At 69.9% G+C, this 115,047-nt stretch carries 99 protein-coding genes and 3 pseudogenes (2 of these 102 only partly in view); 57 read left to right on the plus strand and 45 right to left on the minus strand.

Annotated features, from left to right (window positions below; genetic code table 11):
• Both paaK and OG219_RS44670 read left to right on the plus strand, forming a co-directional pair.
• Positions 1-623, plus strand: partial view of a phenylacetate--CoA ligase PaaK gene (gene paaK / locus OG219_RS44665; protein WP_266836949.1) — the 3' end only. The gene continues 742 nt to the left of window position 1, outside the view; 623 of the gene's 1,365 nt are visible here — the last part of the coding sequence; the start codon falls outside the window, past its left edge; the stop codon is at positions 621-623.
• A gap of 67 nt (positions 624-690) precedes the next feature.
• Positions 691-1,311, plus strand: coding sequence for a TetR/AcrR family transcriptional regulator (locus tag OG219_RS44670; protein WP_266836951.1), 621 nt, complete (start codon positions 691-693; stop codon positions 1,309-1,311).
• A 26-nt stretch (positions 1,312-1,337) separates the two neighbouring features.
• Here the strand turns inward: OG219_RS44670 and pgm are convergent, their stop codons facing one another.
• The 4 genes from pgm to OG219_RS44690 form a co-directional block, all read right to left on the minus strand.
• A complete protein-coding gene (pgm, locus tag OG219_RS44675; RefSeq protein ID WP_266836953.1) occupies positions 1,338-2,978 on the minus strand; it encodes a phosphoglucomutase (alpha-D-glucose-1,6-bisphosphate-dependent) in 1,641 nt (546 codons plus the stop codon).
• Positions 2,979-3,071: 93 nt separating this feature from the next.
• Positions 3,072-4,085, minus strand: a complete 1,014-nt coding sequence (locus OG219_RS44680) for an MASE1 domain-containing protein (RefSeq protein WP_266837948.1) — start codon at positions 4,083-4,085, stop codon at positions 3,072-3,074.
• 58 nt (positions 4,086-4,143) lie between these two features.
• Complete coding sequence (locus OG219_RS44685) at positions 4,144-4,971, minus strand: PP2C family protein-serine/threonine phosphatase (protein WP_266836955.1); 828 nt, start codon at positions 4,969-4,971, stop codon at positions 4,144-4,146.
• Between the two features lie 282 nt (positions 4,972-5,253).
• Positions 5,254-7,272, minus strand: coding sequence for a DUF1996 domain-containing protein (locus tag OG219_RS44690; RefSeq protein ID WP_266836957.1), 2,019 nt, complete (start codon positions 7,270-7,272; stop codon positions 5,254-5,256).
• A 304-nt stretch (positions 7,273-7,576) separates the two neighbouring features.
• Between OG219_RS44690 and OG219_RS44695 the strand changes: the two genes are divergently transcribed.
• Entirely contained in the window at positions 7,577-7,876 is a 300-nt protein-coding gene (locus OG219_RS44695; protein ID WP_266836959.1) for a hypothetical protein, read from the plus strand.
• Between the two features lie 106 nt (positions 7,877-7,982).
• Here the strand turns inward: OG219_RS44695 and OG219_RS44700 are convergent, their stop codons facing one another.
• Complete coding sequence (locus tag OG219_RS44700; protein WP_266837950.1) at positions 7,983-8,786, minus strand: nucleotidyltransferase domain-containing protein; 804 nt, start codon at positions 8,784-8,786, stop codon at positions 7,983-7,985.
• Positions 8,787-9,121: 335 nt separating this feature from the next.
• Positions 9,122-10,138: an aldo/keto reductase gene (locus OG219_RS44705; RefSeq protein WP_266836961.1), complete on the minus strand. Its 1,017-nt coding sequence runs from the start codon at positions 10,136-10,138 to the stop codon at positions 9,122-9,124.
• A gap of 141 nt (positions 10,139-10,279) precedes the next feature.
• Between OG219_RS44705 and OG219_RS44710 the strand changes: the two genes are divergently transcribed.
• Positions 10,280-11,152 carry a helix-turn-helix transcriptional regulator gene (locus tag OG219_RS44710; RefSeq protein ID WP_266836963.1) on the plus strand — a complete coding sequence of 291 codons (873 nt, stop codon included), beginning with the start codon at positions 10,280-10,282 and terminating at the stop codon, positions 11,150-11,152.
• 275 nt (positions 11,153-11,427) lie between these two features.
• On the opposite strand, the gene OG219_RS44715 is transcribed toward OG219_RS44710, so the two are convergent.
• The 5 genes from OG219_RS44715 to OG219_RS44735 all read right to left on the minus strand — a co-directional run bounded on the left by OG219_RS44715 (position 11,428) and on the right by OG219_RS44735 (position 18,917).
• The gene (locus OG219_RS44715) at positions 11,428-12,873 is read right to left on the minus strand and encodes a glyceraldehyde-3-phosphate dehydrogenase (RefSeq protein WP_266836965.1); all 1,446 of its coding nucleotides are present in this window, start codon (positions 12,871-12,873) and stop codon (positions 11,428-11,430) included.
• Positions 12,874-12,981: 108 nt separating this feature from the next.
• Positions 12,982-15,162, minus strand: coding sequence for a bifunctional serine/threonine-protein kinase/ABC transporter substrate-binding protein (locus OG219_RS44720; RefSeq protein WP_266836967.1), 2,181 nt, complete (start codon positions 15,160-15,162; stop codon positions 12,982-12,984).
• Positions 15,163-15,164: 2 nt separating this feature from the next.
• Positions 15,165-17,336, minus strand: coding sequence for a bifunctional serine/threonine-protein kinase/ABC transporter substrate-binding protein (locus OG219_RS44725; RefSeq protein WP_266836969.1), 2,172 nt, complete (start codon positions 17,334-17,336; stop codon positions 15,165-15,167).
• Positions 17,333-18,112: a hypothetical protein gene (locus OG219_RS44730; protein WP_266836971.1), complete on the minus strand. Its 780-nt coding sequence runs from the start codon at positions 18,110-18,112 to the stop codon at positions 17,333-17,335. The genes OG219_RS44725 and OG219_RS44730 overlap by 4 nt, the downstream gene beginning before the upstream one ends.
• A gap of 214 nt (positions 18,113-18,326) precedes the next feature.
• Complete coding sequence (locus OG219_RS44735) at positions 18,327-18,917, minus strand: TetR/AcrR family transcriptional regulator (protein WP_266836973.1); 591 nt, start codon at positions 18,915-18,917, stop codon at positions 18,327-18,329.
• Positions 18,918-19,063: 146 nt separating this feature from the next.
• Here OG219_RS44735 and OG219_RS44740 point away from each other — a divergent pair, with 146 nt between their 5' ends.
• Together OG219_RS44740 and OG219_RS44745 are read left to right on the plus strand one after the other, a co-directional pair.
• Positions 19,064-19,816: an SDR family NAD(P)-dependent oxidoreductase gene (locus tag OG219_RS44740; protein WP_266836975.1), complete on the plus strand. Its 753-nt coding sequence runs from the start codon at positions 19,064-19,066 to the stop codon at positions 19,814-19,816.
• A gap of 85 nt (positions 19,817-19,901) precedes the next feature.
• Positions 19,902-20,291 carry a VOC family protein gene (locus OG219_RS44745; RefSeq protein WP_266836977.1) on the plus strand — a complete coding sequence of 130 codons (390 nt, stop codon included), beginning with the start codon at positions 19,902-19,904 and terminating at the stop codon, positions 20,289-20,291.
• 281 nt (positions 20,292-20,572) lie between these two features.
• Here the strand turns inward: OG219_RS44745 and OG219_RS44750 are convergent.
• The 4 genes and pseudogenes from OG219_RS44750 to OG219_RS44765 all read right to left on the minus strand — a co-directional run.
• Positions 20,573-22,054 (minus strand): annotated as a pseudogene (locus OG219_RS44750) (glycoside hydrolase family 30 beta sandwich domain-containing protein); the annotation flags it as partial.
• A gap of 139 nt (positions 22,055-22,193) precedes the next feature.
• Positions 22,194-23,297, minus strand: coding sequence for a HAMP domain-containing sensor histidine kinase (locus tag OG219_RS44755; RefSeq protein ID WP_266836979.1), 1,104 nt, complete (start codon positions 23,295-23,297; stop codon positions 22,194-22,196).
• The gene (locus tag OG219_RS44760; RefSeq protein ID WP_266836980.1) at positions 23,290-24,009 is read right to left on the minus strand and encodes a response regulator transcription factor; all 720 of its coding nucleotides are present in this window, start codon (positions 24,007-24,009) and stop codon (positions 23,290-23,292) included. The genes OG219_RS44755 and OG219_RS44760 overlap by 8 nt, the downstream gene beginning before the upstream one ends.
• A gap of 68 nt (positions 24,010-24,077) precedes the next feature.
• A complete protein-coding gene (locus tag OG219_RS44765; RefSeq protein WP_266836981.1) occupies positions 24,078-24,782 on the minus strand; it encodes a VanZ family protein in 705 nt (234 codons plus the stop codon).
• A gap of 315 nt (positions 24,783-25,097) precedes the next feature.
• Between OG219_RS44765 and OG219_RS44770 the strand changes: the two genes are divergently transcribed.
• From OG219_RS44770 to fahA, 11 genes are all read left to right on the plus strand, one after another.
• Complete coding sequence (locus tag OG219_RS44770; protein WP_266836982.1) at positions 25,098-25,736, plus strand: GntR family transcriptional regulator; 639 nt, start codon at positions 25,098-25,100, stop codon at positions 25,734-25,736.
• 600 nt (positions 25,737-26,336) lie between these two features.
• Positions 26,337-27,566 (plus strand): amino acid ABC transporter substrate-binding protein, encoded by a 1,230-nt coding sequence (locus tag OG219_RS44775; RefSeq protein WP_266836984.1) that lies wholly within the window; start codon positions 26,337-26,339, stop codon positions 27,564-27,566.
• Positions 27,563-28,447 (plus strand): branched-chain amino acid ABC transporter permease, encoded by an 885-nt coding sequence (locus OG219_RS44780; protein ID WP_266836986.1) that lies wholly within the window; start codon positions 27,563-27,565, stop codon positions 28,445-28,447. Before OG219_RS44775 ends, OG219_RS44780 begins: the two co-directional genes overlap by 4 nt.
• Positions 28,444-30,282, plus strand: coding sequence for an ATP-binding cassette domain-containing protein (locus tag OG219_RS44785; RefSeq protein ID WP_266836988.1), 1,839 nt, complete (start codon positions 28,444-28,446; stop codon positions 30,280-30,282). Before OG219_RS44780 ends, OG219_RS44785 begins: the two co-directional genes overlap by 4 nt.
• Positions 30,279-31,010, plus strand: coding sequence for an ABC transporter ATP-binding protein (locus OG219_RS44790; protein ID WP_266836990.1), 732 nt, complete (start codon positions 30,279-30,281; stop codon positions 31,008-31,010). Before OG219_RS44785 ends, OG219_RS44790 begins: the two co-directional genes overlap by 4 nt.
• Positions 31,007-32,107, plus strand: coding sequence for a hypothetical protein (locus OG219_RS44795; RefSeq protein ID WP_266836992.1), 1,101 nt, complete (start codon positions 31,007-31,009; stop codon positions 32,105-32,107). The genes OG219_RS44790 and OG219_RS44795 overlap by 4 nt, the downstream gene beginning before the upstream one ends.
• A 67-nt stretch (positions 32,108-32,174) precedes the next feature.
• Positions 32,175-33,377, plus strand: a complete 1,203-nt coding sequence (locus OG219_RS44800) for a DUF5624 domain-containing protein (RefSeq protein ID WP_266836994.1) — start codon at positions 32,175-32,177, stop codon at positions 33,375-33,377.
• A gap of 18 nt (positions 33,378-33,395) precedes the next feature.
• Complete coding sequence (locus tag OG219_RS44805) at positions 33,396-34,193, plus strand: HpcH/HpaI aldolase/citrate lyase family protein (RefSeq protein ID WP_266836996.1); 798 nt, start codon at positions 33,396-33,398, stop codon at positions 34,191-34,193.
• Between the two features lie 40 nt (positions 34,194-34,233).
• On the plus strand, positions 34,234-35,109 hold the full coding sequence (locus OG219_RS44810) for an amidohydrolase family protein (protein WP_266836998.1): 876 nt from the start codon (positions 34,234-34,236) through the stop codon (positions 35,107-35,109).
• A gap of 233 nt (positions 35,110-35,342) precedes the next feature.
• Entirely contained in the window at positions 35,343-36,548 is a 1,206-nt protein-coding gene (hppD, locus tag OG219_RS44815; protein WP_266837000.1) for a 4-hydroxyphenylpyruvate dioxygenase, read from the plus strand.
• Between the two features lie 85 nt (positions 36,549-36,633).
• Positions 36,634-37,863 (plus strand): fumarylacetoacetase, encoded by a 1,230-nt coding sequence (gene fahA / locus OG219_RS44820; RefSeq protein ID WP_266837002.1) that lies wholly within the window; start codon positions 36,634-36,636, stop codon positions 37,861-37,863.
• 290 nt (positions 37,864-38,153) lie between these two features.
• Here the strand turns inward: fahA and OG219_RS44825 are convergent, their stop codons facing one another.
• Complete coding sequence (locus tag OG219_RS44825; RefSeq protein WP_266837004.1) at positions 38,154-39,269, minus strand: WD40 repeat domain-containing protein; 1,116 nt, start codon at positions 39,267-39,269, stop codon at positions 38,154-38,156.
• Between the two features lie 295 nt (positions 39,270-39,564).
• On the opposite strand from OG219_RS44825, the gene OG219_RS44830 reads away from it, so the two are divergent.
• The 4 genes from OG219_RS44830 (at position 39,565) to OG219_RS44845 (ending at position 45,261) form a co-directional block, all read left to right on the plus strand.
• The gene (locus OG219_RS44830) at positions 39,565-40,899 is read left to right on the plus strand and encodes a glycoside hydrolase family 18 protein (RefSeq protein ID WP_266837006.1); all 1,335 of its coding nucleotides are present in this window, start codon (positions 39,565-39,567) and stop codon (positions 40,897-40,899) included.
• Between the two features lie 249 nt (positions 40,900-41,148).
• Entirely contained in the window at positions 41,149-43,122 is a 1,974-nt protein-coding gene (locus tag OG219_RS44835; RefSeq protein ID WP_266837952.1) for a glycosyl hydrolase family 28-related protein, read from the plus strand.
• 623 nt (positions 43,123-43,745) lie between these two features.
• Positions 43,746-44,567, plus strand: a complete 822-nt coding sequence (locus tag OG219_RS44840) for a DUF1996 domain-containing protein (protein WP_266837954.1) — start codon at positions 43,746-43,748, stop codon at positions 44,565-44,567.
• 70 nt (positions 44,568-44,637) lie between these two features.
• Positions 44,638-45,261: a DUF305 domain-containing protein gene (locus OG219_RS44845; protein ID WP_266837008.1), complete on the plus strand. Its 624-nt coding sequence runs from the start codon at positions 44,638-44,640 to the stop codon at positions 45,259-45,261.
• Between the two features lie 16 nt (positions 45,262-45,277).
• Here the strand turns inward: OG219_RS44845 and OG219_RS44850 are convergent, their stop codons facing one another.
• Both OG219_RS44850 and OG219_RS44855 read right to left on the minus strand, forming a co-directional pair.
• On the minus strand, positions 45,278-45,817 hold the full coding sequence (locus OG219_RS44850; protein WP_266837010.1) for a DUF2269 domain-containing protein: 540 nt from the start codon (positions 45,815-45,817) through the stop codon (positions 45,278-45,280).
• A 127-nt stretch (positions 45,818-45,944) separates the two neighbouring features.
• Positions 45,945-46,331 carry a hypothetical protein gene (locus OG219_RS44855; protein WP_266837012.1) on the minus strand — a complete coding sequence of 129 codons (387 nt, stop codon included), beginning with the start codon at positions 46,329-46,331 and terminating at the stop codon, positions 45,945-45,947.
• A gap of 256 nt (positions 46,332-46,587) precedes the next feature.
• Between OG219_RS44855 and OG219_RS44860 the strand changes: the two genes are divergently transcribed.
• The gene (locus OG219_RS44860; protein ID WP_266837014.1) at positions 46,588-46,890 is read left to right on the plus strand and encodes a helix-turn-helix transcriptional regulator; all 303 of its coding nucleotides are present in this window, start codon (positions 46,588-46,590) and stop codon (positions 46,888-46,890) included.
• The gene (locus OG219_RS44865; RefSeq protein WP_266837016.1) at positions 46,887-47,279 is read left to right on the plus strand and encodes a VOC family protein; all 393 of its coding nucleotides are present in this window, start codon (positions 46,887-46,889) and stop codon (positions 47,277-47,279) included. Before OG219_RS44860 ends, OG219_RS44865 begins: the two co-directional genes overlap by 4 nt.
• Positions 47,280-47,375: 96 nt before the next feature.
• On the opposite strand, the gene OG219_RS44870 is transcribed toward OG219_RS44865, so the two are convergent.
• On the minus strand, positions 47,376-48,557 hold the full coding sequence (locus OG219_RS44870) for a M20 family metallopeptidase (protein WP_266837018.1): 1,182 nt from the start codon (positions 48,555-48,557) through the stop codon (positions 47,376-47,378).
• Positions 48,558-48,610: 53 nt separating this feature from the next.
• A complete protein-coding gene (locus OG219_RS44875; protein ID WP_266837020.1) occupies positions 48,611-50,194 on the minus strand; it encodes an AbgT family transporter in 1,584 nt (527 codons plus the stop codon).
• Positions 50,195-50,309: 115 nt separating this feature from the next.
• Between OG219_RS44875 and OG219_RS44880 the strand changes: the two genes are divergently transcribed.
• Positions 50,310-51,335, plus strand: coding sequence for an Lrp/AsnC family transcriptional regulator (locus OG219_RS44880; protein WP_266837022.1), 1,026 nt, complete (start codon positions 50,310-50,312; stop codon positions 51,333-51,335).
• Positions 51,336-51,373: 38 nt separating this feature from the next.
• On the opposite strand, the gene OG219_RS44885 is transcribed toward OG219_RS44880, so the two are convergent.
• Entirely contained in the window at positions 51,374-52,300 is a 927-nt protein-coding gene (locus tag OG219_RS44885; RefSeq protein ID WP_266837956.1) for a DUF5829 family protein, read from the minus strand.
• A gap of 194 nt (positions 52,301-52,494) precedes the next feature.
• Between OG219_RS44885 and OG219_RS44890 the strand changes: the two genes are divergently transcribed.
• Complete coding sequence (locus OG219_RS44890) at positions 52,495-52,671, plus strand: hypothetical protein (RefSeq protein WP_266837024.1); 177 nt, start codon at positions 52,495-52,497, stop codon at positions 52,669-52,671.
• Positions 52,672-53,088: 417 nt separating this feature from the next.
• Here the strand turns inward: OG219_RS44890 and OG219_RS44895 are convergent, their stop codons facing one another.
• Entirely contained in the window at positions 53,089-53,838 is a 750-nt protein-coding gene (locus OG219_RS44895; RefSeq protein ID WP_266837026.1) for a class E sortase, read from the minus strand.
• Positions 53,839-54,240: 402 nt separating this feature from the next.
• Between OG219_RS44895 and OG219_RS44900 the strand changes: the two genes are divergently transcribed.
• Complete coding sequence (locus OG219_RS44900; RefSeq protein WP_266837028.1) at positions 54,241-55,974, plus strand: GAF domain-containing protein; 1,734 nt, start codon at positions 54,241-54,243, stop codon at positions 55,972-55,974.
• Between the two features lie 54 nt (positions 55,975-56,028).
• Here the strand turns inward: OG219_RS44900 and OG219_RS44905 are convergent, their stop codons facing one another.
• Both OG219_RS44905 and OG219_RS44910 read right to left on the minus strand, forming a co-directional pair.
• On the minus strand, positions 56,029-56,730 hold the full coding sequence (locus tag OG219_RS44905) for a response regulator transcription factor (RefSeq protein ID WP_266837030.1): 702 nt from the start codon (positions 56,728-56,730) through the stop codon (positions 56,029-56,031).
• A 222-nt stretch (positions 56,731-56,952) separates the two neighbouring features.
• Complete coding sequence (locus tag OG219_RS44910) at positions 56,953-57,417, minus strand: Crp/Fnr family transcriptional regulator (protein ID WP_266837032.1); 465 nt, start codon at positions 57,415-57,417, stop codon at positions 56,953-56,955.
• Positions 57,418-57,708: 291 nt separating this feature from the next.
• On the opposite strand from OG219_RS44910, the gene OG219_RS44915 reads away from it, so the two are divergent.
• The 4 genes from OG219_RS44915 to pflA all read left to right on the plus strand — a co-directional run bounded on the left by OG219_RS44915 (position 57,709) and on the right by pflA (position 60,656).
• On the plus strand, positions 57,709-58,617 hold the full coding sequence (locus tag OG219_RS44915; protein WP_266837034.1) for a universal stress protein: 909 nt from the start codon (positions 57,709-57,711) through the stop codon (positions 58,615-58,617).
• 53 nt (positions 58,618-58,670) lie between these two features.
• Positions 58,671-59,498: a universal stress protein gene (locus OG219_RS44920; RefSeq protein ID WP_266837036.1), complete on the plus strand. Its 828-nt coding sequence runs from the start codon at positions 58,671-58,673 to the stop codon at positions 59,496-59,498.
• 172 nt (positions 59,499-59,670) lie between these two features.
• Complete coding sequence (locus tag OG219_RS44925; RefSeq protein ID WP_266838004.1) at positions 59,671-59,913, plus strand: hypothetical protein; 243 nt, start codon at positions 59,671-59,673, stop codon at positions 59,911-59,913.
• 14 nt (positions 59,914-59,927) lie between these two features.
• On the plus strand, positions 59,928-60,656 hold the full coding sequence (gene pflA, locus OG219_RS44930) for a pyruvate formate-lyase-activating protein (RefSeq protein WP_266837038.1): 729 nt from the start codon (positions 59,928-59,930) through the stop codon (positions 60,654-60,656).
• Here the strand turns inward: pflA and OG219_RS44935 are convergent.
• Positions 60,650-62,362, minus strand: a complete 1,713-nt coding sequence (locus OG219_RS44935; RefSeq protein ID WP_266837040.1) for a SulP family inorganic anion transporter — start codon at positions 62,360-62,362, stop codon at positions 60,650-60,652. The genes pflA and OG219_RS44935 overlap by 7 nt on opposite strands.
• A gap of 275 nt (positions 62,363-62,637) precedes the next feature.
• On the opposite strand from OG219_RS44935, the gene OG219_RS44940 reads away from it, so the two are divergent.
• The 4 genes from OG219_RS44940 (at position 62,638) to OG219_RS44955 (ending at position 66,254) form a co-directional block, all read left to right on the plus strand.
• On the plus strand, positions 62,638-63,267 hold the full coding sequence (locus OG219_RS44940; protein WP_266837042.1) for a DoxX family protein: 630 nt from the start codon (positions 62,638-62,640) through the stop codon (positions 63,265-63,267).
• A gap of 152 nt (positions 63,268-63,419) precedes the next feature.
• On the plus strand, positions 63,420-64,325 hold the full coding sequence (locus tag OG219_RS44945) for a universal stress protein (protein ID WP_266837045.1): 906 nt from the start codon (positions 63,420-63,422) through the stop codon (positions 64,323-64,325).
• Positions 64,326-64,347: 22 nt separating this feature from the next.
• On the plus strand, positions 64,348-65,370 hold the full coding sequence (locus OG219_RS44950; RefSeq protein ID WP_266837049.1) for a zinc-dependent alcohol dehydrogenase: 1,023 nt from the start codon (positions 64,348-64,350) through the stop codon (positions 65,368-65,370).
• Positions 65,371-65,375: 5 nt separating this feature from the next.
• Positions 65,376-66,254 (plus strand): universal stress protein, encoded by an 879-nt coding sequence (locus OG219_RS44955; RefSeq protein WP_266837053.1) that lies wholly within the window; start codon positions 65,376-65,378, stop codon positions 66,252-66,254.
• A 14-nt stretch (positions 66,255-66,268) separates the two neighbouring features.
• Here OG219_RS44955 and ppk2 read toward each other — a convergent pair whose 3' ends face one another.
• Entirely contained in the window at positions 66,269-67,072 is an 804-nt protein-coding gene (gene ppk2 / locus OG219_RS44960) for a polyphosphate kinase 2 (RefSeq protein ID WP_266837055.1), read from the minus strand.
• 58 nt (positions 67,073-67,130) lie between these two features.
• Here ppk2 and OG219_RS44965 point away from each other — a divergent pair, with 58 nt between their 5' ends.
• Positions 67,131-69,512: a phosphoketolase gene (locus OG219_RS44965; RefSeq protein WP_266837058.1), complete on the plus strand. Its 2,382-nt coding sequence runs from the start codon at positions 67,131-67,133 to the stop codon at positions 69,510-69,512.
• Between the two features lie 101 nt (positions 69,513-69,613).
• Positions 69,614-69,793, plus strand: a pseudogene (locus tag OG219_RS44970) (putative PEP-binding protein); the annotation flags it as partial.
• Positions 69,794-69,822: 29 nt separating this feature from the next.
• Here OG219_RS44970 and OG219_RS44975 read toward each other — a convergent pair.
• The 3 genes and pseudogenes from OG219_RS44975 to OG219_RS44985 all read right to left on the minus strand — a co-directional run bounded on the left by OG219_RS44975 (position 69,823) and on the right by OG219_RS44985 (position 72,141).
• Positions 69,823-70,263, minus strand: coding sequence for an OsmC family protein (locus OG219_RS44975; protein WP_266837958.1), 441 nt, complete (start codon positions 70,261-70,263; stop codon positions 69,823-69,825).
• Positions 70,264-70,335: 72 nt separating this feature from the next.
• Positions 70,336-71,502 (minus strand): annotated as a pseudogene (locus OG219_RS44980) (acyltransferase family protein); the annotation flags it as partial.
• A gap of 147 nt (positions 71,503-71,649) precedes the next feature.
• Positions 71,650-72,141 carry a hypothetical protein gene (locus OG219_RS44985; RefSeq protein WP_266837062.1) on the minus strand — a complete coding sequence of 164 codons (492 nt, stop codon included), beginning with the start codon at positions 72,139-72,141 and terminating at the stop codon, positions 71,650-71,652.
• Between the two features lie 296 nt (positions 72,142-72,437).
• Here OG219_RS44985 and OG219_RS44990 point away from each other — a divergent pair, with 296 nt between their 5' ends.
• The 5 genes from OG219_RS44990 to ligA all read left to right on the plus strand — a co-directional run bounded on the left by OG219_RS44990 (position 72,438) and on the right by ligA (position 79,686).
• Entirely contained in the window at positions 72,438-74,087 is a 1,650-nt protein-coding gene (locus tag OG219_RS44990) for an alkaline phosphatase (protein WP_266837065.1), read from the plus strand.
• 281 nt (positions 74,088-74,368) lie between these two features.
• The gene (locus OG219_RS44995) at positions 74,369-75,508 is read left to right on the plus strand and encodes an ABC transporter substrate-binding protein (RefSeq protein WP_266837960.1); all 1,140 of its coding nucleotides are present in this window, start codon (positions 74,369-74,371) and stop codon (positions 75,506-75,508) included.
• Between the two features lie 201 nt (positions 75,509-75,709).
• Positions 75,710-76,903: a sensor histidine kinase gene (locus tag OG219_RS45000; RefSeq protein ID WP_266837067.1), complete on the plus strand. Its 1,194-nt coding sequence runs from the start codon at positions 75,710-75,712 to the stop codon at positions 76,901-76,903.
• Positions 76,900-77,547 carry a response regulator transcription factor gene (locus OG219_RS45005; RefSeq protein WP_266837070.1) on the plus strand — a complete coding sequence of 216 codons (648 nt, stop codon included), beginning with the start codon at positions 76,900-76,902 and terminating at the stop codon, positions 77,545-77,547. The genes OG219_RS45000 and OG219_RS45005 overlap by 4 nt, the downstream gene beginning before the upstream one ends.
• Before the next feature lie 57 nt (positions 77,548-77,604).
• Positions 77,605-79,686, plus strand: coding sequence for an NAD-dependent DNA ligase LigA (gene ligA, locus OG219_RS45010; RefSeq protein WP_266837072.1), 2,082 nt, complete (start codon positions 77,605-77,607; stop codon positions 79,684-79,686).
• 56 nt (positions 79,687-79,742) lie between these two features.
• On the opposite strand, the gene OG219_RS45015 is transcribed toward ligA, so the two are convergent.
• Positions 79,743-81,332 carry a hypothetical protein gene (locus OG219_RS45015; RefSeq protein ID WP_266837074.1) on the minus strand — a complete coding sequence of 530 codons (1,590 nt, stop codon included), beginning with the start codon at positions 81,330-81,332 and terminating at the stop codon, positions 79,743-79,745.
• Between the two features lie 124 nt (positions 81,333-81,456).
• Between OG219_RS45015 and OG219_RS45020 the strand changes: the two genes are divergently transcribed.
• Together OG219_RS45020 and OG219_RS45025 are read left to right on the plus strand one after the other, a co-directional pair.
• A complete protein-coding gene (locus OG219_RS45020) occupies positions 81,457-82,476 on the plus strand; it encodes an LLM class flavin-dependent oxidoreductase (protein WP_266837076.1) in 1,020 nt (339 codons plus the stop codon).
• A 152-nt stretch (positions 82,477-82,628) separates the two neighbouring features.
• Positions 82,629-83,648: an endonuclease/exonuclease/phosphatase family protein gene (locus OG219_RS45025; RefSeq protein ID WP_266837078.1), complete on the plus strand. Its 1,020-nt coding sequence runs from the start codon at positions 82,629-82,631 to the stop codon at positions 83,646-83,648.
• Between the two features lie 16 nt (positions 83,649-83,664).
• On the opposite strand, the gene OG219_RS45030 is transcribed toward OG219_RS45025, so the two are convergent.
• Positions 83,665-84,678 (minus strand): aldo/keto reductase, encoded by a 1,014-nt coding sequence (locus tag OG219_RS45030; protein WP_266837080.1) that lies wholly within the window; start codon positions 84,676-84,678, stop codon positions 83,665-83,667.
• 88 nt (positions 84,679-84,766) lie between these two features.
• On the opposite strand from OG219_RS45030, the gene OG219_RS45035 reads away from it, so the two are divergent.
• Together OG219_RS45035 and OG219_RS45040 are read left to right on the plus strand one after the other, a co-directional pair.
• Entirely contained in the window at positions 84,767-85,642 is an 876-nt protein-coding gene (locus OG219_RS45035) for an AraC family transcriptional regulator (RefSeq protein WP_266837082.1), read from the plus strand.
• 106 nt (positions 85,643-85,748) lie between these two features.
• A complete protein-coding gene (locus tag OG219_RS45040) occupies positions 85,749-86,375 on the plus strand; it encodes a GntR family transcriptional regulator (protein WP_266837962.1) in 627 nt (208 codons plus the stop codon).
• Between the two features lie 15 nt (positions 86,376-86,390).
• Here the strand turns inward: OG219_RS45040 and OG219_RS45045 are convergent, their stop codons facing one another.
• Genes OG219_RS45045 through OG219_RS45055 form a run of 3 tightly spaced genes read right to left on the minus strand, consistent with a single transcriptional unit; the run spans position 86,391 to position 88,940 of the window.
• On the minus strand, positions 86,391-86,735 hold the full coding sequence (locus tag OG219_RS45045; protein WP_266837084.1) for a cupin domain-containing protein: 345 nt from the start codon (positions 86,733-86,735) through the stop codon (positions 86,391-86,393).
• A complete protein-coding gene (locus tag OG219_RS45050) occupies positions 86,732-87,535 on the minus strand; it encodes a nitrilase-related carbon-nitrogen hydrolase (RefSeq protein WP_266837086.1) in 804 nt (267 codons plus the stop codon). The genes OG219_RS45045 and OG219_RS45050 overlap by 4 nt, the downstream gene beginning before the upstream one ends.
• Before the next feature lie 49 nt (positions 87,536-87,584).
• Positions 87,585-88,940, minus strand: coding sequence for an MFS transporter (locus OG219_RS45055; RefSeq protein ID WP_266837088.1), 1,356 nt, complete (start codon positions 88,938-88,940; stop codon positions 87,585-87,587).
• Positions 88,941-89,061: 121 nt separating this feature from the next.
• Between OG219_RS45055 and OG219_RS45060 the strand changes: the two genes are divergently transcribed.
• Positions 89,062-89,748, plus strand: a complete 687-nt coding sequence (locus tag OG219_RS45060) for a DUF2848 domain-containing protein (protein WP_266837090.1) — start codon at positions 89,062-89,064, stop codon at positions 89,746-89,748.
• A gap of 35 nt (positions 89,749-89,783) precedes the next feature.
• Here OG219_RS45060 and OG219_RS45065 read toward each other — a convergent pair whose 3' ends face one another.
• Positions 89,784-90,239 (minus strand): RpiB/LacA/LacB family sugar-phosphate isomerase, encoded by a 456-nt coding sequence (locus OG219_RS45065; RefSeq protein ID WP_266837092.1) that lies wholly within the window; start codon positions 90,237-90,239, stop codon positions 89,784-89,786.
• Positions 90,240-90,404: 165 nt separating this feature from the next.
• On the opposite strand from OG219_RS45065, the gene OG219_RS45070 reads away from it, so the two are divergent.
• Entirely contained in the window at positions 90,405-91,217 is an 813-nt protein-coding gene (locus OG219_RS45070; protein ID WP_266837094.1) for an SAM-dependent methyltransferase, read from the plus strand.
• Between the two features lie 35 nt (positions 91,218-91,252).
• Here the strand turns inward: OG219_RS45070 and OG219_RS45075 are convergent, their stop codons facing one another.
• Together OG219_RS45075 and OG219_RS45080 are read right to left on the minus strand one after the other, a co-directional pair.
• The gene (locus tag OG219_RS45075; RefSeq protein ID WP_266837096.1) at positions 91,253-91,849 is read right to left on the minus strand and encodes a ferredoxin; all 597 of its coding nucleotides are present in this window, start codon (positions 91,847-91,849) and stop codon (positions 91,253-91,255) included.
• Between the two features lie 79 nt (positions 91,850-91,928).
• Entirely contained in the window at positions 91,929-96,278 is a 4,350-nt protein-coding gene (locus OG219_RS45080; protein ID WP_266837098.1) for a CHAT domain-containing protein, read from the minus strand.
• A gap of 67 nt (positions 96,279-96,345) precedes the next feature.
• On the opposite strand from OG219_RS45080, the gene OG219_RS45085 reads away from it, so the two are divergent.
• From OG219_RS45085 to OG219_RS45105, 5 genes are all read left to right on the plus strand, one after another.
• Complete coding sequence (locus OG219_RS45085) at positions 96,346-96,735, plus strand: hypothetical protein (protein ID WP_266837100.1); 390 nt, start codon at positions 96,346-96,348, stop codon at positions 96,733-96,735.
• Positions 96,736-96,740: 5 nt separating this feature from the next.
• Entirely contained in the window at positions 96,741-97,553 is an 813-nt protein-coding gene (locus tag OG219_RS45090) for a hypothetical protein (protein WP_266837102.1), read from the plus strand.
• A gap of 68 nt (positions 97,554-97,621) precedes the next feature.
• Positions 97,622-99,148 carry a hypothetical protein gene (locus OG219_RS45095; RefSeq protein ID WP_266837104.1) on the plus strand — a complete coding sequence of 509 codons (1,527 nt, stop codon included), beginning with the start codon at positions 97,622-97,624 and terminating at the stop codon, positions 99,146-99,148.
• A 55-nt stretch (positions 99,149-99,203) separates the two neighbouring features.
• A complete protein-coding gene (locus OG219_RS45100) occupies positions 99,204-99,533 on the plus strand; it encodes a deoxyxylulose-5-phosphate synthase (RefSeq protein ID WP_266837106.1) in 330 nt (109 codons plus the stop codon).
• Entirely contained in the window at positions 99,533-100,354 is an 822-nt protein-coding gene (locus tag OG219_RS45105; protein WP_266837108.1) for an SMI1/KNR4 family protein, read from the plus strand. The genes OG219_RS45100 and OG219_RS45105 overlap by 1 nt, the downstream gene beginning before the upstream one ends.
• Positions 100,355-100,433: 79 nt before the next feature.
• On the opposite strand, the gene OG219_RS45110 is transcribed toward OG219_RS45105, so the two are convergent.
• Complete coding sequence (locus OG219_RS45110) at positions 100,434-103,751, minus strand: S8 family peptidase (RefSeq protein WP_266837110.1); 3,318 nt, start codon at positions 103,749-103,751, stop codon at positions 100,434-100,436.
• A 330-nt stretch (positions 103,752-104,081) separates the two neighbouring features.
• Here OG219_RS45110 and OG219_RS45115 point away from each other — a divergent pair, with 330 nt between their 5' ends.
• Positions 104,082-104,555, plus strand: a complete 474-nt coding sequence (locus OG219_RS45115; RefSeq protein WP_266837112.1) for a DUF5990 family protein — start codon at positions 104,082-104,084, stop codon at positions 104,553-104,555.
• On the opposite strand, the gene OG219_RS45120 is transcribed toward OG219_RS45115, so the two are convergent.
• Complete coding sequence (locus OG219_RS45120; RefSeq protein ID WP_266837114.1) at positions 104,552-105,310, minus strand: SDR family oxidoreductase; 759 nt, start codon at positions 105,308-105,310, stop codon at positions 104,552-104,554. The two genes, OG219_RS45115 and OG219_RS45120, sit on opposite strands and share 4 nt — an antisense overlap.
• 72 nt (positions 105,311-105,382) lie before the next feature.
• A complete protein-coding gene (gene sthA, locus OG219_RS45125) occupies positions 105,383-106,786 on the minus strand; it encodes a Si-specific NAD(P)(+) transhydrogenase (protein ID WP_266837116.1) in 1,404 nt (467 codons plus the stop codon).
• 145 nt (positions 106,787-106,931) lie between these two features.
• Here sthA and OG219_RS45130 point away from each other — a divergent pair, with 145 nt between their 5' ends.
• Together OG219_RS45130 and OG219_RS45135 are read left to right on the plus strand one after the other, a co-directional pair.
• A complete protein-coding gene (locus OG219_RS45130; RefSeq protein ID WP_266837118.1) occupies positions 106,932-107,633 on the plus strand; it encodes an alpha/beta fold hydrolase in 702 nt (233 codons plus the stop codon).
• A gap of 245 nt (positions 107,634-107,878) precedes the next feature.
• Positions 107,879-109,780 carry a long-chain fatty acid--CoA ligase gene (locus tag OG219_RS45135; RefSeq protein ID WP_266837120.1) on the plus strand — a complete coding sequence of 634 codons (1,902 nt, stop codon included), beginning with the start codon at positions 107,879-107,881 and terminating at the stop codon, positions 109,778-109,780.
• A gap of 223 nt (positions 109,781-110,003) precedes the next feature.
• On the opposite strand, the gene OG219_RS45140 is transcribed toward OG219_RS45135, so the two are convergent.
• The 3 genes from OG219_RS45140 to OG219_RS45150 all read right to left on the minus strand — a co-directional run bounded on the left by OG219_RS45140 (position 110,004) and on the right by OG219_RS45150 (position 112,664).
• On the minus strand, positions 110,004-111,368 hold the full coding sequence (locus tag OG219_RS45140) for a carotenoid oxygenase family protein (protein WP_266837122.1): 1,365 nt from the start codon (positions 111,366-111,368) through the stop codon (positions 110,004-110,006).
• On the minus strand, positions 111,355-111,972 hold the full coding sequence (locus tag OG219_RS45145; RefSeq protein ID WP_266837124.1) for a hypothetical protein: 618 nt from the start codon (positions 111,970-111,972) through the stop codon (positions 111,355-111,357). Before OG219_RS45145 ends, OG219_RS45140 begins: the two co-directional genes overlap by 14 nt.
• A gap of 161 nt (positions 111,973-112,133) precedes the next feature.
• Complete coding sequence (locus tag OG219_RS45150; RefSeq protein ID WP_266837126.1) at positions 112,134-112,664, minus strand: helix-turn-helix transcriptional regulator; 531 nt, start codon at positions 112,662-112,664, stop codon at positions 112,134-112,136.
• Between the two features lie 193 nt (positions 112,665-112,857).
• On the opposite strand from OG219_RS45150, the gene OG219_RS45155 reads away from it, so the two are divergent.
• The gene (locus OG219_RS45155) at positions 112,858-113,358 is read left to right on the plus strand and encodes a DUF6174 domain-containing protein (RefSeq protein WP_266837128.1); all 501 of its coding nucleotides are present in this window, start codon (positions 112,858-112,860) and stop codon (positions 113,356-113,358) included.
• Between the two features lie 36 nt (positions 113,359-113,394).
• Here OG219_RS45155 and OG219_RS45160 read toward each other — a convergent pair whose 3' ends face one another.
• A complete protein-coding gene (locus OG219_RS45160; protein WP_266837130.1) occupies positions 113,395-114,333 on the minus strand; it encodes an NADP-dependent oxidoreductase in 939 nt (312 codons plus the stop codon).
• A 93-nt stretch (positions 114,334-114,426) separates the two neighbouring features.
• On the opposite strand from OG219_RS45160, the gene OG219_RS45165 reads away from it, so the two are divergent.
• Positions 114,427-114,846, plus strand: a complete 420-nt coding sequence (locus OG219_RS45165; protein WP_266837132.1) for a helix-turn-helix domain-containing protein — start codon at positions 114,427-114,429, stop codon at positions 114,844-114,846.
• A gap of 40 nt (positions 114,847-114,886) precedes the next feature.
• On the opposite strand, the gene OG219_RS45170 is transcribed toward OG219_RS45165, so the two are convergent.
• On the minus strand, positions 114,887-115,047 hold the end of the coding sequence (locus tag OG219_RS45170; protein ID WP_266837134.1) for a DUF6629 family protein. It continues 454 nt past the right edge of the window; 161 of the gene's 615 nt are visible here — the last part of the coding sequence; its start codon lies off the right edge, out of view — the gene reads right to left on this strand; its stop codon occupies positions 114,887-114,889.

Here is a 115,047-nt window from a genome sequence, read left to right on the forward strand (position 1 = left end):
TCGAGGAGCGCATGGACATCCACGCCGTCGACATCTACGGCCTGTCCGAGGTGATCGGCCCCGGCGTGGCCCAGGAGTGCGTGGAGACCAAGGACGGCCTGCACGTGTGGGAGGACCACTTCTACCCGGAGGTCGTCGACCCGTTCACCGCCGAGGTGCTGCCGGACGGCAAGGAGGGCGAGCTCGTCTTCACCTCCCTCACGAAGGAGGCGCTGCCGATCATCCGCTACCGCACCCGCGACCTGACCCGGCTGCTGCCCGGCACCGCCCGCCCCGCCTTCCGGCGCATCGAGAAGATCACCGGCCGCAGCGACGACATGATCATCCTGCGCGGGGTGAACGTCTTCCCCAGCCAGATCGAGGAGATCCTGCTGCGCACTCCCGGTGTCGCCCCGCACTTCCAGATCGAGCTCAGCCGGCGCGGGCGGATGGATCACATGACCGTCCGCGCCGAGGCCCGCCCCGGCGCCGGTCCAGAGCAGCGGGACGCCGCCTCCGCGGCGATCGGCAAGGGCATCAAGGACGGCGTGGGGGTGACCGTCGACGTGACGATCGTCGATCCGGAGACGCTGGAGCGCTCCGTCGGCAAGATCCGCCGGGTCAGGGATCTGAGGGAGCAGTGATTCCCGTGAGGAGCACCATGACTTCCGTCATTGGCACCGTGTTCTCCGCCGTTGTCACCATGGCCGAGTGACCAGGACACCCGTGCAGAGCCCAGTCGGCCGCCACGGCCGCCCCGCCTACGACCGCGACTCGCTCCTCGAGGTCGCCGTCGTGGTCTTCAACGAGCGGGGCTACGACGGCACCGGCATGGAGGAGCTGGCCAGGCGCCTGGGCCTCAGCAAGTCGAGCATCTACCACCACGTCTCCGGCAAGGAGGAACTGCTCGAACTCGCGGTCGGCCGGGCCCTGGACGCCCTCTTCGCCGTGCTCGACGAGGACCGGGCCCCGGGCGCCACGGCGACCGAGGGGATGAAGCGCATCGTGCACCGCAGCGTCGAAGTCCTGGCCGCCGAGCTGCCCTACGTCACCCTGCTGCTGCGCCTGCACGGCAACAGCGAGGTCGAACAGCGGGCGCTCGCCAGACGCCGCGAGTTCGACCACCGGGTGGCCGAGCTGATGGCCCGAGCGGCAGCGGAAGGCGGTATACGGGCCGACATCGACCCGCACCTCGCCAGCCGCCTGCTGTTCGGCACCGTCAACTCCCTCGTGGAGTGGTACCGCCCCGACCGCGGCCTGCCGGTGAAGACGCTGGCCGACGCCCTGACCGCGATCCTCTTCGACGGCCTGCACGGCCGGCCCGCGAGCTGACCCGCAGTCCGCCGGCGCTCGTGGTGTCAGCCGCCCAACGCCGCCGAGACCACGGCTTTCGCCTCGTCCTGAACCTGGCGGAGGTGTTCGGTTCCGAGGAACGACTCGGCGTAGATCTTGTAGACGTCCTCGGTGCCCGACGGACGGGCCGCGAACCAGGCATTGGCGGTGGTCACCTTGATGCCGCCGATGGGCGCGCCATTGCCCGGAGCTTCGGTGAGTACCGCGGTGACCGCCTCTCCGGCCAAGGTGTCCGCGCCGACCTGCGCGGGCGAGAGCTTGGCGAGGAGCGCCTTCTCCTCGCGGGTCGCCGGGGCGTCGATACGCTCGTACGCGGGCTCACCGAACCGTGCGGTCAGCGCGGCGTAGTGCTCCGACGGCGTCTTCCCGGTCACCGCCGTGATCTCGGAGGCGAGCAGGGCCAGGATGATGCCGTCCTTGTCGGTGGTCCACACCGAGCCGTCGCGGCGCAGGAAGGACGCACCGGCCGATTCCTCCCCGCCGAACCCGAGCGAACCGCTGACCAGCCCGTCCACGAACCACTTGAACCCCACCGGCACTTCGACCAGCTGACGGCCCAGGTCGGCGGCGACCCGGTCGATCATCCCGGACGACACCAGCGTCTTGCCGATCCCCGCGTCCGCGGGCCACTGCTCGCGGTGGGAGTACAGGTAGAGGATCGCGGCGGTGAGGTAGTGGTTGGGGTTCATGAGTCCGGCGTCCGGGGTGACGATCCCGTGGCGGTCGGCGTCGGCGTCGTTGCCCGTGGCGATCTGGAAGCGGTCGCGCTTCTCGATGAGCGAGGCCATGGCGTAGGGCGACGAGCAGTCCATGCGGATCTTGCCGTCCCAGTCCAGCGTCATGAATCGCCAGGTGGGGTCGGTGAGCGGGTTGACCACGGTGAGGTCGAGCGCGTGCTGTTCGGCGATGCGCCCCCAGTAGGCGACCGAGGCCCCGCCCAGGGGGTCCGCGCCGATGCGCACGCCGGCCGCCCGGATCGCGTCGAGGTCCAGCACCTGCGGCAGGTCGGCCACGTAGGTGCCGAGGAAGTCGTAGCGGCCGGTGCCGGGGGCGGCCAGCGCCCTGGTGTAGGGGATGCGCCGTACGTTCTTGAGGCCGTCCGCGATGAGTTCGTTGGCCCGGTCCTGGATCCAGGCGGTCGCCTCGGAGGCCGCCGGGCCGCCGTTCGGCGGGTTGTACTTGAAGCCGCCGTCGGAGGGCGGATTGTGCGAGGGGGTGACCACGACCCCGTCCGCGAAGCCCGAGGACCGGCCGCGGTTGTGGGTGAGAATGGCGTGCGAGACCGCGGGTGTGGGCGTGTAGCCGTCCGCGCTGTCGAGGAGCACCGACACCTCGTTGGCCGCGAACACCTCCAGGGCGGTGACCTTGGCGGGCTCCGACAGCGCATGGGAGTCGGCGCCCAGGAAGAGCGGACCGTCGATTCCCTGGCCCTCGCGGTACTCGCAGATCGCCTGGCTCGTCGCGGCGATGTGGTCCTCGTTGAACGCGGTCGCCAGCGAGGACCCGCGGTGCCCGGACGTGCCGAAGGCGACGCGCTGGCCGGGCTCCGCGGGGTCCGGGTGCAGCGAGTAGTACGCGGTGACCAGCCGGGCCACGTCGACGAGGTCCTCGGGGCCGGCCGGATCGCCCGCTCGCTCGTGCAGCATGGGCCCGCACCTCCACATCGGTAGTTCTCCGTTGGTGGTCCCATCTTTCCTCACCGGACTCCGCGCTCGCACCGTGCCGGGACGACCGGTGGCTCACGGCGCTCCGAGCTGTCGCCCTCGGCCGTCGTCGTCCGCCGGCCCCGGCCTCGTTGAGGAGTTCCCGGCGGTGAGGTGTTCCAGCACTTGCACCAGTTCCTGACAGGCCAGTTCCACCGACCGTCTCGTATTGCGCTGCTCAGTGATGACGGCGGACAGGAGCAGAGCGGTCAGGGCCATGGAACCGTTGAAGGCCTGAAGCTTGATCATCAGCTCGGTGTCGCTCAAGCCTGCGAACGGCCCGACCCTGTCCGTGGCCGCGACGGTGGCCAGGACGGAGGCGAGGAGGGCGCACAGCACGCTGCCCCCGTGCTGGAAACGCAGCGCCGCCCAGACCAGCAGCGGATAGACGAGGAACAGCAGGCTGATCGGACTGTGGGTGGCGAGCGGCACGAGGACGCAGGCAGCGACGACCAGGAGCGCGGCTTCCTGCCATCGCGTCGCGCGCAGGGGCGGGCGAACCCCGTACAGCATGAGAAGGACCGGGGTGACGATCAGGACACCCATCGCGTCGCCCACCCACCAGGCCAGCCAGACCGTCCAGAAGCTGTCCGTGGCGATCTTGTCCGTGACGACCAGCAGGCCGACGTCGACGGTCGCGCTGATCAGCATGGAGCCCAGTGCCGCCAGGAACACCAGCGCGAGGCCATCGCGCAAACGGCTGAGATCGATCCGGAAACCCAGCCTGCGCAGCATGAGGTACGCGCAGACCGGGGCGACGGTGTTGCCCACCACGATGCCGAAGGCAGAGGGCTGGAAGGAGGAGAAGGAGGAGATGGACAGGACGACCAGGAGGGCACCGATTGCGATCCCGAGCCAGGCGCGGATCCCGAAGATCAACAGGGCGGCCACCGCCACGCCCGTGGGCGGCCAGATCGGCGTGAACACCGCACCCTCGACAGTGAGACGCCGCATGAGTCCAAGCCGCCCTGCCCCGAAGTAGCAGGCAGCCACTGCCAGCGTCTGGAGAGCGACGACGACCGGTCGGCGCAGCTCGCGTGTACCCACCACAGCAGCCATCAGACACCTCCGCCGCTCCGTCGGCGAGGCGAGGCGGTGGCGCCCCGTCCTACGGCCGAACGGTGGACTCGTGGCCGACCACCAGTACGGCCGCGTCGTCCTCGTGCCCCACGCGCTCGGCACCCTTGATCACCGCGGCGGCGAGTGAACCGGCCGACAGGCCGGCCACGGCGGCGATGCCCGCGAGCCGCACGACCTGGTCGAGCCCCTCGTCGACACTCATCTGCGGACCCTCGACCACACCGTCGGTCAGCAGCACGAACACTCCGCCGGTGGTGAGCCGGTGCCGGGTCACCGGGTACTCCGTACCCCCCTGTATGCCGAGCGGTGGGCCTCCTTCGTCCTCGGTGACGCCGGATTTTCCGTCCGCCGTCGCCCAGACGCACGGTATGTGCCCGGCCCGTGCGCTCTCCAGCAGTCCGGTGGCCGGGTCGAGCCGCATGAATGTGCAGGTGGCGAAGAGGTCGGTGCCGATGGACAGGAGGAGGTCGTTCGTCCGGGCGAGGAGTTCTCCCGGCTCGCTGGTGACGGAGGCGAGCGCCCGCAGACCGACCCGGACCTGGCCCATGAACGCGGCCGCCTCGATGTTGTGCCCCTGAACGTCACCGATGGAGAGACCGATGCGTTCGTCGGGCAGTGTGAAGGCGTCGTACCAGTCTCCGCCGACGTTGAGGCCGTAGCAGGCCGGTGCGTACTCGACGGCCACGTCGAATCCGGGGGCGGTCGGCATGTCGCCGGGGAGCATGCCGCGCTGCAGCGCGATGGCCAGCTCGACCTGTGAGCGCTGGAACTCCGCGCGCTCACGCGCCTGGGCGGTGAGCGACCCGAGTCTCGTCAGCAGCTCGTCGCTGTCGTCCGTTGGTCGCTTGCGGGACATCGACCACTCCGGGAGGAAGCTGCGCCATCAAGACAAAAGGCCGTATTGCCTCTCTATCGGATGATAACGACACAGCCAGCCGGACACCTCAGGGTTTCCAGGTGCACAGGAATCCGGCGATCCCGGCTGCCGTGCAGCGCGGATCGTTCAGTACGTGTGCGAGCGCGGTGAGCTGCTCGCGGGTGGTAGCAGTGGCGGAAGGGCGCAAGCGCCAAGGGAAAACGGTGGCGGGGCCCGCCTGGGCAGACCCCGCCACCGTTCGTACGCCCTCCTGGGGCTGTGTCAGTACTGCCTGCGCCTCATGCGGAGAAGGAGCACGACGCCTGCGAGAACGAAGACGCCGCCCAGCGCAGCCGGCCACAGTTGCGTTCCTGTGGCGGCGAGGCCGCCCTGGCCGCCCGCCTGCGGTTCGGTCTGCGAGCCGACGGACGGGTCCGTTCCGGCGGTCGGTGGTGTTTGCACGGGGCTGCCGACCTCACCGCCCTGGTCGTTGTCCGAGCCGGAGTCGGGCGACGATGTCGCCGCAGGCGTCTCATCGACCTTGGGTTCCGCGCTGACGGGGGCGTCGGAGGAGGCTTCATCCGCCGGCTCCGAGCCCTGGTCACCGCCGTTGTCGCCGGGCTCCTCGTTCCCCTGCCCGTCGGACGGGTCGTCCGCGCCGGGCGTCTGGGACTGCGGGGGTTCCTCGGAGGCGGGGGGCTGCTGCGGCTCCTCGGAGGCCGGGGGTTCCTGCGGCTCCTCGGAGGCAGGAGGCTCCTGCGGCTCCTCGGTACCGTTGCCGGGGTCGACACCCGCACCGCACTGACGGCCGCTGTTGATGCAGTCGACCATCTCCTGCATGAGGCCCTCGTCGAAGACGTTGATGAAGTCGCCGTGGTCCGTGACCGGCTTGTGCTGCTGCTCGGGGAAGGAGTCGAGCGCGAACAACGGTGTCGTCCGGCCGCCGTCGTCCAGACTCGGCGCGTCGACGTCGTAGACGATGCGCTGCACCAGCTGCGGGATGGCACGGAAGCCGCTCGGGCAATCGCCCTGGGCGTCGGCGAAGGCCACGTGGGTACGGTGGTTGGCGCTGTCGATGTTCGCGCCGTCCCAGCAGCTCTGGAACTTGAAGGTGCGGACCACATCGCTGCCCTGCGGGCAGATCGGGTACTTGTCCTTCAGCTGCCGGTCCTCGAACCCGGTGCAGCTCCACGACGCGTTGGCGTTGGCGTTGCCGTTGACGAACGCCTTGGCGTCACCCGTGATGATGCGCAGCAGTCGCGGCATGGCGGTGACTTCGCTCTGCGGGCTGCCGACGAACGTCAGCGTGACCTGCTTGGGCGTGACGATCTCACCGGCGTTGCCCTCGATCCCACCCCCGGGGGACTGGGCGTCCTGTTCCTGGGTTCCGTTCTGCAACCTCACCACAGGCCAGTAGTACGTCGACTTGTCGCCCGGGTCCTCACAGGTCGTGTCGCCGTTGGCCAGGTCTTCATCGCTGGCGAAGGCGTTGTTGGCCTGGTTGCCGACGTAGTCGTGGAGGTGGTGGGCGCCGTTGCTCACGCCGGGGGCCACGATCACGTTGTCGGTGTTGAACAGGCCGTTGGCATTCACTCCGCAGCTGGTGATGAACTCGCCGGTGGAGGCGTTGTCCTGGTCCTGCGGGCTCTGCGCGTTGGGCTGGACCGAATTGATGTCCGCGAAGTCCGCGGCCACGGGCCCGTTGCCGATCTGGCCGCCGTCGCCGCCCTGTTGGTCGTCCGCTCCGGCGTCGCCGCCCTGGTTCTGGTCCTCACCGCCCTGGTCGTCGCCGCCCGCGTCACCGTTCTCACCGCTGCCGGTCTCGTCGCCGGTGGAGAGCAGGGTGCAGGCCGCGAGGGCTTCGAGTCCTTCCGGACGTTCCCCCGCGGCGCCGATGGCGACCACGATGCGGTCGATCACCGCCGCCCGCTGCTCCGTCAGCGGATCAAGAATCTCGCTGTCGGAGACGTCGGCGCCCTGCTCTACGGCCTGCGCCTGGCCCTGCAGTTGCTGATAGGCCTCGGTGATCTGCTGGTCCAGCAGGGCGAGTTCCTTGTCGACGCTTTCCCTGGCCGCGTCCGGAACCGTGGTCAGCTGGCTGCCGACGTCCGGGCAGTCGATCGTGGCACCTGCCGAGGAGAGGACCTGGTTGTTCTGGTCCGGCTCGCTGCCCGAACCGCTTTCGGTCGCCGAGGCGTAGACGTTGACCGTTACCAGCCCGACTCCCCCCAGTATCAGCGCGACTGCTGCAGAGGTCGCGCGCCGTGCGCCTGTCGGGCGTCTGCGCGTGTTGCGTCTCAAGGAAGGGCTCCTACGCGTGATGGTCGGCTCGGAATGGCGATCCCCCGTCCCAATACGCAGCCGCGCCCCGGTGTGTTCAAACAACTCAGGGATTCATAGAAATCTCGTAGGTAGCAGCTGAAACCCCTGCCCCTGGCGCCCCCGGCGGCGGACGGCGGGTGGCAGTGGGAGAGTAACTCGACGCCGATCGGCATCGGTTGACGACCCACTGCCGCCGCGCCCGCCGGGACGCCGGACCGGACGGTCTGCCGGGAACAGCGGCATGGTGGTGGGACGGGGCTTCTGAGCCGCGGAAATGTTACGAATGGCCAGAGGCAGTGCACAGGCTGGCGATCAGCCCGACCCGCGCGACGCGCAGGTCACCCGCCTCCGCTGCCCGATGCTCCAGGTCAACACCATGATGCTGCCCCGACTCGCGGACATCGAGAAGGACCTCCTCCTGCGCCGCAAGCTGGCCCAGGAGGAGCACTGGCTCGGCGAGGTCGAAGGCATCGACTCGACCCTGACCTTCCTCCGCACCAAACAGGCCGAATCCGCCCGCCTCACCAAGAGACCCACCACCGACCTCGGTATCCCACGCCCACGCCCCGAGAAGACGCAGTGATCCGCGACGAAACCCGGCCCTGCGAAGGCGCAGACCTCGTGGGCGCTGCACCAGCCGGTCGTGCTCGACCATGACCGGCTGGTCGACTACGTCTCCGTGGCTACCTTCAGGAAGTGAGCCGCCTGCATACCTCGGCAGCCAGCCCGTCAGCGGCATCGAGCACGGTGGACAGAACGTCGGGGGCCATGCCAGGCATGGCGAACAACCCGTGAGCCCGCGCCGCGAAGTCCGCAGGAGCAGCCGGGAGTTGTCCGGCAGCCTGAACAGCTCCCTTTTCGTTCAACACCCAGCAACCCGCGTGAGCATGCAGGCCCTGCACGAGAAGCCCCACGGCGCGGAAGAGGCAGCCGGCGACATAAAAGGCGTCTCCGCCGGCCACTCCCTTGCGGGCGTTGGCCAGGATGAAGGGAGCCTCCCACTGCGCGTTGGCGATCAGCGCCTCGCGCAACGGCTCCGGATAACGGCGAGTTTTCTGTTGCAGGGCCCGCAGTTCGCCGTCGGGATCAACGAGAACGCGTCCAACCGCCACCTCGCCGACATAGGCATGGGAGTACACCCCAAGCGGGTGGCCGGCCTGAACGCCTACTTCGAAGTTCCCCGCCTGGCACTCTTCCCAGATCCGGTGAACGCGGTCCAGATCGCGGTAGATCCAGTCGACACGGCAGCCGTCAACGGTCAGCCATGCTCCACCGTCCACCCACGACCCCCAGCCGCCCGGTTCCGTCACTTCGACCGACTCACCAGTCAGCTCGGACGCGAGGAGACGCAAGGCACCAGTGTCCAGCGGCGACCGGTAGTACAGACCCAGATCGAAATCGGAGTCAGGCCGGTGAGTTCCCCTCGCTCGGCTGCCGCCCAGACACACGCCGACCACTCCGCCGACGTCGGTCAACCGATCCGCAAACTCCATCAAGCGATCCACAGCCCAGAGTCTGCAGAACCAGATCACTCGCCGCGACCACATTTCTCAGCACCCTCCACCCTCAGACCCACCCGTCCGGGTGAAGTGCAGAGAAGGAAAGATCCTCTGCGACTGCCGCTACCGTGATCGATTACGGGACAGGTTCGGTCGGGCGAATCGGGCTACCGTTTGATGCCGACTCAGGTCGCTTCATCGCGTCCCCCATAGGTCGGCGCCCCCTCCGGACCGGCACCTGCCATGAGCCGACAGACGATTCAGAAGGACGCGCACCCTACAGGAGAGCGGGGCCCGCTTGTGCCTGCAGGCATGGAGGCGAGCGGGATTCAGCGGCGGCGCAGGCGTTTGTCGGTGATCGGCGGGGTGGGGTCGATGTAGAAGTCGCCGGGGTTCACGTCGACGCCGGGCGGGACAATCTCGTCGATGCGGTCAAGGATGTCGTCGCCGAGCTCTACGTCGGCCCCGGCGAGGAGATCGGTCAGCTGCTCCGGGCGGCGCGGGCCGATGAGTACCGCGGTGACCGCCGGATGGGCACGGACGAAGGCGGTGGCCAGATGAGGCAGCGGCAGGCCGGCCTCGGCGGACAGAGTGGTCAGTTCGCGCACGGCGTCGGCCTTGGCCCGCACGCCCGGCTGGGCCAGATCGAACATCTTCGCCCCCGCACCGGCGCTGCGGTGCCCGGCGGTGGGATCCGCGCGGCCCGAGAGCCAGCCGGAGTTGAGCGGGCCGAAGGTCAGCACGCCCATGCCGTAGCGCTGGGCGGTGGGCAGCACCCGGCTCTCCACACCGCGGGTGAGGATCGAGTACGGCGGCTGCTCGGTGCGGAAACGGTGGTGGCCGCGGCGCTCGGCCGTCCACTGGGCCTCGACGATCTCCTCGGGGGAGAAGAACGAGCCGCCGATGGCACGGACTTTCCCGTCCCGGACCAGGTCCGACAGGACGCCGAGGGTCTCGTCGACGTCGGTGTGCGGGTCCGGGCGGTGCATCTGGTACAGGTCGATGTGGTCGGTGCCCAGGCGGCGAAGGCTGTCCTCCACCGCGCGGCGGATCCAGCGGGCCGAGCCGCCGCCCCGGTTGGGGTCCTCGCCCATCGGCAGCCCGAATTTAGTGGCCAGGACGATGTCGTCGCGACGGCCCTTCAGCGCCTTGCCCACGATCACTTCCGACTCGCCGCCGGAGTACACGTCGGCGGTGTCGACGAAGTTGATCCCGGCGTCCAGCGCCGTGTGGATCATGCGGACCGACTCGTCGTGGTCGGTGTTGCCCATCGCGCCGAACATCATCGCGCCGAGCGCGTATTCGCTCACCGACATGCCGGTGCCGCCCAGAATCCTGCGCTTCATGAGGGGTTCCTCCAGGTGCATGCGTGCTTCCCACCAGACGAGCACCGCTCGCGGCCGGGTGGGAGACCCGCTCTGACCGGGGGTCCAGCAGACCCTCTTTGGCGCAGCCACTCCCCAGGTCACCCGGTCTACGGTGGTGACATGGCCCAGGAACCGAACAGCGAGCTGCGGGACTTTCTCCGCTCGCGCCGCGAGAGGATCACCCCCGAGGAGGCGGGCCTGCCACCCCACCCCGGCACCCGCCGCGTTCCGGGCCTACGGCGCGAGGAGGTCGCCCAGCTCGCCGGCGTCAGCGTCGACTACTACATCCGCCTGGAGCGCGGACGCCACCTCAACGTCTCCGCGTCCGTCCTGGATGCGATCGCCCGCGCCCTGCGCCTGACCGATCTGGAGCGCGCCCACCTGTTCCGGATCGCCAGACCGGCCCGCACCCGTCCTCGCCCGCTGCCCCAGCAGCGCATCCGCCCCGGTCTGCGGCTGCTGCTCGACAGCCTCACCGACGTCCCCGCCCTCGTCTACGGCCGCCGCATGGACGTCCTGGCCGCCAACGACCTCGCCCGCGCCCTGTACACGGACTTCGAGGCGCTGCCCGCCCGCAGCCGCAACATGGCCCGCTTGGTCTTCCTCGACGACCACTTCCGGACCCTGTACGCCGACTGGGAAGGCGCCGCCCGCGGCATCGTCGCCTCACTTCGCCTGTACGCAGGACGTCACCCGCATGACCCCGCCCTGGCCGAACTCGTCGGCGAACTCTCCGTCCAGGACGCGGACTTCCGCCACTGGTGGGCCGACCACGACGTGTTCCAGCGCACCCACGGCACCAAGCACTTCCACCATCCCGTCGTCGGCGACCTCGTCCTGGGCTACGAGGCCTTCACCCCCGCCGACGACCCCGAGCAGACCCTGGGCATCTCCACCGCCGAACCAGGGTCCCCCTCCGCGGAACGCCTGAAGCTGCTGGCCGGCTGGTCCCGGTCCCCGCAGCACCCGGCACCAGCCGCACCACGGCCCTGAAGCCGCTCGCCGCGCACCGGGCCCAGGACCGCGCCGAGCAGGGCCCGGGTACCGATCTCGACCAGGGCCATGGCCGACAACAGCCGCTACATCATGCCCAACGGGCGTGTCCGCACAGGAGGCTTTCGCCGCGAACAGGCCCCACCACGGATCTTGAGCGGCCACCGCACGAAGCCGACGACCAGGACCGCCCCCAGACACGGGAAAGGGCTCCAACCGACCCATAAGGCCAGGTCAGAGCCCTATCGGCAACCGAGTCGGCCTGTCCGCCGAGATCAGGCCACCGGCACCGGATAGGTCGGGTACTCCACCCCCGACACGTGCTGGACGACGCGGATGACCTGGCAGGAGTAGCCGAACTCGTTGTCGTACCAGAGGTAGAGGATCGCGTCGTCGCCCTCGACCTTGAGTGCCCCGGCGTCGATGATCGAGGAGTGGCGCGAGCCGATGAAGTCGCTCGAGACCGCGTCGGGGGCGCTGATGAAGTCGATCTGACGCTTGAGCGGTGAGGTCAGCGAGACGTCACGGAGGTAGTCGAGGACCTCCTCACGGGTGGTCTCGCGTGCGAGCCGCAGGTTGAGGATCGCGATCGAGACGTTGGGCACCGGGACGCGGATGGAGCTGCCGGTGATTCTTGCCTCGAGGTCGGGCAGCGCCTTGGCGACAGCGGAGGCGGCACCGGTCTCCGTGATGACCATGTTGAGCGGCGCCGAGCGACCACGCCGGTCGGAATCGTGGTAATTGTCCAGCAGGTTCTGGTCGTTGGTGAACGAGTGGACGGTCTCCACGTGGCCCCGCAGGACGCCGTACTCGTCCGCCATCGCCTTCAGCGGCGGGACGATCGCGTTGGTGGTGCACGACGCGCAGGACAGGATCTGCTCGTCCGGCTTGATCATGTCGTGGTTGACGCCGTGGACGACGTTGGGGACGTCACCCTTGCCCGGCGCAGTCAGGACGACCTTGGCGATGCCGGGGCGGAGGTGCTTCGACAGGCCCTCGCGGTCGCGCCACCGGCCGGTGTTGTCGATGAGGATGGCGTCGTTGATGCCGTACGCCGTGTAGTCCACCGACGTCGGGTCGTCGGAGTAGATCACCTTGATCTCGTTGCCATTGGCGATGATCTTGCTGTTGGCCTCGTCGACGGTGATCGTGCCGTGGAACTGGCCATGGATGGAATCACGGCGCAGCAGTGAGGCGCGCTTGACGATGTCCTGGCCGCCACCCTTGCGGACGACGATCGCGCGCAGCCGCAGACCGTTGCCGGAGCCGGCCTTCTCGATGAGCAGGCGGGCGAGGAGGCGGCCGATGCGGCCGAACCCGTAGAGGACGACGTCGCGCGGCTCGCAGCGGTCGGCCTTGTTGGCACCGGTGGCGCCGGCGACGGCCTGAGCGGTGAACTCCTCCACCGAGAGGCCGCTGTCGTCGGTCCTGTACGTCGCGGCGAGCATGCCGATGTCGATCTGGGAAGGGCCGAGATCGAGCGTGGTGAGAGCCTGCAGGAACGGCAGTGTCTCGGTGACCGAGAGCTCCTCACCGGCGATCTGCCGGGCGAATCGGTGGGTCTTGAGGATGCTGACCACCGACCTGTTCACCAAGGAGCGGCTGTGCAGCAGGACCGTGACGTCCCGCTCCCGGTGCAGCTTCCCGATGACGGGGATCATCGATTCCGCGATCTCCTCGCGGTTTTTCCAGTTGGTGAACGAGTCGTCATTGACAGTCACAGGTTCATCTTTCGAGCTAGGAGGCGCTCATATGCTAATCCCCCGCCGCTTCGACCTTTCAGGCGGTGTCATCCGAGCGGCAGGCCGCGAGCTGCGCCTTTGCCGGGATCAGGTCTTCTTGACCTTGTCGTAGCGGCCGAGGAAGCGCGGAGTGCCGTTCTCCACACGGTGGAGGAACAGGCCGTCGACCCAATGGAACACACCGGTCACCGCCTCGAATTCGATGGTCTTGGCGAGCCCCTTGTAGGTGGTCGCGCGGAGCCTGCGCACCATGGCGCCCCGCTCGGCCTCGACGCTGCCCAGCTCGCGCAGGCCCTGAGCGACGAAGAACAGTGCGTCGTACGCCTCCACCGCGAAGCGCCCGACGGTGCTCACCCCGAAGCGCTTCCGGTAGGCCGTCACAAAGCGCGCCGCGGCCGGCAGCGCGGCCGGGTCGACGTAGGTCGTGCTGATGACCCAGCCCTCGGCCGCCGAGCCCGCCTCCGTGAGGAACGCCGCCTCCAGGACCGGTTCCGGCGCCATGCACGTGCCCCGGAAACCGGCCTCTTCCAACGCGCGGGCGCACCGGGCGGCCCGGTGCGGTGAGGCCCCTCCGTACACCACCGCCTCTGCCTCGGCGGCGAGCACGGCGGCGGCGACCGGGCCGAAGTCCTCGCTGTCCGCGGGGACGACATGGGTGGTGGTGGTGCCATTGGCGGGCGGGAACGCGGCCAGGTCCTTGACGATCTGCCAACTCGTGCGGCTTGCCGCCCTGTCGTCGATGAGGGCGGTCCTACGGCTCTTCTCGACATGGGTGAGGTAGTCGATGAAGGACGTGGACAGAACACTGTCGTCGCCCCTGAGCTGGAAGAACGCGCGGGTGGATGTCTTGGAGTACAGATCGCTGCCGGACGACACGGTCACGATGGGCAGCAGGGCCTTCTCGTAGCGGGCGATGGCCGCCTCCACCGCGGCATTGTCGGTCGGGCCGATGACGGCGCACACGTCGTGGTCCGCGACGAACCTTGCAGCCACGTCCTCGGCCCGCCTCGCCTCCCCCGCGTCGTCAAGGACCTTCAGCGCCAGGTCGAACGTGCGGCCGTCACGGGAGCGGGAGTTGAAGTCCTCCACGGCCAGCCGCGCTCCCCGCTCCTGTGCCCGGCCGATCGCCCTGCCCGTTCCCGACAGGTCCGCGTGCAGCCCGATGACGTACCGGGGCAGTGGTCCGGAGCCCGTCGCACCGTCGCTGCCGGCCGCGGGCCTGGAGGCGGCCCAGGCCGCCAGTCCGCCGCCGGTCATGACCACTCCGGCCGCCGAGCCCAGCATCAGCACGCGGCGCCGTGAGAGGGCAGGCCGCTCCGGCGGCAGCATGAGGGTGACCGGCCCCGGGTCGGGCAGGGCCAGGACGGCGGCCGAGCGTTCGGCGATCAGCCGGGGCAGCGTGGACGGCAGCCAGTCGCCATCGGGTTCGCCCTCACCGGCCAGGGCGTCCCCCACCTCCTGCGCGGTGGGTCTGGCCCCCGGGTCCTTGGCGAGGCAGTCGGTCAGCAGCGGGACCAGGGCCCACGGTACGGCGTCCAGGTCCGGTTCCTCGTGGACCGTACGGAAGATGATGGCGGCCGGAGTGCCGGTACCGAACGGGCGGCGGCCGGTCGCCGCGTACGCCAGGACACAGCCCAGCGAGAAGATGTCGCTCGGCGGGCCGATGTCACGGCCCTGCCCCCGCGCCTGCTCCGGCGAGAGATAGCCGGGCGAGCCGATCACCACGTCACTCGCGGTCAGCGCTGTGGCACCGGTGGAACGAGCGATACCGAAATCGATCAACCGAGGCCCGTCCAGGGCGAGTAGAACGTTGCCCGGCTTGACGTCCCGGTGCACCAGGCCCGCGGCGTGCACCTCGGTCAGCGCCTCGGCCAGCCGGGCCCCCAGGGCGCATACCGTTTGGTGGGGCAACGGCCCGTGCAGCGTGACGGCCTCGGCCAGCGACGGGCCCGGCACGAAGGCGGTCGCCAGCCAGGGCTCGCGGGCCGCCGGTTCCGCCGCGGTGACCGGTACCACCCACCGGCCGGTGAGCCCACCCGCGGCCTCGGCCTCGCGCCGGAACCGGGTCCGGAAGTCGTGGTCGGCCGCGTACTCGGCGCGGATCACCTTCAGCGCGACCAGCGCCCCGCCCGTCGAACGGGCCAGGTAGACCACGCCCATGCCGCCCGCGCCGAGCCGGCCGAGCAGCCGGTAGCCGCCGACGAAGGGCGGGTCGCCCGGCTTGAGCGCGTGCACTGCCGCGTGCCCCTCCGGGTGCACCTCGCTCACTGCTACACCTCGGAGGGGGCTTCACCGAGGAAGCGGAACCGGCCGCCCTCGACCTGGTGGAGAAATACGCCCCAGCCGCTGAACTGGCCGTCCGTCGCCCTGAAGGCGAACTGCTTGGTGATGCCTTTGTAGGTGCTCTTGCGCAGCAGGCCCACCAACTCTTTGCGCCCCGGCGGACGTCCGCGCTTCGTGGCCTTCACCAGCTCCTGGACGACAAGGTTGATCGTGTCGTACGCCTCGGCGGCGTAGTAGCCGGGCGCGGCACCGTAGCGCTTGCGGAAGGCGGCGGTGAAGGCCGCCGCCGCGGGCACGGCGGAGGGGTCGACGAAGGAGGTGGTCAGCACCCATCCCTCGGCCGCGTCCCCGGCCAGCTCCAGGAACTCCGGGTCGACAACGGCCTGCGAGGCGAGTCTGGGCCTGTCGAAGCCGACCGCCGCAAGTTCCCGGGCCACCCGGGCCGCTCCCTGGGCGTAGCCGGCGTAGACGAAGGAACCGATCCCCGCCCTCAGCATGTCGGCGATGACGGGTCCCACGTCGTCCGTGCCCGCCGGGATCACCCGGGGGTAGGCCGGCCGGCCCAGGTGGCGCAGCATGGTGGCCGTGATCGAGGCGGACTCCTGGGCGTACGTCTGCCCGGTGCGGTCCTGGAGCAGGCCGGCGCGCTGCGTCCCTTTCTGTCCCATCAGATAGATGCCGACCGGGAGGGCGAGGGCCGCGTCGCTGGGGCGGCAGTGCACGAAGGACCGGTACTCCTCCGAGCTCAGGATCAGGCCTCCGGCCGACACGTTCAGCAGCGGCAGCAAGGCCTCGTCGTACGCGCCGAGGACCGCGTAGGCACTCTCGTCGTTGGTCGGGCCGAGTACGGCGAGGACATCGGCGTCCTGGATCAGCTTCTTGGCCGCGGCCGGTGCCTTCGCCGCGCTGCCGCCGTCGTCCACGGTCTTCAGAGTGAGTTCGAAGGGCTTGTCCTTGCGGGAGTTGAACTGCTCGACCGCCAGCCGTGCGCCCCGCTCCTGTGCCTCTCCCGCCGTCCGCTGCGCGCCGCTCAGATCGGCCTGCACTCCGAGGGCCCACCGGCGGGCCCCCGGCGCGGAGGTTCCCGGGTCGTCCTCGTCGCGCAGGGCGGCCCAGGCCGCGGCTCCGCCGGCCGCCATGAGTACCGCCGCGCCTGAGGCCAGTACGAGCAGGCGTCGCCGGCTCGGCGATGCCTGCTCCGTGTCCTCGGGTGCACCGGCCTCGGTCGGCTCGATGTCCGGGAGCGCGAGCATCTCGGCCGAGCGGTCGGCGATCGCCCGTACGACGTCCTCGGGCAGCCAGTCGAGCTGTCCGCCTTGGGGGACGGCGTCCTCGACCAGCAGTACCGCGCCGATCTGCTCGGCCGTCGGACGGTCCGCCGGGTCCTTGGCGAGGCACAGACGCAGCAGGGTCAGCAGGTCGGTGCCTTCGGTGTCCTCGTCGGCTTCGATGCCGTCCAGGTCGGGCTGGTCGTGGACGGTGCGGTAGAGCAGGGCGTCCGCCGTGCCGGTGCCGAACGGCGGACGGCCGCTCGCCGCGTACGCCAGCAGGCAGCCCAGCGAGAAGATGTCGCTCGCCGGGCCCACTCCCGCACCGCGCGCCTCGGCCTGCTCGGGTGAGAGGAAACCGGGTGTACCGACGACCAGGTCGGGAGAGGTGATGGCGGTTTCGTCGGTCGCACGGGCGATCCCGAAGTCGATCAGGCGCGGACCGTCCACGGCGAGCAGGACGTTGGCGGGCTTGACGTCGCGGTGGACCAGCCCGGCGGCGTGCACCTCGCGCAGCGCGGCGGCGAGCATCCTGGCCAGGACACCCACGCTCCGGGCGGGCAGCGGGCCATGACCGGTGACCGCCTCCTCAAGGGAGGGGCCGGGCACGAAGGCCGTGGCCAGCCAGGGCGCCGCCGCGTCCGGGTCCGCGCCGGTGACCGGCACCGCCCAGGGGCTGGTCACCCGGCGGGCCGTCTCGACCTCACGGCGGAACCGGGCGCGAAAGTCCGGCTCGTCCGCGTACTCGGCCTGAATGACCTTGACGGCGGCCAGCGTCCCGGCCTCCGTACGGCCGAGGTAGACCACGCCCATGCCGCCCGCGCCGAGACGGGCCAGCAGCCGGTGTCCGCCGATCCAGGCGGGGTCGGTGGGGAGCAGCGGCCCGCTCATTCCGGCGCCTCCAGTTCGCTCTCGACGAGGTTCAGCATCTGACCCGTTCCCTGGTTCAGGGCGGCGTCGACCTCTACCTCGGTCCGGCCCTCGGCGCCCCTGCCGACGACGGCCACGGTGACCTGGGCCACTCGGCTCTGCACCCAGTAGTAGTAGTGGGGGCCGCCGAGTTCGTCGCTGTAGTACTTGCCGCTCTCTGTGAGCGTGTCCTCGGAGTTGAAGTTGCCCAGCGTGCCGTAGCCCGACCCCTGGGAGAGCAGTCCGCTGATTCGCTCGCCCTGGCGGAGCTGCTGGTCGGGGCAGCGCAGCGCCTCTTCGAGCGTCTCGGCCATCTCCCAGTCGGCGTCCTTCGCGGTGCGGTGCACGGTGACGACGGCGGCGACGCGGATCGGGCCCTTGCCGTCCTCCGCGGGCAGTTCGCTGTAGCGGGTGAGGGTCGCGAGCACCGTCGTGGGCAGCGGTTCGCGCTCCCAGACGCAGTTCGCGTCGAGCACGGGCCACATGCCGGGTTCACTCTCGTACGGGCTGCGTCTGACGAAGCCGGGGCCCCAGTTGACGGGCGCCGCCGCGACGGCGCGGGCCAGGCGTTGGGCCTCCGCGGGGGTTTTCGGCGCGCGGCCGGGATCGGGGGTGAAGTCCAGACCTGTGGCGCTGGGGCTGGGGGCCGGGCTGGAGCGTGTGCCACTGCTCGCGGTCGGGTCCTGGGAACCGTCGGATCCGGCGGCCCCTCCGTCCCCCGTCCCCGAACAGCCCGCCAGCAACAGCGCGCCGGCCAAAGCGCCGCAGCATAACCACACCGGTCTCCCGTTCACCATCAACTCCCCCCATCCGTACGCCAGTTCCCCCGCAGGGAGCGTATCGACTATGCCGCTGGCGCACTACGACGATGGCGGAGTCCGTCGCCCTCGAACGGGCTTGGGCGGGAGCTATTGACTCGGCGTATGACCTGCGCGCCTTCCCCGACTCGACCTCTTGCGGACCGTGGCCGTCCTACGGCACGGGCAGGAGAGCCAAAGCCGTTTCGGCGATCGCGCGCAGCGAGTCGGGGCTGCTTCCGCCTTTGCCCAGCGCTTCGATCCCGCGCAGCACTGCCAGGAGGAGTCCGGCGAGCCGGACCGAGTCCGCGTCCTGCTTGATGTCGCCCGCCCGCTGCGCTGCCGCGATGCAGGAGAAAAACAGTTCCTCGATGGCCCCGAACGTCCGGCGGGCCGTCGCCGCGATGGCCGGATCCTGCTCCGACAGCTCGGCCGTGCCCTTGGCGAGCAGACAGCCACGCAGGCAGACGTCGGAGGCGGTGGCGTCCGCCACTTCCAGCACATGCGCCCGCAGCCGTTCGTAGGCGCCGTCGTCCGGGCCGTCGAGAGCCCGCCGCACGGCCACGATCAACTCGGCGCAGTAGTCGTCGAAGGTGCGCAGGAAGAGTTGGTGTTTGTCGCCGAAGGCGCCGTAGAGGCTGCCCTTGCCCAGACCGGTGGCCGTGGCGATGTCGTCGATCCTCGTCGCCGCATAGCCGGTCGACCAGAACTGGTCCCTGGCGGCGCGCAGGACCTCGCCTTCATCGAAGCTTCGGGGTCGTGCCATGACCTCACGATACCCATCCTTGACCGCCTCGTCCAGAATGGGCTAGGTTCTGGACCAGGCGGTCAAGAATGGGTCGGCCGCCGTCCGGTCGTGCAGCGGATACGAGCAGCGCGAGCGACAGAGCGATCTCGAAAGGAATGGGTGCCATGAGCCCCATGGACGGAAAGACAGCGCTGGTGACGGGCGCCTCCAGCGGCATCGGTCGGGCGATCGCCCAGCGCTTCGCCGATGACGGCGCCCGCGTCTACCTGACCGGCCGACGCAAGGACGAACTCGAAGCCGCGGCCAAGGACATCGGCCCCGACGCGGTCGCCGTGCCGTGCGACGTCTCACGGGCCGCGGACCTCGACCATGTCATGGACGTCATCCGCGGCGACGGGCGGCAGTTGGACGTCGTCGTGGCCAATGCCGGACTGGGCGACGGATCCCAACTCCAGGACGTCACGGAGGAGCAGTTCGACTTCGTCTTCGGCGTGAACACCAAGGGCAGCCTGCTGACCGTGCAGAAATCGCTGCCGCTGCTCGCCCAGCCCGCGTCGGTGATCCTGCTCGCCTCCTCCACCATCCACCAAGGCGCTGACCGAATGGGCGTCTACGCCGCGTCCAAGGCCGCCGTACGCAGCCTGGGCCGCACCTGGGCCGCGGAGCTGGCCCCGCGCGGCGTCCGCGTCAACGTCATCACCCCCGGCCCCATCGCCACACCCGCGATCGCCGACCTGGCCGACCGGCTCGGCCAGAGCACCGAAGCCTTCCACCAAGCCCTGTCCTCGCAACTCCCGCTGCGGCGCATGGGCCGTCCCGAGGAGGTCGCCGCCCTGGCCGCTTTCCTTGCCGGGCCGGAGAGTTCGTTCATCACCGGCGCCGAGCACTTCGTCGACGGCGGACAGGTCCAGGTCTGACCGGGGGTGCGGAGGTACCCCGCGCGCCACAAGAGGCCTTTGAATTCTGGTGACACCGCCTCCCTTCGCAGCGCACGATGAGCGAATGGCGCGCCTTCATGACATCGTCGTCGACTCGGCCCATCCCGCTGCGGCGGCCCGTTTCTGGGCTGCCGTGCTCGACGGGTACGCCGTCGCACCGTACGACGATGCCGAACTCGCCCGCCTGCGCGCGCTGGGGATCACGAGCCCCGAGGACGACCCGACCGTGCTCCTGGAGCCGCAGAACGGTGGCCCGCGCCTGTTTTTCCAACACGTACCGGAGCCCAAGCGCGTGAAGAACCGCGTGCATTTGGACCTGGTCGCCGACGACTTGGATGCCGAGACCGCCCGCCTTGCCGAACTCGGCGCAGTGCTTCTCGGACGTCACGAGAAGCACACCGTGTTCGCCGATCCCGAAGGCAACGAGTTCTGCCTGGCCCAACTCGGCTCGTAACGAGCGTCCGAGCGCGCGCCGAAGGCCCGGTGTCCGTTGCCCCACAGGAGCAGAGCCGTCAGGGCCATGGATCGGTCCTCGGGTTCCGCGCCGTACTCCTGCACCAGGACGGAGTTGACCGCACCGGGCCTGCGTACTGACAAGCCTCAGGAACAAGGAGCAGAAAACCCTGCCTGCGCGACGTATGGCCCTCTGAGGCCAGGCACGTCACGCAGGCAGGCTGTGAACGCTTGCGCTCTGCGACGCCTACTGCTCGCCGACGCAGGAGTCGTGCGCGTCTACCAGGTGAAGGTCGCAGTGGTACGGGCCGGCAGGGTGTAGACGAAGGACTGGCTGCCCCAATTGACGCGTACGGACTGGGTGCTGGTGCCGCCGTTGTGGGCGATGAGGGCCTTGGAGCCGTCGGGGTTGCGCCAGGCGACGTTCTGCACGGTGCTGTTGGCCGTCGAGGCGATGCGGTACGCACCGGGCTTGACGAACTTGGTGAGGTGCCCGGTGGTGTAGTACTCGATGGTGTAGTCGACCTGTCCGGCCCGCGAGCCGCCCTCCTGCACGGTGATCAGTCCGGTGCAGGTGCCGCAGCCGCCGTTGTGCGGCCCCATGTTCTGGTTCAGTGCCAGGCTCCACTTGACCAGGCTGCTGCTCCAGTTGCGGGCGTAGTTGACGATGTCGGCGAGATCCTCGTTGTGCTGGTTGGAGATCCAGGTGCCGCCCGAGTGCTCGGTGCTGAACTGCTTGACGGTCGGGTACTGGTTGTGGACCTGGGTGCCGACCGCCGGGTCACCGAAATAGCCGTGCCAGGCGATTCCGCCGAACAGCGGGTCGTTCCGGACGCCGGCGTCGGCGAGGATCGCGGAGCCGAAGTTGGCGTAGTCGCCGTAGTTCCAGTCGTGGACGAGAACCTTCGTGGTGATGCCGGCTGCGCGGAAGGCGGGATAGACGTGGTTCTTGGTGAACTCCACGAGTCCCGAGGGGTTCCAGCTCATGCCCGGGTAGTTCATCGCCGTCGGATTACTCGCCTGGCAGCAGTTGGGCTCGTTCTGCACCGAGATGTAATTCACGGGAATTCCGGCGGCCTGATAGCTCTGGATGTACTTGACCAGGTACTGGGCGTACATGGGGTAGTACTCCCACTTCAGCCAGCCCATCTGGTCCATGCGCCCGTTGTCCTTCATCCAGCCCGGCGAGCTCCACGGCACGCCCTTCACCCGCAGCGCGGGGTTGAGCTGCTTGGCCTGCCCGGTCAGGAGACGGACGTTGGTGTCGTATCCGTTGGCGCCGAAGTCGTTGAGGTTGCAGCAGGTGTCGTCGAGCGAGACATTGCCCGGCCGCGACAGGTCCGAGGCTCCGATGGGGTTGCGGACGAAGGACAGCCCGATGCCGGCAGTCGGGGAGAACAGCTTCTGCATGACCGTGTCGCGGGTGGCAGCGCTGATCGGGCCGCCGCGCAGCAGGTAGGCGGTGGTGTCCGTGATCGAGGCGCCACCGCCCTCGAACTGCTGGTACGTCGTGTTCTCGTCGATGGTGATCGTGTGCTGGGCGGTTCCGCCGGCGGGGCCGAACCGCAGCGCCGTCTGCTGTGCCAGACCACGCGTCACGTTCCGTCCGGCGGAGTCGGATGTGGTCGTCAGCCAGACGTTGACCGGCTCGTTCACCGCCTGAGCGGTACCGCTGGTCGCGGCGAGCGTCGCCGCCGCGACAACACCGGCGAGAAGGAAGCGAGTTGCCCGTGACAGACGGGTTAAGGAACGGATTGGTCTCATGCTGTCGCCCTTCGCAATGGTGGGGGCAGTGCAAGGCATTCAGATACATGACCAGACGGCCAGTGTGGGATTAATTCACGGGAAAAGTAAAGGTCTGAACCAGACACGTCAAGAGCTCGAACACGCTCGGGGACGATGCCTACGGCGTGCCGGGAAGCCGGACCGTGACGAGGAGACCACCGGCTGGGCGGGGAACGAGGTCGAGGGTCCCGTCGTGGGCGCGGACGATGCTGTGCACGATGGCCAGGCCGAGGCCGACGCCGGCGTGCTCGTCGGTGCGTACGCGTTCCGTTCCGCGCTGGAAGGGTTCGGTGAGGGTCGGTACCAGTTCCGGTGGGAGCCGACGGCCCGTGTTCTCGACCCGCAGCACGCTCGTGTCGCCGTGCGCCTCGGTGTGGACCGTCACCGTGCCGCCGACGGGGAGGTTGTGTACGACGGCGTTCTGGACGAGGTTCGTCACCATCCGCAGCAGAAGCTCCGCGGAGCCGCTGACCTCCGCCGCTCCGCCGGTGACTTCGAGCGTGATCCGGCGCTGTTCGGCGAGGGGAAGCAGCGTTTCGGCGGCTTCCTCGGCGAGGAGGGAGAGGTCGACGCTCTCACGGGTGAAGTCCCCGCGGCCGCCGCGGCTGAGCAGCAGAAGGGCTTCGGTGAGGTCGATCGCCCGCGCATTGACAGCGTGCAGGCGTTCGATGAGTTCGCCCCTGTCGGACGTGGGGTCCTTGCGGGCGACGTCGAGGAGCGTCCGCGAGATGGCCAGCGGGGTACGCAGTTCGTGGGAGGCGTTCGCGGCGAACCTCTGCTGCTCGCCGACGTGGGACTCGAGTTGTTCGAGCATCGAGTCGAACGCGTCGGAGAGTTCACGGAATTCGTCCTCGCGGCCCTCCATGCGGATCCGGTGGGACAGCGACCCGTTCCCTGCCAACCGCGCCGCATCCGTGATCCGGGTGAGTGGTGCGAGCATCCGGCCGGCGAGGATCCATCCTCCCAGGAGGCCGAACGCGAGGAGGAAGGCCAGCGCGATGGCCGCGGCGGGGGCGAAGCCACGCAGAAGGTCGGAGCGGCTGAGCCCGAAGATCATCACAGCGCCGTAAGTCTCTTGGATGGCTTTGGGGTCGTTGGTCGGCAGCCAGCGCAGCACGAACACCCACATGACGGCCAGCAGGAGAGTGCCGGCGACGAAGAGGAATCCGGCATAGCTGAGGGTGAGTTTCAGCCGGGCGCTGCGCCCTGGGCGCCTATTCATGAGAGCCGCCGGGTCGGGTGGTGTCCATACCGGAGTCCATGTCGATGCCCATGCCGGTGTCGATCCGGTACCCGACGCCGGGCACCGTGGCGATGATCCATGGTTCGCCGAGCCGTTTGCGCAGAGCGGAGACGGTGATGCGCACCGCGTTGGTGAGGGGGTCGGCGTGCTCGTCCCAGGCCCGTTCCAGCAGCTCTTCCGCGCTGACGACCCCGCCCTCGGCGGCGACGAGGACTTCGAGCACGGCGAACTGTTTGCGGGTGAGCGCGACGTAGCGTCCGTCGCGGAAGACCTCCCGGCGGAAGGGGTCGAGCCGCAGGCCCGCGATCTCGTGGACCGGAGGCCGGGCGTACGCGCGTCTGCGGTCGAGCGCCCTCAGCCGCAGGACGAGCTCCCGCAGCTCGAACGGTTTGGTGAGATAGTCGTCGGCGCCGAGCTCGAACCCGGAAGCCTTGTCGTCGATCCGGTCGGCAGCGGTGAGCATGAGGATCGGGATGCCGCTGCCGGAGGCGACGATGCGCCGGGCGACCTCGTCGCCGGAGGGGCCGGGGATGTCGCGGTCGAGGACGGCGAGGTCGTAGGAGTTGACGCTGAGCAGTTCCAGGGCGGAGTCGCCGTCGCCGGCGATGTCGGCGGCGATCGCCTCGAGGCGCAGCCCGTCGCGGACGGCTTCGGCCAGGTAGGGCTCGTCCTCAACGATCAGTACGCGCATGTCCGAAGCCTAAGCAGCACGACTTATCGCCGGCGTATGCAGAGACGTGCGCACACCGGACACGGGGCTCAGCCTGCCGCTGCCAGCTCGGGGCGAGGCCGGTCCGACGGCGCTTGTACCGTAGTGCGCCACCAGCGGCGCGACGCCAGACCGGCCAGCACGGCGCCGGCGGTGTTGACCAGTACATCGTCCACGGAGGACACCCGGTCCAACTGCAGGACGTACTGTGCGGTTTCCACCAGGACCGAGCAGCCCGCCCCGAGCGCCAGGATCCGCGGCACGGACGCCAGCGCCGCGAACCGCATCGGGGCGAAGAACCCCAGTGACGCGAAGACGAGCAGGTTGCCGACGATCCCGAGCGGCCCCATCGTGACCAGGTCCCGAAACGGTACGAGGCTCACCACGCCGGGGACGGTGCCGGGCGCGGCGCCCGGCATCATGGTGATCCATACGAACGGCACCGTCCCGTGAACCATGCCGACCTCGGCCAGCGAAATCCGCCACGCCGATGTGACGCCGGCGGCACGCCGACGGTGCGCCAGAACCCACACCACCAGCGCGGCCAACGGCAGCGCGACCAACGTCATGAGCACCACACCGTTGAACGTGTCGAAGCAGCCGTGCCACCGCCCGGCCATGCACCTCGGAGCGGACATCATGAGCGGCCGCCGCACGAGGAACACGGCGCTCGCCATCCCGAGGATCACCAGGCAGAGGAGCACGATCCCGTGCGTGCGGCGGGGCGGTCCCGACAGGGATGCGTTGTGGTTCATTCCCCCATTGGAGACGGCGGGCCGTTGCGGCGGCGTATGCGGTTTTCGATACACCCGCGATACCCGGAATCCCCGGCATCAAGGGGCTGCTCGACGCGGGCGCGTGCTTCGCAAGGAACCTTGATCTCGCCGTCGCCGCGCGTCACGTGGCCCGGCCGGAGGAGGCGGGTCGTCAACGGGCCGTTCCCCGGAGCGGGGGCTCGTAGGGGCGTAACATCCGGGCAGGAGCCAGGTCAGGCATTGCACTCGGTCTTGAATGCAATGTATACGTTGTGCATGCTTTCATCCGGTGACCGTTCCGAAGAACGTCCAGGGATGCACAACCAGGCCGAAATCGCCTACCGGCGGCTGCGCGAGCGGCTGTTGGACGGGCACTACACCCCCGGTGTCCGGCTCACCGAGCTCGGCATCTGTGATGACCTGGGCATGAGCCGGACCCCGGTCCGCGAGGCGCTGCGCCGACTGCAGAGCGACGGCCTGGTGAGCTCGACGGGCCGGGGCGTGGTGGTCAGTTCGCTCTCCCCCCAGGAGATGCTGCACGCGATGCAGTTGCACGGCGCCCTGGACGCCCTGGCCGCCAAGCTCGCCGCGACCGCGCAGCGCGAGGGGCAGCTGTCCCCCGCTCAGCTCAGCGGCCTGAAGGAGGCTTCTCGCCATGTCGAGGAGCGGGCCGAGGCGGGCGATCCGGCAGGGGCCTGGCGCGCGAATCTCGACTTCCACATGATGCTGGCCCGCCTCTCGGGCAATCCGCTGCTGGAGGACGCGCTCGACCGCATCTGGGCCCGGTTCGCCATAGTGAGCCTGAGCAACATCAACCGGCGCAGCGACCTGACGCCTCGCCAGCACGACGCGATCGTGAGCGCCATCGTCGACGGCGACCCCCAACGGGCCGAGGCCGCGGCAGCCGAGCACGTACGGGAAGCGGCGGCGATGTACGGAGAAGGCCGGCACTGACCAAGCGGTCGACCGTCCGCGGTTCCGGCCGGCCCGGGCGGACGTCCGCGGTTCCGGGCCGCCCGACGGCCATCCGCGATTCCGGCCCGCCCGGTCGGCCGTCCGCATGCTCGGATCCTTCTGCCGCCGCCGGCTCCCGACCGGAGTGCCGGCCGACGGCGGCGCAGCGGCCGATCTCATCAACCCAGGGATGAAGGCCCGCCGCCGCGCCAGACCCTCATCCACCCCGGCGCGGCGCCCACACCAGGCGGCCCGCACAGCCGAGCCATAGCCCTACCCGCGAGTAGAACCTTTTTGCCGCAAGCCTTGTCCGATCCCTTGTCGAGCCTTGATGTGCAATGTATACATTGCACATCAACGGCAAGGATGCCTGCGGGCGCCCCGGCCGGTACCACTCACCACCGGGCGTGCCCACACGTCCGGGAGACGTTCCACGCGCAAGGGACAAGCGCCAACGGTCGCCTCCGGAACCACATTTGACGAGCCGTCACCACTTCCGGTCGCCGCCTTCCACCCCGGTCCGAGCCACCCGGCACGGCACCGGTCGGAGGGGCTGTCCCTACGAACCGCCATCACGATCACCAACTTGAGGTGAATCTCATGCCAGGATTCGGCCGAAGCGGACGACACACGGCTCTGCTCAGTGCGACGGCGGCGGTGCTGCTGGTCGCCACAGCGTGCGGCTCGGGGTCGGGTTCGAGCAGCAGCGGAGCAATCAAGATCGGTGCCTCGCTGCCACTCTCGGGCCCTGTCGCCGACGCCTCCAAGCCCGCCTACGAGGGCTACAAGGTGTGGCTCGACCAGCTGAACAAGAACGGCGGGCTGCTGGGCCGCGAGGTCGAGCTGAAAGTGCTCGACGACGGCTTCGACCAGAACACCGTCGTCACCAACTACAACCGCCTCATCAGCCAGGAGCGCTCCGACCTGCTGCTCGGCACCTTCTCGTCCAGGCTCAACCTGCCCGCCTCGGCCGTGGCCGAGCGCAACAAGATGCTCTACGTCGAGCCCTCCGGCGGCGCGGAGGAGATATTCAGCCGCGGTTACGACTACCTGTTCTTCGCCCAGCCCAGCACCTCGCTGGACCTCCCGGAGCAGTTCGTCCAGTACATCAAGTCGCTGCCGGCCGACCAGCGGCCGAAGACCGCCGCCTATCCCACGCAGGACGACCCCAACACCGACGTCACCATCAACGAGTTCCGCAAGGAACTCACCGCGCTCGGCGTGAAGACGGTCTACAGCGAGAAGTACGCCCCGGACACCGTCAACTTCGACCCGATCGCCAGCGCCGTGGCCCGCGCCGAACCCGACCTGGTCATCCACGGCGCGGTCGCCGCCAACGACGGCGCGGGCCTCGTCAAGGCGCTGCAGAAGCAGCAGTTCAGCCCGAAGATGATGTTCCAGACCAACGCCCCGAGCCTCATCGCCTCCTACCCCGAGGCGATCGGCGCGAAGAACACCGAAGGCATCTTCACCTCGGCCGCCTGGAGTCCGAACGCCGACTACAAGGGCAACGCCGAGTTCGTGAAGGCGTACACGGAGGCCTACGGATCGGCGCCGGGCGACGACGCCGCCAACGCGTACACGGCGGGCCAGGTGCTGGAGGCCGCCGTGAAGGGCGTGGGCAGCCTCGACCAGGACAAGCTCGCGGACTGGCTGCACTCGCACACCGTGCAGACCGTCGTGGGCCCGCTGAAGTGGGACGCGCGCGGGGTCCCGGACGGCGACATGCTGCTCGCGCAGTGGCAGAGCGGGAAGTTCGAGTTCGTCGCCCCGGCCGCCCAGAAGACCGTCGACAAGGCGGTCAACCCCAAGCCCGGGTGGTCGTCGTGAGCCAACTTCTGCAGACCGTGATCCTGGGGCTCCTGGTCGGCGGCGTGTACGCCCTGGTCGCGTCCGGGATGAACCTCATCTTCGGCGTGATGAAGGTCGTCAACCTCGCCCAGGGCGGCATGCTCATCCTCAGCGCGTATCTGACGTACACGCTGTGGAACGCCACCGGCATCGACCCGCTGCTCCTGGTGTTCATCACGACGCCGTGCCTGCTGGTCGTCGGCTGGGCAACGTACTACGTCTTCATCGAGCGTTCGCGGACCACCGATCCCTCGATGGCGCTGGTGACGACCTTCGGACTCACCCTCGTCACCAAGGGTGTCATCGCCCTGGTCTGGGGCAATGAACCGCAGTCGGTCACCCCCGGCTACGCGAACCGCTCCTTCACGGTGCTCGGGCTGCGCTTCCCGCAGGCCCAGGTGTACGCCTGCCTCGTCGCCGCGGTGGTCCTCACCGGCCTGTATCTGCTGCTGCGCCACACCTGGCTCGGCCGGTCCATCCAGGCCACGGCGTCCAGTTCGGAGGGCGCCCGGCTCATCGGCATCGAGGTGCGTTCCGTCTGGGCGGCCGCTTACGCCCTCGGGGTGGCGGCGGCCGGCGCGGGCGGCACGCTGCTGAGCGTCCTGTACCCGTTCATGCCGAGCTCGGCCGACCACTGGATCGGGCTGATGCTCTCGATCATCGTGCTCGGCGGCATGGGGAGTCTGCCCGGCAGTGTGCTCGGCGCGCTGGTCATCGCCCTCGCCGAGTCCCTGACCTCGACGTACATCGCCCCCGACTGGGCCGCCGCGGTCCCGTATCTGGCCATCATCCTGGTGCTCGTGGCCCGCCCGCAGGGCCTGCTCGGCGCCCGGCTGCGAGAGGACATGAGCCGCGCATGAGCATTGCGAGCCTGAGCAACAGCCGACTACGGGCGTACGGCATCGGACTGGCCGCCGTCGCCCTCGCCGTTCTGCCGCTCGTCAACGACAACGCCTATCTGCAGAACATGGCGATCATGGCGTTCCTGCTCGCCGTCATGGCGTCCGGCTGGAACATCATCTCCGGCTACACCGGCTACGTCTCCCTCGGGCAGAGCGCCTTCCTCGGCGTCGGCGCCTACACCACCGCGCTGATCTCGATCCACACAGGCGTCTCCCCGCTGCTGGCCGCACCGGCCGGGGGTGTCGTCGCAGCGGCCTCCGCCGTCGTACTGGGGCTCGTCGGCCGGCGTACGCGGGGTATCGCCTTCGTCATCGTCAGCTTCGCCTTCCTGGAGTTCACCGCCCTGCTGGTGTCCAACTGGGGGTCACTGACGAACGGCAACCACGGGCTCGCGCTGCCGCTGCCCACCTGGGACCGCGCCTATCTCAACTGGCCTTTCTACTACTACCTGTTGGCCCTGCTCGCGCTGACCGTGTGGGGTTCGTGGGCGATCCGCCGCTCCAAGTTCGGCATCGGGCTGATGGCGATCCGGGACGACGAGTCGAAGGCCGAGGGCATCGGGCTGCGCACCGACCGCTACAAGATGCTCGCGTTCGCGGCGAGCGCCTTCCCGATCGGTGTCGCCGGCGGCGTCTACGCGTACTACATCGCCTATCTCGAGCCGGCCTCGATGTTCGACATCGTCATCGCCATGCAGATCGTGCTCGCCGCGCACCTCGGCGGCGTGGGCACGCTGTGGGGACCGGTTCTGGGCGCCTTCCTCCTTGAGCCGCTCAACCAGTTCACCAACCAGACCCTCAGCGGGCCCGACGCCGGTTCATGGCGGATGATCATCTACGGAGCACTGCTCGCCGCGATCGTGCTGTTCTTCCCCAAGGGCGTGCTCACGGAGGGTGCGGCCTGGCTGGCACGCCGACGCCGCACCGAGCCGCAGGCGACGGCCGGCACCCGCCTGACCGAGATCTCCGACCGGTTGCCCCCTGTCGCGCCGGCCCGTGAGCGCGCATCGGGCGTACCGCTGCTGCGGGTGGACGGGCTGGCCAAGTCGTTCGGCGGGGTACGTGCGGTCGACGACTGCTCCTTCACCGTCGAGCAGGGCTCGATCACCGGGCTCATCGGGCCCAACGGGTCGGGCAAGACAACGGTGTTCAACCTCCTCGACGGAAGCCTCACCGCCGACGCCGGCAGCGTCCATCTCGGCGAACGGCGCATCGACCACCTGCCGCGCTGGCAGCGGGCGCACTCCGGGCTGGCCCGCACCTTCCAGTCCACCCGGGTCTTCCCGCAGCTCACCGCGTTGGAGAACCTCGCCGTGCCCAGCCGCACGTTCTCCACGGCGGGGCTGAGGACCTCGGCGATCAGCGGCAAGGAAGCGGCACAGGCCCGCGAGTGGCTCGCCTTCGTCGGCATGGACGCCTACGCCGACCACCACGCGGGCGGACTGTCGTACGGCCAGCAGAAACTCATCGAACTCGCGCAGGCTCTGATGCTGGAACCGGAGATCCTGCTGCTCGACGAACCGGCCGCGGGCATCAACCCGACCCTCGTGGACCGGCTCGCGGACATCGTCCGCAAGCTCAACGAAGCCGGAACGACCGTGGTCGTCGTCGAGCACAACATGCCGCTGGTGCTGTCGCTGTGCGACCACATCCACGTCCTCGCCCAGGGCCGCGTCATCGCGAGCGGGCCACCCGGACGGATCGAACACGACCCCGCCGTGCTGGACGCCTACCTCGGTGACCACACGCCGAGCCCGGGCAACGACCCGGCGACCTCGGGAGCCACCGCATGATCACCTTCCAGAACCTGGTGGCCGGATACGGCCGCGCCGGAGACATCCTGCGCGGCGTCGACTTCAGCGCCGCCGAATCCGCGATCACCTGCATAGTCGGCCCCAACGGGGCGGGCAAGTCCACGGTGCTCAAGGCGTGCAGCGGGCTGCTGCGACCGCGCGGCGGGCAGGTCATGCTCGGCGACGAGGACATCGGCGGGCGCTCCCCCGCGCAGATCCTGCGCCGCGGGGTGGTCCAAGTACCCCAGCACAACGGGCTGTTCCCGTCCCTGACGGTGCGCGAAAACGTCATGCTCGGCGCCTACGTCAACCGCAGGGAACGCGAACGCAACCGACGCCGCTACGCGGAGATCGCCGAGCTGTACCCGCTGATCGCCGAGCGTGCCGACGACAAGGCCGCATCGCTGTCCGGAGGCCAGCGCCGCACCGTCGAGTTCGCACGCGCCCTGATGCTGACCCCGCGCGTCGTACTCCTCGACGAGCCGACGCTCGGCCTGGATCCCAAGGCGAGCAAGCAACTCGCCGACTCCATCACCACCCTCAAGCAGGAGGGGGTGACCGTCCTGATGGTCGAACAGAACGTCCGTTTCGGCCTCACCCTCGCCGACCACGCCGTCGTCATGGAAGGCGGCCGCGTCCTGCACACCGGCGCCGCCGGCGCCCTGCTCGCCGACCCGGACATGGGCCGGCTCTTCTTCGGCGCCGCTCCCCCACAGGAGGCATCATGAACAGCGCGTATCTGAGCCTGGTCCAGGCACTTCCGGGTTCGGGCGCCAGGGCCGCCGAGCCGTTCCTCGTCGGCGGTCTGGAACTGCTCGCGATCCCGCAACTCGCGTACGACATCCCCGGGTCGCCCGCCCATATGAACGGCGGCGACAGCGAGACCGAGGTGCTGCTGCTGCGCCGGGACGGGGACCGGTTCGAGCCCTGGGGAACCCTTGCGGCGCCGGGCGGAGAGGACGCCGAGTTCTTCCGCATCGGGGAGCGGGCGTTCCTCGCGGTGGCCAGTATTCGTACCGGCGCGGGCCCCTACGAATACACCATCCCCTCCACACTGTTCGAATGGGACGGCACACGGTTCGTGCCCTTCCAGGCATTCGACGGCTTCGCAGCGAAGCAGTGGCGGCACTTCACCGTCGACGGCCGGCACTTCCTCGCGCTCGCCCAGGGAGTGGCCCTCCCCGGACTCGGCGAACAGAACCGGCCCTCCGTCATCTACTCCTGGGACGGCACACGCTTCGCCCACTTCCAGGACATCCCCTCCCAATGGGCGTACAACTGGCACGCGTTCACAGTGGGCGGGCACGAGTGGCTCGCCCATGCCGACCATGCCGGGCCCAGCGTCCTGTACCGGTGGCACGGGGGACGGTTCGTCCCGCACCAGGAGCTGGCCACGGCAGCGGGCCGGGCCTTCGCCACGTTCGACGACCCGGACGGCGGCGGTACGTACCTGATGATCGCCTGCATCGACGACGGTTCGCGGGTGCTGCGCTGGGACGCCACGGCCGACCGGTTCGTCGAGCACCAGAAGCTCGTCGGGGCGGGCGCGCGTGAACTCGCCGTCGTGACCACCGACCGCGGGCTCTACGTGATCCGGGTCAACTTCATCGAGGGCACTCCGGCTCATCCCACGGCCGCGCTGATGTCGCAGGTCTACCGGTGGGACGAGGGCCGGCTCGACGTCGTCGACGAGTTCCCGACGACGGGCGGCACCGATCTCGCCGTCCTGGAGAGCGCGGCGGGCCCGCTGATCGTGCAGACCAACGCGCTCAGCGCCGACCTGCGGTTCGCCGCCGAGAGCCGCGTCTACCGCTTCCTGGGCTGAACCCCTCGCTCCGTACGGCCACGCGTGGTCGCCGTACCGACCCCTGCCTTGTGAAAGAGAGATCCACGTGTCCGAGCACGAAAGTCCCGAGCTCATCGACCTGTTCACCGCGTACACCGCCGGGCCGGGCTCCATCGGCGCGCATCTGCGCATCTCGGCCGCCCGGGCTCATGCCCGCGACCCCCTTCTGGTGGTGACCGGGGCCGACATGGCGCTCTATCCGGGCGACGGGCGGCCGCTGACGGTGCTGCCCTACCGGCTGAGCAATCGCGGCTTCAAGGAACTGGCCGCCGTCTCCCATCTGGGTACGGCACTGGCCTCGCTCGTCGAGCTGTACCGCCACGACCCGGGCGGCGTGTGGCGGGCCGATGCCGAGAACCTGCTGCACCAGGTGCAACGTTCCCGTGCGGCCAACAGCACGGCCCTGTGGCGTGACCGGATCGCGGCCGTCTCCCACCGGGGCCGGGAGGAGGCCATCGCGACGATGGTCGACTACGCCTGCGCCGTGACCGAGCGGTATCTCCTGCGCGCGCTGGCCGACACCTCCCTCCTCAACCACCGGACGCTGCGCGAGGAGTACCTGGAGGACGGTCATCCGGACCTTCCGGTGTCCTTCAACCGGATCATGGTCGCCACGTTCTTCCTCGTCGGGATGGACAACGCGCACCGGCTCATCGCCTGGTGCGACGCCCAGAACATCGACTGGGCCCGCGCCATGGTGGTCGTCGTCGGGCAGATAGGGCGCCCCACCGCCGGGGTGACCTGGCGTACGAACGGTGTCGCCGGCACCGTACTGGCCGCCTCGCGGCACACCTTGCCGCTGGACCGCCTCTACATCGCTCCGCACGCACGGGGATTCGCCACGCCCGTCGGAGGAGACCTCAGCGAGGTCGAGGAACTGGAGCCGGTGCTGCGGCAGTTGTGGGCGGGCACCAGGGTCACGGTCGAGCTCGGCGGGGCGATGTTCGAGGGGTATCCGGCCTTCTCCCCGGGCGACGACCGCCCCGGATTCCTGGGCGAGCGGACGGTCACCCGGGCCGACGAGGTCATCACCGAACAGCCCCGGATCCGCTCGCCCAAGGACTGGTTCACGCTCGTCACCCGGCTGCGCCTGGTCATGGAGGACCCCCGCCAACTGCTGTCCGGTGCCGTCACCGATTACGCGGCCCAGCAGCTCATCGAGCACGGCAACGACCCACTCGCCGTCACCGTCCCCGGCCTCGACGACGAGCCCTACCCCGCCTACGGCTCCGTCTCCGCGGCGGCCTGACCCGAAAGCGACTCCGCCATGACCCAACATCCCTTCTCCGGCGGGTTCCTGGAGCGTCTGCACGCCGGCGAACCCACCCTGATGCTCACCGTCCGCACCAGCCGCACCATGGACGTCGTCCACATCGCCCGCTCCACCGGGCACCACAGCATCCTCGTCGACCTCGAACACTCCAGCATGTCGACCGATGTCGCCGCCCACTTGTGCGCGGCAGCGGACAGCCTCGGGCTGACGGCGCTGGTGCGCATTCCCGAGCGCGAGTACGGGATGATCGGCCGGATCCTGGACGGCGGCGCCCACGGGATCATCGCGCCGCGCATCGAAACGGTGGAGGAGGCGCGGGACGTCGCCCGCGCCTGCCGCTTCGCCCCACGCGGCCAGCGTTCCCAGACCAACATGGTCCCCCAGCTCGGGATGCGCCCCACCCCCGCACAGGAGCTCAACCCCGCCCTGGACGACGCCACGATCGTGCAGATCCTCCTGGAGACACCCGCCGGCATCGCGAACGCGGACGAGATCGCCGCTCTGGACGGCGTGGACATGCTGTCCCTCGGCGCGAACGACTTCACCGCGGAACTCGGTGTGCCCGGTGAGTTCGGCGATCCGCGTGTCCGCGACGCCGTCGAAAGGGTGGCGGACGCCTGCCGCAAGCACGGAAAGCTTATGGTCCTCGGCGGCATCGGCGACCCGGCGATCCTCGACACGCTCGTCCCGCTGGGGGTGTGCTCGCTGCGCATCACCGGAACCGACAGCGCGTTTCTCTTCGAGGGCGCGCAGGCACGCGCCCAGCAGGCGCTCTCCACCTGCCGCCCGTAGCCCCACCCGGATGCGTAGTTGCGCCGAGATAGGACGGATGATGACCACGGATCTTCCCCAGCCGACCCCCATGCGCGCCGCGGAGAGCAACACCAAGCCGCGCTTCGAGGTGCCCCCGGGCAGTTGCGACACCCACTTCCACGTCTTCGAGCCCGGTTTCACTCCGGTGTCGAACCCGCTGTACGGGTTCCCCGACGGCACTCTCCAGCAGTATCTGCGGATGACCGAATGGCTCGGCATCGAGCGCATGGTCCTGGTGCAGCCCACGTACTACGGCACCGACAACAGCCTGCTGGTCGACGTCCTGAGGAAGGTCGGCCCGCGCTGCCGTGGCGTCGTACGCATCGAGGAGGACACCCCCGACAAGGAGCTGGACGAGTACCACGAGCTGGGTGTGCGGGCGATCCGCCTCGACTTGTTCGCCCGGGCGTCCCAGCCGACCGCCGACATCATCGCGTACGTCCGCAGGATGGCGGACCGTGCCCGTCCGCGCGGCTGGCATCTGCAGTTCTACACACCGGGGACCGTCGTACGGGATCTGCTGCCGTTCTTCGGTGACCTCGAGGACACCTTCGTCATCGACCACATGGGATACATGAAGGAGTCGGACGGGCTGACGCGGGCGGACTTCGACCGTCTGGTGCGGGTTCTCGACGGGGGCAGCTGCCACATCAAGCTCTCCGGGGCGTACCGCATCGCGAAGGACAAGCCGCTGTCCACCGTCGAGCCCCTGGGCCGGGCGCTCGTGGCGGCTCGGCCCGACCGCCTCGTGTGGGGATCGGACTGGCCGCATCTGACAGACGGTCAGCGGGATACCGGCGAACTGCTCAACCTGCTGGCCGACTGGGCTCCCGACGCGGCCGACCGCCACCGGATCCTGGTCGACTCCCCCGCCAGGCTGTTCTACACGGACTGACCGCTGTCGGGAGAGGAGCCGGAGAAATCGCCGTACAAATTGTGCAACGAACTCGGGGTCCTGCTGAACAGATTGGACAGTCTGCTCAGATTTCACTGGACCTCTTGCACAGGCCGCGTTGAGCGTCTGTGCTGTTCCTGGCCACGTGCTGCGACGGCGGTGCGTTCCGGCCCGCTTCACGCCCTCCAGGCGGCTCGCGCCATCGACCTGATCAACGCAAGGAGAACTCCGTCATGAGCATCGAGCAGACCCTCACCAGCCAGGAGCGCCTGGCCGAGCTCGACCTGACGCAGCTGCAGCAGCTGGTCGGCCTGGTGGACTACGACCCGTCGAGCGACCCGTTTCCGGTGACCGGCTGGGACGCGGTGGAGTGGGTGGTGGGCAACGCCACGCAGACCGCGCACTTCTACCAGTCGGCGTTCGGCATGCAGTTGATCGCCTACTCCGGGCCGGAGACGGGCAACCGCGACCACCAGGCGTACGTCCTGCGCAGCGGCGCGATCCGCTTCGTCTTCAAGGGTGCGGTGGATCCGAGCAGTCCGCTCGCCGACGCCCATCGCGAGCACGGCGACGGAGTGATCGACATCGCGCTGGAGGTGCCGGACGTCGACCGGTGCGTCGCCCATGCGCGGGCGCAGGGCGCCACGGTCGTGGAGGAGCCGCACGATGTCGGCGACGAGCACGGTACCGTCCGCCGGGCGGCGATCGCCGCGTACGGCAAGACCCGGCACACGCTGATCGACCGCTCCCGCTACAACGGGCCCTACCTGCCCGGATATGTGGCCCGCACGTCCTCGTACGTGAAGCGGCCCGGCGCACCGCGGCGCATCTTCCAGGCTCTGGACCATGTGGTGGGCAATGTCGAGCTCGGCAGGATGGACGAGTGGGTGGACTTCTACAACCGGGTCATGGGCTTCACGAACATGGCCGAGTTCATCGGGGACGACATCGCCACCGAGTACTCGGCGCTCATGAGCAAGGTGGTGGCCAACGGCAACCACCGGGTGAAGTTCCCGCTGAACGAGCCGGCGGTGGCGAAGAAGAAGTCGCAGATCGACGAGTTCCTGGAGTTCTACCAGGGCCCCGGTGCGCAGCATTTGGCGCTGGCCACCAACGACATCATCGCCTCGGTCGACGCCCTGCGCGCCGAGGGTGTGGAGTTCCTGGCGACTCCCGATTCGTACTACGAGGACCCGGAGTTGCGTGCCCGGATCGGCCAAGTGCGGGTGCCCGTTGAGGAGTTGCAGCGGCGGGGCATCCTCGTCGACCGGGACGAGGACGGCTATCTGCTGCAGATCTTCACCAAGCCGCTCGGCGACCGCCCGACCGTGTTCTTCGAACTCATCGAGCGGCACGGCTCGCTCGGGTTCGGCAAGGGCAACTTCCAGGCCCTGTTCGAGGCGATCGAGCGCGAGCAGGCCAAGCGCGGCAACTTCTGAGGCCGGGAGCACCGGCCCTGGCCTGCTGTCTACAAGCGGGCCGCATCCCGTCCAACTGCCCCCACCCAGCAGCGGAAGTGACCTCATGACCTGGCTCGACCTGCCGCCCGATGACTTGTTCGGGATCGACAATCTGCCCTACGGAGTGTTCTCACCATCCGGCGGCGCACCCCGTGTCGGAGTCCGGGTCGGCGAGCAGGTGCTGGATCTGGCGGCCGCGCTTGACGATCAGGTTTTCGCGCGGCCGTCGCTGAACGCCTTCATGGCGCAGGGCCGGGCGCGTTGGACGCAGGTCCGGGAGCGGGTGACCGAGTTGCTGACCGACAGCCGGAACCAGCGGGACACCGCCCCGCATCTGCACCGTCTCGACGACATACGGCTGCGTCTGCCCTTCGAGGTGGCCGATTACGTCGACTTCTACGCGAGCGAGCACCACGCGACGAACCTGGGACGCCTCTTCCGTCCCGACGGCGACCCGCTCACCCCCAACTGGAAGCATCTGCCCATCGGTTACCACGGCCGGTCCGGCACGGTCGTCGTGTCGGGCACCCCGGTCGTGCGCCCCCGAGGACAGCGCAAGAGCCCCGAGGCGGTCTCGCCGGAATTCGGCCCGACCCGGCGCCTGGACATCGAGGCCGAGGTGGGATTCGTCGTCGGCACCGGCTCACCGCAAGGAGAGCCGGTGTCCGTGGCCGACTTCCGCGAACGGGTCTTCGGGGTCTGCCTCGTCAACGACTGGTCCGCGCGTGACCTGCAGGCGTGGGAGTACGTTCCTCTCGGACCGTTTCTGGGCAAGTCGTTCGCGACGTCCGTCTCGCCGTGGATCGTTCCCCTGGACGCGCTGGACGCAGCCTGGACCACCCCGCCCGCGCGAGATCCCGAACCGCTCCCCTATCTCGCCGACACCGGCAAGCAGGGCCTTGACCTGAACCTGGACGTCCACCTCAACGGCCACCTCATCTCCTCGCCCCCGTTCGCCTCGATGTACTGGACCGGCGCCCAGATGCTGGCCCACATGACGGTGAACGGGGCCTCCACCCGCACCGGTGACCTCTACGCCTCGGGCACCGTCAGCGGACCCCATGCCGACGAGTACGGATCCCTCATCGAACTCACGGCCGCAGGCGCCAACCCGCTGGTCCTGCCGGACGGATCAACCCGCGCTTTCCTGCGGGACGGTGACGAGGTGACTGTCAGCGGTACCGCACCCGGCCCGGGAGGCGGGCGCATCGGACTTGGCGAGGTCACCGGCCGGATCCTGCCCGCTCTCGGCGACGCCAAGGGTCGGATCCTGCCCGCCGGAGACGAGTCCTGACGGCCCGGGTCAGCGTGAGCGAGAAAGGCCTGAGCAAGCATGGCCGGGGCGATGTGGCGATACCAGGCGACACAGCGGCGGACCTCGTACTCGTCCAGGCCGGGTCAGCTCCTTTCGAGCTTCCCTTCAACCGTTGGCGAATCGACCACATACGCTAAACCGTCACCCTCGACGGTAACCGTCACGGATACGTCCAAACACCCGTCACCGGGTCATGAACCCTTGACAGAGTGGCGGCCGGGCCACAAGTCCTGCCCTGGCCCTCGAAGCACGGGCGACGGCGCGCACTGTCAGTTCGTTTCCCACAGCCTCACCGTTGTGTCGACGCCGCAGCCGGCGAGAATCCGTCCGTCCGGGCTGAACGCCAGACCCCGTACGGCCTTGCGGTGGCCGGCGAGATGGGCGGCCGGGGTCAGGTGCGTGGGGTCGGTGACATCCCACAGGGTCACGGCCGCGTTCTCGCACCCGGAGGCCAGGAACCGGCCGTTCGGACTGAACGCCACCGCATATATCTGCCCCGTGTCCCCAAGACCGGCCAGGGGGAGGATGCCTGTGCCCGTCCTCACGGGATGTGCCGGGTCGGTGACATCCCACACCGTGACGGCTCCTTGCCGCCACGACCCGTAGGTGCCGGAGACAACGCCCATATCCCCGCTACCGGTAGCCAGTAGCCGCCCGTCATGGCTGAATCCCACCGAATGGACGGCAGGGGCCCCGCCCGAGGACAACGCCTTGGGCCAATCGCGGGCCTGCGGTCGGACGACGGCGGTGCGGACCGGATGCGCCGGCTCGTTGACATCCCACAGGACCCCGGTGTCCTTGTCGCCGTCGGAACCCGAGGCCAGCAAGCGTCCGTCGGGACTGAACATCACCGATATGACGGGACCTGACCGCCAGACATGCCGATGGTGGGTGACACGGGCGCACCGGCTCGGCCGTGCCGGGTCGGAGACATCCCAGACGATCACGGTGCGGTCGCTGGCGCAGGCGATGAACCGTCCGTCCGGGCTGAAACTCACCGCGTGGACACCACCTTGCCGCCAGCCGTCGCGAAACAACCAGCCGGGGCGTTCATGGACAAGGACCGCCGACCGGGTCGGGTTCGCCAGGTCCGTGACGTCCCAGAGGATCACGCTCCAGTCGGTGCTCCCGGACGCCAGTAGCCGTCCGTCAGGGCTGAACGCCACCGCGTTCACCGCTCTGTGATGGCTGGTGAGGCCGACGGCCCGGGCCGGGTGGGATGCATCCGTGACATCCCAGAGGACCACGGTCCTGTCGCTGCTTCCGGACGCCAGCAGCCGTCCGTCAGGGCTGAACGCCACCGCGTTCACCGCTCCGCCGTGCCCGCTGAGAGTAGCGACCGGTCCCTGCGACGGCGGTGGCGACGGCCGTCCCAGCAATGCCATGGTGCAGTCTCGCGCGATCCGGCATCCCGCGGAAGGCGGAGCGCCGGCTTCCGCTGCCCGGCCGTGCAACGGTGCCGACGGATCTGCGCACCCGGCCTGTGGACGCAATGATGTCCATCACACCGGCATCAGGGCAAAGGTCCGTGAGCGCGCCTTGACGTGGGTCACCAAGCCGCATTGGCAGGCTCTGACCCCTCACCTATGGGTGAGGCTGCGGACGGGCGGGCGCAACACCGACAGACCGACCCCCCTCGCACCCTTGACCCCAGATGGTACAGACCAATAGCTTCCGGGCATGCGTCGAAGACTCCTCAGCAGGCTGGCACTTGTCGCCTGCGCCGCGTCCCTTCCGGTCACACTCCTCGCCACGGCGCCCGCGTCGGCCGATGGCCCCCGGACTTCCCACTCCCCCGCGTACAAGAGCGTCGGCTACTTCACCCAATGGGGTGTCTACGGCCGCGACTTCCAGGTCGCCGACCTCGAGACGAGCGGAGCGGCATCTCGCCTCACCCACATCAACTACGCGTTCGGCAACGTCAGTTCGGACGGCAAGTGCTTCACGGGGAACATCCCCAGGGAGGCCGACGCCTGGGCGGACTACGCGCGCCCGCTGGACGCGGAGAACTCGGTGGACGGTGTCGCCGACACCGACACGCAGCCACTGGCGGGCAACTTCAACCAGCTTCGGGAGCTGAAGGCGGAGAATCCCGGCCTGAAGGTGATGATCTCCCTCGGTGGCTGGAGCTGGTCCACCCACTTCTCCGACGCGGTGCGAACGGCCGCCTCCCGCAAGGCTTTCGTGGCCTCGTGCCTCGACCTGTACATCAAGGGCAACCTGCCTGTCGACGGAGCGCGCGGCGGCCAGGGCGCTGCGGCCGGGCTGTTCGACGGTGTGGATCTGGACTGGGAGTGGCCGGGGTCCGCCGGGGACACCGACACCGTCTACCGCCCCGAGGACAAGCAGAACTTCACCGCACTCGTACGCGAGTTCCGGCGGCAGCTCGACGCGTACGCCACCACCCAGAAGAAGGGCAAGCACTACGAGCTGTCGGCGTTCGTACCGACCGCCCCAGCGAAGATCGACGCAGGGTTCGACGTACCCCGCATCATGCGGGACCTGGATTTCGTCAACCTTCAGGGCTACGACTTCCACGTCTCCGGCGAGGCGACCACGAACCAGCAGTCCGCGCTGTACGCCAGGGACGACTTCAGCGTCGACCAGACCGTCGACGCGTGGCTCGAACGGGGCGCACCGGCCCGCAAGTTGGTCGTGGGCATGCCCTTCTACGGGCAGGGCTGGACCGGCGTGACCGGGGGCGGCGACGGCCTGAACCAGCCCGCGGCAGCTCCCGCGCCGGCGACCTGGCAGGCGGGGTACGAGGACTACGAGGCGCTCAAGAAGCTTGCGGACTCGGGGACTTACACCGTGCACCGGGACCGCAGGAACGGCCATGCCTGGCTCTTCGACGGCACGACCCTGTGGACCTACGACGATCCGCAGGTCCTCAAGACCAAGACGGCCTACATCCGCCACCACCGGCTCGGCGGGGCGATGTTCTGGTCGCTCGACGGAGACACCCCTGACGGCGAGTTGATCCGCGCCGTGGACACGGGGCTCACCCAGCGCTGAGCCGCGCACTTCCCAACTGCGCACTCACCTCCGGGTTCCGAGGGTGAGGCGGTGGCAGACCACCGTCTCACCCTCGGTCCTGGCGAGTTCGGATCTGTTGGGCGCCGGGGGTACGGGCGCGGCCTGGAGTCCGTAAAACTTTTGAAACTGGGGGATGCTGTTCTGTTTCGTGGGTTCCTGCGGCAGGATAACGCCAACACGCCCCCCAGCGTGTCCATGCCAGTACAAGGAGCCGCAACCTTGAACACCGTGCAGCGACACTGGACTCCCAGCAGATCCCGCCCCCTTGTCGGACTACTGGTCCTCGCCGTTCTCACCGCCTGCCTCGGCCTGCTCGGAGCGCCGGCCGCAACCGCGCAAGCGGTGGGCGCGGCGAGATCCACGGTCGTGGACGTCACGGACTTCGGCGCCGATCCCGGCGGGAACGCCGACTCGGCGCCCGCGGTGAAGGCGGCGCTCCGGCACGCCAAGACGGTGAAGGGGCCGGTCAGGGTCGTGTTCCCGCGGGGCACCTACCAGCTGTACCCGGAGAGCGCCGAGGTGCGCGAGCTGTACGTGTCGAACACGGTCGGCGCGGATCAGCGGTACCGCGACAAGTCGATCGGGCTGCTCATCGAGGACATGCGCGATGTGGTGGTGGACGGTCGCGGGTCGACGCTGCTGTTCCACGGTCTGCAGACGGCGTTCGCCAGCATCCGCTCGCACAATGTCACCTTCACCGGCTTCACCTTCGACTATGTCGCGCCGAAGGTCATCGACGCCACGGTCAGCGCGGCCGGGGTCGAGAACGGGCACGCCTACCGGATCCTGAGCGTGCCGGCCGACAGCCCGTACACCGTGGCGGACAACAAGGTGACCTGGCTCGGCGAGACCAGCCCGGTGACCGGGCAGCCGTACTGGTCCGGAGTGAACGGGCTTGAGTACACCCAGATCACGGACCCGGTCGCGCAGCGGTCCTGGCGCGGTGACAACCCCTTGTTCAGCAACGTGACATCGATGTCCGACCTCGGCGGGCAGCGCATACGGATCGACTACACGACCTCCGCGGGGCCCTCGGACCAGGGGCTGGTGTACCAGATGCGGCAGATCGAGCGGGAGCAGCCCGGAGCATTCATCTGGGAGTCCTCCGACGTCACGGTCCGCAATCTGGTCGCCCGCGAGCTGCAGACCTTCGGCCTGGTCGGGCAGTTCAGCGAGAACATCACCATCGACCGGGTCGACTTCTCGCCGGATCCGGACTCCGGGCGTGCCACCGCCGGGTTCGCCGACTTCATCCAGATGTCCGGGATCAAGGGCAAGGTGTCGATCACCAATTGCGTCTTCGACGGTCCGCACGACGACCCGATCAATATCCACGGCACCTATCTGCAGGTCGCGGCGCAGCCCTCGGCGAACAGCCTGACGGTGAGTTACAAGCATCCGCAGACTGCCGGGTTCCCGCAGTTCTACGTCGGTGACACGGTCGAGCTGGTCGACAGTGCGACGATGCGCCCGGTTCCCGGCGGTACGGCGAAGGTGACCGCCGTCGACGGGCCGAGCGGGCAGGACCACGACACCTCGCTGACGGACATGACGATCACCCTGGACCGGCCGGTGCCCGACGGGGTCAAGATCGGCGGCACTGTCGTGGAGAACACGACGTACACGCCGAGCGTACGAATCGCCGGCAACGTCTTCCGCAACGTGCCGACGCGCGGGATCCTCGTGACCACCCGCAAGCCCGTCGTGATCGAGAACAACCGCTTCGAGCGGACGACGATGGCGGCCATCTACATCTCCGCCGACGCCTACCAGTGGTACGAGTCGGGAGCGGTCTCCGATGTCCTCATCCGCCGGAACACCTTTGTGAGTTCGACCGGTCCGGTCATCTTCGTGGAGCCGACCAACCAGGTACTGAACGCCGCGGATCCGGTGCACCGCGGCATCCGGATCGAGAAGAACACGTTCGAGGTCGGCGATGTCACGGTGGTCGATGCCAAGAGCGTCGGCGGGCTGTCGTTCACCGACAACGTGATCCGGCGCGCAGTGGGCGCCACGACGCCGTACTCCTCCCGGCTGTACGTCTTCCGGGGCTCGGACGACGTGCTCATCGAGGGCAACAGGTACGCCGGCGGGCTCAACGCACGGGCCGACACGGAGTCCATGGACGCCTCGTCGGTGACCGTGCGCACGGACGCGGCCAAGGTCAACGCGGACAATGTGATCCCGGTTCGCGGCCACTAGCGGACCCTGCTCGTCGGGTTCCGCCGGGACGGCGGTTCGGGCAGCGGACGGCGGAGCTCGATGTGAATCGAGCTCCGCCGCTCGCGCTCACCGCCGTCCCTTGGCGTATCCAGCCGCGCCGGCCTGTCTCAGCGTCGCGTAAAGATGCTTCAACCTCCTGAAGCCGTGGCGCAGTTCGCGACAGCTGCGGCAGGCCCTTCCATCCCGTACCGAGCGCCGCGGCCCTCGGCGTCACGACGGTGCAAGCCGAGCGCGCAGGACGCGTAATCCCTGCGCAGGCCCTTCCCCACCGTCTCGCGACGACGCCGGGGCAGGCCCCCCGCAGTCGAGGCCGAAAGCCCTTTCCCCCTCCATTGGTCTTGAAGTCTTGAAGCCAACCAGGCGCGCGGGCGTACTAATGCCGACGAGAACCATTGACATCGCCATGACATGTGGCTTCACTCCCGAGGCAGGATCCCGGAACCGGTACCGGAACCGCTACCGGTACCGGTTCCGCTCACCCCCACCACTCCCCAAGGAGGAGTGCCGTGTTAGCAAATTTCCCCCGCACCACCGCAGACCGAAGGCGCATACGCCCTGCCTGGTCGGCCGTGTTGGCGGCGTTCACTCTGATCATCACCGCGCTGTACGCCGCTTCAACGCCGACCGGCACGGACCGCTCGACCCCCACAGGAGCCGAAGTCGTCCGTGTGGCCGAGTTCCTGGCCGAATGCCCCTACAGCCACCGCCTCCCGGACGATCCGATCGTCGCCCCCGGGCTGCCCGGCGCCTCCCACATGCACAGCTTCTTCGGCAGCAAGGTGACCAACGCCCACACCACGGTGACGAATCTGCTGGGTTCGGCCAGCACCTGCAGCCCGACCGTGGACACCTCGGCCTACTGGGTGCCGACTCTGTACCGCAACGACCAGGCGGTCGAGCCCACCGGAACCACCTTCTACTACCTCGGTGAAGGCGTGCGCGACGACATCATCCAGCGCACCCAGCCCCTCCCCCAGGGTCTGCGGATCGTCGCCGGCAACGCGAAGGCGACGGGAACGACGGACCCCACGTCCATCGCCCGCTGGTCGTGCCTGCACCACGGCGAGGTCAACCCTTCCAAGGACTTCGTGACCTGCCCGGCAGACTCGATGCTGGAGTCGTATCTCGACTTCCCGCAGTGCTGGAACGGCAGGGACCTGGACTCCGCCGACCACAAGAGCCACATGGCCTACCCGGTGAACGCCGAGTGCCCCGCCAGCCACCCCGTACCCGTGCCGAAGCTGCGCCAGGTACTGCGCTACCCCGTCACGGGCAGCACCGCGGGACTCCGTCTGGCATCCGGAGCCGGCTACACCATGCATGCGGACTTCTTCAATGCCTGGCCCACTGCCGAGATGGCGCGCAGGACCACGAACTGCATCAACGCCATCGTCAAGTGCGGTGCTGACGGCAATCCCTCCTGATCGGCGCGACCCACCTGCTCCGCACACGCGGGACACTCCACGCGTCACGGCCCCGAGACGGGAGACGGGCATGGCAGAACCCTCAGCACAGCCGGGCCGTGGGGGCAGGGCACAGCTCGTCACGACACTGCTGTGCGCTCTGTTGATCGTGTCCGGGTGTGCCGGCCCCCAGCAACGGGCCGGCACATCCGCCGAACCAACCATCACCAACAGCTCCCCAATGGACGCTTCGGGAGCGGCAGTTGGAGACACGGGCACGTTCAGCACCACGGACATCGCCTGGATCCAGCTGCTGATCGCCATGGACGACCAGACCCAGTACGTCCTTGAACTCGCGCCGCGCGGGGGCGGCGAACCCGCGCTCCAGGGCTGGGCTGCCGGTGTCGCCCGCGACAACCGGACCCACCTGACAGCCCTGCGCGAGCTCCTCACCGCAACCGGCGTCCCGGACGACAACCCGCACGAGGGCCATGACATGCCGGGCATGGTCAACGCCGAGGAACTGAAGGCGCTCAGCAACGCGACGGGTGCGCAATTCGACCGACTGCTGCGGTCCGCACTGCGCGAACACTTCACCCACGCGGAGCAGTTGTCGAACGAGCTGCGGAAGAACGGGTCCGACCCGCGGGTGAAGAAGCTCGCGGCCACCGTGAAGAGCTCCGCCGCGACGCACCGGCAGAGCATGCCGTTGTAGGTGCCTCCCAGCGAGGTCAGGCGGCCTGGCGGGCGCGCCCGGTGTCCACCGGCTTTCGGGCCGCCGCGCGCAGATTCCGGCCTCGCCGGGTCAGTCCCCAGGGCTTGACGACCGAGATCACCGTCATGAAGACGTACGCGGACATCGACACGATCGGCCCGAACAGGATGTCTCCGGCGTCGGGCAGCGGGTTGCCCGCGGCGGCGACGGCGGTGACTGCGGAGTTCACCCCCGGTCGCAGCGCGAAGACGGTGGCGGTGGTGGTTGCCAGGGTCAGCCAGAACTTCGTATAGACCCATCGGTGCCTGGCCAGTCCCCACGGTGTGCCCAGGGACAGAAGCAGCCCGCTGAGGAGCGTAAGAATCGCGACGGGGAGCAGGAGCCAGTCGGCGAAGAGCTTCATGGCTCGGACGGATGCCTCCACGGTCACCGCGGACCCGGTGGTGGCCGCGGTGATCCCGAGTGCGAGCAGCCCGAGCGTGAGCCCGAGCCAGCTCGCGGAGGCGGCTACGTGGACGACCAGGGAAGCCCGGCGTGCGGGACGGCTGAGTTTCACCTGATACACGGTGCCGGGCGGAGGCGGCGAGTACGTCTGACAGCGGGAGTAACCGCGCGTACTAGCCTCGGCGTACGGGGCGGGACCGCGACGGGTCTGCCACGTCATCGCGCCCAGCGGCCGCGGGTCAGTCGGTGATGGTGACGCACGGGAGGCCGACGCTGGCGCCTCCCCGGAAGCCTTCCGCGCAGAGCCGGGTGCCCGCAGGGAAGTGCCGTTGCGGGTAGGCCTGATCCCGGTACGTCCTGAACGCGGCGACGTCCTCGACCTTGGTGTTCGCGCTCCAGCCGTTGGTGGTCCACACCCGGGCGCTGATGCGGTGCGGCTGGTTGGTGTTGGTGACCGACACCTCGACCCTGCCCAGGTAGGTGCCGGTGTCGTAGGTCTCGATGCAGACCGAGTTGTTGCACCACTTGCCGGCAGCCGCCGCGGGCGGTCCTGCGGCGATGACGCAGCCGAGCGTCGCGGCTGCCACGCCGATTCCCGAGGCGATCTTCTTGGTGATGTAGTGCATGGCGAGCGACCTCAGCATTCTGTCCGGCCCGTGACGGAGCATGGGTCCTGTCGGCACATGTTCCGGGGGCCGGACGGATCGGCGTCGGCGATACGTGAGGCCCGAGCGGACCAACGCCGGAAAAGATCATGAGTTACGCCGGTCCACTCCCCTGCGCCACGTCCTCGCTGCCCACGAGCCCCCGGACGGCAGGCCGACCGAGGACGCGCCGCACCCCGACTTGATAGGCAAGCCAGCACTTGCCTATCCTGTGGTCGTGGCCGACGACCTTTTCAAAGCCTTGGCCGACCCCACCCGCCGCACCATCCTCGACGAGCTCACGGAGAAGTCCGGACAGACACTGTTCGAGATCTGCGGGCGACTGAGCATGAAGCATCAGCTCGGCATCTCACGCCAGGGGGTCTCCCAGCACCTCGCCGTGCTGGAGGCCGCCGGGCTCGTCGAGACCAGGCGGGAGGGCCGCTACAAGTTCCACGACCTGAACACGGCCCCGCTGCGGCAGATAACCGAGCGATGGTTCGCGCCCGACCCATCCGGACCAACGGAGAGCACCCCATGAAGATCCATCTGACCAGCGTCTTCGTCGACGACCAGGCAAAGGCTCTGCACTTCTACACCGAGATCCTCGGCTTCGTGAAGAAGTACGACGTCCCGGTGGGCGAGAAGGACCGGTGGCTGACCGTCGTCTCGCCCGAGGAGCCCGGCGGCACCGAGCTCCTCCTGGAGCCCGCCGGCCACCCGGTCGTCAAGCCCTACCGCGACGCGCTCGTCCAGGACGGCATCCCCCTCGCCCAGTTCGCCGTCGACGACGTACAGGCGGAGTACGAGCGCCTGCGCGCCCTCGGCGTCCGCTTCACCCAGGAGCCGCTGGAGATGGGCCCCGTCACCACCGCCGTCTTCGACGACACCTGCGGCAACCTGATCCAGATCGCGACACAGCCGAAGTAGGCGGTCGGCCACGTGCGGGGCCCGACCTCGCCGGCGACTGACCCCTCGCCCTGGAATTCGCCGACGGCGCGGCCATGCGTGTTCAGGACGCCAGGCTCAGCCCCGCAGAGGTTCCGCCAGTCGTCCCAGCAGCCCCGCGACCAGCGCGGTCTGAGCGGGCACGGTGTCCGGGTAGATGAACTCGCCCTGGGCATGGGCGCCGTCGCCCACGGCGCCCATGCCGCACAGCACGGGCAGGCCGAGGGCGGAGACGAAGTTGGCATCGCTGGCACCGCCGACGGCGGCATCGGGCAACTCGTCGCGGCCCTGCTCACAGGCGACCTCGCGAGCGAGGCCCAGGACAGGGGCGGATGCGGCGTTGAGGGTCATCGGCGGCCGGTTCCAGGCGTGGTCGATCTCGATGCGGACGCGGGGGTCGCCTACCTCGATGGCGTCCAACTCGGCGTCGACACGGACCTGTTCGGCCTCGCTGCTGACCCGGATGTCGACGCCTGCGGTGGCCTGCCCGGCGACGACGTTGATGGCGGAACCGCCCTTGATGAGCCCGGGGTTGATCGTGGTGCCCCTGTCGGGGGCGGCGACCGCCACGGCGGCGACCACGAACTCCGAGAGAGCAGTGATGGCGCTCGCCCCGTCCTGAGGCGCGAGCCCGGCATGCGCCTCGATGCCGGTGGCCGTGACCCGGAAGATCCCGGACCCCTTTCGGGCGGTCTTGACGGCGCCGTGAGCGGTCGGCTCCAACACCAGGGTGACGTCGACCTTCTGCGCGACCTCCTCGATCACCCGCCGCGACGACAGGGAGCCGATCTCCTCGTCGCCGTTGAAGAGGAAGGTGACGGTGGGCACGGGTGCGCCGCTCTCCCGGGCCAGCTTCAGGGCCCAAATGCCTTGCGCAAGGCCGGTCTTCATGTCGAAGATCCCCGGCCCGCCGAGCTTGTCCCGACCGTCGTCGGACGCCTCCGGCTGCTCCCATCCGGCCAGGGTCCCGGTCGGCCATACCGTGTCGTAGTGACCGACGAGCGCGACGTGCCCGGCGCCCGTGCCGGTGTAGGTGAGGGTGAGCGTGTCGCCGCACTCGCCGCCGGGGTGGCGCTCCTCGTGGTCGGGTCGGCCGAGGCGGTGGACGGTCAGCTCGCGCAGGAGGTCCAGGCCCGCGGCGAGGCCGGGCAGATCGTAGCTGCTGGTCTCGTGGTGGACGAGGGTCAGGATGTCGGTGACGATCTCCGAGGCGACGTCCTGGGCGCGGGCGGTGAGGGCGGCGGCGGGCGATGCGGTCATGGTCTGCTTTCTCGTACGAAGCCGGGGTGGCGCTTCTTGGCGGAGGGGCGGGCTCAGCCGATGCCGAACGGGATGCCCAGCAGGTACCAGGTCACGAAGAACGCGACCCAGACGACCCAGAGGACGGCGGCGATCGGGATCGTGAAGGAGGCCAGGGTGCCGATGCCCGCGGACTTGCGGTACTGCTGGATGAAGCCCAGGGCCATCACGAAGTACGGGCTCATCGGGGTGACACAGTTGGTGACCGAGTCGGCGACGCGGTAGACGGCCTGGGTGGTCTCGGGCTCGATGCCGATGAGCATCAGCATGGGTACGAGCACCGGCGCGGCCAGCGCCCACAGCGCGGAGCCGCTGGTGATGACGAGGTTCATGAACGTGATCAGTACGGCGATGCCGACGAGCACGGTCCAGCCGTTCATGTCCAGGTCGCGCAGCGTCTCGGCGCCCTTGACGGCGAGGATGTCGCCGATGTTCGTCCACTTGAAGTAGGCGAGGAACTGGGCGATCGCGAAGAACAGGACGAGGATCGGCGCCATCGAACGGGTGCCGTCCACCATCGCGGCGATGCTGTCGCGGGCGGCGGAGAAGGTGCCGGTCATCCGCCCGTAGACGGTGCCGAGCACGGCGAAGAACACGCCCAGGACGAGCGCCATCCCACCGATCAACGGGGAGTTGACGATACCGCCGCCCTCGCCACGCAGCGGTGACGACGAGGGGACCATGGTCACCACCAGGAACGTGAGGAAGCCGATGGCGACCAGCCCGGTGGCGCGCAGCGCACCCCGCTGCTGCTCGGTGACCTCGATCTCCGCCAGCTCCGCGGCGTTCGGCGCGGCGACCGGCTCGTCGGGCTCCAGGTCCGAGCGGCGGGCGAGGACCTTGTCGACGACGAGGGTGATCACCAGAGCCACCAGGACCGACGAGCCGAGCCCGAAGAAGTAGTTGGCCACCGGCGTGACGACGTAGTTCTCGTCGATGGTGTGGGCGGCGGCGGTCGAGATCCCGGACAGCAGGACGTCGGTGGTGGTGAGCGACGGGGAGGCGTCATAGCCGGCGGCGATCGAGACGTAGGCGACGACGCAGCCGAGCACCGGGCTGCGGCCCGCCGCGCGGAAGACCAGTGCGCCGAGCGGGATGAGGGTGACGTAGGCGGCGTCGCCGGCGACATGGCTGACCATGGCCGTCATCGACAGGGCGAAGGTGAGGTACCTGCCCGGCACCCGCGCGACCATGCGGCGCAGCAGTGCGGAGAACAGTCCGCTCCTCTCGGCGACGGCGATACCGAACATCACGGTGAGGATGGTGGCCAGCGGCGGGAACGTCGCGTAGTTGTCGACTGCCCCCTCGACGGCCATGGTGAGGCCGTCCTTGCTGAGCAGGTTCTGCACCTCGATGGTCTCGTGCGTGCCGGGGTGCACGGCGCTGACGCCGACCGCCGCGAGCACGGCGCTGAGGACGGCGACGATCCCCGCGAGGATCCAGAACAGCCAGAAGGGGTTGGGGAGTTTGTTGCCGACCTTCTCGATCGCCGCCAGGCTCCGGAACGCGGTGCGCAGGGCCCTCGACTGTGGCTCGGCCGGCTGAGGCTCGGTCGGCTGAGGCTCGGTCGGCTGAGGCTGAGCGGAGGTGACACTCATCGGTACCTCTTCGTGCATTGGGGGGACGTTCCTGCGAACAATGGCATCCTGATGAGAGATTCTCTATCCCCTGGATGTAACATTGGGATTAATCGGCAGTCTAAGGTGGGGCACCATGACCCGTCCTCTCCTCGACGAGCTCGACCGGCGCCTCATCGGCGCGCTGCACCTGGCACCCCGGGCCACCTGGGACGACATCGGCGAGATCCTCGCCGCCGACGCCAGCACGCTCAAACGCCGCTACGACCGGTTGCACGAGGCGCGGATGGTCCGCGTGATCGGGCAGGCCGACTGGGGCATGCACTCCACGGCCATGCCGATCCACGTCTTCCTGGACATCACCGGCGAGACCCCGCTCGCCGTCCTCCACCGCCTCCGCGACCTGCCCCACCTCCAACTCCTGGCACAGATCTCCGGCGACTACCCGCTCTACGCCGTCGTGCACGCCCCGTCCGAGGCCGCCACCAGCGAGGCGATCGACCGGATGTTCTCCGTCCCAGGCGTCCGCCGCGTCAACGCGCTGCCCGCCCTCAGCACCCTGCGCCGGGGCATCAACTGGGACCCCCAGTTCCTCACCGACACCGAACGCACCGGCCTGCTGAAGCTCACCGGCGACCGCCCCGAGGGCACCGCCACCGCGACACCCCCCGCAAAACCACTCAGCGAGGCCGAACGCACCGTCGTCGCCCAGCTGATCCAGGACAGCCGCGCATCAGCGGCGAGCATCGCCCGAGCCGCCGGCCTGGCCACCTCCACCGCGCACCGCGTCGTCCGCCGGGTCCTCGACGAGGGATGGGTCAAACCGCGCCTGGAGATCGTGTCCGAATGGCTCGGCTTCCGGACCGCCTTCATCCTCCGCCTGCGCGTGGCTCCAGGTGAAACCCCCGACGTCATGCGCCGTATCGACCAGCTTCCACAGACCCGGCTCGCCGCCCACGTGGCCAGCGACATGTCCGTCCTCGCCACCGGCCTGGTCGCCGACCGCTCCGCCCTCGCGCTCTTCATCGACAACGAACTGGCCAGGATCCCCGGCCTCGTCGCCGTCAGCGTCGACGTCATGCTCGCCGAACCGCGCCGCTACTGGCTGGACCGGGATCTGGCCTCCGGTCTCGGCGAATTCCACGCGCCGACGCTGCTGTAGGCCCCGACGGCACCGGCCGGCACGACCCCTGACTCCGTTTACTCCGTGGCGTCGAAATTCCAGACGGCTCGGGTACCAGGGCCGACGGTGAGCGTCGACCGGCCGATCCGTTCCTCGTGCCGGTACTCCACGGGCCGGTTGAGCGACAGTCCGATCTGCCGCAGGCCGGCCTGGTCGCGCGGAACGGCGTCGAATCGGATCGTGGTGCCACCGCCCTGCGCGACGATGCCACCGCCCGCCGCGGGCCTGACGACGAACCCGCCGGCCCGAAGCAAGGGCACAGTGTTGGCAAGGTCCCGCTCGGTGACCGCGAGGCGGACGGAGGTCACGTCACGCATCAGATGGTCGCTGTAGTCGTCGGACAGGTAACGCTCCCGGCCGACGTCGCCCGGGTAGTTGGCCGGCTCGGTGTTGCTGCGCGGGTCGGCAAAGTACTCCGGCAGGTACTCCATCGCCCAGGCCCCGAAGCCGTCGTACTGGTCGGTGGTGAGGATGGCGTCGAACCAAGGGACCGGGACGCCGTCGCCGAAGTCACGCGTCTGACGGAACTCGATCGGGTCGGCGATCCCCTGGTCCCGCAGCCGCTCCGTCACCGTCACGAGGTCGCCGGCACGCTCGGCCGAGATCCCCATCCCGGTGGAGCCGAAGGTGCCGTCCTGGCCTGGCAGATCACCGACCCCGAACAGTTCGACGTACGTCTCGCGGCCCATCAGGTAGCGACCGGTCCAGGTCTGTCCACCGGCACCGGTCGTCGTGCGGACCTGGAAGTTGGCGAACTCCCGCAGATAGTCGGAGTGCTCGATGGCATCGGCGGTCTCCCGGTCGAGGACTCCGTACGCGTGGTTGTAGAACAGCAACTGCCGATCGGACAACGGCGCACTCCCCTCGGCCCGCGCCATCGTCGCTCCTCCCTCAACCACCCCGGTAAGGACGGCGGCGAGGGCCACGGCGACGACCAGAATCATCCGCATCAACCGGTTCAGCAGCATGCGCGCGATCGTAGATCGGCGGGAATCACGGTCGCTGCCGAATCGAGGACGACGACTCGAAACCGCCGTGTTCGCGCCTGGTCGGCACCGGCCGGGTCACAGTGTCGAGGGCCTGACAACGGGATTAGGGGGCACTCGTAGCGCACCACAACGAAAAAGGGAGCGTCTCCATGCTTGGTATAGCGGCGGCAGTGCTGTTCTTCATCGCGTTCTTGATCAACGCTGCCGAGATCGGTACGAACGACACGTTCACGTCGGTGAATGTCATGCTCCTCGGCCTCACCGTGCTGGCACTGCATGTGGCGGGTATCGGCAGCGGCTGGGCCGCCCGGACCCGCAGGCGCTGACGGGATACGAGTCCGCAAATCGCCCGCCGAGGCACCGTGGTTCGTCGGAGAGACCGCGCGGGGATACCAGCACAGAACTCCGATTTGCGCGAGGGGTGGCCAGAAGCCCGGGTATGAGTCCACTATCTGGCTTGATACCGCGCAGTGGGCCGCGTACCCGAGTCGATGGTGTCCGCCCGCCATTGACCACAACATCCAGCCCGTCCGCCCCACACCGGCACAGCGCAGAGAGAAAGACCACCATGGCCGAGACCACGCCTTCACGCGTCTCGTCTCCCGTCGGGGGCGTCCGGTGACGGCCGCCCGAATCCCCGGCCTGATCCTGCCGGTCGCCTTTCTCCTCGCTGCTGTGATCGGCGCCGTGTGGTACTGGCGGCACCGGGGCGAGTAGGCCGGTTTCGGACACCGGCCCCGGCCCTAAAGCGGCGGCTTCGTCGTCGAAGTTGAGGTTGAAGAAAGGACGCCGATCTTGTCGATGCGGTGCTCGGGGTTTCCTCTGTCGTCGCGCCAGTAGTTTCCGGCCGCGTTGTCCTCGAGTGTCGCGCAGGTGGAGATGGTGATCATGGCTTGAGTGGGGAGTTCGCCGGGGAAGCCCGGGACCGCCGCCCGCTGTTCGGCGAGCGAGCGGTCGGAGCGGAACGAGGTGGTTCTGCTCTCGGTGATCTCGTACTCGTAGACCGTGCCGCCCGACGTGACGAAGACCGAGTCGCCCTCGTCCAGGGCCGGGAGCTCGCGCAGCGGGCCTCCGGCGGAGAGGCGGTGGGCCGTGACGAGGTAGTTGCCGACCTCGCCGGGGCCGACACCGCCGCGGTCGCCGTAGGGGCTGGCGGCGACACCGCGGTTCTGGATCCGCGTGCCTGGCCAGTCGTCGGTCGTCCCCTCGTAGGAGACGACGCGCAGGTCCTTGAGGGCGATCGCGGGTATGGCGAGCGAGGCGGTCCGGGCCTGGCTGTTGGTCGCGCCAGGGGCCGGCTTCGCGGAGGTGGTGGCGGGCGTCGGCTCGCCAGTCGACGTTGCCGGGGAGGTGTCCGAGGGGGTCTTGGCCGGCGACGCCGTACGGGTCGCTGCGGAGGACTCCTCGGCCGCGCCGTCGATGGAGCAGCCCAGGAGTACGAGGATGATGCCGCCGCTGGTGAGCGCGGCGGGAAGAGCTCCGGAACGGGGCATGGCACTCGGGATCGGTAGCCGGGGTCGTGTCGCGCCACTCTGCGTGGGGAGTGGCCGTCTCAAGGGGGAGAACGGCAGGAGCAGGACGGGAGTTCCCGTCCCTGGCAGGCTGCGGCGCGGGCGCGCAAGCCGGATACCGAGTGCGGGTGGGCTCAGCAGCAGGTCAGCGTCCGCGTACTGAGCGAAGCCCTCTTCTGCCGCTGGGCCCGGCACAGGCATGCTCGGACCTCGCAGGCGCACCGGCGCCCACTGGTATCGGAGGTACGTGATGGTGGCTGGCGCGCGGTGCACGCGGGGCCTGTCTGCGCATAGGCCCTTGGCATGGCTCCGCAGCCAGTACGGTGAAGACGCGGTCCATCGGTTGAGGTACCCCTTGTCTGCGCGAGTCGGTCGGAGGAAGCGATGAGCGGGGAAGGTCGCGGGGGCTCCCAGCAGCATCTGCCCAAGCTGCGGATGGATGAGCTGCTGGATGAGTTGCAGGCGCGGATCGACGCAGCGCGGGGTACGCAGGACCGGGTGCACAGCCTGCTGGAGGCGGTGCTGTCGGTCGGGCGGGAGCTAGATCTGCCGCAGGTGCTGCGGCGCATCGTCGAGGCCGCCGTGGTGCTGGTGGACGCCGAGTACGGGGCGCTGGGCGTGATCGGCGACGACCGTCGGCTGTCGGAGTTCCTGACGGTGGGCATGGGCGACGAACAGCGCGCAGAAATCGGTGACCTGCCCAGCGGCCACGGCATCCTCGGCGAATTGATCCGGCACCCCCAGCCGCTGCGGCTCCCGGAAATCTCCCAGCACCCGTCCTCGTACGGCTTCCCGGCCCACCACCCGCCGATGCACTCGTTCCTGGGTGTGCCCATCCGGGTGCGGGACAGGGTGTTCGGGAACATCTACCTCACCGAGAAGCGCGGTGCTGAGGAGTTCGACGCCGAGGACGAGTCGGTGCTCTCCACGCTCGCTGTGGCGGCCGGGGTGGCCATCGAGAACGCGCGGCTGTACGAGGAGACCCGGCTGCGTGAGCGCTGGATGCGGGCCAGTGGTGAGGTCACGAGCTCTCTGCTGTCGGGTGCTCCCAGTGCCGAGGTACTTGAGCTGATCGTCGAGCAGGCCCGGGAGATCGCCTCGGCCGACGTCGGGATGATCGCGGAATACGTGTCCGGTGCGGAGGAGCTGCGACCGGTGCTCGCGGTCGGGGCGGACGCGGAGCGGCGCAGCGGGCTGGTCCTTTCCGCCGAGGACGGTTTTGTCGGGGCCGCGCTCACCGCGGCGGAGCCGGTGGTCAGCGCCGACATCGAGCACGACGTCCGCACCGGTGAGAGAGAGTCTCACTGGGCCGGGCTCGGCCCAGTGGTCGCGGTGCCACTCGGCGCCGGAGGAAAGGCCCGCGGGGTATTGCTGCTGGGGCGTCTGGCGAACCGTACGCCGTTCTCGGACGAAGACACCGGGCCGCTGCTCGGCTTCGCCGGCCAGGCGGCGCTCGCGCTGGAGCTGGCTGAACGCCGCCGGGACGCGGAACAGATCGCCCTGCTCCAGGACCGCGACCGGATCGCGCGCGATCTGCACGACCTGGCGATCCAGCGGCTCTTCGCGGCCGGCATGACCCTGCAGAGCACCCAGCGCTTCGTGGACCACCCCGAGGCCGTGGAACGGCTGTCGCGGACCGTCGACGACCTCGACGACACCATCAAGATCATTCGGTCCACCATCTTCGGGCTGCGTGCGCACGGCGGCTCGACCAAGGAGGACAGCGGTCTGCGCGGCCGAGTGTCCGACGCCGTCAAGGCTGCCGCCACGTCGTTCGGCTTCGCTCCCGCGTTGCGGATCGAGGGCCTTGTCGACACCGATGTCCCCGCCGGCGTCGCGGATCATGCCCTCGCCGTGCTCGGCGAGGCGCTCAGCAACGCGGCCCGACACTCGGGGGCGCGCTCCGTCGACGTCCATCTGCGGTGCGCCAGGGGCGAGTTGGTGCTTACTGTGACGGACGATGGCTACGGAGTACCCGACGGGGTGACACGCAGCGGGCTGAAGAACATCGAGGAACGGGCTCGCGCTCTTGGCGGCACGCTCACGCTCGGCGAACGGCCGGAGGGCGGCGGTACCCAGCTGGTGTGGCACGTGCCGACGGGCTCACGAGCGGGCTGAAGGTGACCAGAGGTCTCGCACGCCCCCTGCGTTACCGGACGGCCCGGATGTGCGTCACCTCGCAGGCCGTTCACCGGACCCGGGATGTTCGAGGTGGGAGGCGAGGACCGCCGCCTGGACCCGGCGTTGGACGCCCAGTTTGGCCAGCAGGCGGGAGATGTGGTTCTTGACGGTCTTCTCCGAGAGGTAGAGCTTCTTGCCGATCTCGCGGTTGGTGAGCCCGTCCCCGATGAGCGCGAGGATGTCCCGCTCGCGCGGCGAGAGGCTGGCCAGTTCGGGGGCGACGGCCGGTGTGTCGGCGGGGTCCGCGCGCAGGGAGCGCATCAGCCGGGCGGTCGTCGCGGGGTCGAGCATGGACTGGCCCGAGGCGACGGTGCGTACCGCCGAGACCAGGTCGGAGCCCCTGATCTGCTTGAGCACGTAGCCCGAGGCCCCGGCCATGATCGCGTCAAGCAGCGCGTCCTCGTCGTCGAACGACGTCAGCATCAGCACGGCCAGCTCCGGCATCTGACTGCGCAGCTCGCGGCAGACGGTGATCCCGTCGCCGTCGGGCAGCCGTACGTCGAGGACGGCGACGTCCGGACGAAGGGCCGGGCCGCGCAGGAGTGCATGCTCGACGTTCTCGGCGTCGCCGACCACCGAGATGTCCGGTTCGGCGTCCAGCAGGTCGGACAGGCCGCGTCGTACGACCTCGTGGTCGTCCAACAGGAAGACGCGGATCGGGTCCTGCTCCGTGAAGGTGCGTGCCTCGGCCATGACGACCCCTTGTTCCCCAGTGGCTGACGGACTGCGCGCTGCCCGTGTGGACGATCATCACTCGCCGGGACCGGATGCACTAGGGCCGACCGGCCCCACTCGTACCCACAATGCACCCTCGCCGGCCCGCTGAGTGCGCTGGACCGACGGAAACGGAAGCGCCCACACGGGCAAAGGCAGACGTGCAGCCGGGTCCTTGGTCGCGTCGGATTCGGGGTGCGCTCACAGGCGGCTGCCGCTGCCGTACGGCGCGTACAGGTCCAGCAGCCGGGTACGGGCCGAGCGCAGGCGATGGGCGAGGATGTCACCCACCCATTGGGCGACCATGCGGCCCAGGACGGGGTCGTCCTGGCACATCGCCCGCACGGCCACGGCGTCGAACTCGTACGCCCGTACAGGCGTCGTGGTCTCGGCGCCCAGATGCCAGGCGTGCGGCGCGAACAGCCAGGACCATCCGACGAGTTCGTTGTGTCCGAGGGTCTCGATGACGGCCGCCCGGCGGCCGGGCACGTGCATGTCGAGGTTGATCGTGCCGGTGCGGATGATCCAGAACCGGTCGGCGCGGCGGCCCTCCTCGAAGAGGCGGACTCCCTGTGGGAACGACACTTCGCGGGCGATGCGCATGAGCCGTTCCCGGTGCTCGGCGGGCAGTGCCCGCAGCATGCTGGAAGTGGGCGGAGCGTTCATGACGGGCCTCCAAGACGGGCGTACTCACCTGCCGCTTCCAGCGTGTGCCAGTGCCGCGGTGCGAACCATGGGCCACCCGGCCCCACGAGCAGGCCACCCGGCTCCACACGAGAGGCCTTCGGCACCCTGTGCCGCCCCCTGCCTCGATCCGATCGTCGGACCGCGCGGGTGACGAACGGGTCTTGGGCCGAAGGGTCCCCTGCAGGGGCTGTACGGCCCCTGCGCACCGGCGCGTTCGTGCATGAGGCTCGGTACGAGATCGGGCAGGACCGGACACAGGAGGTGCCCACCATGCTTCAGCACATCACCACGGGAATCGACGGATCCGCCGAGAGTCTCGCCGCTGCTCACTGGGCAGCCCGTGAGGCCGTGCGTCGCGGCGTCTCGCTGAGCCTCGTGCACGCCTGGAAGTGGCACCCGCGTCCCGCCCCCTCCGTCCCCGCGGACCGGAGCGAGCGCGACTGGGCCGAAGAGATTCTGGACCGGGCCGCGAGCAGCATCCGTGCAGCGCACCCCGGACTACGGGTCGTCGAGCGGCTGGTGCCCGACTCCGCAGCAGCCGCTCTCCTTGCGGCGGCCGAGGAGGCGGAGCTGCTGGTGCTCGGGTCCCGCGGTCTCAGCGGCGTCGCGGGATTCATGGTCGGCTCGGTGTCCCAGCGGGTCGTCGCCAGGTCCTCCCGACCCGTGGTGCTCGTACGCGCGGGCGAGAACTCCGCCGACGAACATCTCACCGCCCTGGACGGCATCTCGCCCGAGGAGATACCCGAGACCCCGTATCGCGATGTCGTCCTCGGCCTGGACACCCAGCGCCCCTGTGACGAGCTGATCGAGTTCGCCTTCGAGTCCGCTCGGCGCCGCGGCGCCACGCTGCACGTGATCCACGTCTTCGGTACGCCGCGGGTCGAGCCGGCCGACGGACCGTGGGCCCCGGTGTCCGGGCCGGAGCTGCTCGCCGCACGGGAACGCATCGTGGTCGCGACGCTGCGCCCGTGGGGCGAGAAGTTCCCGGGAGTCTCCGTGGTCGAGACCCTCTCCCAAGGGCGGGCCGCCACCGCGCTGGTACGCGCGTCGGCCGGAGCCTCCCTCGTCGTCGTGGGGCGCCGGACACGGGAGGGCCACATCGGCACACACATCGGCGCCGTCACCCACGCGGTGCTGCACCACGTCGGCTGCCCAGTGGCCGTCGTCCCGCACGACTGAACCAACATCGCGACGGTGCTCCGGGCACCCAACGGCCCCAGGGAGGGAAAGTCATGACCACGCGTCACGTCATCGTCGGTGTGGACGGCTCCGTCATCGCCGTACGAGCACTGGACCTGGCCGCCGACGAGGCGGCCCTGCACGCGACCACTCTGGACATCGTGTACGCCGTGCCCGACCTCGACGAGGCCGGCCCGGTGCTGGCCTCCGCCGCCTCGCGAGTGGGCTACCGCCACCCGGGTCTGCCGGTCCTCACGGTCCCTGTCGAGGGACACTCGGCGGCCGTACTGGCGGAACGCGGACGTGAGGCCGCGCTGACCGTCGTCGGCTGCCGGAGCCTCGGCGGGTTCGCGGGCGCGCTGTTCGGCTCGGTGAGCCGGCGCCTGGCCGCGCACGCTCATGGCCCGCTGCTGGTCGTACGAGGCGACTCTCCGCCGCACCTGCACAACGAGGTACTGCTCGTCCTCGACGCCGAGGACGACGTGGACACGGCCGCGTACGCCATGCAGGAAGCGGAACGCCGCAGCGCCGGACTGCGAATCCTTCGGTCCTCGGCGCATCGGCACCCCGTTCCGGCGTCGGTGCCGCAGCGCCGACGCGAGGGGACCGCGTCGCACTTCCCGGCCGGCGATGTTCTGGTGGAACTGGGCGAGCAGCACCCTCGTGTCCACGTGGAGGCCCAGGACACCGCCTCCTCTTCGACGCAGACGCTGCTGGAGGCCACACGTACGGCCGACCTCGTCGTGATCGGTTGCCGAGCCGGCCTGGGCGGGTACGGCCGGCAACTCGGTTCAGTGGCTCGTACGTTGCTGCACCGGGCCCACTGCCCGGTGCTGGTCGTTCCCGCCGGGCAGGAGAGCGGCACGCCATCCCCCTCGTGAAGGGATGCTCGTCGGCTTCACCGGACACACGTTCCGGCATGGGCCGAACGGCCCCACGGACCGGGACGGACGGCGAGGACTCTGTGCGCTGATCGGCCCTCCCTGCGCCCGTCGCGCGTCACGAGCATCGGAAGCGAGGCATTCCAGTGCGGAGCGAGGGAGAGAACCGGCGATGACTGCAACAGTGACAGCTGGGACCCGGGCGCCCCAGGCACGGCATGGCTTCGCCGGGACACGGTGGCGCGAGCGCATCGACGTACGCGACTTCATCCAGGCCAACTACATGCCGTACGAGGGCGATTCCGCCTTCCTGACGGGTCCGACGGACCGCTCCGGCTACGCCGTCAACTTCGTCCGCCTGACGCGCGAGCAGCAGCTCGACGTGATCAGCCGCACCTTCCACGGAACGCTGTGAGCACGGTGCGGGCGATGACGAGCGGCCGGATCCACTCCTGGGACCTGTCCACCGGCGTGGACGGTCCCGGGACCCGGTTCGTCCTCTTCGTCAGTGGCTGCCCGCTGCGCTGTCTGTACTGCGCCAACCCCGACACCTGGCACATGCGGGACGGGCGGGACGTCACGGCCGACGAGGTGATGGCGGAGATCGAGAAGTGCCAGGACTTCGTCACCACGGCCGGTCAAGGGGTGACGCTCACGGGCGGCGAGCCGCTGCTCCAGCCCGCCTTCAGCGCCGAGATCCTGCGCCGTTGCAAGGAAGCCGGACTGCACACGGCGCTCGACACCTCCGGCTTCCTCGGCACCCGCGCCACCGACGAACTCCTCGCCGACACCGACCTGGTGCTCCTGGACATCAAGTCCTTCGACGTCAACACGTATCGGAAGCTGACCGGCGGCGAACTCGCGCCCACCCTCAACTTCGCCACCCGCCTCGATCGGCTGGGTACCTCGGTGTGGATCCGCTATGTCCTCGTCCCCGGCTGGACCGACGACCGGGAGGCCGTCGACGGCCTGGCCCGGTTCGTCGCCGGCCTCGGCAATGTCGAGCGGGTCGACGTCCTGCCCTTCCACAAACTCGGTGCCGCCAAGTACGAGGCACTCGGCATTCCCTTCCCGCTGCGGAACAACCCGGGTCCCGACCCGGAGATGATCGAGCGGGTCCGCGACCAGTTCGGCGCGTACGGGCTGTCGGCCTACTGAGCGCGGCTCCACTCGCGGTACGCGGCCAGGGCGGTCGGCAGGGTGGGGAAGATCAGGTCGGGGCCGACGGACTTCGTCAGGCCGTACGCCTCCAGGTCGTCCATGAGGTCCTGCTTCACCCGGGCGAGGGCGAAGACCACGCCCCGCCCGGTCAGTTCGTGGCGCAGGGCGTCCACGGCGTCCAGGGCGGTGATGTCGACCTCCACATTGGCCTCGGTGTTGAGGACGAACCAGCGGACCGGATCGGGCTGTTCGTCGACGGCGGCCAGGGCCCGGCGGTGGAAGTTCTCCGCGTTGGCGAAGAAGAGCGGGGAGTCGTAGCGGTAGACCACCAGGCCCGGGATCGTACGGGCCTGGGGGTAGTCGTCCACGTCGTGCATGCCGGCCACGCCGGGCACCACCCCCTCGATCGCGTCGTGCGGGCGGGCCACGCGGGTCAGCAGCTCCGCAACGGACAGGCCGACGGCGACGATCACGCCGTACAGGATGTCCAGGGCCAGCACGCCGGCCAGACAGCCGACTGCCAGCAGCAGTTCCCGGCGGCGGAAGGACGCCAGCCGCTGGAAGCCCGCCAGGTCGATCATGCGGACGGCGGCGTACACGACGAGCGCGCCCAGGACGGCCGACGGGGTGTGGGACAGCAGTGGGCTGAGGAAGAGCAGGACGGCGAGGATCGCCGCGCCGGCGACCAGCGAGTACGCCTGGCTTCTGGCGCCCGCCGAAGAGGCGAGCGCGGTCCGGCTGGCGCTGCTGCTCACGGGAAAGCCGTGCACGACGCCCGCGCCGAGGTTGGCCGCGCCCAGTGCCAGCAGTTCCTGATTGGGGTCCAGCCCTGAGCCCTCCTCGTCGCGGTCGTGGAAGGCCCGCGCGGTGAGGATGAAGTCGGTGTAGCCGACCAGGAGGACACCGAGGGCGGGCAACAGCAGGTGCGACAGATCGGTCAGGTCCGGCACGGCGAAGCCGGGCAGCCCCGACGGGACCTCGCCGATCACCTTGATGCCGTGCCGGTCGTCGAGGTCGAAGACTGCCACGGCCGCCGTGCCCAGCACCACGGCCAGCAGGGGGCCGGGCACCGCGGGGAAGAACCGCGCCATCGTGAACAGGAACGCGAGTACGGCGGCGGCGAACACCAGCGTGGGCGCATGGGTCTCCGACAGGTGCCGTACGAAGGACCAGAGCTTGGAGAAGAAGGCCGAGCCCGTCGTCCCTACACCGGTGAGCTTGGGCAACTGATCCACCATCATGATCAGCGCGACGCCCGCGAGATAGCCGATCAGCACCGGCCGTGAGAGCAGATCCGCCACGAAGCCCAGCCGCACCGCCCACGCCACCAGGCACAGCAGCCCGACGGTCACCGCGAGGGCGGCCGCCAGCACGGCGTACCGGCCGGGGTCCCCGGCGGCCAGCGGACCGACCACGGTGGCCGTCATGAGCGCGGTCGTCGACTCGGGGCCGACCGACAGCAGGCGCGAGGAGCCGAGCACGGCGTACAGCGCGAGTGCGGGCAGGATCGCCCAGAGCCCGGCGACCGGCGGCAGGCCTGCCACGCCCGCATACGCCATGACCTGCGGCACGAGGTACGCGGCCACCGTCGCCCCGGCCAGCAGGTCGCCCTTCAGCCATGAGCGCCGGTAGCCCAGGAGAGTGGCGAGTCCGGGTGTCAGGCGGCGCACCGCCTGAACGTGTCCGCCCGAGCTCTGGGACATGAGCCTCCTTCTGTCGATCGACCTCGGGATTCACGGCCCGGACAACGTGTGTGCGACCTCAGGATCCACCGGCCGGCCGACGCCCGCGAGACGCCGGCCGGCACGAAAAGGACCTCAAGCCGCCCCCCGTCCGTATCGGCAGCCCAACAGGCCCTGCAGAAAGGGCCGTTCAGCCCCATGGTCGCGGACCTTCGGCATCCGGCGGCTCCTGCCCCGCGCGACCAGAGTGACTGGTGTCAGGCACCGACCGGACCGTTCCCGAAGGGATCACCACCATGGCCGTACACGAGCACCCTCACCGGGGCCCGGGGTTCCACCTGCCGTCGCTCCGCAGGAACCGGAACACCTCCGCCCCGGAGTCCGCCGTGTCGGCTCGCACCGACACCTACACCGCGCGGGCCTACGCCCTCGCCTCCCTGCGCCTGCTCACCGGGTTCGCCTTCCTGTGGGCCTTCCTCGACAAGACCTTCGGGTTCGGCTACGCCACCCCGTCCGGCAAGGGCTGGATCGACGGCGGTTCGCCGACCATGGGTTTCCTCAGCGGCGTTGCCGCCGGGCCGATGGAGTCGACCTTCCACTCCTGGGCCGGTGACACCTGGGCGAACTGGCTGTTCATGGCCGGACTGCTCGGCGTCGGCCTGGCCCTGGTCGGCGGCTTCGCGCTCCGGCTCGCGGCCGTCGCGGGCACCGCGATGATGGCGCTGATGTGGATCGCCGAGTGGCCGCCCGCCAAGCACCTCTCCGACGGCTCGGCGAGCATGTCCTCGAACCCGTTCGTCGACTACCACCTGATCTACGCGGTCGTCCTGATCGCCCTCGCGCTGGCCTCCGCCGGCGACACGCTCGGTGTCGGGAAGCTCTGGGCCAGGCTGCCGTTCGTCCGCACCAACGGCTGGCTCCGCTGACCACGGCAGGACGCGGCGGGACCCGACACGGGCCCGCCGCGTCCGCCGGACATAGGGCCGAACGGCCCCGGCCGGGTACCTCCGGCCCCTGCACCACACAACCATTCGACACGACGCTGGAATCGGAAACCCCGATTCAGGAGGTGGAGACCATGGCACGCACCGTCATCGTGGGCCTCGACGGCTCGCCCGAGAGCCGGGCGGCCGCGGAATGGGCGGCACGCGAGGCCAAGCTGCGCGGACTGCCGCTCAAGCTGATCCACGTGTGGGAGCCCGTACCGGAGCCCATGGCGCAGGCCCCGCTCCTCGGTGCCGAGACGCAGCAGCACTGGAGCGAGCGGATTCCGCGCGAGTCCGCCGAGGGCCTGCGGCTGCGGCACCCCGGTGTCGAGATCACCGCGGAGCAATTCTCCGGCCGGCCCGCCGACGTGCTGACCCGCCAGGCGAAGGACGGCGCGCTGCTCGTCCTGGGCTCCCGCGGGATGAGCGGGGTCGGCGGGTTCCTGGTGGGCTCGGTCGGCCAGGCCGTATTGGCGCACGCCGAGCGGCCCGTGGTCCTGGTCCGCGCCGGGGAACAGGCCGCGGACGAGCACCTGGCGGACCCGGCGGGCATCCCGTCCGCCGCCGGCCCGTACCGGCCCGTGGTCCTGGGCCTGGCCACCGACGACCCGGATCCCTCGCTCGTCGAGTTCGCCTTCGACGCGGCCGACCGCCGCGCCACCTCCCTGCGGGTCGTCCACGGCTGGAACCCGCCGCCCTACTACGCATACGGCCTCGCCGCAGACATCGAACTCCACGACCAGCTGTCCCGGCAGGAGGCCACCGCCCTGAGCGACATCCTGCGACCGTGGCGGCAGAAGTTCCCCTCGGTCGAGGTCGTCGAGGAGTCCCGGTACGGAACGGCCGCGAACCACCTGGTCGACGCCTCCCGCGAGGCCTCCCTGGTCGTGGTGGGCCGTCGGATCCGGCGCAATCCCCTCGGCTCCCACATCGGCCCGGTCACGCACGCCGTCCTGCACCACTCCACCGCCCCCGTAGCCGTCGTCCCGCACAGCTGACGCGCCCTGAGGAGAAGACATCATGAAGGCAGCGGTCGTACGAGCGTTCGGTGAGCCCCTGGTCATCGAGGAGCGCCCCGATCCCGAGCCCGGCCCCGGCCAGGTCCGTGTCCGCGTCGAGGCTTCCGGGCTGTGCCACACCGACATCCACGCCGCCCGCGGAGACTGGCCCGTCAAACCCACCCCGCCGTTCGTCCCCGGCCACGAGGGCGTCGGCCTCGTCGAGAAGCTCGGCGACGGCGTCACCCACCTCGCCCTCGGGCAACGGGTCGCCGTGCCCTGGCTGGGCAAGGCCTGCGGGCGGTGCGAGCACTGCCTGTCCGGCTGGGAGACGCTGTGCGAGCAGCAGATCAACACCGGGTACGGCTGCGACGGCGGGTACGCCGAGAAGATGCTGGCCTGGGCCGACTTCGCCCAGCCGGTGCCCCAGGGCATCAGCGCCCTTGAGGCCGCCCCGCTGACCTGCGCCGGCGTCACCACCTACAAGGCCCTCAAGGTCGCCGACGTCCGGCCCACCCAGCTCGTCGCGATCTCCGGTGTCGGCGGACTCGGCCACCTGGCGGTGCAGTACGCGAAGATCGCCGGGGCGCAGGTAGCGGCTATCGACGTCACCGACGAGAAACTCGAACTCGCCGCGGAACTCGGCGCCGACCTCGTCATCGACGCCCGCAAGCACGACCCCGGCGAGGTACTCCAGCGGTACGGCGGCGCGCACGTGGCCATCGCGCTCGCGGTGAACGAGGCCGCGTTCGCCGCGGCCAACTCCGGGCTGCGGCGCGGCGGCAAACTGGTGATGGTGGCTCTGCCGGCGCACGGCACCATCCAGGTCCCGATCTTCGACACCGTCCTCCGGGGCACCTCGGTGATCGGCTCGATCGTGGGTACCCGGCAGGACCTGACCGAGGTCTTCCAGCTCCACGCGGCCGGCCGCACCAAGGTCATCTACGAGACGCGGTCCCTCGCCACGGTCAACGAGTCCATCGAGGACGTGCTGCGCGGCGAGATCAAGGCCCGGATCGTCTTCGATCTCGGCGCGGGAAGGTGAGGACGATGGAGCTTCCGCTGGTCGTGGGCGTCGACGGTTCCGAGCCCAGCATGCGCGCCGTCGACTGGGCGGCGGACGAGGCCGCCCTGCGCGGGGTGCCGCTGCGGCTGGTGTACGCCTCGCTGTGGGAGCGCTACGAGGGGGCCGCGCTCGCCCCGGACCTCGGCAGGTCCTCGGAGCAGGTGATGGCCGACAAGATCGTCGAGGCTGCCGCGAAGCGTGCACACCGCCGCGAGACGGACGTGAAGATCTCCACCGAGGTACTGCCCGAAGAGCCGGTGCCCGCCCTGCTGCGCGAGGGCCGCAACGCTTCCGCGCTGGTCATGGGCTCGCACGGCCGCAGCGGCATCGCCGAGCTGCTGCTCGGCTCGGTCAGCCTCGCGGTCGCCGCCCGTGCCCACTGCCCCGTGATCGTGCTGCGCGGCAGCCGAGACCTCCGGGCCAGGCCGGGGATCGATCAACGCATCGTGCTGGGCGTCGGCGAGGAGCCTGCGGACTCGGAGGTCGTGCGCTTCGCCTTCGAGGAGGCGGCGGACCGCTACGCCACTCTGCAGGCGGTACGAGCCTGGAGGTGTCCCGCGCACGAGACCGTCGACCATCCGTTGCCGACCGGAGAACCCGCCCGCTACCACGAGCAGCGGGCCACGGAGATTCTGGAAGCCGCGCTGCGTGACGCCGCTCGGGATCACCCCTCGGTGCGGGTGCGCCGGCGGACCGTCGAGGGTCCCGCCCGCAAGGTGCTGCTGGAGGCCTCGGCCACCGCCGACCTGCTCGTCGTCGGCGCCCGCCGGCACGGACACTCCGGGCTCCAGCTCGGCCGGGTCGCGCACGCGGTCCTGCACCACTCCGCCTGCCCGGTCGCCGTCGTCCCGCAGCGGGCGTGAGCACCGTGACCGGCTCAGAGGCTCGCCGCGTGGTCGGGGACGTATGTCTGCAGGTCACGCGGCGGGCGCTGGTAGCCGGTCGACGGCGGCCGGGGCGGCAGCTCCAGCACCGGCGGTGGCACCTCGTGATACGGAAGGGAGCCGAGCAGGTGAGCGATCATGTTCAGCCGGGCCCGGCGCTTGTCGTCGCTCTCGACGACGAACCACGGGGCCTCCGAGACGTCGGTGTGCACCAGCATCTCGTCCTTCGCCCGGGAGTACGCCTCCCAGCGGGTGATCGACTCCAGGTCCATCGGCGAGAGCTTCCAGCGCCGCGTCGGATCCTTCAAGCGGCGCCGGAACCGTTCCTGCTGGACCGCATCGCTCACCGAGAACCAGTACTTGCGCAGCAGGATGCCCTCCTCCACGAGCATCCGCTCGAAGATCGGGCACTGGCGCAGGAACAGCTGGTGCTCCTCCTTCGTGCAGAAGCCCATCACGTGCTCGACACCAGCGCGGTTGTACCAGGACCGGTCGAACAGCGCGATCTCCCCGGCGGCCGGCAGATGCTCGACGTACCGCTGGAAGTACCACTGGGTGCGCTCACGCTCGGTCGGCTTGGGCAGCGCCACGGTCCGCGCGACACGCGGGTTCAGGTGCTCCGAGACCCGCTTGATCGTGCCGCCCTTGCCCGCCGCGTCCCGTCCCTCGAACACCACGACCAGCCGCTTGCCCTCGGTCCGCACCCACTCCTGGACCTTCACCAGCTCCGTCTGCAGACGCAGCAGCTCCCGCTCGTACGCCGCACGCGGCAGCGCCGCCGACTTCTTCCCGGCCATGCCGCCTCCGCTCGATGACGTACCTCAACGACGTGTTCCGATGACTTACGGAGTCACCATGACCAAGGTCGAACACCAGGACAGCACCGTACTGACCGACGAGGAACTGCGCACCCTGGACGCCCACTGGCGGGCCGCCAACTACCTTGCGGTGGGCCAGATCTACCTGCTGGCCAACCCGCTGCTGACCGAGCCCTTGCGGCCTGAGCACATCAAGCCCCGGCTGCTCGGCCACTGGGGCACCTCGCCCGGCCTCAACCTCGTGTACACCCACCTCAACCGGGTGATCAAAGCCCGTGGTCTGGACGCGCTGTGCGTGTGGGGGCCGGGCCACGGCGGCCCGGCGGTGCTCGCGAACTCCTGGCTGGAGGGCAGTTACAGCGAGACGTACCCGGACGTCTCACGTGACCTGGCGGGCATGGACCGGCTCTTCCGGCAGTTCTCGTTCCCGGGCGGAGTGCCCAGCCATGTCGCGCCCGAGACGCCGGGCTCGATCCACGAGGGCGGCGAGCTCGGCTACTCGCTCGCACACGCGTACGGCGCCGCCTTCGACAACCCGGACCTGCTCGTCGCCTGCGTCATCGGCGACGGCGAGGCGGAGACCGGGCCGCTGGCCGCCTCCTGGCACTCGAACAAGTTCCTCGACCCGGTCCACGACGGCGCGGTCCTGCCGATCCTCCACCTCAACGGCTACAAGATCGCCAACCCGACGGTGCTGTCCCGGCTCCCGGAGTCGGAACTCGACGAACTGCTGCGCGGATACGGTCACGAGCCGATCCACGTCACCAGCGACGACCCGCACCAGGTCCACCGCGCCATGGCCGGCGCCTTCGATCACGCCCTGGACCGCATCGCGCTGATGCAGCGCACGGCCCGCAAGGACGGCGTGAGCGAGCGCGTGCGCTGGCCGATGATCGTGCTGCGCACACCGAAGGGCTGGACGGGCCCCGCCGAGGTCGACGGAGTCCCGGTCGCGGGCACGTGGCGCGCCCATCAGGTCCCGTTGTCCGGCGTACGCGAAAACCCGGACCACCTGCGGCAGTTGGAGACCTGGCTGCGCTCGTACCGTCCCGAGGAGCTCTTCGACGCCGACGGCCGGCCCAGCGCCGACGTCCTCGCCTGCATCCCCGAGGGCACCCGCCGCCTCGGCGCCACACCGCACGCCAACGGCGGCCTCCTCGTACGCGATCTGCCGATCCCGTCACTCGACCGCTTCGCCGTGCCCGTCGACAAGCCGGGCGCGGCCCTGCACGAGCCGACCCGGGTCCTCGGCGACCTCCTCGAACAGGTCATGAAGGACACGTCGGGACGACGCGACTTCCGCCTCGTGGGCCCCGACGAGACCGCCTCCAACCGGCTGGAAGCCGTCTTCAACGCCAGTGGCAAGGCCTGGCAGGCCCAGACCCTCCAGGTGGACGAACACCTGGACCGGCACGGCCGGGTCATGGAGATCCTCTCCGAACACCTCTGCCAGGGCTGGCTGGAGGGCTATCTCCTCACCGGCCGGCACGGACTGTTCTCCTGCTACGAAGCCTTCGTCCACATCGTCGACTCGATGGTCAACCAGCACATCAAGTGGCTGAAGACCTCGCGGGAGTTGCCGTGGCGGGCCCCGATCGCCTCCCTCAACTACCTGCTCACCTCGCACGTCTGGCGCCAGGACCACAATGGCTTCTCCCACCAGGACCCGGGCTTCGTCGACCACGTCCTCAACAAGAGTCCGGAGGTCGTACGGGTCTATCTGCCGCCGGACGCCAACACCCTGCTGTCCGTGGCGGACCACGCCCTGCGCAGCCGCGACTACGTCAACGTGATCGTCGCGGGCAAGCAGCCCTGCTTCGACTGGCTGTCCATGGACCAGGCCCGCGCCCACTGCGCACGCGGCGCCGGGATCTGGGAGTGGGCGGGCAGCGAGAACGGCGGCGAACCCGATGTGGTGCTCGCCTGCGCGGGCGACGTACCGACCCTGGAGATCCTGGCCGCCTCCGCCCTGCTCCGCCGCCATCTGCCGGAGCTCGCCGTCCGGGTGGTGAACGTGGTCGACATGACCCGGCTGCTGCCGCGCGAGGAACACCCGCACGGAATGAGCGACTTCGAGTACGACGGCCTGTTCACCACCGACAAGCCGGTGATCTTCGCGTACCACGGCTATCCATGGCTGATCCACCGCCTCGCGTACCGCCGCACCGGCCACGCCAACCTGCACGTGCGCGGCTACAAGGAGTCCGGCACCACGACCACACCCTTCGACATGGTCGTCCGCAACGACCTCGACCGCTACCGCCTCGTCATGGACGTCATCGACCGCGTCCCCGGCCTCGCCGTACGCGCCGCCGCCGTACGCCAGCAGATGGCCGACGCCCGCACCCGCCACCACGCCTGGATCCGCGAACACGGCACCGACCTGCCCGAGGTCGCCGACTGGACCTGGACCGCCTGACCACCCCTACCCCGCAAAGGAGTTCATCGCCATGACCGTGCGCGTCGGCGTCAACGGCTTCGGCCGCAGCGGCCGGGAGGTCAGCCGCGACGACAGCGAACGGGATCCTCGCCGTGTCGCCTCTCGAGACCCTCGACCAGGAGGGCGTCGGCAGGCTCGTGCGGCTCGCCGTCGAGGCGGGGCGTGCCGTCAACCCGCGGTTGGAGACCGGGGTGTGCGGCGAGCACGGCGGCGAGCCCGAATCCATCCACTTCTTCCACCGGGCGGGGACAGCAGATTACGACGTAGGCGAGCCCAAGCCTCCGTGGGGTCAGACGTCCGTCACCGTCGCGGTGACGGGCGTGCCGATCTCGACCGTGCGGCTGACCGTGCAGAGCCGGTCGTGGGAGGTCTTGACGGCACGAGGGAGGATCGCGCGGGCGCGGTCGCCGGTTTCGCCGTCCGGGAAGGCTACGGAGAAGGTGACCGCGAGGTCGGTCATTCGGTTGCCGAGCTCGTCGCTGGTCTTGTTGCCGGTCACCGTGACGGTGAACCCGGTGGGCTCCGCGTGGCGGGCGGTGGCGACATCGACGTCGGCCGCGGTGCAGCCGCCGATCGCGGCGAGCAGCAGCTCGACCGGGGTGAAGTCCGTACCACCGTCGGGATCGGAGCTGGTGCCGAAGCTGATCGTGCCGCCTCGCGCGTTCGTGGCCGTGAAGTGGCCGGTGCCGGTCCGCTCGATGGTGACGGAGCGCAGGGTGTTTTCGGTCATACCGACGACATTAGTGACGACATTGGTGTCGCGCTGCGCGGACCGCCGCGGATGTCGTCCCCGCAGCGGCTCCACGCGGCGTGCCAGTGTCCGGCCCCAGGTCTGGCCGGGCGATTCGACGTAGCGGTAGGTCAGCACGCACAGCGGCAGCAGCACGGCGAAGAACGCCGCTTCGAGCAGGAGATCGTCCTGCCGCCGGCGGCCGATCGTGCCGTCGGTCACCGCGAGCAGCACGGGATGCATCAGGTAGACCGAGTAGCTGATGGTTCCCAGTCCGGTGAGCCAGCGCGGTATCCGCCGGCGGCGCATCATCAGTCCGGCGGCGAAGGTGAGCACGGCCAGCAGGAAGGCCACGATCCAGCCGCGCCGTGTGAAGGGGGCGCTGTCGCTGTGCCAGTACGCGCTCCCCACGGCGCAGGCGAGCACCACAGCGGCCGTGCAGGCCGCGTACCGCCAGCTGCTCTGGCCGCTTTCGGCCCGGTGGACGGCCGTGCCGAGGAACATCACGGCGAGGATCACCAGGCCCTCCCACGCGGGGACCGTGCCGTTGAAAAGGACCAGGCCGAGCGCCAGGACCCCGCCCAACACGCCGCCGAACACACGAAGCACGGGTGACCTGGCGCTCGCACAGCAGATGGCGACCACCATCGTGATCGAGGCGAGCGCGATCAGCGCCCCGGTGCCGACCTGGCCGGAGAGGGCCGAGCCCTGCAGCGTGACCCCTGCCGTCGCGCTGCCGGCCGCGAGCACGGCCAGGGTGACGGCCACCGCTGCCGACCTCTGGTGCATGCGGACCGTGAAGAGAGCGACGACCAGCAGGTAGAAGGCCATCTCGTACGCGAGCGTCCACAGAGCAATGAGGACACTGGGCGTCCCCAACAACTCCTGGAGCAGAGTGACATGCGCGAATGCCACTGCGACCGCGCTCTGCTGACCGAAGTCGGCGCGAAGCTCCGCGATGCCCACCAGGTTGAGGACCAGAACCGCGGCGACGGCAGCCGCCCACAACGGGTACATCCGGAACACCCGTCCGATCCAGAAAGTCCGGACGCTGCCCCGGCGTTCGAGCGACGCGGGGATGATGTAGCCGCTCACGAGGAAGAACACCATGATCCCGTACCGGCTGGTGTTGAACTCCGGCATCAGCTCCCGCCGGAACTCCGCCATGAAGGCGTACGACGAGTGGTCGAACACCACGACCAGCGCCGCGATGCCACGCAACGCGTCCAGCCAGCCCAACCGCGACAGACCGTCCACCGCGCCGGGCGCACGTAATCGTGACGGTGCGGAGGACAGCCGCTCCAGCGGCAAAGAGTCGGGGATCAGGGGTTTCATACTTATTCTCACGTGTACCCCCTCCCCGCTGTTCAACTACGCACGGATCACCTATCGATACTCCTCGGAGTCGACGAAGGGAACTCGCCTCCCTGTAGAGCGGCGCGCACCGAAGCAGTTGCGCTCCCACGCCCACTCGGGCAGCGGGGCCGGATGGCCGCATGCAGGGCACCGCACATCGGCCGCGCCCGTCCTGTACCAAGTGTCCATCGCGGAGCGAATGGGGTCACGTGTCCGCTCGGCGGCGATCGCCCCAGCGCAACGGGGGCAGATGGGTGAGCTGTCGGAACCCAACGGGCCGAAGAACACGGTACGGCCGGTGACCACGGCCAGCCCGTCGGACTCCAGGTGGCGTCGCTCGTCCGTCACCTGTGACCATCGCGCCCCCGGCAGGTACACCGGCCGCCCTCCGTACCTGCAGTCCACGCGCTCTGCGAGCACGATCTCCCCGGCGACCAGCCACGCCACCGTGCGCTCCGCGAGCGCTTCGGCGTCCTCGGCCGTCGCGTCCAAGTCGACGATCGTCTGGTGGTGGCTGCCCATGGAAATCCCCCGTCCGTACTGCCCACCGCAGTGAGCCAGAACGGTACGGCGGCGGTCTGACACGAGCCCAGCCCACAGGCGCGCCCTGAGCCCGGTACGGGTTCGGGCGCCCGGTTGCAGGCCGGAGTGCCGCGTGGCGGGCGAACCCGTACGCCGGTCCTCACGCCTCGTGACGGAGGCCGCCGCCCCCAACTGCCGCTCACAAGTCGGTACTTGTTCTTGGCTGGTCCTTCACAATGTGCTTGGCTCACCCCGGTCCTTGGCTCGGCCCATGCATCGGCATACGGAGGCCTGTGGTGTCACCTACGAACGAACCGTCCTCGTCCCCCGCCAGACCCCGGCCCCGCCCCGCCGCCCTCAGTCGGCGCGGCCTGCTGGTCGGGTCCGCCGTCGTCGCGGGTGCGCAGGCGCTGAACATCCGTACCGCGCACGCGGAACCGGTGCACCAGGATCCCTTCAAGCTCGGGGTGGCCAGCGGCGACCCGCTGCCGGACGGGGTCGTCCTGTGGACCCGTCTGGTCGCCGACCCCTACGACGCCGCGTCCATGGGGACCCGTCCGGTGCGCGTGGAGTGGGAGGTCGCCACCGACGAGCGGTTCCGCCGGGTCGTCCGGCGCGGCTCGGAGACCGCCGTGGCCGCGCACGCGCACAGCGTCCACGCGGATGTACGGGGCCTGGCGCCGGGCCGCGACTACTGGTTCCGGTTCCGTACGGGGCGTCAGATCGGCCCGGCGGCCCGGACCCGTACCGCCCCAGCACCGCACTCGCGCCCCGGCGGGCTGCGGATCGGCCTGGTCAACTGCCAGGACTGGCAGAACGGTTACTGGCCCGCGTACACCGCGCTGGCCGAGGAGGACCTCGATGTGGTCGTGCACGTGGGCGACTACATCTACGAGTACGACCCCAGCAGCGTCTACGCGGACCGGCTGCACACCGCCCCGCAGGCTTCCGGCCTCGACCAGTTGGTCACGCTGGCCGACTACCGTGCCCGGCACGCCCAGTACAAGACGGATCCGGCTCTGCAGGCGGCCCATGCCGCCTTCCCCTGGATCGTCACCTGGGACGACCACGAGGTGGAGAACAACTACGCCGGCATCGTGGACGAGATCGACGACACCGGTGCGCGGCACCAGGACCCCGTCGCCTTCGCCCGCCAGCGCTCCGCCGGTTACCAGGCCTACTACGAGCACATGCCGCTGCGGCGCAGGTTCGTCAACGGCTCGCAGGACTACCGGCTCTACCGCCGCTTCGACTTCGGCGACCTGCTGCGGCTGAACGTCCTGGACACTCGCCAGTACCGCACCGACCAGCCCGGCGGCTTCTTCTCCGACTTCGGCCCCGTCGCGGCGGGACTGGGCAACACCGACGGCACACTCACCGGCGCGGCGCAGGAGAAGTGGCTGCGGCAGGGGCTGACCCGCTCTCCGGCGCGCTGGAACGTCATCGCCCAGCAGGTGATGATGAGCCAGATCAGGTTCCCCAACTTCCTCGATCCGACGCACCCGTTGCCGCCCATCGCGAACCTCGACCAGTGGGACGGGTACGACCCGGCCAGGGCCCGCTTCCTGCGCTTCCTGCGGGACGCCCGGGTGGCCAATCCGGTCGTGCTCGCCGGGGACATCCACTCGTCCTGGTTCAGCGATCTGCGGATCGACCGCGACGACCTGGACAGCGACCCGGTCGCGGTCGAGTTCACCGCGACCAGCGTCAGTTCCGACTTCCCCATCGCCTTCGACGCCCCGCTCAAGGCGTACAACCCGCTCCTCAATCCGCACGTCCGGTACTTCGACGGCTCGCGCCGCGGATACCTGCGGCTGAACGTCGGCCGGGAGCAGTGGACCACCGACGCCCGGACCGTCGACAGCATCGCGGTCCGCCAGTCGCCGGTGAGCACCACCGCTTCCTGGGCCGTGGCGGCGGGCGAGCCGGGGCTCACCGCGGTCTGAGACCGGATCCATGTCCACGGCCGCCCCCACCGAGGCGGCGGCGACAACATGACGGCGAGCGCCCCAGGAGCCGGGGGCGCTCGCCGCCCCTTTTCCGTCACCGCCCCGCTCGGAGTGGCTGCCGACGTCGTTCAACCGTTGGGTTGAACGCGGCTTCCACCCCCTGCCCGTTCACCGCTCCGTACGGTGGACGCGAAGTGCCTCTCGGCGGCGCCAGAATCACCACTGACCATGGCGCCGTGGCCCGTACGACATCACTCCCGCTCAGAGAGGCACTCAGCGTGTCCAGCTACCTCAGCAGACGACGTGTACTCGCCACCGGTACCGCCCTCGGCCTCGGCGCACTCGGCGCCACCGCGGCCCCCGCGTCCGCGGCCACCCCCGCCGGATCCACGGCCACCACCGGAGCCGAGGAGACCAGGACACTCGACGAGCTCTACCAGGCCGCGCTGGCCGAGGGCGACAAGCTCGTCGTCTACGCCGGCGGGGACTTCCAGGCACAGCAGGAAGCCACCAGGCAGGCGTTCCGCAGCCGCTTCCCCGACATCGACCTGACCCTGATCGTCGACTACAGCAAGTTCCACGACGTCCGCGTCGACAACCAGTTCGCGACCGACACCCTCGTCCCCGACCTCGTACAACTGCAGACGCTGCACGACTTCACGCGCTGGGACAAGCAGGGCCGCCTGCTGCGCTACAAGCCGGCCGGCTTCTCCAAGGTCCACGACGCCTTCAAGGAGCCGAACGGCGCCTGCGTCGGCATCCAGGCGATCGCCTTCAGCTTCATCTACGGCATCGCCGCGGCCGGCTCGGACGTCCCGAAGACCCCGCTCGACCTGATCGACCCGAAGTGGAAGGGCAGGATCGCCTCCCGTTACCCGCACGACGACGACGCGGTCCTCTACCTCTTCTCGCTGTACGTGGAGAAGTACGGCTGGGACTGGGTCGCCGCGCTCGCCGCCCAGGACGTCGAGTTCACGCGGGGCGGCCTGCCGTCGGACGCGGTCGTCGCCGGGCAGAAGGCGATCGGCATCGGGGTGGGCGGCTCGGCGGTCCCACCGGCCACATCTCCGACGAAGTTGGTCGTCCCCGAGGGCGACCACCCCTTCATGGCGTGGGGCCAGCGGGCCGCGATCTTCAAGCAGGCGAAGAATCCGACCGCGGCCAAGCTCTATCTGAACTGGCAGCTCTCGACCGCCCGGCAGCAGGCGTCCGTCAACGGCTGGTCGGTGCGCACCGATGTCACGCCGCCGGCCGGCCTGAAGCCCGTCTGGGAGTACCCGAACGTGGGTATCGGATTCCCCCGGTTCATGGCCGACCGCGCCGAGGTGGAGCGCTTGAAGCAGACCTTCGCCCTGTACTTCGGCGAGGTGACGGGCGAGGCCACGCCGGGCTGGCTGGGCCTGCACCCGGGCGCCTAGGCCATGTCGGCAGGCGGAGCTGTTGGCCCGTCCCTACGAGCACACGGTGGACGGGCCCAACAGCCCCACTCTTCACGTGGGTCATACAAGCGGCCGATAGACTCACCGGCCTGGCTGAAGGGATTGGCCCGCCGAAGGGGATCTGCCGTGCCCGACTGCGCTCCGCCGACCGTTCGCGCAGGTCGGCCCACTCTCGAAGGCGTGTCGCACTTCGCGTTCTTCCTCGTGGTCGGAGCCTCCCTCGTGCGGCTCGCCCGGCTCGATTCCCCGCTGTGCTGGTACATCGTGACCGTCAGCGCGCTGCTGGCGCTGGCGTACGCGGGTGGGCTGGTGTTGCAGGACCGGCTCGGTCCGCTCGTCCGGTGCTCGTGGATCCCGTTGGTGGTCCTGCTATGGAGCGTCCTCGTCTTTCTCGCTCCGGCGTCGATGACGCCCGCGTACGTGTGGTGTGCCGTCCCGCTGGCCTGTACGGCACTGAGCGCGCTCGGCCGCCGCTCCTCGATGACGGCCGTGGCCGTGATCACCGTCGTACTCGTCGTGGCACTGATCCGTGCGAACAGCTGGTTCGCCATCGAGGTCGTGCTGATCCCCGTGGCGGCCGTGTGGGGAACCGTCGCCCTCTACCGGGCCCAGCAGCGGGACGTCGCGGTCCGCCAGCGCCTGGTCGAGGAGTTGCGCGACACGCGCGATGTCCTCGCGAGGCAGCAACGGCAGGCGGGCGTCCTGGCGGAGCGGACCCGTATCGCCCGCGATCTGCACGACACGCTGGCTCAGGACCTCTCCGGCGGCCTGATGCTCCTCCAGGCCGCCGAGCGCGACTGGGAGAAGCGGCCGGACGTGGCACGGACCCGCGTCCGTGCCGTGGCCGACGGCCTGGACGCCAATCTCGCCGAGACCCGGCGGATCCTCCGGGACCTGTCACCGTCGGACGTCGCCGAGACGGGCCTCGAAGGCGCGCTGCGTCTCCTGTGCACACGTACCTCCGAGGGCGGGGCCACCGCCCTCGTGCGGTTCCGGTCGGTCGGCGAGCACCAGCCGGTCCTCGACGAGCAGGCGGCCGCCGCTCTGTTCCGTGTCGCGCAGAGTTCGCTCGCGAACGTGCGCGAACACGCCCGCGCGGTGAACGTGCTGGTCACGCTCCGCCGTCGGCCGGAGGGGGTGGACCTCGAAGTGTCCGACGACGGAATCGGCTTCGATCCCGCCGAGATCCTCGTGACCGCCGCGCGGACGGGCCGCGGACTGGGTCTGCCCGCCGCCCGGGCACGCCTTCGCGAATACGGCGGTGATCTCGACGTCAGGAGCACGCCGGGCCGGGGGACCACGATTCGGGCCACGGTTTCCGTACAACCCCGGCCGCGGCCGTTCGCGCCCCTGCCCCCGGTGACCGCCGGATGACCGCCGAACCGCTGCGCGTGCTCATCGCGGACGATCATGCCGTCGTACGTGCGGGGCTGCGCGCCCTCCTGGACGGCGAACCGGACCTCGACGTGATCGCCGAAGCCGGCAGCGGTGAGGAAGCAGTCCGGCTGACGGCCCAATTGATGCCGGATGTCGTGCTGATGGATCTTAGGTTCGGGAGTTCCGGGGGTGGGATCGACGGCGTCGAGGCCGTCCGGCGGCTCGCCGCCTCGGCGCCGAAGGTGGCGGTGGTGATGCTGACCAGCTTCACCGGACGGACCGATGTCGTCCGCGCGTTGGAGGCGGGTGCCCGCGGCTACGTGCCCAAGGCCGGTCCGCCCGAGGAACTGTTCCGGGCCGTCCGCACCGCGGCCACCGGCTCCGTGGGGCTGACTCCGGAGGTCGTCGGTGAACTGGTCGGCCAAGTGGTCAGTCCCGACCATGAGTTGAGCGGGCGCGAGATCGAGGTCGTCCGGCTGATGGCCGAGGGCCGCAGCAACCGGGCGATCGCCGAGGCCCTGTTCCTCAGCGAGGCCACGGTCAAGACCCACCTCGTCCGGATCTACCGCAAACTCAAGGTCTCCAACAGGCCCGCGGCCGTGTCGGAAGCCGTTCGCAGGGGACTGCTCGAACTCACCTGACGCCCGAGCGGATCCGGCAAACGGCCATTGTCAGTGGTGGCGGGCAAGATGACGGACATGACCACACCAGTTGCAGTGATCGTGGATGCCACCGCCTATGCGCAGGCAGTCGAGGACGCGGTGAAAGCGTCGGCCGCCTATTACACGGGCGGCACGTCGGTGCTGGACGACGACGCGTACGACCGGCTGGTGCGTGGCATCGCGGCATGGGAGGCCGACCACCCCGATCAGGTGCTGCCGGACTCGCCGACCGGGAAGGTCGCGGGCGGCGCCGTTGAGGGGGATGTGCCGCACACGGTCGCGATGCTGAGCCTGGACAACGTGTTCTCGCCGGAGGAGTTCACCGCCTGGACGGCGTCACTGGCCCGGCGGATCGGCCACGAGGTCGAACGGTTCAGCGTCGAGCCGAAACTGGACGGACTCGCGATCGCCGCCCGCTACACCGGTGGCCGCCTGACCAGGCTGATCACCCGCGGCGACGGGACGGCCGGGGAGGACGTCTCGCACGCGATCGGCACCATCGAAGGCCTGCCGACCGTACTGGCCGAACCGGTCACGGTGGAGGTGCGCGGCGAAATCCTCATGACCACCGCGCAGTTCGAGCACGCCAACGAGGTCCGGACCGCGCACGGCGGGCAGCCGTTCGCGAATCCGCGCGGCGCCTCGGCGGGCTCCCTGCGCGCCAAGGAGCGTGCCTACACCGTGCCGATGACGTTCTTCGGCTACGGCCTGCTGCCGCTGCCCGAGACGGAGGAGGCCCTCGCGACGCGACTGGTCGAGCTCGCGCACAGTGAACTCATGGCTCAGGCCGGGGGGTTCGGGGTGAACACGACGGCCACCACCGCCGTGCCCGGCACCACCACCGACTCGGTCGAGCAGGTCCTGGCCCGGGTCCAGGAGATCGCCACAATGCGCGCCGAGTTGCCGTTCGGAATCGACGGAATCGTCATCAAGGCCGACCTGGCCGCCGACCAGCAGGCCGCGGGATCCGGTTCGCGCGCCCCGCGCTGGGCGATCGCCTACAAGCTGCCCGCCGTCGAGAAGATCACCCGGCTGCTTGCGGTGGAGTGGAACGTGGGCCGCACCGGCATCATCGCCCCGCGTGGCGTCCTGGAACCCGTCGAGATCGACGGCGCCACCATCACCTACGCCACCCTGCACAACCCGGCCGACATCACCCGCCGTGACCTCCGCCTGGGCGACCACGTCATGGTCCACCGGGCCGGCGACGTCATCCCTCGCATCGAAGCCCCCGTCGCCCACCTGCGCACCGGCGAGGAACAGCCCATCGCGTTCCCCGAGGAGTGCCCGCGATGCGGTTCCGCTATCGACACCAGTGAACAGCGCTGGCGCTGTGAGAGCGGCCGCAACTGCCACCTCGTCGCCGCCCTCTCGTACGCCGTCGGCCGCGACCAGCTCGACATCGAGGGCCTCGGCACTACGCGCGTCGTCCAGCTCGTCGAAGCCGGCCTGGTCGCCGACCTGGCCGACCTGTTCGCCCTCACCCGCGAACAGTTGCTGAGCCTGGAGCGGATGGGCGAGACGAGCACCGACAACCTCCTCGCGGCGATCGGCACGGCGAAGACGCGGCCACTGTCACGGGTGCTGTGCGCGCTCGGCGTCCGCGGCACCGGCCGCTCCATGTCCCGTCGGATCGCCCGGTATTTCGCCACCATGGACAACCTCCGTGCCGCCGACGCGGAAACGATGGAGCGGGTCGAGGGCATCGGCACCGAGAAGGCCCCTTCCATCGTCGCCGAACTCGTCGAACTCGCCCCGCTCATCGACAAACTCGCCGCGGCCGGGGTGAACATGACCGAGCCGGGCGCCACCCCGCCCGACCCCACCGCCGTCGACGCGGAAGGCGACTCCGCGGAGCCGTCGGGCGGACCGCTGGCCGGGATGACGGTCGTCGTCACCGGTGCGATGACCGGCCCACTGGAGAAGCTCAGCCGCAACCAGATGAACGAACTGATCGAGCGCGCCGGCGGCCGCTCCTCCTCCAGCGTCTCAAAGAAGACCAGCCTGGTCGTCGCCGGAGACAACGCCGGTTCCAAGCGGACCAAGGCCGAGTCCCTCGGCCTCCAACTGACCGCGCCCGACGAATTCGCCACCCTCATCGCCGACTACCTCGACTGATCCCGCCCCGTGAGGCGGCAGCCGTTCCTCACGGCAGCCATCGTGGCGGGGGCCTGCTACACCGTGAACGGTCGCGCCGGTCCTGCGTCCGTCGCGACCAGCCGACGGATGATCTCCAAGTCCAACGCCGGGTTCGCGGCGGCCGCATGGGCCAGTTCGTCGTCGTCGAGCAGTTCCACCAGTCGGGACTGCGGAAGATTCGGGTGACGGGCCAGCGCGGCCCGTACGGCAGGGTCCGGGTCCCGGGTCAGCCGCTCCACCGTTGCCGACTCGGTCGCGGGGTCTCGTGCCGCCAATGCCCGGACCTCGGGATCCTCATGGTCGGCGAAGGCGGCCAGCCCGGCGGTGGGGAAGTTCGGCCGCGTGACGAGGTGCGCGCGTTCGCGGCCGGTGTACTCCAGGAAGCTGCGGAGCAGGAGCGGCGCCGGAGCGTGCGGATGGTTCTGGGCCAGCAGGACGCGCACACCGAGGTCGTCGTCGACGGCAAGGAGTTCCACGAGGTCCGGTGGCAGCGCAGGGTCGACGGCCGCCTCCCGGCGCAGCAGCGGGTGGCCGGAGTGCGCCTGCCGGCGGACGGTCTCGGGGTCGCGGGGCACCTCGGACACGTACCGGAGGCCGAAGTCCTGGTCCATGGGGACCTCGTAGGCGATCCCGGCCCGTTCCTCTTCGCTCAGCGCGGGGTGGACCGACACGGCCAGCCGCACCTTCGGCTCGGGGTCCACAGCGAGGGCGCCGCGCTCGGTGGGCCCGAGGTCCGCGCGGCAGGCGACTCTCCGCCGCACATCCGGGTCCGGATCGGCGACCAACGCGCGCCGTTCGGACGGGCCGAGGTCCGCCCGGTGCGCGATCGTCCCCCGTACCTCCGGGTCGGGATCGGCGGCCAAGAGGGCCACCACGTCGGCGGGAAGGCTGGGGTTCGCGGCGATCATCCACTTGTCCGACGGGGCGGCCGGAGCGGTGAGGACGCTGTCCACGACCGTTCTACTGAGGGCCTGGTGGAGCAGCATGTCGGTGCGCCCGTGGCAGGAGCGGGCGGGTAGTGCGCTCTCCACCCATGCCGGATCCTCTTCCAGCAGAAGCCTCTTTGCCCTTTCCCGGATCTCGTCGTCGGGGTCTGCGAGCAGCGCAGCCCGCGTGTCGGCAGGCAGTTGCCTCCACCCGTTGAGCCCCCAAGCGCGGAGTTTCGCGTCCGGATGCGTGGGCATGGACCGGCGCAGCCCGGGAGAGATCTGCCGGTAGAAGTTGAGGGATCCCAGGAATTCACCTTCATACATGTTGATCATGTGCACGACTGCCTCGTCGGGCAGCGGCCTGGGCCGGGCGGGGAAGGGCACCCGGGGCCCCTCGGCCAGGTGGGCGCGCACGAACCAGTCCGGATCCTCCAGCAGGCGTACCCGCTGGGCCGGATCGACATGAGGATTACGCGCGAAGAAGCTGCGGGTGTACCTGTCGGGGTGCTCGACCACGGCGTCGACGACAGCGTCGGGGAGAACCCGATCCCGGCACAGCACCATGCGTACCGCCGAAGGCCCGTCGGCGAGCAGCCGCAACAGGACATCCTCCGGGGCGGACGGATTGAGAGCCAGCCCGGCGAGGCGACGGGTGGGCAGATCGGCGTCCGCCCAGATTTCCTCAGGCGTAGGCATGCGTCGCGCCCCCGTGTCTCAACCGGCCCCCCATGGAGCACCCGATCGACGACCCTACCCGCCTGCGACAATGGCGGTAGCGCTGGTGTTCGGCGGAACTCGCCGTGGACGATGGAGGAGCCCTGTGCCACTGCCCTCAAACCCGTTGCGGAAGCTGGGCTTCTTGACCATCGGACTGTTCGACGGGGAGAACCCCGGCCAGGGCCACGAGTCGACGCTCGAAATCATCGAGCTGGGCGAGCGGCTCGGGTTCGACAGCGCGTGGGTGCGGCACCGTCATCTGCAATACGGCATCTCCTCACCGGTCGCCGTGCTGGCGGCGGCCTCACAGCGCACCAGCCGTATCGAGCTGGGCACCGCGGTCATCCCTCTGGGCTGGGAGAATCCGCTCCGGCTGGCCGAAGACCTGGCAACGGTGGACATCCTGTCCCGTGGCCGCCTGAATCCGGGCCTCAGCGTCGGTCCGCCGATGCACTACGACCGGGTCAAGAACGCGCTCTACCCCGACACCGCCGACGCGGAGGACTTCAGCTACGACCGGATGGAACGGCTGCTGGACCTCGTGCGCGGGAAACCCGCCACGGACTTCAGCGGCGTCGAGGGCTTCGAAGTGTTCTCCGACCGCGTCCAGCCCCACTCCCCCGGCCTGGGGAAGCGCATGTGGTACGGCGGCGCAAGCCTGCGCTCGGCTCGGTGGGCCGGCGAACACGGCATGAACTTCCTGACCAGCAGCGTGGTGAAGGCGGAGGAGTCAGAGGACTTCGCCGAGATCCAGCTCTCGCACATCCGGGCCTTCCGCGCCCGCCATCCCGACGGAGACCGCGCCCGCGTCTCGCAGGGCCTCGTCGTCATCCCCACGGACAGTGCCACGGAGGAGCAGCGCGCGAAGTACGAGGAGTACGCCCGCAAGCGGACACCGCGTACCGCCACTCCGCAGGGACCGGCGCGCATGATGTTCGCCCCCGATCTCGTCGGCACCTGCGACCAGATCGCCGAACAGCTCTACGCGCACGCGGCGTTCCGGGAGATCGACGAGGTCGCGTTCGCGCTGCCCTTCACCTTCGACCACGCCGATTACGTCCAGATCCTCACCGACATCGCCACCAAGCTCGGCCCGCGACTCGGCTGGCAGGCGGCCGTCTGACCCGAGCGCAGCGGGCGACAGTTCACCCGGTGCCTCGCCGTCCTGCGGCGCTCGTCGTCGAGAGCCGGAACCGTACGCACCCGTGCTGTCGTCCCCGTCCCGGGAGACCGGTGATCACCACCGTCTCGCCGGCACGATTCCAAGGTGGACGGATGACAGGCACGGTGACTGGCGCCCCGCGCGCCGCCGACCGGCGGCGGACGGGCAGTCGGCGCGGGCGTAGGTGGGGGCTGCTTGGCTGCGGGCTCGCGCTGGCCGCATCCGCCGCGCTGCTTCTCGTACGGTTGACGGGACTTGACTCGGGAACACCCCTCGCGGTGCCCATGGTGCTCTTCCCCTTCCCCTACTCGGCCGTTCTCAGCGTGCTGGTGCTGGGCGTCGTGGTGGCCGTTCCCGGTCTGCGCTCGCGATGGACGGTGGCCGTCGTCGCGACTCTGGTGGTTGTCCAGGTGGGGGCGCTGGTACCGCGGTTCGTGCCCGCGGGGCGGCATGTTCCGTCGGGATCGGCGGAGTTGCGTGTCGCCACCCTCAACACCGATGTCGGCGGCGCCGATCCGCGCGCGGTGGTGGAGTTGGTCCGCACCGAGCGGATCGACGTGCTGGCCCTGGAGCAGCTGCCGGCTGCCGGGGTGGCCGCGCTGGACAAGGCGGGTCTGGGTGCGCTGATGCCGTACCAGGAGCTCCACCCCGAGTTCGACTCCTCGATCTATTCGCGGCGCCCGCTGTCCCACGGCGGTACGACGGACACCGACACCGCCTGGCCCCAGACCACCGCCGAGATCAGCGTCGGTGGGCGCACGGTGAAGCTCGTGGCCGTCCACACCTACTACCCCCTCGGAGACGCGGGGCGCTGGACGCGGGACATGACCGCCCTCGCCGCGCTCGCCCGGCGCAGCGGCTCCGACGCCGTGTTCCTGGGCGACTTCAACGCCACTCTCGACCACACACCGATGCGCAGGCTGCTGGCGGCCGGGCTCACCGACGCCCACGCCGAACTCGGCCGGGGATGGGCCCGCACCTGGCCGGTCGGCCTTCCGCTCCTGCCGCCGATGGTCCAGCTGGACCACGTCCTGCACGGCTCCGGCCTGGCGGCGGTCTCCGTGGGCGAGCGCACCCTGCCGGGTACGGACCATCGGGCTGTCGTGGCCGTACTGGCGCTGCTTCCGGCGTAGGACCGACCGGCCGCGGTCACCAGGTCGGCATCATGGCCTCGGGATAGCGGGAGCCGGCGGCGCCCTGCGGCAGGATCCGGTGGATGTGGGCGAGGTCCTCGGGGGTGAGCCTGACGTGCGCGGAGGCTACGTTCAGGGCGACGCGGTCGGGGCTGCGGGTGCCGGGGATGGGCACGATGTCGTCGCCCTGGGCGAGCAGCCAGGCCAGGGCCAGTTGCGTGACGGCGATGCCTTTGGACTCCGCGAGTTCGGTCAGCCCGCGCACGGCGGCAAGGTTCTTCTCGTAGTTCCCGGGCTGCCAGCGGTCGTCCCAGCTGCGCATGTCGTCGGCGGGGTACTCGGCGGCGGGCCGCACCGCTCCGGTGAGGAAGCCGCGGCCCAGCGGCGAGTACGGCACGAAGCCGATGCCCAGTTCGCGCACCACCGGCAGCACCTCGGCCTCGACGGCGCGCTCGAAGACCGAGTACTCGGTCTGCAGTACGGAGACCGGGTGAACGGCGTGGGCGCGCCGGATGACGTCGGGGCCAGCCTCGCTGAGGCCGAAGTAGCGCACCTTGCCTTCGGCGATCAGCTCGCCGACCGCGCCTGCCACGTCCTCGATGGGTACGTCCGGGTCGACACGGTGCTGGTAGAGCACGTCGATGTGGTCGGTGCCGAGGTGGCGCAGGCTGTTCTCGGTGACCTCACGGATGTGCTCGGGCCGGCTGTTCAGCGAGGTCCCGATCTTGTTCGGGTCGGTCAGGTCGAAGCCGAACTTGGTGGCGATGACGATGTCGTCGCGGAAGGTGTGCACGGCGCGGCCCAGCAGCTGTTCGTTGCTGCCGGTGCCCATGCCGTACAGCTCCGCCGTGTCGAAGAGGGTGACGCCCAGCTCGTGGGCCCGGCGGATGGTGGCGATGCCACCCGGCTCGTCGGCGGCGCCGTAGGCCATGGTCATGCCCATCGTGCCGAGCCCGATCGCCCCGGCCTCCAGGCCCTGGGTGCCGAGTGTGCGCCGGGGCAGGCCCTTGTTCGTGTCGTCCTGAGTCATGCCGTCCACGCTAGGCGGGCGGCCACCGTGGGTCATGGGGCGTTGATCGCATAGGATTGCCCAATCCTCTCACCAAGGGAGTGCGTCAATGCTTGACCAGCTTGCCGCCGCCATCGCCCGGCACACGGACGGCTGGTGGTCCATCACCTCGGTGCCCCGCCTGACGGTGGTCGCGCTCGACGAACTCGTCTCCGCCAGGGACCTGCTGTACGAGCCGATGGTCTGCTTCGTCGCCGACGGTGCCAAGCGCACCCTCGCGGGCGACCGGAGCTGGGTGGCCGGCCGTGGGGAGATGTTCCTGAGCTCGGTCGTGCTGCCGGTCACCGCCACCTTCGAGCGGGCGCCGTACCGTTCGGCGGTGCTGCACCTCGACAGCCGGGTGCTGACGGATCTGCTGCTGGAACTGGACGAGACAAGCCCACGCGCGCTTCCCGGCCCAGGTGGCCAGGTCACCGCACCGATGACGCCCGAACTCGTCGACGTGGTCACCCGGTGGGTGCGGCTGCTCGACACCCCGGAGGACATCCACCCCCTGGCGGCCCGCACCGAGAGCGAGATCCTCTACCGGCTCCTCAGCAGTCCGCTCGGCCCGGTCCTGCGCCAGTTCGCGACGGTCGACTCCGGCGCGTCCCGGATCCGGGACGCCGCAGCGTGGATCAGCACGCACTACAGCGCACCGCTCACCGTGGAGGAGATCGCGGCGGCGGCGCACATGAGCACGGCCACCCTGCATCGCCATTTCAAGGCCGCGACCGGCATGAGCCCGATGCGCTTCCAGAAACACCTCCGCCTGCAGGAGGCACGCCGCCTACTGGTCGGCGGGGACACCACCGCGGCCCAGGCCGCCGAAGCCGTCGGATACGCGAGCGCCACCCAGTTCAACAGGGAGTACCGACGCGCCTACGGCCTCCCGCCGGCCCAGGACGCGGCCCGTCTGCGCGGCCGGCTGACGACTGCCGGGTGAGCGATCGGCGCGAGGCTTCGGACCGGGTGTACGCGAGGCCGGCGCAGCGCCGTGGACCGCGTGGTAACTTCCGTATACAAGGTGTATGCGATCTCTGGGGGTAGTGGTGGCGTCCGGTCGGGAGAAGGCGTACGCGTACCTCAAGGACACGGTGCTGACTGATCCGGCGATGCAGGGAGAGTTCCTCTCGGAGCAGGACATCGCCGACCGGATCGGGGTGTCGCGCACGCCCATCCGAGAAGCACTGCTGCTGCTCGCGGCCGAGGATCTCGTCGAGCTGGTGCCCAAGCGCGGCGCGCGTGTGGCGCCGCTGTCGGGCCGGGAGATCTCCGAGCTGATGGAGCTGCGCGGGATCGTCGAACGGTACGCGGCGCAGCAGGTCATCGGTGCGGAGCGGGCTCCGCTGCAGGAGTTGGGTGAACTCCTGCAGCGGCAGCGGGAGTTGAACGGTCCCGACCAGGCCAAGGAGTTCATCGCCGTCGATCACCTCTTCCACGCCACTCTCGTGTCCGCCGTGGGCAACGCGCTGCTGAAGCGGCACTACGACGGGCTGCGCAGCCGTCAGGTCAGGGCGGGGGTGGTGGCGCTCTACAACCAGCACGGCCGCCAGGAGGCGGTGCTCCACGAGCACCAGGACATCCTCACCGCGCTCGCGGCCGGTGACGCGACGGCCGCGTGCGCCGCGATCGACAGTCATCTGCAGTCGACGCTGAAGGTGCTGCTCGCCGGTTAGGCAGAGGCGGCCGAGTCACGTCTGCGGGTAGGTGAAGACGAGCATGGTGACGCCTTCGGCCGCCGTCCAGGGGCCATGGGGCATCCCCGGCGGGCGGCAGGCGTACGAGCCCTGCGGGAACGTCTCGTCAAGGGTGAGGTCGTGCAGATCGCCTTGGAGGATCCAGACTTCTTCCCAGAAGTCGTGCCGGGTCACGCCGTCGGCGGACGTGTCGGTGCCCGGCGCCCACCGGACGAGCGTGGTGCGGTGCGCGCCGGCCGGGTCCTCGGCGAGGACGAGCTCTTCGATCCCCTCGGCGGCACCGGCCGGCGCTGTCCAGGGCCCCGCTGGCAGGTGGAACTCCAGCTCCGGTTTGCTCATGAGTCCCGCCCCAGACGACGGTTGGCCAACACCGACGTCTTCTTGCGGACCGCCGCGACCTCGTCGACATCCAGGTCGGCGATCAACAGGTCCGGCTCCGCGTCCAAGCCCGCGCGTACGGTCCCGTCCGGGCCGACCACCATGCTGTGCCCGATGCCTGTGGGCGCCGAGGAGTGCGCTGCCACTCCCCCGGCTGCCGGGTCGGCCTGGTCCACGGCCGCGACCCAGAGGGTGGCGTCCAGGGCGCGGGCACGGACCAGCAGTTCCCACTGTTCACGCTTGCCCGGCCCGGCACCCCAGGACGCGGCAAGGAGCGTCGATACGGCACCCGCGTCGGCGTGCGCCCGGAACAGTTCGGGGAAGCGGACGTCGTAACACGTGGCCAGCCCCATGCGTACGCCGTCGATGTCGATCGTGACGATCCGCGAGCCCGCGGCGACCGTGTCCGACTCGGCGTAGCCGAAAGCGTCGTACAGATGGATCTTGTCGTACGCCGCCTCGACGCCCTGGCCGGTGGCCAGCAGGGTGTTGGCCACCCGACCGTGCGGAGCCGGGGTGAACATGCCCGCCACGACGACGGTGCCGGCCGCTGCGGCGATGGCTCGGACCGCGTCAGCCCAGGGGCCGTCGAGCGGCTGCGCGATCGGGGCCAGGGGGGTACCGAAGCAGGCCATCGACGCTTCGGGGAACACGACGACGCGCGCTCCGGCGGCCGCGGCGCGCTGGGTGTCGTCCTCGATGAGTGCGAGGTTCTTGTCGGGTTCGGGTCCGCTGGTGAACTGGCTCAGGGCGATACGCACGGGCGGCCTCTCTGCGTCGGGACGGATGCGGGTGGGGAGCAGCGCGGGATCAGGAAACCTCGGCCGCGGGTTCGGCGGCAGGTGCGACGCGTGCCAACTCCTCGTCCGTTGCGTCGTCCGCGTTCCGGCCCAGCGAGAGGCCGGCGATGGTGACGGCCGCGGCGACGGCGATGTACAGCGCCAGCGGAACCCAGCTGTCGTACGAGCTCAGCAGGGCGGTGAACAGCAGCGGGGCGACCGCGCCGCCGATGAGGCCTGCGAGCGTGTAGGCCAGCGAGGAGCCCGTGTAGCGCAGCCGCGGCGAGAACTGCTCGGCGATGAAGGCCGCCTGCGGTCCGTACATGACGGAGTGGATGGCCAGGCCCACGACGACGCCGAACGCGAGGAGAGGCCAGCTGCCGCCGTCGGCCATCAGGAAGAACACGAACGGCCACACACCCGCCGCCACGGCTGCGCAGCCGTACAGCAGACGCCGGTTGACCCGGTCGGACAGTGCTCCGGCGAGGGGGATGAGGAAGATCTGGAGTGAGGAGCCGATGAGTACGGCGGCCAGCGCGGAGCCGCGCGCCATGCCCAGCTCGCCGGTGGCGTAGGTGAGGACGAAGACGGTGAACATCGCGTAGAGCACGTCCGGGCCCACCCGGCACAGGATGGCCGCGCACAGGGCGCGGGGCTGGGTGGTGAACACCTCGCGGATCGGCGCCTCGGGCCGGGTCTGTTCGGCCTCCATCGCCTTGAACACCGGGGTCTCCTCCAGCTTGGCCCGGATCCACAGGCCGAAGCCGACCAGGACGCCGGACAGCAGGAACGCCACGCGCCAGCCCCAGGACAGGAACTGATTCTCCGTCAGCAGTGCGCCGAGGGCGGCCAGGACACCGTTCGCCAGGAGGTTGCCCGCGGGCGGTCCGACCTGTGCGGCGGAGGCGTAGAAGCCGCGGCGGCGCGGGTCGCCGAACTCGCTGGAGAGCAGGACGGCGCCGCCCCACTCGCCGCCCACGCCGACGCCCTGGGCGAAGCGGAGTACGACCAGGGCGATGGGCGCGGCGACACCGACGGTGTCGTACGCGGGCAGCAGGCCGATCAGGAAGGTGGCCACGCCGATGAGGATCAGCGTGGCGATGAGGACCTTCTTGCGTCCGATGACATCGCCGAGACGGCCGAAGACGAAGCCGCCGAGGGGACGGGAGAGATAGCCGACGGCGTAGGTGGAGAACGCCAGGAGGGTGCCGGTGAGGGGGTCCTCGGAGGGGAAGAAGAGGTCGCCGAATACCAGCGCCGCGGCAGCCGAGTAGACCGCGAAGTCGTACCACTCCAGGGCGGTGCCGGTGAGGCTGGCGAAGAAGGCGCGGCGGATGCCGGAGCGGCCCGGCGGCGGTGCCTTGGTGGCCTGCTGGGTGTGCTGCATGCTGCCTGTTCCTTGCGTCGGGGGACGTCGACCTTTCGGCATACTTCTTGTATACAGGTCGTATGCGCAACCCCTGCGCCGGAAGTTAACCGCTTCGAAACCGACATCCTCAGGAGTTCCCGTGGCCTTGCTGACCTTCGAACTGCCCGACGGTTCCACCCGTGCCGTCGATGTCCGGCAGGTACTCAACGCCGGATACGCCGGGCGCAGCCAGAGGGACGTCGCCGCGCACGTCGCCGAGCTGGCCGAGCTCGGCGTGCCCGCGCCGTCCGTGACCCCGGCGCTCTATCCCGTCTCCCCTTATCTCGCCCAGCAGACCGGCACGGTCGCCGCCCAGCACGCCCGGACCTCCGGCGAGGCCGAGTGGGCCCTGGTCGTCGCGGCGGACGGTGAACTGCTGCTCACCGCCGCCTGCGACCACACCGACCGGGATCTCGAAGTGCACGGGGTCGCCTGGAGCAAGAACGCGGGCCCGGACGTGCTCGCCCGCCGGGCCTGGCGGCTGGCCGACGTCGAGGCACGCCTCGACGAGCTCACCCTGCGGGCCTGGGTCACCCACGACGGCAGGGAGTCCGAGATCCAGAGCGGCACGCTCGCCGAGTTGCTCACTCCGGGCTACTGGGCCGAAGTGCTGCGCTCCCGGGGCGACTTGGTCCCCGGCACCGTCCTCATCTCCGGGACCATCCCCATGACCGAGGACGTGGACCAGTTCGCCGAGAGCTGGCGCGTGGAGCTGGGCGACCCGGCGACCGGAGACACGATCCGCCTGGCCTACGACGTGATTCCGATGCCCGAACCGATCGGCTGAGGGCGCCGGAGCCCCGTAGCGGTGGCTGGGCTCCGCTACGGGCCGGTCCTGCCGAGGTCGAGGCGTCCGATGTGTGCCACGTTCTCCCGGTCGTCGGCGTCGCCGCCGGCCTGGGCGCCGAACCAGGCGTCGAGGATCTCCCTGAGCAGCGGCTCGGAGGTCAGCCGCAGGCTCAGCGCCAGCACATTGGCGTCGTTCCAGCGGCGTGCGCCGTCCGCCGTGTACGCGTCCGTGCACAGGGCCGCCCGTACCCCCGGCACCTTGTTCGCGGCGATCGACGCGCCCGTGCCGGTCCAGCAGCAGACGACCGCCTGGTCCGACGTCCCGGCTTCGACCTCCCGGGCGGCCGCCTCCGAGCAGAACGCCCACTGGGTGGTGTCCCCGGGTCGGAGCGCCCCGTGCGTCAGTACCTCGTGGCCGCGAGCGCGCAACTCCGTGACCAGTTGGCGGGCCACGGGTTCGTCCATGTCCGAGGAGACGGAGATCCGCATATTTCGAAGACTACTCAGCCGATGAACCGGATGTGTTCGGTCTTGTGTCGTAGACACTCCTCGCCGTGATCAACTGACAGCACAACTGACCGCAAAGCGGCGGCGACGGCCCGCTGCCGCCGCGGGTTCGCCGAGCACCTCGCGGGTGTGCGGAGAGGGGAAGTCATGAGTGAGAGCGAGCGCCCGTCGGACGGATCGGCGAGGCTGAACACCTCCGTGGCGCACAACGCCCGGGTCTGGAACTACTGGATCGGCGGCAAGGACAACTACGAGGTCGACCAGCAGGTGGGCGAGCAGGTCGCCTCGATGTTCCCCGTCATCCGGGACGTGGCCCGCGCCGACCGCGACTTCCTCGGCCGCGCGGTCCGGTACCTGGCCGCCGACCGCGGGGTACGGCAGTTCCTGGACATCGGCACCGGTCTTCCGACGATGGACAACACCCATCAGATCGCCCAGCGGATCGCGCCCGAGTCGCGGATCGTGTACGTCGACAACGACCCCATCGTGCTCGTCCACGCCCGTAGCCTGCTGACCGGCACCTCGGAGGGGACCACCGACTACATCGACGCCGACGTCCACCAGCCCGACACCATCGTCGAGGGCGCCACGGTGACCCTCGACCTCGACCGGCCCGTCGCCGTCATGATGCTGGGCATCCTCAACTTCGTCCTCGACACCGGCCAGGCACAGGACATCGTGCACCGTGTCATGGCGGCGGTCCCCTCCGGCAGCTACCTCGCCCTGACCCACCCCACCACCGACGCCGACCTCGGCGGTCAGGGCAACATCGAGGCCATGGCCTTCTGGAACAAGAACGCCACCCCGCCGATCACCGCCCGCAGCCGGGCGGAGATCACTGCCTTCTTCGACGGCCTGGAACTGATCACCCCGGGAATCGTCTCCTGCTCGCAATGGCACGCCGAGACCGAATCCCCCGCCGCAGTCCCGCAGTTCGGCGCCGTCGCCCGGAAACCGTGACCGCCGGGAGTCGAACTCCCCCAGCCGGACAGGTCCTAGAGGACCGGGAGAGCCTCCCAGCGGCGCGGTGCGCGGCGCCGGTCCAACCAGAAGATATAGCCGCGGAGGTACGCCTCCAGCCCGTCGTCGATGTGGGCGACGAAGTCCAAGTGGCCCTGGGCGGCCTCGTGGTAATGGGGGCGGTACTGGGCGGAGCCGTTGCTGCCCCAGTCGGGATGGGTGTCGGCGGCCCAGTCGGCCGCGATGGCCAGGGCCCAGTTGCGGCCCCGTCCCCGGTCGCGCCACCAGGCGCGGACGGTGGCCGGTGTCCAGTGGTCGTCGCCGTCCCAGCCGTATCCGCTGTACAGCTCCACTTGAGCGGCCCCGATCACGGCTTCGGTCTCCGCCTCGTTCCCGGGCTGGCGGTAGACGAACTCCGTTCGGAAGCCGTCGCCGAGGTCGTCGTCGTACGCGATGTGGTGCGGCGCGTCCATCCTGCCCAGCATCAAGGAGTCGGTGGCCGCACCGTAGAACGGGCCCGGAATGTTGCGCCAGTTCCGTTCCGCCCATACGCCCGAGAAGACTTCACCCGTCGTCTCCACGGCCGCGACGAGCCGCCGGGCCGTGGGCAGCGGATCCCAGTAACCGCGCACAGCGAGTCCTCCCCGTTCGATGACACCGGACGAGATCATCCTCGACGCGGCACATGAACCCCCGACCGGGGAGGAACGTTCAGCTCCCCGCGTGGACGTACGCCGCCCAGACATGCGGGCGGTCCGGTATCCGGCGCCGTAGCTCTCGGACGGTGTGGTGGAGGGCGTGGGCGGAGGTGTCGGCGGTGTCGCCCGAGGCGCGGCGGTAGAAGTCCCGGGTGACGTGGTCGGCGTGGGTGCTGTCGATCTCCCAGAGTGTTCCGACCGCTGCGGGGAAACCGGCGAGGAGGAACGCGCTGGTGATGTGGACGGCCTCGTCGGTGAGTCGCTCGGAGGTGCGTGCGGTGCCGCAGGCCGCGAGGAAGGCGAGCCGTGCCGACTGCGGTCGTGCCCGGCAGATCTCGAGGACGGACAGTGGCTCGCCGCTCGGCAGGTGGAGCAGGGCGCCGGAGGGTTCCGTCGGGTCGGTGGCCGCGTGGCAGCCGAAGTGCGCCCAGGGGGTGCTGCCGAGGGCGGCGAGCACGGCCTCGCGGGTCGCGGCGGCGCCCACCAGTGGCTCGCGTGCGCCGAGCAGTCCGGCCGCGTAGCCGGCCGCGCCCGCGACGCCGGGCAGCTCTTCCTCGGGGGATGCGACCAGCAGTGCGCTGCGGTTGTCGGCGGTGTCGCGGTGCTCGGCGCGGGTGCGCGCGTACGACAGGGTCTGGAACCCCGGCACGTACGACGACACCACGGCGTCGAACGCGGCGCCGCAGCCGTCGAGTTCGCAGTCGGGCAGCGTGCACTGCGCCGCGTGCAGCGGCAGTGCGTTGAAGGCCCCCGTGGGCACCCACCAGACCCGTGGCCACGGGGCACCGTCAGGAACCGGGCCGGCCGACCCGACGAGGTCGAGGACCGGACGCACGATCGTGTGCCAGGTCCACGCCAGCGTCTCGCGCATCGTGGCCCCTGCGGCGATGAGTTGTGCCGGGGACGGTCTGGCCGAGCCGTGCGCGTTGATGGCGTCGACGGCCTCGCGCAGGCGCCGGGCCACGTCGGTGATCTCGTCCGACTCGGCTTCGAGGCGAAGGGCGGTGATCGACTGCGCGGTCACGACGAGGGCGTGGCAGTGGCGTCGCGCGTGGTTGAGGACGACGATCGGGCCGTCGGCCGCGAGGGAGCGCAACTGCTCGGCGGAGAGCGGGCGCAGGAAACCGTCGAACCCCGGCTGGGTGCGGATGCGCCCGATCAGCTCGTCGAGTTCGCGTGACGCGCGGAGCCTGGCGAGGCGTGACCACTCGGCCTGCCCGGTGGGTGCCGGGCCGGGCACGTCGGGCTCGGCTGCGAGGTGGTCGGTCAGCCGCTCGAACTCGCGGGCCAGCGCGGGGTGCGCCGACCACAGCTCGCCCATGTCGGCGCGGGCCTCGATCCGCCGTGCCAGCAGCAGCCCGCGCCCGCGCTCGAGCAACTCGGCGGCGCGGTCGACGTCGGGTCCCGTGACGACGCGGAGTTTGAGGGCGAGGGCGGCGGGATCGGGCAGGGCGTCCGGCACCTGTTGCTCCCGCAGGGCCGCCGTGGCGTTCTTGAGCTCGTCGACGAGGTCCCGCGCACCGGCGGCGGCCTGACGGCCGAGGACCGAGATGAGGACCAGCTCGATGATCTGTCGGATGTCCCCCTCGAACGAGGTCAGACCGTGCTCCGCCGTCTGCTGGTCGCTCCCCCGGTCGGTGACGTCGACCATGGCCTCGACAGCCGCTTCGAGGTGGGACAGGGCAAGGTCGACATGGCCTCTCCCCAGTGCACCAGCCGCGGACCCGATTTCCGCGTGTGCCCGGAACCACACCGGAACCATGGGGTCGCGCAGAGCGCCGGGATCCTCGGTGCCGGACAGGCGGGCGCTCAGAGCCGCCATCATCGCCTCCACGACGTTCGCGGGGGCCTTGGACGGCGTCTGGGGCGGCCGCTCGGACGGGGACATGGGAGGCAGCCGCCCTTGTCCGATGACGCCGATGAAGGTGCGCATCGTGTCGGCCCAGCCCTCGGGTGCCTGCCCTTCGACGGCGCTGAGTACGTCGTCGGCCTCTGCCACGAGGTGCGCCGAACGCTCCGGATCGGTGCCCCGCACCAGGAAGGCCCGTTGCGTGAGCGCCCGCATGAGCGTGGACGCGGTGAAGAGCCGCATCGGATCACCGTCGGGACACGCCGCGAACGTGCTGCGGCACTGGTCGACATGGCTGTCGGTGAGGTCGGACCGCGGGCCGCCGCCGGGTCCGATGGTTTCGATCAGGTCGAGCATGGCGTCGCCCGTCACATCGGGCACGGGCGGACCGTCCCCGCCATGGGCGGCCGCTCGGCCGGTGAGGTCCTTGAGGCGCGACGCGAGTTCCCGGGCACGTTCGAGTTGACCCGGCTCGTGGCCGATCACGTAGTTGCCCAAGGCGTTGAAGAATTCGGTACGGGCCGACAGCAGGGCCATGTCGGTGTCCGCCGGTGCTCCTTCGGTCGCCGCGGTGGCGAGGAGCGCGGACGCCTCTCGCGCCGCCTCCGCGTCGAAGCGCCCGAACGACCAGGACGTGAGGGCGAAGGCGAGGATCTGATCGACCTCTCGGGGGAGGTCGGGCGCGTGCGAGCGCGCGTAGCGCAGCAGGGGGACGGCCTCGTCGACGGTGGTGGGATCTCCGGTGCTGCTGCCGCGGGCGGACAGCGCACTGCCGAGCGCCCCCGCGAGGAGCGCCCGCAGGGAGGGGTCGACCTCTCCGGTGTCCTCGAGCATCTCCCGCAGAGCCGCGATGTCGGAGTCGAGGTGTGCCGGGTCCTCGATCCCGATGTCGTCGAGGCGGGACACCGTGGAGACCAGTTTGGCCAGTTCTTGCAGGTCCGCCGCGTCGTCCTGTTCGTCGGTCTGTGTCGTCACCGCGGCGACGGACAGTGCGGCCTCGTAAAGGCCACGGCGCAGCAGTCCGAGCGGCAGGAAGTCGGCCGGGGCGTCGGCCGCCGCTTCTTCGGTCAGTGTCCTTGCCTCTGCGGTCAGCCGGTCCGCGCCGGCGGGATCGCTGTCGAGCAGAGTCTGCGCACGCGTTCCGGTGAGGGCTGCCAGTACGGCGACGTAGGCGTAGCGGCGCGGCTGGTCGGCGGGGAGTCCGGCCAGGGCGGTGCGGTACCTGGCGATCCGCTCGTCGGAGGAGACCTCGCCGGGGCCTCCGGTGATGGCGGCCATCAGGTCGAGGATTTCGAGGTCGATGTCCGGGGCGGGTACGGATCCGGTGTCGTGTGCGGCGCGCTCCCTGAGCTGCTCGACGAAGTGGCCGAGCAAGGGCCCGGCATTCCGCAGCCGTTCGGGGTCGCCGTCCTCCAGCAGGTCGGTCAATTCCCGGTAGGCGACGGCGAGTTCCCCGTCCGCCTCGCTCAATACGTCGAGGCTCGCGAGCAGTTCGACAGCATCCCGTGCCGCCTCCTCATCACCGCGCTCCCGCGCGAAGGCCGTGAGCGCCCGGCTCAGGGCGGCGGTGGCGAAGGGATGGGCCGGATGGCCGGTGGGGGTGTGGGCGAGCGCCGCGCGAAGCCGCCGGACCGCGCAGGCGACGCGGCTCGCGTCGTGTTCGAGAATGCCCGCGTCAGCGATGAGCGCGCCGACGTGCAGGTCCACTTCCCCGGGCCAGGCGACGGGTTGGGCGTACAGCTCGCGCAGGAATCGCAGTCCCTCGGCCGCCTCCGGGGGCAGGGCTCCGTCCGGTGCGGCTCCCACCAGCCGCTCGACCTCGGCGAGCGAGGGTTCACCGAGCAGCCGTGCGGCGTCCACCAGGGTCCCGAGGGCGACCGCGACCGCCTCGGCCCCCTCAGGCCCGACGGCATCCAGCCGTTCACAGACGGCTGCGGCGTGCCGGGCGGCAGCGGCAAGTGAGTCCGGGTCCGCCGCGAGATGGAAACGCGCCGCGTGGAGCCCGAGGCTGTGGAACGCCAACTCGACGAACCCCTCATGGCCGTCCGGCAGATCCTCGATCGCCGCGTCGGACCAGGCGAGCGCGCGGTCCAGGACGGCCGACCGGTCGGTCTCGCCGAGATCCAGTGCACCGAAGGCATCGCCGTACGCGGAACTCACGAGGTAGGAGAACCGCGCCTCGTGCGCCGGATCAGCGGGGTCGAACGCGTCTCGCAGGGGCTGGGGAAGCTGCGCGTCCTCGGGCACGCGCGGGCACAGGAACCCGAAGGTACTCAGGATGATCGTCACGTCTCGCTGCGCGTCCGGGTCCTCGGGGCCCTGATGACGAAGCCAGAAGGTCCAGCAGACGGCGGCGACCTTCTCAAGATCGATCGCTCCCTCGGGCGACGGTGCCGCCTCGCACAGCAGGGCCAGCGCGTCGCCCACCGCGTCCTCCCCGCGAAGCGGTGCGGGATCGCGAGCGTTCTGAGCTGCTACGAGGCGTGCGACCACTCGTTCCTGAAGCTCAGTCATCTCTTCTTACATTAGTCTGAGTCCACGTCAGAGGGCAGTGGTTCTCGGGGCTTTCAGGGAGTCTGCGGTGGGGGACGGGGCGAAGGCGCGCAGGGTTTACGAGGATGCCGTCGAATACCTGTGCCGCAACGTCGAAGCGGTACGTGAGCTGGTCGGCCCGGGACCCTGGGAGGCTTCCTTCGCGGTCGTCCGGGACGGTGACCCGTCCGCCGGCGAGTGGCGGGACGCCGTACGCGCGCTGCACAACGCGGCCGAGGAGGCCGGTGTCCCCGGTGGCCTCGGTCTGCGCTCCACCATGGGTGTGGGCGAATGGCCGGCCGGGCCCACGCCGCGGTCGGCCGGCTGGGTATGCCCCACGGGCCGCTGTGCCCGGGTGGACCTGCGCATGGGGGCGGGGGCCCCGGACACGCCGACGTGTTCCTTGGCCGGGCGGCCGATGCACCTCGTGGGCGGCTGAGCGACTTGGGACTGCTCGTCGAACTCCAAAAGCGCATACCCGATGGGTGGTTCCTGCGGCGGCTGCTGCCCGCAGCGCTGTTCGTCGTGGTCGCGGCCGTGGGCGGCGGGCAGCTCGGCCAGCGCCGCTGGGACGACCTCGGGCTCGCCCGCGAGCGGATCGCCGGTGCTCTGCGGCTGAGCGGCGGCCTGTCCGCGGACGGCGCCGCGTCGCTCGTACTCGTGGCCGTGGCGGTGATGGCAGCGGCGTTCGCGGTGCCCTTCGCCGCGGGCGCGATCGGCGCGCTGGCGTCCGGTGCCTGGCCCTGGTGGCTGATGCCGCTGGGACGACGGCTCACCGCGTGGCGTATGCGGCGCTGGGCGCATCCCGAGGAGATCGGGAGGGAGGCTGTCCGCTCACGCGCCGCCGGAAGGCAGTTGCGGGCGGATCGGCTCGACGCGCGCAGGGCTCGTACCGGGTCGGCCAGGCCCGACTCCCCCACCTGGTCGGGCGACCGGTTCCGCGCAACCGAGGCGCACGTCCGGGCGGAGACGGGATCGGAGGTCGCAAGCGAGTGGACCAGGCTGCTCCTCGCCGCACCGGACACCTCCCGCGCCGCGCTGAGCGAAGCCCGGGACGCCTATGACGCGGCGTGCGAGGCGCTCGCGTGGAGCCTCGCCTTCATCATCCTCGGCGCCTGGTGGTGGCCCGCGGCCCCCGTCGGACTCCTCCTCTGGCTGGCTTCCTGGGGGTCGCTGCGCCGCGCGGTCCAGGCACTGTGCCGTACCACCGAAGCGGTGTTCGTCCTACAGCACACCGATCCCCCGCCACAGCCCTGAACTCGGCGTTCGCCTGCCGGCCCCATAATCCAGGGGCGGTTCGACGAAGTCCCGGGCAGGATGCCCCTGTGCACCCTGTGCTGTGCGGGCTCGCCGCCAATGCCTCCCTTCCCTCCCGGCTGATCGACCAGTTGATCGCGCTCGCGGACGACGCCGTCGACTGGGAGCTGGCGTATCGCCCGGACCTCAGCCACGCGCAGGTGGTCGCACTCGCCTCGCGGACCGACGGGACCGCTGTGCAACTCGCGTACGAGGGGCGGCTGACCGCCTCCGACATCGACCCGGTGACCCAGCCGCGAGCCGCGCTCGCTCTGCTCGACCAGCAGGCGGGCAGGCCGGAGTGGGCACGCCTCTTCGCGGCCGATCCCGTCGCCGAGCACCGGGAGAAACTGGCCGCGTGCCCCGGCCTTCCGCCCGATGTTGTGGAGACACTCGCCGCCGACCCGGACGTACGAGTCGTCGCCGAACTCGCGCTGCGGGCCGCGGCGGACATGGCCACCGGGCTTGCGAGCCATCCGCATGCCGAGGTCCGCCGCGCGGTGGCTGCGAACGAGGCGACACCACCGGCCGTACTGGCGATGCTGGTCACCGGCGAGGGGCTGCCTTCGGCTCAGAGGTGCCTGGTCTGCGACCGTGAACGGACGCCGTTCGTGCACGATCCGCAGTGTCCGCGGCCCGACTGCGATCTGCTCCCGGGGGCCTCCTGCGACGGCTCCCACGAGTCCACCGTGCACGACATGTGGCTGTCGGCCCTGCGGAACCCGGCCACGCCTGTCGACGCCGTCGTCGATTTCGCCGACCATCCCTCAATGCTGCTGCGCTGCCAACTCGCCGCCCGGCCCGACCTGCCACCGGATCTCTGGGAACGGCTCGCCCATGACCCCACTCCGGGTGTACGCGGCGACCTCGCCGAGAACCCTGCGATCGGCGACGCCCAGATCCGCGCGCTGGCCACCGACCTCGACCGGAGCGTACGGCGCGGGCTCGCGCACAACCCGAGTGTGCCGCTCGACGTGCTCGGCCACTTGGCCGCCGTGACCAGGATCGGCCCGACCGTGCTGCCCCGGATCGCCGCCGCTTCTCCGGCCGAGGTCGAGGACATGGCCAGGTCGACGAATCCGGCCCTGCGGATGCTGGTTGCCCAACGACGCGACCTGCCGACCGGGATCCGCGATCTGCTGGCCCTCGACCCCGACGCCAAGGTGGCCAAGTCCATCGCACCGCATCCGGGCCTCTCCGAAGCCCAACTGCGGGCCCTGGTCGACCGGCACGGGGTCCGGGTCGTCGCCAAGGTGGCCACCAACCCCGCCGCGTCACCGGCACTCCTTGAGGACCTGGCCCGTCACGAACCGCCGGTTCAGAAGGCTTTCCGCGAGATCGCCCGTCACCCCAACGCCACGGCCCCGGCCCTGCTCGCCTGTCTGACCGACGGCCAAGCCCGGCCCATAGCCGCCGGCCACCCCGCCCTGCCTCCGCACGTCATGGTCGAACTGCTCTCCGACGACGACTGGCAAGTGGCGGAAGCCGCGGCCGCCAACCCGTCTCTGCCACAGGCAGTCATGCCGGAGCTGATCCCTGCCGGAGCGGAGGCGTAAGTCCGGCCACAAAAATCTGTCGAATTCGTGCTGGGGGCATGCGTACGCTCCTCACATGGCCCATGCGAAGACCTCGTACGTCTGCCTGCCTTGCCGGGCCTCCTACAAGCAGCCTTTCGACACGGAGCGGCAGCGGATCTGTCCGCGCTGCACAGAGCCCTTGATCCATGTCGGATCGGCCTTCGCCGCGCCCCGGCGGCGCGACACCGCGGCATGGCGGACGCTCACCGTTCTGCTGAACGCGGGCGTGCGCTTCCACAAGAGCTGCTGCGGCGGCTCCAGATTCCGGCCCCGCACGCTGCGCGAGGTCCGCGAGCGGATGAACTACGCGCAGCGCACCGGAGAGCCCATCGCGAGAGCGCTCGCACGGCCCGATGTGCCCTGATGGGTCATGACGGCCTGGTGCGGCTCGTGGCGCCGCCGGCGGAGCCGGTCGAGGCCCACGGGGAGTGGACCGTCGTCGAGGGTGAGCTGGGGGTGCGGCTGCCCGATGACTACAAGTGGCTTGTCGAGAACTACGGCTGGGGCGAGTTCTGCGACTTCCTCTACCTGAGGACGCCGTTCGGCACGAATCCGTACAACGGCGTCGAGTGGCAGAGCGGGCGCCCGTCGGCGGCCAAGGACGGACTCCTGATCTGGGGTACGACCATGGACGCCGACCGGCTGTGCTGGCGCACGGCCGGGGAGCCGCGGGACTGGCCGGTCGTGGTCTGGGGCAGGGACGGAAACTACGAGACCTTCGCACCGGGAGCGGCGGAGTTCGTCGAAAGCTGGGCCGACGGACGCCTCGACTCCCGCCTGCTCGTGGGCATGGAACCGCACCTCGCGCCCTGGTTCAACACCTTCCGGCCCCGCGTCGACCGGTGCCTGCGTCTGTCCCAAGGGCCCCGCCCCCATCCCGAACGCCTGCGGATTCTCCGGGCAGCCCTGGCCCCCACCGCAGACCGGGGAACGTGGCGGTCGGAGGACGACGAATCGGGGCAGGACCATTTCGCGACCGTCGACAGCGGCTGGCTGCTCACCTACGACGTGTCCCGCCCCCACCAGATCCGGATCGGCTTTCCGCCCGAGGACGGGGAACGGGTCCAACAGCGCCTGTTCGCCGCCATCCGGCTCATGGAGTGCGAGGTTCTCGAGATCACCACGGCGGACGGGACAACCGTCCCTGCCTGGGAGACGGCCACGAAGGTGGAGAGGCCGGCCTGATCTCCGGCCCATCGAGCCCTGCAGCGCGAGGCCGCTCCCGCGCAGGCCGCAGCACTGCGCGGGAGCGGCCGGCAGCGAACTACCGGGCCGTGTACGCGCGGAGGATCGTCTGATCCACCGCGTTGCCCCGCTTGTCGACCGCCTTGGCACGCAGCGACACGCTGCCGCCCGCCTCCGGGGTCTTGACCGTGACCTTGCCGGCGACGACCGGCCGCAGGGTCCAGTGCAAGCCCTCGTCGTACGAGACGTACACGCGCAGCGCGCCGAGACGCTTCCCGGCAGCCGCGCCCTGCACCGTCACCGGGATCTTCAGAGTCGAGCCCGCGGTGGCCGTGCTGTCCGCCGCGAGCGCCGGAGCGAAGCGGACCACCGACACCGGCAGCGCCGTCTTCTCGGCGACGTTCTCCGAGCGGAACGTCCAGCTGGCGGTCACCTTGCTGGAGACGGGCGTGCCCCCGGCCCGGGTCGCCGTCGTGGTCAGCCGGTACGCGGCGGAACGGGCCGGGACCGTGAAGGACGCGGTGCCGGTCAGCGGATCGTCGCTCGTGCCGACCTCGGTGCCGTTCCTGGTGAGTGAGGTCCGCGCCGAGGCGTAGGTCAACGGGATGGAGTTGCCGTCGCTGTCGGCGAACAGCGGGAGGGTGCCGGTGATCGTGTCACCGGTGCGGGAGAGCCCCTGCCCGGTGCCGAGGTTCGGCCCGAACACACCGACGCCGAAGGCTCGTTGATAGCTCTTGCCCGGCTCGTACGCGGTGTACGGAGCCAGGTACTGGGCTTCGAAGAGGTTGGTCGCGATGTCGTACCGTTGGAAGTTCAACTGCCATCTGGTGGCGTTGTCGGTGTTCACGTAGACCGTGGGCTCGTACGGCAGGTTGCGGCTGACGATGTACTCGGCCCCGGTCGGTCCCTTGCCGGTGTCGGCCTGGATCAGCAGATAGCCGCGCTTGTTCGGGGATGCCGAGCCGAGCCGGGTGGAGATCTTCGCCAGTTCCTCGGACTTCGGGCCACGGACGAAGCCGTCGGTGTACCGGGTACCCGCGGCTTGGTACGCCAGGTGGTACTCGGAGGCGGTCGCGTTGTTCAGGAAGGTGGCCTGGATCCGCTGCTGGAGCTCGCCGGGGGCGGCGTCGGGCCCGAGGTGGGCGGTGCCGAACGTGAAGGTCTTGAAGCTGCTGAGCAGCCAGGAGGCGCTGGTCCAGTACTCGGACGTGGTGATCTCCGCGCCGACATAGCCCGAGAGGGGTGTCGCCTGCGGATCGGGCGGGGTGATGTCGACGGGCTTCGCGGTGCGTTCGTCGATGGTCACCTTCGTGTCGTGGTCGAGCTGCAGGTTGGACTGGTTGATGACGTCCACACCCGTCCAGGCGGAGCCGGTGAAGACGTAGAAGGAGGTGCTGACGAAGTAGCGCCCCTTGGGCAGCCGGATGGTGTCGGTGCCGGTCACGTTGCCCAGATCGCCCCAACGGCCCTTGCCGAGTCCGCCGACGCCCACGAAGTGGCTCTTGTAGCTCGAGGCGGGCGCGCCGTTGCGGGCAATGTGCTCGAAGGTCAGGTCGTAGGACTCGATTTCGCGCTCCACGACCGCCGCCGTGCGGACGGTCTGGCCGTCGCCGCTCGCCGTGACGTACGCGCTGTAGATGCCGTCGAGCGTGCCCGCGCGGGTGTCCGCGCTGACGGTGGTGGACGCCTCGCCGCCTGCGGGGACGGTCAGTTGCTGGTCTTCCACGGTGAACACGCCTGCGGGGGCGGGTTTTCCGTCGGGTCCGGTGGCCGTCAGGGCCAGGTCGAGGGTGACCGGTTCGGTGCCGTCGTTCCGGTAGGTGAGGCGCTTGGTGAGGAGTTCGTCGTCGGTGTGCGGCCACGCCTGCCGGCCGAAGGAGAGCGAGTTCGGCCCGGCGCTTACGGTCTGGTCGACGGCCCGGGCGAGGTCGATGCGGCCGGAGCCCTGCTGGTACGGCGTGTAGCCGCCGGAGACCGTGGAGCCGGTCAGCGTGGACTTGATCTGCTCTCCGGTCCAGTCCGGGTGTTCCTGGGCGAGGACGGCGGCGGCGCCCGCGACGTGCGGCGTGGCCATGGAGGTACCCGAGATGGCCACATAGCCGTCCGCGACGGGCGTACCGGTCCGCGCTATGTAGCTGTCGGCCGCCGCGGCGGCACCGATGTTCACGCCGGGCGCGGTCACGTCGGGCTTGATGGCGCCGTCGCCGGACCGTGGGCCGCGGCTGGACAGACCGGCGAGCTTGTCGCTCTTGTCGACCGCGCCGACGGTCAGGGCGGCGTCGGCGCTGCCGGGCGAGTTGATCGTTCCGGCCCCGGCGCCGATGCCGGTGTTCCCGGCGGCGATGACGAACAGTGTGTCGGTCTCGGCCGAGAGCCGGTTGACCGCTTCCTCCAGCGGGTCGATGCCCGGGCTGTCGAGGCCGCCCAGGCTCAGGTTGACAACGTTGGCACCCTGCGCGACGGCCCACTCCATACCGGCGATGATCGCGGAGGTGGTGCCCGAGCCGCTGTCGTTGAGGACCTTGCCGTCGAGGATCTTCGCGCCCGGTGCGACGCCTGTGTACTTGCCCGCGGACTTGGCTCCCGTACCGGCGGCGATGGACGCGACGTGGGTGCCGTGGCCGAAGCGGTCCTTGGCGTCCGGGGAGGTGGTGAAGTTCTTCTCGGCGATCTCCTGGCCGGCCAGGTCGGGGTGGCTCTGGTCGACGCCGGTGTCCAGGACGGCGATGGTCGTGCCGGTGCCGTCGTAGCCGGCTTCCCAGGCCGTGGGGGCGCCGATCTGCGGCACGCTCGTGTCCAGGTCGGCCGTGCGGATGTCGTCCAGCCAGACGGTGTCGACGCCGGACGCGGCCGTACGGTACGGGGCGGCGTCGGCGGGATCGCTGGTGAGCGCGTCCCAGGTGGCCGTGGCGTCCTCGCGCGGGGTGGTCACCGCGTCGGCGTCGAACGAACCGAAGGAGCGCCGCAGTTCGTTGTCGCCCGCGGTGCGCACGTCCTGCCGTACGGCGGGGCGGGTGCCCTGGTAGGTGACGATGAGCTGGAGGCCGTCGCGCTGCTGGGCCAGATACGCGGGCTCGCTGAGCGTGGTGAGGTCGAAGAGCCGCTGGTCGACGCGGCCCTCTTGGACCAGGCGCTCGGCGTCGACGGGTACGGCGTAGGTGTGGCCCTCGACGCGCTGTATCTGGATGGCGATGTCCTCGCGGCCCGCCGGGCGCTCCACGGAGACGGGCTCGCCCTCGTTGTCGACCGCGATGCGGTCACCGGTGATGAGCGTGATCCAGTTCCGCGCGGTGCTCGCGTCCGCCGCGGTCGGTATGGACGAAGCGCCACTCCCCGCCGCGGCGGCCGGGGTCACGGCAAGTCCGGCAACGAGTGCCGTGACCGAAGCCGCGGCCACCGAAATAGCCCATAAACGGCGCGGTCCACTGCTCGACTGTCTATTCAATTCGGTGCCCCTGACAACGTCAAAGCGAAAGGAAACTCCAATTGAGCCCCCGATCAAACAGTATGAACATGACAAGGGCTTTCCCTCAACAGGCCCTTGACCATGGACAGTTGAGATGCGTCAGCCGTTTTCAGTAAACCTCTTGAAGCGTTTCCAGTGTGTGAAAGAAATCCGCCGCCGATAAAGGCGATCGCTTTCTTCGCGAAGAAGCAGAAAAGGGCCATGTCGGCGAGTGCCCGATCCCGTGCACCGCGTTGCGGGCGTGGGAGCAATGATGGGGGCATGCGCATCCGTATCGAGGCTGTCGATCTGCCCGGCCTGAACTGCTCCCCCGCGGCCTCCGCCGACGGCAAGGCGGTGACCTACGGCAACGTCCATGTCGCCGTGCAGCGCCGCGACAGACCGGCCGAACTCCTCGACCCGCAGCCAGGCGACGCAGCTTCGGCGACCTGGACGCTGGAGTGCTCGACGGCCGACTCGCCGACCGGCACCGACGTGAAGGGCCCCTACGTGCAGGACCGTCTGGGCCGCCGGTTCATCTACCTGTCGTGGGGCACGGTGGACGAGTCGGGCGTCTTCTCGATGTTCCGCCGCGCCAAGCTGATGATCGACGCCATCCCCGCCGAGGTGCTCACCGCCGCCGCACGTGACGGCCTGCTCGTCGGCCGCCTCGGCCTGACGGACGCGTGCGGCGCACCCCTGTGCGCGCGGGTCGAGCCCCCGCGCATCACCTGGACCGCCGAGCCGGCCGCCTAGGAGTGGCGGCTGCCAGCCCCGGCGGACAGCCGGGCGTTGAGCCGACGGGGCAGCAGACGGCCGAGCCCGGCGAGGGCTTTGTAGCGCGCGTCGGGAATGCTCACCGGAACGCCGCGGCGGAAGTCGCGGATCGCGGCGGCGACAAGTTCGTCCGCGTCCAGCCACAGGGAGTCGGGGATGCCCGAGGTGTCCATCCGCGACCGCTCGTGGAACTCGGTGCGCACCCAGCCAGGGCACAGGGCCATCACATGGGCCCCGCTGCCGCTCACCTCCTGCCGGAGGCTCTCACTGAAGGTGACGACCCACGCCTTGGAGGCGCTGTAGGTGCCGCGGGGGAAGAACGCCGCCACGGACGCCACGTTCACGACACCCCCGCGCCCGCGCTCCACCATGCCGGGCAGCGCGGCACGCGTGAGGCGCAGTACGGCTTCGCAGTGCACCCGCAGCATCGCGAGCTCCTCGGACAGATCGGTGCCGAGGAAGGCGCCGCGCTGCCCGAAGCCCGCGTTGTTGACCAGCAGGTCCACGCCCTGACCGGCCCGTTGCTCCGCGGCGGCGAGTCCTTCCTCGGTGGCGAGGTCGGCGGAGAGGATCTCCACCTCGATCCCGTGGGCGGCGCGGTACTCCTCCGCCGCCCGCTGGAGCCGCTCGGTGTCACGGGCGAGCAGGACAAGACCGAAACCGTCCGCGGCCAGGCGCCGGGCGAACGCCGCGCCGATTCCCGCTGTCGCTCCGGTCACCATGGCTGTGGGCATGCCCGCGAGCATAACCAGTGCCCGTTCACGCCCCTCCCCCGCGCCTGATGAACTCCTTCACCCTCCGCCGGTTCAGTCCCTGAGCCGGTCGATCTGCCGGATCTTGTTGGTCGCGTCCAGGGCGGCGACCTTGTACGACTCGGCCAGCGTCGGGTAGTTGAACACCGCGTCGACCAGGTAGTCGACCGTGCCGCCGCAGCCCATGACGGACTGCCCGATGTGGATGAGCTCGGTGGCGCCGGTACCGAAGCAGTGCACGCCGAGCAGTTTGCGGTCGTCCGGGGAGACCAGCAGTTTGAGCATGCCGTGCGAGTCGCCGATGATCTGGCCCCGGGCCAGTTCGCGGTAGCGGGAGATGCCGACCTCGAACGGCACGCAGTCCTCGGTGAGTTGGTCCTCGGTCCGGCCGATGAAGCTGATTTCCGGAATGGTGTAGATGCCGATCGGCTGAAGGTCGTGCATCCGGTTCACCGGCTCACCGCAGGCGTGGTAGGCCGCCGTACGGCCCTGCTCCATCGAGGTCGCGGCCAGCGCGGGGAAGCCGATGACATCACCGACGGCGTAGATGTGCGGCACCTCGGTGCGGTAGTGCTCGTCGACGGTGATCCGGCCGCGCCGGTCGGCGGACAAGCCCGCCTTGTCCAGGTCGAGTTCGTCGGTGAGGCCCTGCCGGCCCGCCGAGTACATCACCGCGTCCGCGGGGATCTTCTTGCCGCTCTCCAGGATCGTAAGGGTGCCCCGCGCGTGACGCTCGACCGCGGAGACGGTCTCCCCGAACCGGAACGTGACGGCTAGGTCCCGCAGGTGGTACTTGAGCGACTCGATCACCTCGACGTCGCAGAAGTCGAGCATCCCGGGCCGCTGTTCCACCACCGTGATCTTGCTGCCGAGGGCGGCGAACATGGAGGCGTACTCCATGCCGATCACACCGGCCCCGACGATGACCATGGAGCGCGGGACCCGCTCCAGGTTCAGGACGTTGTCGGAGTCCAGGATGGTCTGCTCGTCGAACTCGACGGTCGCCGGCCGGGCCGGACGCGTACCCGTGGCGATGACGATGTGCTCGGCGGTCAACTCCCGTTCATGGCCGTTCACTTCGCGCAGGCCGATGGTGTGGTCGTCCAGGAAGCGGCCGGTGCCCGCGAAGAGCGACACATGGTTGCGGGACAGCTGGCTGCGGATGACGTCGACCTCGCGGCCGACCACGTGCTGGGTGCGCGCGGTCAGGTCGGCGACGGTGATGTCCTCCTTGAGGCGGTAGCTCTGGCCGTACAGATCGCGCTGGGTCAGTCCCGTGAGGTAGAGGACCGCCTCGCGCAGTGTCTTGGAGGGGATGGTTCCGGTGTGGATGGAGACCCCGCCGACCATGTCCGGGCGGTCGATGACGGCGGCCCTGCGGCCGAGTTTCGCGGCGGCGATGGCGGCCTTCTGGCCACCCGGGCCGGAACCGATGACAAGCAAGTCGAAGTCAGGCACCCTCCGGAGTCTGTCAGCCCGAAGCCCTCCTTCGAAAGGGTGAACGGATGACGGTTCACCCGGCGTGCGAGTAACTCCGGCTCCCGCTCGGGCTCCGCGCCGTCTCCGGGACGGATTGTCGGACCCCTCGGCTACGTTGCCGGGCATGACTGAATTCGTACTAGTGGCGGGCGCATGGCTGGGATCGTGGGCGTGGGACGAGGTGGTGCCGGAGCTGCGTGCGGCCGGGCACGGCACTCACGCGGTGACGCTTTCCGGGCTCGCCGAGAAGCAGAACGTCCTGGCCGGTCGGCAGACGCACGTGGAGGACATCGTGAGCGAGGTCGAACGCCTCGGCCTGCGCGATGTCGTCCTGGTCGGACACAGTTACGCCGGCATCCCGGTGGGGCAGGCCGCCGAGCGGATCGGCGACCGGCTCGCACACGTGGTCTTCGTCGACTCCGAAGTCCCGGTGAACGGCGGGTCGTTCGCCTCCGGCTGGTGGCAGGGCCAGGCCGCGTTCGAGGCAGCACTCGCCGGGAACGGCGGCTTCTGGGCGCCGCTCACCGCGGCGGACTGCGAGGGTCAGGGTCTCACCGACGAGCAGACCGCACGGTTCGTGGACGGCGCCACCCCGCACCCCGGAGCAACGCTGACCGACCCGGCCGTGCTGACGCGCCCGCTCGGCGAGCTTCCGGCGACGTACATCAAGTGCCTGCTCGACGGCCCCGAGCCGAACGACGTCGTGGCCGAGCTGCTGAAGAGCGAGCACTGGCGGCTCGTCGAGCTGGACACCGGCCACTGGCCGATGTTCTCCCGGCCGCGCGAGCTGGCACAGATTCTGCACGGGACAACCGGGGGGTCCTGAGCGGCGGTTCACTCCGTGGAACCGTCCCGCCCCGGCGACTTCGAACCCGCCGCGAAGGCCGTTCGCGGCGGCTCCGCCCCGGCCGGACTGCCTGCGAGAACCGCGGCCCGCCGCACGGAAACCCGGCGGCGGACGGGCTGCTCTGTGAATCCCGGCACGGTGGTCGTCCCGGTGGGCTAGATTCGGGAATCCTCGGCCCCGTGTCTCTCGGTGAGGCCGTGTCGAGGAGAATTGCGGAGCGGCGAATGCACCAGTCCGAACTTCCTTCACCGGCTGCGGCCGTGATGCAGGGGGGACTCGCCGACAGCCTCTTCGAAACGGCTCGCCACAACCCCGGGCTCGCGCAGATCGCGCGCCGACCTGACGCCTCGTCCTCGACGTGGACACCGGTGACGGCCACCGAGCTGTGGGACGAAGTGGTCGATCTGGCAAGGGGACTCGTCACCTCCGGGATCCGCCCGGGCGACCGCGTGGCCATCATGGCGCGCACGCGTTACGAGTGGACCGTGCTCGGTTATGCGCTGTGGTCGGTGGGCGCCGAAGTGGTGCCGATCTACCCGACGTCCTCGCACGAGCAGGTCGAGTGGATCCTCAAGGACGCCCACTGCGTCGGCGTCGTGGTCGAGGACGAGCAGGGCGTGATGACGGTCGGCTCGGCGTGTGCGGCGCTCCCGTTCCTGCGCCACGTCTGGCAGTTGGACACGGGCGCACTGTCACAGCTGGTCGAGCGGGGCCGCGCGATACCGGCGACGACGGTCGACTCGCTGCGCCGGATCGTGCTGCCCGACTCCACGGCGGTCGTCGCGTACACCTCCGGCACCACGGGACGCCCCAGGGGCTGCGCCCTGACGCATCGCAGCCTGGCGAGCACCGTGGACACGCTGCTCGCGGGCTGGAAACACACGACGGCTCCTCCCGGAGAGCAGACCGCCGTCCTCGCCTTCCTCCCGCTCTCCCACGTGTACGGCCTCATGATCCAGGGGCTGTGTCTGCGGGGCGGCCTGCTGATGGGACATGAACCGGATCTGCACGAGGAAGCCCTCTCCGCGGCGATCCTCTCCTTCCGGCCCACCTACCTGTACGCGGTCCCCTTCATCTTCGAGAAGATCTACAAGAACTTCATGCACTCGGCCCAACGAGCAGGCCGTGGAGCGCTGTTCGAGCGGGCCGTCCGCACCGCGCAGGACTACGCCAAGGCCGAGGAACGCCACCGGCTGGGCACAGGCCCCGGCCCCGGCTTCGACCTGAAACTGCAACACTCCCTCTACGACAAGGCGGTGTACAGAAAGCTGCGCACCGCGCTGGGCGGAAGGGTGTGCGGCGGGGTCTCGGCCGGCTCGCCCCTGAACCGTGAACTGGCCCTCTTCTACGCCGGAATCGGGATCTTCATCCACGACGGATACGGACTCACCGAGACCAGCGGCGGCATCACCGCGCAGCCGGTGGGACGGGAGAAGTTCGGAACCGTGGGGTGTCCTCTGCCGGGCACGGACATCCACGTGGCCGACGACGGCGAGATTCTGGTGTGGGGGCCCTCGGTGTTCCAGGGGTACATCAACGACGCCCAGGCCACCGAGTCCTCGTTCCAGGACGGCTGGCTGGCCACCGGCGACATCGGCCGTCTCGACCACGAGGGCTATCTGACCATCACCGGGCGCAAGAAGGACATCATCATCACGAGCGGCGGCAAGAGTGTGGCTCCCGCGGCCCTGGAGGAGCGTCTGCGCGTGCATCCGCTGATCCATCAGGCGGTGGTCGTGGGTGACAACCGGCCTTGCGTGGGGGCTCTGATCACGCTGGATCCCGAATTCGTCACGCACTGGCGGGCGGCCCGGGCCAAGGGTGAGACCCCGGTCCGGGACGCCCGCGAGGAGAACGAACTGCGCGAGGAGGTGAGACGTGCCGTCGCCGCCGCCAACACCACGGTGTCCCGTTCGGAATCGATCCGGGTGTTCCGTGTTCTCCCGGAGTCCTTCGACATGACCAACGGGTTGCTGACGCCCTCGATGAAACTGCGCAGGGACGCGATCACACGGCGTTTCGCCGCCGAGATCGACGCGATGTATCAGACGTCGTCGCGCGTTCCACGGGAGTACACGCAGGGCGAGCCGTCGACCTGGGACGACTCCGACAACGTATTCCGGTGAACCGGACGTGTGCCGCCCCGGCGCGGGACGTAGGTGCTTCCCAGAAGTGACCTCAGTGGAGTCACTCGGCTCCTGACTTCCGGCTGCTTGATCGTGGTGTTCATGGGGACAACTCTGCGCCGAGGGACGCGAGGTAACCAGATCCCTCTGGTGAGCAGGACTGCCGGTCCTGGTACTGATCCCACCACCGTCGGCGGGAATGCGCCGACGTACCGGTCGCGGGTCAGGCGTCGGCCAGCCAGTTGCCGTGGAATCCGGCGGGCACGCGCCTGGGCAGATGGACGGTGGCGACCGGCGGGCGGGACAGGTCGTCGGCGTCCAGGATCACCAGGTCGCTGCGGTCGGTGGCCGAGTCGTAAACGTACGTCATCAGCCAGCCGGGGCCGCCGGGCCGGTCGTCGGCGGGGACGAACGCCGCCTCGCCTGGGAAGCGTCCGGTCGCGAAGTAGTGGCTGTCCACCGATCCGTCGCGGAGGTCGTAGCGGTGCAGGGCCGCGCGGTGCCGGGTGTCCTCAGGGCCGTCCGCCGAGGGCAGCGGCGCCGAGGTGGCGTGCCCCAGACGGGCGGGGAGTCCGGCGAGGCGGTCGTCGATCCGGGGGAACTCCGCCTGCCTGTCGTCGAGTTGCTCCTCCTTGACCACGCCCGTGGCGAGGTCGAGCGTCCAGCGCCACAGTGTGGAAGGCTCGTCGACCTGCACGCCGTCACCCAGCGAGGGGTAGCGCATGCCGTGCAGGACGATGCGCTGACCCTCGTTCTCCTCGTGGGCGTTGAGGGTGTGGAAGACGTAGCAGGGGCCGATGTCGAACCAGCGCACCGTGCCGTACGGGTCGTCCCGTCGCAGCACGCCGAGACGGGCACCGTTCTCGGGCCGCCAGGAGTACGGCATGCCTCCGTGGGGATCGACGGCCCGGGCGAGGTCGAAGACGGCCGGCAGGTCCATGAAGACGACATGACCGGCCGTCAGGTAGAAGTCGTGCATCATCGTGTGCGCGGGCACATCGACCGGCCGGCTCACCGTCAACTCGCCCTGTGCGTCGGCGCGGTGGTAGGTGAGGAACGGCGCCGACAGGCCTCCGTATCCGAAGAAGTGCAGTTCGCCGGTGACGGGGCAGGTCTTCGGGTGCGCCGTCATGGCGGTGTGGAGCCTGCCCGCGAAGTCGAAGGGGCCCACGGTGTCCAGCTCATGGCCCGGGGCGCAGCTCAGCTCGTAGGGGAACGAGGTCTCCACGAGGGCGAGTGTGCGTCCCGCGTGCCGGATCACATGGGTGTTGGCGACGCCCGCGGTGTGGTCGACGCCCGATTCGCCGTAGACGGGCGAGTGGTCGGTGAAGGTCTTGGTGCGGACCCAGCGGTTGCGGTACGACACCGCCCGGCCGCCTTCGATACGGACGCCGTGGACCATGCCGTCGCCGATGAACCAGTGGGCGGAGTCGGCCTCTTGGGGGTTGGGGCCGTTGCGCAGGTACCAGCCGGTCAGTTCCGGGGGTATGACCCCCGTGACGTCCAGCGTGTGGGCGGTGATCTCGTCGGGGACCGGGGCGAAGTTGCCGGCCAGGTGAGGTGCGGAGGTGTCGCTAGTGCTGTGCATGACGGCCTCGGGGGGTGGCTTGCGGGACGAGCGAGTCAGGAGACTGCGCAGCAGCGGCGGCTTCCATCCGGGCCTGGACGCGGGCGGGGTAGCGGGAGGTGAAGATCATGGGGGCGACGAGGCCGACGACATGCGCCGTGATGCCCACCCAGGCGGGCGCCTCGGTGAAGTGGGCGATGAGCAGGGCGGCGAGGATGAACGTGAAGCCGGCTCCCCAGGCGGCCGTGATGGCGGCGTTGACCTGGTAGAACCCGGGCAGGTTCCAGACTTCCGGCGGGGTCTGGCGGCGCGCGATGCCCAGCGTGAAGGGCCGGCGGATCGCGAGCGTCCCCCAGGCGGTGAGGGCGAGCCAGGAGAAGGAGAGCGCGTCCTGGTAGGTCTCCAGCGCCGAGTTCGGGAAGAGGACCGCGAGGACGCCCACCACGGCGAAGTAGCAGATACTGCTGATCTCCAGGATCAGCGAGTCCGCCTCGACGCGCCTGCGAAGGTCCTGCACCAGCAGGAACACCCCGGTCAGGAAGCCCGCGAGGGCACCCCAGCGCAGGTCGAATGATGAAACGACGCCCGATGCGATCCAGGGGATGAATCCGCGCAAGTAGCCCACGATTGAGTCTCTCTCCATGACGTACTGACACTCGAGAACCGACATGTCGAAACTAGAAGGTCTGCTCACGACATGTCAATCGTGGAATGTGAAAGTCTCGGGGATGCGGGACGCCCTGCGCGGAGGTATCTCCGCGGTTCATCCGGAGGCGCCTGCACGGTTCACTCCGTGGTGGCGGCGGCGATCTGCTGGGCGGCCCACCGGGCCCACTCCTCCTGCATGGCGAAGAAGCGCAGACCGTATTCGAGGGCGATCCGGCCGTTGGCGGTGAGCATGCCCTCCTCGCTCCAGTCGACCGAGTCCTGCAACTCCAGCAGCTGGGCATGATCGGCCGCGGACTGCTGGGTCAGCTTGCCGAGGCCTTCCAGTGCCTCTTCAGGAGTGAGCACGCCCATGAAGAACACCCTCAGCAGGGCTTCGTTGTGTCGCACCTGCTTGGGCTCGACCTCGGTCAGCCAGTGGCGCAGTTCCGCCAGGCCCGCGTCCGTGAGCGCGTACTCCTTGCGACCGCGCGGGCCTTCGGCAGAGACGTCGATCAGTCCGCCGGTGGTGAGGCGGGCGAGTTCTCCGTAGACCTGGCTCTGGTTGGCGGGCCATACGTTGACCAGCGATGTGTTGAACAGTTTCATCAGGTCGTAGCCGCTGGCGGGCTTTCCGACGAGGAGGCCCAGAACTGCGTGACGAAGGCTCATGTCACCCATCCTATGATCCATAATCGACAGGTCACTCCACGATGGTCCATGCGCAACCTGTCGTTCCCGTCACGTCTGCCACGATCTTCGCGTGGCGGGCGCGGGAGCAGCGCCTCGCCCGGCCGCAGGGCACCCGAACGTTCCCCGGCGGGCCGACGTCATAGCGGTAGTCGTCTTCGAAGGGACTGCCGCCATGACCTCCCTGCGCATCACCCCGCGATCCCTGCCCGCCGCCGCACTGGTCGGGGGGCTGTTGTTCGCGACCGCCGCCTGCGGCACCGAGGCGTCGCCATCCTCCGGTTCCGGCGGGAAGGCCGAGTCGAAGCCCACCCCGGAGCGGACCACGACCACCTGGGAGGAGCCCGCCTCGTACGTCTACACCATGACGTCGAGCGAAGGGGAACGGAATCTGATCGGGACGTTCCGGGTGACGGTCCGGGACGGCAAGGTGGCAAAGGCCGTCGGCCTCGACGACAGCGCTCGGCGGGTGGTGCGGCAGTCACCCGGCGAAGTACCCACCATCGGCGGGCTGTTGGAGGAACTCGAGCAGGCCCGGCGTGACAACGCGGACGAGGCCGAAGCGGAGTACGCGCCCGACGGACACCCGGTCCGGATCTCCCTCGACTGGGAGAAGAACGCCATCGACGACGAAGCCCTGTACGTCATCAGCGGCTACGCGCCGGCCGGCGGCTAGCCGTTGGGCTGCCAGGGGCTGGACTGATCCGCTGGCTCACGGCACGAGGATGATCTTGCCGGTGGTGCGCTTCTCCTCGATCGCCCGGTGGGCCGCGGCGGCTTCGGCCAACGGGTAGGTGCGCTGGACCGTGACCCTCAGCCGGCCCGTCTCGATGCGTTCGGTGATCCGCTCCAGGACTTCGCCGGAGGGCTCGGCCGCGACCCAGACGTAGCGCAGGCCTCGGGCGGCGGCCTGCTGCTCGTCGGTCCCCGGGTCGATCGACGCGCCGATGAGCAGACCGCCCGGCCGGAGCACGTCGAGGGAGCGCGGCCCGTAGGAACCGCCGACCAGGTCCAGCACGGTGTCCACCGGGGTCACGGCGGTCCGGAAGTCGGCGGCGGTGTAGTCGACGAGTTCGTCGGCGCCCAGGTCGCGCAGGAAGTCGTGGTTGGCCGCCCGGGCGGTGCCGATGACGTGTGCCCCGAGTTCCTTGGCGAGCTGCACCGCGACGTGTCCGACGCCGCCCGCGGCCGCGTGGATGAGCACCCGGTCGCCGGGGCCGACCCGGGCCAGGACGGCCAACGCCTGCCAGGCGGTGAAGGCGACCAGGGGCACGGCCGCGGCGTTCACCAGGTCGAGGTTCTTGGGCTTGGGAGCCAGCGCGGCGGCTGGAACCGCGGTGTATTGGGCGTACGCGCCGCGCCGGGTGACCGCCAGCATGCCGTACACCTCGTCGCCCGGCGCGAACCGCGTCACGCCCCGGCCGAGCCGCTCGACGACGCCGGACACGTCATTGCCCGGCGTCCACGGCAGGGTGACCAGGCCCGGTACGCGGCCGGCCCGGAGAACCGCGTCGCCCGGATTGACCCCGGCGCCGGCGACCCGCAGCAGCACCTCCCCCGGGCCCGGTTCCGGGACATCGGTCTCCTGATGGGTGAGGACCTCCGGGCCGCCGAACGCGGATTGGACGATGGCATGCATACGGGCGGACATCAGGACTCCTCGTCGGCGGTTCTCGGTCGTCCCATGGTCCGCCCGGGCGATAACCGCGCGGAAGAAGGCACTTGTCTGATATCGAGGTTCCTCATGGATACCGGCTTCGACCTGAGGAAACACGGTGGCGTGGACGTGTTTCTGCGTGACTGCCCCACCCGTGCCGTGCTGGAGCTGATCGCCGGCAAGTGGACCATGCTGGTGCTCGTGGCGCTGGAGGACGGCCGGCCCATGCGGTTCGGCGAGCTGCGCCGGCGGCTGGACGGCGTGACACCGAAGGTGCTGACGCAGACCCTGCGGGCACTGGAGCGGGAGGGACTGCTGACCCGCAGTGTGTACCCGACCGTGCCACCGCGCGTGGAGTACCGGCTGACCGGGCTTGGCCAGGAGGTGGGCGGGCTGGTGCAGCGCATCACCGACTGGTCGCAGGCGAACATCACCGCCATCCGCGCCGCACGGGAGGAATTCGACGAGCGCGCCGCCGGCCAACCCCCGGAGGCCGCCTTGCGGTAGGTCCTGTGGCCCATGCGTACGTGGAACTCGTCGGGGCGGGTCAGGCCGGCGGGCGGCTGCGCACCCAGCCGAACAGGACAACCGAACACAGCGCCGCGAACGCGCACCAGGTCGAGACGAACTCCATCTGCCACAGCGCCCAGGTGATCAGCGCACCCACGGCGACCAGGACACCGAAGAGCGTCAGTCCGCGATCGCCGG

Source organism: Streptomyces sp. NBC_00038, assembly GCF_026343635.1.
Lineage (GTDB): Bacteria > Actinomycetota > Actinomycetes > Streptomycetales > Streptomycetaceae > Streptomyces.

Coding starts and splice junctions, on each gene's coding strand:
- pgm (WP_266836953.1), bottom strand. CDS start 2,978: ATGCTGCACGAGCGAGCGGGCGATCCGGCCGGCCCCGAGGACCTCGTC.
- OG219_RS44685 (WP_266836955.1), bottom strand. CDS start 4,971: ATGTCCCGCAAGCGACCAACGGACGACAGCGACGAGCTGCTGACGAGA.
- OG219_RS44695 (WP_266836959.1), top strand. CDS start 7,577: ATGGCCAGAGGCAGTGCACAGGCTGGCGATCAGCCCGACCCGCGCGAC.
- OG219_RS44700 (WP_266837950.1), bottom strand. CDS start 8,786: ATGGAGTTTGCGGATCGGTTGACCGACGTCGGCGGAGTGGTCGGCGTG.
- OG219_RS44705 (WP_266836961.1), bottom strand. CDS start 10,138: ATGAAGCGCAGGATTCTGGGCGGCACCGGCATGTCGGTGAGCGAATAC.
- OG219_RS44710 (WP_266836963.1), top strand. CDS start 10,280: ATGGCCCAGGAACCGAACAGCGAGCTGCGGGACTTTCTCCGCTCGCGC.
- OG219_RS44725 (WP_266836969.1), bottom strand. CDS start 17,336: ATGAGCGGGCCGCTGCTCCCCACCGACCCCGCCTGGATCGGCGGACAC.
- OG219_RS44735 (WP_266836973.1), bottom strand. CDS start 18,917: ATGGCACGACCCCGAAGCTTCGATGAAGGCGAGGTCCTGCGCGCCGCC.
- OG219_RS44740 (WP_266836975.1), top strand. CDS start 19,064: ATGAGCCCCATGGACGGAAAGACAGCGCTGGTGACGGGCGCCTCCAGC.
- OG219_RS44745 (WP_266836977.1), top strand. CDS start 19,902: ATGGCGCGCCTTCATGACATCGTCGTCGACTCGGCCCATCCCGCTGCG.
- OG219_RS44755 (WP_266836979.1), bottom strand. CDS start 23,297: ATGAATAGGCGCCCAGGGCGCAGCGCCCGGCTGAAACTCACCCTCAGC.
- OG219_RS44760 (WP_266836980.1), bottom strand. CDS start 24,009: ATGCGCGTACTGATCGTTGAGGACGAGCCCTACCTGGCCGAAGCCGTC.
- OG219_RS44765 (WP_266836981.1), bottom strand. CDS start 24,782: ATGAACCACAACGCATCCCTGTCGGGACCGCCCCGCCGCACGCACGGG.
- OG219_RS44770 (WP_266836982.1), top strand. CDS start 25,098: ATGCACAACCAGGCCGAAATCGCCTACCGGCGGCTGCGCGAGCGGCTG.
- OG219_RS44775 (WP_266836984.1), top strand. CDS start 26,337: ATGCCAGGATTCGGCCGAAGCGGACGACACACGGCTCTGCTCAGTGCG.
- OG219_RS44785 (WP_266836988.1), top strand. CDS start 28,444: ATGAGCATTGCGAGCCTGAGCAACAGCCGACTACGGGCGTACGGCATC.
- OG219_RS44790 (WP_266836990.1), top strand. CDS start 30,279: ATGATCACCTTCCAGAACCTGGTGGCCGGATACGGCCGCGCCGGAGAC.
- OG219_RS44795 (WP_266836992.1), top strand. CDS start 31,007: ATGAACAGCGCGTATCTGAGCCTGGTCCAGGCACTTCCGGGTTCGGGC.
- OG219_RS44805 (WP_266836996.1), top strand. CDS start 33,396: ATGACCCAACATCCCTTCTCCGGCGGGTTCCTGGAGCGTCTGCACGCC.
- OG219_RS44810 (WP_266836998.1), top strand. CDS start 34,234: ATGACCACGGATCTTCCCCAGCCGACCCCCATGCGCGCCGCGGAGAGC.
- hppD (WP_266837000.1), top strand. CDS start 35,343: ATGAGCATCGAGCAGACCCTCACCAGCCAGGAGCGCCTGGCCGAGCTC.
- fahA (WP_266837002.1), top strand. CDS start 36,634: ATGACCTGGCTCGACCTGCCGCCCGATGACTTGTTCGGGATCGACAAT.
- OG219_RS44825 (WP_266837004.1), bottom strand. CDS start 39,269: ATGGCATTGCTGGGACGGCCGTCGCCACCGCCGTCGCAGGGACCGGTC.
- OG219_RS44830 (WP_266837006.1), top strand. CDS start 39,565: ATGCGTCGAAGACTCCTCAGCAGGCTGGCACTTGTCGCCTGCGCCGCG.
- OG219_RS44845 (WP_266837008.1), top strand. CDS start 44,638: ATGGCAGAACCCTCAGCACAGCCGGGCCGTGGGGGCAGGGCACAGCTC.
- OG219_RS44855 (WP_266837012.1), bottom strand. CDS start 46,331: ATGCACTACATCACCAAGAAGATCGCCTCGGGAATCGGCGTGGCAGCC.
- OG219_RS44865 (WP_266837016.1), top strand. CDS start 46,887: ATGAAGATCCATCTGACCAGCGTCTTCGTCGACGACCAGGCAAAGGCT.
- OG219_RS44870 (WP_266837018.1), bottom strand. CDS start 48,557: ATGACCGCATCGCCCGCCGCCGCCCTCACCGCCCGCGCCCAGGACGTC.
- OG219_RS44875 (WP_266837020.1), bottom strand. CDS start 50,194: ATGAGTGTCACCTCCGCTCAGCCTCAGCCGACCGAGCCTCAGCCGACC.
- OG219_RS44880 (WP_266837022.1), top strand. CDS start 50,310: ATGACCCGTCCTCTCCTCGACGAGCTCGACCGGCGCCTCATCGGCGCG.
- OG219_RS44885 (WP_266837956.1), bottom strand. CDS start 52,300: ATGATTCTGGTCGTCGCCGTGGCCCTCGCCGCCGTCCTTACCGGGGTG.
- OG219_RS44890 (WP_266837024.1), top strand. CDS start 52,495: ATGCTTGGTATAGCGGCGGCAGTGCTGTTCTTCATCGCGTTCTTGATC.
- OG219_RS44895 (WP_266837026.1), bottom strand. CDS start 53,838: ATGCCCCGTTCCGGAGCTCTTCCCGCCGCGCTCACCAGCGGCGGCATC.
- OG219_RS44900 (WP_266837028.1), top strand. CDS start 54,241: ATGAGCGGGGAAGGTCGCGGGGGCTCCCAGCAGCATCTGCCCAAGCTG.
- OG219_RS44905 (WP_266837030.1), bottom strand. CDS start 56,730: ATGGCCGAGGCACGCACCTTCACGGAGCAGGACCCGATCCGCGTCTTC.
- OG219_RS44910 (WP_266837032.1), bottom strand. CDS start 57,417: ATGAACGCTCCGCCCACTTCCAGCATGCTGCGGGCACTGCCCGCCGAG.
- OG219_RS44915 (WP_266837034.1), top strand. CDS start 57,709: ATGCTTCAGCACATCACCACGGGAATCGACGGATCCGCCGAGAGTCTC.
- OG219_RS44920 (WP_266837036.1), top strand. CDS start 58,671: ATGACCACGCGTCACGTCATCGTCGGTGTGGACGGCTCCGTCATCGCC.
- OG219_RS44925 (WP_266838004.1), top strand. CDS start 59,671: ATGACTGCAACAGTGACAGCTGGGACCCGGGCGCCCCAGGCACGGCAT.
- pflA (WP_266837038.1), top strand. CDS start 59,928: ATGACGAGCGGCCGGATCCACTCCTGGGACCTGTCCACCGGCGTGGAC.
- OG219_RS44935 (WP_266837040.1), bottom strand. CDS start 62,362: ATGTCCCAGAGCTCGGGCGGACACGTTCAGGCGGTGCGCCGCCTGACA.
- OG219_RS44940 (WP_266837042.1), top strand. CDS start 62,638: ATGGCCGTACACGAGCACCCTCACCGGGGCCCGGGGTTCCACCTGCCG.
- OG219_RS44945 (WP_266837045.1), top strand. CDS start 63,420: ATGGCACGCACCGTCATCGTGGGCCTCGACGGCTCGCCCGAGAGCCGG.
- OG219_RS44950 (WP_266837049.1), top strand. CDS start 64,348: ATGAAGGCAGCGGTCGTACGAGCGTTCGGTGAGCCCCTGGTCATCGAG.
- OG219_RS44955 (WP_266837053.1), top strand. CDS start 65,376: ATGGAGCTTCCGCTGGTCGTGGGCGTCGACGGTTCCGAGCCCAGCATG.
- ppk2 (WP_266837055.1), bottom strand. CDS start 67,072: ATGGCCGGGAAGAAGTCGGCGGCGCTGCCGCGTGCGGCGTACGAGCGG.
- OG219_RS44965 (WP_266837058.1), top strand. CDS start 67,131: ATGACCAAGGTCGAACACCAGGACAGCACCGTACTGACCGACGAGGAA.
- OG219_RS44975 (WP_266837958.1), bottom strand. CDS start 70,263: ATGACCGAAAACACCCTGCGCTCCGTCACCATCGAGCGGACCGGCACC.
- OG219_RS44985 (WP_266837062.1), bottom strand. CDS start 72,141: ATGGGCAGCCACCACCAGACGATCGTCGACTTGGACGCGACGGCCGAG.
- OG219_RS45005 (WP_266837070.1), top strand. CDS start 76,900: ATGACCGCCGAACCGCTGCGCGTGCTCATCGCGGACGATCATGCCGTC.
- ligA (WP_266837072.1), top strand. CDS start 77,605: ATGACCACACCAGTTGCAGTGATCGTGGATGCCACCGCCTATGCGCAG.
- OG219_RS45015 (WP_266837074.1), bottom strand. CDS start 81,332: ATGCCTACGCCTGAGGAAATCTGGGCGGACGCCGATCTGCCCACCCGT.
- OG219_RS45025 (WP_266837078.1), top strand. CDS start 82,629: ATGACAGGCACGGTGACTGGCGCCCCGCGCGCCGCCGACCGGCGGCGG.
- OG219_RS45030 (WP_266837080.1), bottom strand. CDS start 84,678: ATGACTCAGGACGACACGAACAAGGGCCTGCCCCGGCGCACACTCGGC.
- OG219_RS45035 (WP_266837082.1), top strand. CDS start 84,767: ATGCTTGACCAGCTTGCCGCCGCCATCGCCCGGCACACGGACGGCTGG.
- OG219_RS45045 (WP_266837084.1), bottom strand. CDS start 86,735: ATGAGCAAACCGGAGCTGGAGTTCCACCTGCCAGCGGGGCCCTGGACA.
- OG219_RS45055 (WP_266837088.1), bottom strand. CDS start 88,940: ATGCAGCACACCCAGCAGGCCACCAAGGCACCGCCGCCGGGCCGCTCC.
- OG219_RS45065 (WP_266837092.1), bottom strand. CDS start 90,239: ATGCGGATCTCCGTCTCCTCGGACATGGACGAACCCGTGGCCCGCCAA.
- OG219_RS45070 (WP_266837094.1), top strand. CDS start 90,405: ATGAGTGAGAGCGAGCGCCCGTCGGACGGATCGGCGAGGCTGAACACC.
- OG219_RS45080 (WP_266837098.1), bottom strand. CDS start 96,278: ATGACTGAGCTTCAGGAACGAGTGGTCGCACGCCTCGTAGCAGCTCAG.
- OG219_RS45100 (WP_266837106.1), top strand. CDS start 99,204: ATGGCCCATGCGAAGACCTCGTACGTCTGCCTGCCTTGCCGGGCCTCC.
- OG219_RS45105 (WP_266837108.1), top strand. CDS start 99,533: ATGGGTCATGACGGCCTGGTGCGGCTCGTGGCGCCGCCGGCGGAGCCG.
- OG219_RS45115 (WP_266837112.1), top strand. CDS start 104,082: ATGCGCATCCGTATCGAGGCTGTCGATCTGCCCGGCCTGAACTGCTCC.
- OG219_RS45120 (WP_266837114.1), bottom strand. CDS start 105,310: ATGCCCACAGCCATGGTGACCGGAGCGACAGCGGGAATCGGCGCGGCG.
- OG219_RS45130 (WP_266837118.1), top strand. CDS start 106,932: ATGACTGAATTCGTACTAGTGGCGGGCGCATGGCTGGGATCGTGGGCG.
- OG219_RS45135 (WP_266837120.1), top strand. CDS start 107,879: ATGCACCAGTCCGAACTTCCTTCACCGGCTGCGGCCGTGATGCAGGGG.
- OG219_RS45140 (WP_266837122.1), bottom strand. CDS start 111,368: ATGCACAGCACTAGCGACACCTCCGCACCTCACCTGGCCGGCAACTTC.
- OG219_RS45150 (WP_266837126.1), bottom strand. CDS start 112,664: ATGAGCCTTCGTCACGCAGTTCTGGGCCTCCTCGTCGGAAAGCCCGCC.
- OG219_RS45155 (WP_266837128.1), top strand. CDS start 112,858: ATGACCTCCCTGCGCATCACCCCGCGATCCCTGCCCGCCGCCGCACTG.
- OG219_RS45160 (WP_266837130.1), bottom strand. CDS start 114,333: ATGTCCGCCCGTATGCATGCCATCGTCCAATCCGCGTTCGGCGGCCCG.
- OG219_RS45165 (WP_266837132.1), top strand. CDS start 114,427: ATGGATACCGGCTTCGACCTGAGGAAACACGGTGGCGTGGACGTGTTT.